Source organism: Kitasatospora sp. Ki12, assembly GCF_054601375.1.
In genome coordinates this window covers 1,473,976-1,589,318 of record NZ_BAAIHT010000002.1, presented here as the reverse complement: position 1 = coordinate 1,589,318, position 115,343 = coordinate 1,473,976, and the positions used below count along the sequence as shown (strand labels likewise).

General features: G+C 70.8%; 83 protein-coding genes and 1 pseudogene (1 of these 84 running past the window's edge). 45 read left to right on the top strand and 39 right to left on the bottom strand.

Annotated features, from left to right (window positions below):
- Positions 1-4 precede the first annotated feature (4 nt).
- Together ACYP53_RS24575 and ACYP53_RS24570 are read left to right on the top strand one after the other, a co-directional pair.
- On the top strand, positions 5-2,950 hold the full coding sequence (locus ACYP53_RS24575; RefSeq protein ID WP_459648982.1) for a type 2 lanthipeptide synthetase LanM family protein: 2,946 nt from the start codon (positions 5-7) through the stop codon (positions 2,948-2,950).
- On the top strand, positions 2,877-3,077 hold the full coding sequence (locus ACYP53_RS24570) for a hypothetical protein (RefSeq protein ID WP_459648981.1): 201 nt from the start codon (positions 2,877-2,879) through the stop codon (positions 3,075-3,077). The genes ACYP53_RS24575 and ACYP53_RS24570 overlap by 74 nt, the downstream gene beginning before the upstream one ends.
- 102 nt (positions 3,078-3,179) lie before the next feature.
- Here ACYP53_RS24570 and ACYP53_RS24565 read toward each other — a convergent pair whose 3' ends face one another.
- The 5 genes from ACYP53_RS24565 to ACYP53_RS24545 form a co-directional block, all read right to left on the bottom strand.
- Positions 3,180-5,315 (bottom strand): SpoIIE family protein phosphatase, encoded by a 2,136-nt coding sequence (locus ACYP53_RS24565; protein ID WP_459648980.1) that lies wholly within the window; start codon positions 5,313-5,315, stop codon positions 3,180-3,182.
- A gap of 614 nt (positions 5,316-5,929) precedes the next feature.
- On the bottom strand, positions 5,930-7,477 hold the full coding sequence (locus ACYP53_RS24560; protein ID WP_189922183.1) for an MFS transporter: 1,548 nt from the start codon (positions 7,475-7,477) through the stop codon (positions 5,930-5,932).
- 180 nt (positions 7,478-7,657) lie between these two features.
- Positions 7,658-8,380: an LmeA family phospholipid-binding protein gene (locus tag ACYP53_RS24555; RefSeq protein WP_459648979.1), complete on the bottom strand. Its 723-nt coding sequence runs from the start codon at positions 8,378-8,380 to the stop codon at positions 7,658-7,660.
- Positions 8,381-8,492: 112 nt separating this feature from the next.
- Positions 8,493-10,112, bottom strand: coding sequence for an MFS transporter (locus ACYP53_RS24550; RefSeq protein ID WP_189922188.1), 1,620 nt, complete (start codon positions 10,110-10,112; stop codon positions 8,493-8,495).
- Between the two features lie 137 nt (positions 10,113-10,249).
- Entirely contained in the window at positions 10,250-10,897 is a 648-nt protein-coding gene (locus ACYP53_RS24545) for a TetR/AcrR family transcriptional regulator (protein ID WP_459648978.1), read from the bottom strand.
- Between the two features lie 142 nt (positions 10,898-11,039).
- Here ACYP53_RS24545 and ACYP53_RS24540 point away from each other — a divergent pair, with 142 nt between their 5' ends.
- Genes ACYP53_RS24540 through mhpA form a run of 4 tightly spaced genes read left to right on the top strand, consistent with a single transcriptional unit; the run spans position 11,040 to position 16,607 of the window.
- Complete coding sequence (locus ACYP53_RS24540) at positions 11,040-12,185, top strand: VOC family protein (RefSeq protein WP_459648977.1); 1,146 nt, start codon at positions 11,040-11,042, stop codon at positions 12,183-12,185.
- Positions 12,182-13,123 carry a fumarylacetoacetate hydrolase family protein gene (locus tag ACYP53_RS24535; RefSeq protein ID WP_459648976.1) on the top strand — a complete coding sequence of 314 codons (942 nt, stop codon included), beginning with the start codon at positions 12,182-12,184 and terminating at the stop codon, positions 13,121-13,123. Before ACYP53_RS24540 ends, ACYP53_RS24535 begins: the two co-directional genes overlap by 4 nt.
- A complete protein-coding gene (locus ACYP53_RS24530; RefSeq protein ID WP_459648975.1) occupies positions 13,120-15,015 on the top strand; it encodes an acyl-CoA synthetase in 1,896 nt (631 codons plus the stop codon). Before ACYP53_RS24535 ends, ACYP53_RS24530 begins: the two co-directional genes overlap by 4 nt.
- Positions 15,012-16,607, top strand: a complete 1,596-nt coding sequence (gene mhpA / locus ACYP53_RS24525) for a bifunctional 3-(3-hydroxy-phenyl)propionate/3-hydroxycinnamic acid hydroxylase MhpA (protein WP_459648974.1) — start codon at positions 15,012-15,014, stop codon at positions 16,605-16,607. Before ACYP53_RS24530 ends, mhpA begins: the two co-directional genes overlap by 4 nt.
- A gap of 202 nt (positions 16,608-16,809) precedes the next feature.
- Here the strand turns inward: mhpA and ACYP53_RS24520 are convergent, their stop codons facing one another.
- The 3 genes from ACYP53_RS24520 to ACYP53_RS24510 form a co-directional block, all read right to left on the bottom strand.
- The gene (locus ACYP53_RS24520) at positions 16,810-18,237 is read right to left on the bottom strand and encodes a glycoside hydrolase family 43 protein (RefSeq protein WP_459648973.1); all 1,428 of its coding nucleotides are present in this window, start codon (positions 18,235-18,237) and stop codon (positions 16,810-16,812) included.
- Between the two features lie 765 nt (positions 18,238-19,002).
- Positions 19,003-22,104, bottom strand: coding sequence for an RICIN domain-containing protein (locus tag ACYP53_RS24515; protein ID WP_459648972.1), 3,102 nt, complete (start codon positions 22,102-22,104; stop codon positions 19,003-19,005).
- A 561-nt stretch (positions 22,105-22,665) separates the two neighbouring features.
- Entirely contained in the window at positions 22,666-23,391 is a 726-nt protein-coding gene (locus tag ACYP53_RS24510; RefSeq protein WP_459648971.1) for a beta galactosidase jelly roll domain-containing protein, read from the bottom strand.
- An 84-nt stretch (positions 23,392-23,475) separates the two neighbouring features.
- Here ACYP53_RS24510 and ACYP53_RS24505 point away from each other — a divergent pair, with 84 nt between their 5' ends.
- The gene (locus ACYP53_RS24505; protein WP_459648970.1) at positions 23,476-23,727 is read left to right on the top strand and encodes a hypothetical protein; all 252 of its coding nucleotides are present in this window, start codon (positions 23,476-23,478) and stop codon (positions 23,725-23,727) included.
- Positions 23,728-23,734: 7 nt separating this feature from the next.
- Here the strand turns inward: ACYP53_RS24505 and ACYP53_RS24500 are convergent, their stop codons facing one another.
- From ACYP53_RS24500 to ACYP53_RS24470, 7 genes and pseudogenes are all read right to left on the bottom strand, one after another.
- Positions 23,735-24,442 carry a FadR/GntR family transcriptional regulator gene (locus ACYP53_RS24500; protein ID WP_459648969.1) on the bottom strand — a complete coding sequence of 236 codons (708 nt, stop codon included), beginning with the start codon at positions 24,440-24,442 and terminating at the stop codon, positions 23,735-23,737.
- A pseudogene (locus ACYP53_RS24495) lies at positions 24,433-24,801 on the bottom strand (aldo/keto reductase); the annotation flags it as partial. The gene ACYP53_RS24500 and the pseudogene ACYP53_RS24495, both read right to left, overlap by 10 nt.
- Before the next feature lie 121 nt (positions 24,802-24,922).
- On the bottom strand, positions 24,923-25,966 hold the full coding sequence (locus ACYP53_RS24490) for a zinc-dependent alcohol dehydrogenase (RefSeq protein ID WP_459648968.1): 1,044 nt from the start codon (positions 25,964-25,966) through the stop codon (positions 24,923-24,925).
- Positions 25,967-26,041: 75 nt separating this feature from the next.
- Positions 26,042-27,355, bottom strand: coding sequence for an L-fuconate dehydratase (locus ACYP53_RS24485; protein ID WP_459648967.1), 1,314 nt, complete (start codon positions 27,353-27,355; stop codon positions 26,042-26,044).
- Positions 27,356-27,446: 91 nt separating this feature from the next.
- Positions 27,447-28,487 (bottom strand): ABC transporter permease, encoded by a 1,041-nt coding sequence (locus ACYP53_RS24480; RefSeq protein WP_459648966.1) that lies wholly within the window; start codon positions 28,485-28,487, stop codon positions 27,447-27,449.
- Positions 28,480-30,045 (bottom strand): sugar ABC transporter ATP-binding protein, encoded by a 1,566-nt coding sequence (locus ACYP53_RS24475; RefSeq protein WP_459648965.1) that lies wholly within the window; start codon positions 30,043-30,045, stop codon positions 28,480-28,482. The genes ACYP53_RS24480 and ACYP53_RS24475 overlap by 8 nt, the downstream gene beginning before the upstream one ends.
- Positions 30,046-30,092: 47 nt before the next feature.
- Positions 30,093-31,157, bottom strand: a complete 1,065-nt coding sequence (locus ACYP53_RS24470; RefSeq protein WP_459648964.1) for a sugar ABC transporter substrate-binding protein — start codon at positions 31,155-31,157, stop codon at positions 30,093-30,095.
- Between the two features lie 417 nt (positions 31,158-31,574).
- Between ACYP53_RS24470 and ACYP53_RS24465 the strand changes: the two genes are divergently transcribed.
- Both ACYP53_RS24465 and ACYP53_RS24460 read left to right on the top strand, forming a co-directional pair.
- A complete protein-coding gene (locus ACYP53_RS24465; RefSeq protein ID WP_459648963.1) occupies positions 31,575-33,809 on the top strand; it encodes an alpha-L-fucosidase in 2,235 nt (744 codons plus the stop codon).
- A 199-nt stretch (positions 33,810-34,008) separates the two neighbouring features.
- Positions 34,009-36,060, top strand: coding sequence for a family 43 glycosylhydrolase (locus tag ACYP53_RS24460; protein WP_459648962.1), 2,052 nt, complete (start codon positions 34,009-34,011; stop codon positions 36,058-36,060).
- 20 nt (positions 36,061-36,080) lie between these two features.
- On the opposite strand, the gene ACYP53_RS24455 is transcribed toward ACYP53_RS24460, so the two are convergent.
- On the bottom strand, positions 36,081-36,977 hold the full coding sequence (locus ACYP53_RS24455; protein WP_459647860.1) for an IS982 family transposase: 897 nt from the start codon (positions 36,975-36,977) through the stop codon (positions 36,081-36,083).
- A 607-nt stretch (positions 36,978-37,584) separates the two neighbouring features.
- Between ACYP53_RS24455 and ACYP53_RS24450 the strand changes: the two genes are divergently transcribed.
- The 4 genes from ACYP53_RS24450 to ACYP53_RS24435 all read left to right on the top strand — a co-directional run bounded on the left by ACYP53_RS24450 (position 37,585) and on the right by ACYP53_RS24435 (position 45,391).
- Positions 37,585-38,474, top strand: a protein-coding gene (locus ACYP53_RS24450; RefSeq protein WP_459648961.1) for an IS5 family transposase whose coding sequence is annotated in 2 segments (ribosomal slippage) — positions 37,585-37,939 and positions 37,939-38,474 — 891 coding nt in all. Because the reading frame shifts where the segments join, the coding sequence is not laid out codon by codon here.
- 251 nt (positions 38,475-38,725) lie between these two features.
- Entirely contained in the window at positions 38,726-40,291 is a 1,566-nt protein-coding gene (locus ACYP53_RS24445) for a recombinase family protein (protein WP_459648960.1), read from the top strand.
- 275 nt (positions 40,292-40,566) lie between these two features.
- Positions 40,567-43,998, top strand: coding sequence for a bifunctional serine/threonine-protein kinase/DEAD/DEAH box helicase (locus ACYP53_RS24440; protein WP_459648959.1), 3,432 nt, complete (start codon positions 40,567-40,569; stop codon positions 43,996-43,998).
- Positions 43,985-45,391, top strand: coding sequence for a phospholipase D-like domain-containing protein (locus ACYP53_RS24435; protein WP_459648958.1), 1,407 nt, complete (start codon positions 43,985-43,987; stop codon positions 45,389-45,391). Before ACYP53_RS24440 ends, ACYP53_RS24435 begins: the two co-directional genes overlap by 14 nt.
- Before the next feature lie 492 nt (positions 45,392-45,883).
- On the opposite strand, the gene ACYP53_RS24430 is transcribed toward ACYP53_RS24435, so the two are convergent.
- The 3 genes from ACYP53_RS24430 to ACYP53_RS24420 all read right to left on the bottom strand — a co-directional run bounded on the left by ACYP53_RS24430 (position 45,884) and on the right by ACYP53_RS24420 (position 54,033).
- Positions 45,884-46,552: a hypothetical protein gene (locus ACYP53_RS24430; RefSeq protein ID WP_459648957.1), complete on the bottom strand. Its 669-nt coding sequence runs from the start codon at positions 46,550-46,552 to the stop codon at positions 45,884-45,886.
- A complete protein-coding gene (locus ACYP53_RS24425; protein ID WP_459648956.1) occupies positions 46,539-52,814 on the bottom strand; it encodes a hypothetical protein in 6,276 nt (2,091 codons plus the stop codon). The genes ACYP53_RS24430 and ACYP53_RS24425 overlap by 14 nt, the downstream gene beginning before the upstream one ends.
- A 415-nt stretch (positions 52,815-53,229) precedes the next feature.
- Positions 53,230-54,033: an exodeoxyribonuclease III gene (locus tag ACYP53_RS24420; RefSeq protein WP_459648955.1), complete on the bottom strand. Its 804-nt coding sequence runs from the start codon at positions 54,031-54,033 to the stop codon at positions 53,230-53,232.
- Between the two features lie 314 nt (positions 54,034-54,347).
- Between ACYP53_RS24420 and ACYP53_RS24415 the strand changes: the two genes are divergently transcribed.
- Positions 54,348-55,121, top strand: coding sequence for a GntR family transcriptional regulator (locus tag ACYP53_RS24415; RefSeq protein ID WP_189920152.1), 774 nt, complete (start codon positions 54,348-54,350; stop codon positions 55,119-55,121).
- A 302-nt stretch (positions 55,122-55,423) separates the two neighbouring features.
- On the opposite strand, the gene ACYP53_RS24410 is transcribed toward ACYP53_RS24415, so the two are convergent.
- The 3 genes from ACYP53_RS24410 to ACYP53_RS24400 all read right to left on the bottom strand — a co-directional run bounded on the left by ACYP53_RS24410 (position 55,424) and on the right by ACYP53_RS24400 (position 58,836).
- Positions 55,424-56,587: an ROK family protein gene (locus tag ACYP53_RS24410; RefSeq protein ID WP_229928875.1), complete on the bottom strand. Its 1,164-nt coding sequence runs from the start codon at positions 56,585-56,587 to the stop codon at positions 55,424-55,426.
- A 243-nt stretch (positions 56,588-56,830) separates the two neighbouring features.
- A complete protein-coding gene (locus ACYP53_RS24405) occupies positions 56,831-57,208 on the bottom strand; it encodes a hypothetical protein (protein ID WP_459648954.1) in 378 nt (125 codons plus the stop codon).
- Between the two features lie 80 nt (positions 57,209-57,288).
- Entirely contained in the window at positions 57,289-58,836 is a 1,548-nt protein-coding gene (locus ACYP53_RS24400) for a hypothetical protein (protein WP_459648953.1), read from the bottom strand.
- 342 nt (positions 58,837-59,178) lie between these two features.
- Here ACYP53_RS24400 and paaK point away from each other — a divergent pair, with 342 nt between their 5' ends.
- From paaK to ACYP53_RS24365, 7 genes are all read left to right on the top strand, one after another.
- On the top strand, positions 59,179-60,513 hold the full coding sequence (gene paaK, locus ACYP53_RS24395) for a phenylacetate--CoA ligase PaaK (RefSeq protein WP_459648952.1): 1,335 nt from the start codon (positions 59,179-59,181) through the stop codon (positions 60,511-60,513).
- 264 nt (positions 60,514-60,777) lie between these two features.
- Positions 60,778-61,905 carry a sugar ABC transporter substrate-binding protein gene (locus tag ACYP53_RS24390; protein ID WP_189920161.1) on the top strand — a complete coding sequence of 376 codons (1,128 nt, stop codon included), beginning with the start codon at positions 60,778-60,780 and terminating at the stop codon, positions 61,903-61,905.
- 87 nt (positions 61,906-61,992) lie between these two features.
- Entirely contained in the window at positions 61,993-62,772 is a 780-nt protein-coding gene (locus ACYP53_RS24385) for an ATP-binding cassette domain-containing protein (RefSeq protein WP_459648951.1), read from the top strand.
- Between the two features lie 83 nt (positions 62,773-62,855).
- Positions 62,856-64,124: a sugar ABC transporter permease gene (locus tag ACYP53_RS24380; protein WP_459649821.1), complete on the top strand. Its 1,269-nt coding sequence runs from the start codon at positions 62,856-62,858 to the stop codon at positions 64,122-64,124.
- A gap of 30 nt (positions 64,125-64,154) precedes the next feature.
- Positions 64,155-64,826 carry a class I SAM-dependent methyltransferase gene (locus ACYP53_RS24375; protein ID WP_459648950.1) on the top strand — a complete coding sequence of 224 codons (672 nt, stop codon included), beginning with the start codon at positions 64,155-64,157 and terminating at the stop codon, positions 64,824-64,826.
- 129 nt (positions 64,827-64,955) lie between these two features.
- The gene (locus ACYP53_RS24370; protein WP_189920167.1) at positions 64,956-65,240 is read left to right on the top strand and encodes a hypothetical protein; all 285 of its coding nucleotides are present in this window, start codon (positions 64,956-64,958) and stop codon (positions 65,238-65,240) included.
- Between the two features lie 223 nt (positions 65,241-65,463).
- Positions 65,464-65,904 carry a GNAT family N-acetyltransferase gene (locus ACYP53_RS24365; RefSeq protein ID WP_459648949.1) on the top strand — a complete coding sequence of 147 codons (441 nt, stop codon included), beginning with the start codon at positions 65,464-65,466 and terminating at the stop codon, positions 65,902-65,904.
- Positions 65,905-65,951: 47 nt separating this feature from the next.
- Here ACYP53_RS24365 and ACYP53_RS24360 read toward each other — a convergent pair whose 3' ends face one another.
- Positions 65,952-66,968: a helix-turn-helix transcriptional regulator gene (locus ACYP53_RS24360; protein WP_459648948.1), complete on the bottom strand. Its 1,017-nt coding sequence runs from the start codon at positions 66,966-66,968 to the stop codon at positions 65,952-65,954.
- 291 nt (positions 66,969-67,259) lie between these two features.
- Between ACYP53_RS24360 and ACYP53_RS24355 the strand changes: the two genes are divergently transcribed.
- From ACYP53_RS24355 to ACYP53_RS24315, 9 genes are all read left to right on the top strand, one after another.
- Positions 67,260-67,727 carry a hypothetical protein gene (locus ACYP53_RS24355; protein ID WP_459648947.1) on the top strand — a complete coding sequence of 156 codons (468 nt, stop codon included), beginning with the start codon at positions 67,260-67,262 and terminating at the stop codon, positions 67,725-67,727.
- Positions 67,728-67,897: 170 nt separating this feature from the next.
- Complete coding sequence (locus ACYP53_RS24350) at positions 67,898-68,296, top strand: hypothetical protein (RefSeq protein WP_459648946.1); 399 nt, start codon at positions 67,898-67,900, stop codon at positions 68,294-68,296.
- Positions 68,296-69,465: an MAB_1171c family putative transporter gene (locus ACYP53_RS24345; RefSeq protein ID WP_459648945.1), complete on the top strand. Its 1,170-nt coding sequence runs from the start codon at positions 68,296-68,298 to the stop codon at positions 69,463-69,465. Before ACYP53_RS24350 ends, ACYP53_RS24345 begins: the two co-directional genes overlap by 1 nt.
- 240 nt (positions 69,466-69,705) lie before the next feature.
- Entirely contained in the window at positions 69,706-69,831 is a 126-nt protein-coding gene (locus ACYP53_RS24340; protein WP_459648944.1) for a hypothetical protein, read from the top strand.
- Between the two features lie 3 nt (positions 69,832-69,834).
- Complete coding sequence (locus ACYP53_RS24335) at positions 69,835-70,113, top strand: hypothetical protein (RefSeq protein WP_459648943.1); 279 nt, start codon at positions 69,835-69,837, stop codon at positions 70,111-70,113.
- A 215-nt stretch (positions 70,114-70,328) separates the two neighbouring features.
- Positions 70,329-71,633: a hypothetical protein gene (locus tag ACYP53_RS24330; protein WP_459648942.1), complete on the top strand. Its 1,305-nt coding sequence runs from the start codon at positions 70,329-70,331 to the stop codon at positions 71,631-71,633.
- Positions 71,634-71,719: 86 nt separating this feature from the next.
- Positions 71,720-73,615 carry a glycoside hydrolase domain-containing protein gene (locus ACYP53_RS24325; RefSeq protein ID WP_459648941.1) on the top strand — a complete coding sequence of 632 codons (1,896 nt, stop codon included), beginning with the start codon at positions 71,720-71,722 and terminating at the stop codon, positions 73,613-73,615.
- Positions 73,616-73,626: 11 nt separating this feature from the next.
- Positions 73,627-74,697 carry a transglycosylase family protein gene (locus ACYP53_RS24320; RefSeq protein WP_459648940.1) on the top strand — a complete coding sequence of 357 codons (1,071 nt, stop codon included), beginning with the start codon at positions 73,627-73,629 and terminating at the stop codon, positions 74,695-74,697.
- A 157-nt stretch (positions 74,698-74,854) separates the two neighbouring features.
- Positions 74,855-77,833: a hypothetical protein gene (locus ACYP53_RS24315; protein ID WP_459648939.1), complete on the top strand. Its 2,979-nt coding sequence runs from the start codon at positions 74,855-74,857 to the stop codon at positions 77,831-77,833.
- Between the two features lie 53 nt (positions 77,834-77,886).
- Here ACYP53_RS24315 and ACYP53_RS24310 read toward each other — a convergent pair whose 3' ends face one another.
- Positions 77,887-79,323, bottom strand: coding sequence for an aminopeptidase P family protein (locus tag ACYP53_RS24310; RefSeq protein WP_459648938.1), 1,437 nt, complete (start codon positions 79,321-79,323; stop codon positions 77,887-77,889).
- A 114-nt stretch (positions 79,324-79,437) separates the two neighbouring features.
- Here ACYP53_RS24310 and ACYP53_RS24305 point away from each other — a divergent pair, with 114 nt between their 5' ends.
- From ACYP53_RS24305 to ACYP53_RS24295, 3 genes are all read left to right on the top strand, one after another.
- The gene (locus ACYP53_RS24305) at positions 79,438-80,178 is read left to right on the top strand and encodes a helix-turn-helix domain-containing protein (RefSeq protein ID WP_459648937.1); all 741 of its coding nucleotides are present in this window, start codon (positions 79,438-79,440) and stop codon (positions 80,176-80,178) included.
- Positions 80,179-80,407: 229 nt separating this feature from the next.
- Positions 80,408-81,418, top strand: coding sequence for an ArsR/SmtB family transcription factor (locus tag ACYP53_RS24300; protein WP_459648936.1), 1,011 nt, complete (start codon positions 80,408-80,410; stop codon positions 81,416-81,418).
- Between the two features lie 436 nt (positions 81,419-81,854).
- The gene (locus tag ACYP53_RS24295; protein WP_459648935.1) at positions 81,855-82,253 is read left to right on the top strand and encodes a hypothetical protein; all 399 of its coding nucleotides are present in this window, start codon (positions 81,855-81,857) and stop codon (positions 82,251-82,253) included.
- Between the two features lie 326 nt (positions 82,254-82,579).
- Here the strand turns inward: ACYP53_RS24295 and ACYP53_RS24290 are convergent, their stop codons facing one another.
- The 3 genes from ACYP53_RS24290 to ACYP53_RS24280 form a co-directional block, all read right to left on the bottom strand.
- The gene (locus ACYP53_RS24290; RefSeq protein WP_459649820.1) at positions 82,580-85,471 is read right to left on the bottom strand and encodes an AfsR/SARP family transcriptional regulator; all 2,892 of its coding nucleotides are present in this window, start codon (positions 85,469-85,471) and stop codon (positions 82,580-82,582) included.
- A 161-nt stretch (positions 85,472-85,632) separates the two neighbouring features.
- Positions 85,633-86,202 carry a DUF5753 domain-containing protein gene (locus ACYP53_RS24285; RefSeq protein WP_459648934.1) on the bottom strand — a complete coding sequence of 190 codons (570 nt, stop codon included), beginning with the start codon at positions 86,200-86,202 and terminating at the stop codon, positions 85,633-85,635.
- Between the two features lie 18 nt (positions 86,203-86,220).
- Positions 86,221-86,454: a helix-turn-helix transcriptional regulator gene (locus ACYP53_RS24280; RefSeq protein ID WP_459648933.1), complete on the bottom strand. Its 234-nt coding sequence runs from the start codon at positions 86,452-86,454 to the stop codon at positions 86,221-86,223.
- A 239-nt stretch (positions 86,455-86,693) separates the two neighbouring features.
- Between ACYP53_RS24280 and ACYP53_RS24275 the strand changes: the two genes are divergently transcribed.
- Genes ACYP53_RS24275 through ACYP53_RS24265 form a run of 3 tightly spaced genes read left to right on the top strand, consistent with a single transcriptional unit; the run spans position 86,694 to position 87,327 of the window.
- The gene (locus ACYP53_RS24275) at positions 86,694-86,918 is read left to right on the top strand and encodes a hypothetical protein (protein ID WP_459648932.1); all 225 of its coding nucleotides are present in this window, start codon (positions 86,694-86,696) and stop codon (positions 86,916-86,918) included.
- A gap of 8 nt (positions 86,919-86,926) precedes the next feature.
- On the top strand, positions 86,927-87,154 hold the full coding sequence (locus ACYP53_RS24270; protein WP_459648931.1) for a hypothetical protein: 228 nt from the start codon (positions 86,927-86,929) through the stop codon (positions 87,152-87,154).
- Complete coding sequence (locus ACYP53_RS24265; RefSeq protein WP_459648930.1) at positions 87,154-87,327, top strand: hypothetical protein; 174 nt, start codon at positions 87,154-87,156, stop codon at positions 87,325-87,327. The genes ACYP53_RS24270 and ACYP53_RS24265 overlap by 1 nt, the downstream gene beginning before the upstream one ends.
- 40 nt (positions 87,328-87,367) lie before the next feature.
- Here ACYP53_RS24265 and ACYP53_RS24260 read toward each other — a convergent pair whose 3' ends face one another.
- The 3 genes from ACYP53_RS24260 to ACYP53_RS24250 all read right to left on the bottom strand — a co-directional run bounded on the left by ACYP53_RS24260 (position 87,368) and on the right by ACYP53_RS24250 (position 90,113).
- Positions 87,368-87,982: a DUF1707 SHOCT-like domain-containing protein gene (locus tag ACYP53_RS24260; protein ID WP_459648929.1), complete on the bottom strand. Its 615-nt coding sequence runs from the start codon at positions 87,980-87,982 to the stop codon at positions 87,368-87,370.
- 154 nt (positions 87,983-88,136) lie between these two features.
- Entirely contained in the window at positions 88,137-89,435 is a 1,299-nt protein-coding gene (locus ACYP53_RS24255) for a serine/threonine-protein kinase (RefSeq protein WP_459648928.1), read from the bottom strand.
- A gap of 126 nt (positions 89,436-89,561) precedes the next feature.
- Positions 89,562-90,113, bottom strand: coding sequence for a helix-turn-helix domain-containing protein (locus tag ACYP53_RS24250; RefSeq protein ID WP_459648927.1), 552 nt, complete (start codon positions 90,111-90,113; stop codon positions 89,562-89,564).
- Between the two features lie 73 nt (positions 90,114-90,186).
- On the opposite strand from ACYP53_RS24250, the gene ACYP53_RS24245 reads away from it, so the two are divergent.
- A complete protein-coding gene (locus tag ACYP53_RS24245; protein WP_459648926.1) occupies positions 90,187-91,059 on the top strand; it encodes an alpha/beta fold hydrolase in 873 nt (290 codons plus the stop codon).
- 69 nt (positions 91,060-91,128) lie between these two features.
- Here the strand turns inward: ACYP53_RS24245 and ACYP53_RS24240 are convergent, their stop codons facing one another.
- From ACYP53_RS24240 to bioB, 4 genes are all read right to left on the bottom strand, one after another.
- Positions 91,129-91,575: a hypothetical protein gene (locus tag ACYP53_RS24240; RefSeq protein WP_459648925.1), complete on the bottom strand. Its 447-nt coding sequence runs from the start codon at positions 91,573-91,575 to the stop codon at positions 91,129-91,131.
- Between the two features lie 78 nt (positions 91,576-91,653).
- Positions 91,654-92,412, bottom strand: a complete 759-nt coding sequence (gene bioD, locus ACYP53_RS24235) for a dethiobiotin synthase (RefSeq protein WP_229928877.1) — start codon at positions 92,410-92,412, stop codon at positions 91,654-91,656.
- 29 nt (positions 92,413-92,441) lie between these two features.
- On the bottom strand, positions 92,442-93,746 hold the full coding sequence (locus ACYP53_RS24230) for an adenosylmethionine--8-amino-7-oxononanoate transaminase (RefSeq protein WP_459648924.1): 1,305 nt from the start codon (positions 93,744-93,746) through the stop codon (positions 92,442-92,444).
- A 30-nt stretch (positions 93,747-93,776) separates the two neighbouring features.
- Entirely contained in the window at positions 93,777-95,006 is a 1,230-nt protein-coding gene (gene bioB, locus ACYP53_RS24225) for a biotin synthase BioB (RefSeq protein ID WP_189920205.1), read from the bottom strand.
- 259 nt (positions 95,007-95,265) lie between these two features.
- On the opposite strand from bioB, the gene ACYP53_RS24220 reads away from it, so the two are divergent.
- A complete protein-coding gene (locus tag ACYP53_RS24220; protein WP_459648923.1) occupies positions 95,266-96,207 on the top strand; it encodes a hypothetical protein in 942 nt (313 codons plus the stop codon).
- Positions 96,208-96,291: 84 nt separating this feature from the next.
- On the opposite strand, the gene ACYP53_RS24215 is transcribed toward ACYP53_RS24220, so the two are convergent.
- Positions 96,292-98,784, bottom strand: coding sequence for a DEAD/DEAH box helicase (locus ACYP53_RS24215; RefSeq protein WP_459649819.1), 2,493 nt, complete (start codon positions 98,782-98,784; stop codon positions 96,292-96,294).
- A 170-nt stretch (positions 98,785-98,954) separates the two neighbouring features.
- On the opposite strand from ACYP53_RS24215, the gene ACYP53_RS24210 reads away from it, so the two are divergent.
- From ACYP53_RS24210 to ACYP53_RS24195, 4 genes are all read left to right on the top strand, one after another.
- Positions 98,955-100,154: an 8-amino-7-oxononanoate synthase gene (locus tag ACYP53_RS24210; RefSeq protein WP_459648922.1), complete on the top strand. Its 1,200-nt coding sequence runs from the start codon at positions 98,955-98,957 to the stop codon at positions 100,152-100,154.
- Between the two features lie 330 nt (positions 100,155-100,484).
- Positions 100,485-102,389, top strand: coding sequence for a trypsin-like serine protease (locus ACYP53_RS24205; RefSeq protein WP_459648921.1), 1,905 nt, complete (start codon positions 100,485-100,487; stop codon positions 102,387-102,389).
- 204 nt (positions 102,390-102,593) lie between these two features.
- Positions 102,594-107,066: a polymorphic toxin-type HINT domain-containing protein gene (locus ACYP53_RS24200; RefSeq protein ID WP_459648920.1), complete on the top strand. Its 4,473-nt coding sequence runs from the start codon at positions 102,594-102,596 to the stop codon at positions 107,064-107,066.
- Positions 107,063-107,533 (top strand): hypothetical protein, encoded by a 471-nt coding sequence (locus tag ACYP53_RS24195; protein WP_459648919.1) that lies wholly within the window; start codon positions 107,063-107,065, stop codon positions 107,531-107,533. Before ACYP53_RS24200 ends, ACYP53_RS24195 begins: the two co-directional genes overlap by 4 nt.
- A gap of 152 nt (positions 107,534-107,685) precedes the next feature.
- On the opposite strand, the gene ACYP53_RS24190 is transcribed toward ACYP53_RS24195, so the two are convergent.
- Together ACYP53_RS24190 and ligD are read right to left on the bottom strand one after the other, a co-directional pair.
- Positions 107,686-108,336: an N-acetyltransferase family protein gene (locus ACYP53_RS24190; RefSeq protein WP_459648918.1), complete on the bottom strand. Its 651-nt coding sequence runs from the start codon at positions 108,334-108,336 to the stop codon at positions 107,686-107,688.
- A gap of 63 nt (positions 108,337-108,399) precedes the next feature.
- Positions 108,400-109,407: a non-homologous end-joining DNA ligase gene (ligD, locus tag ACYP53_RS24185; protein ID WP_459648917.1), complete on the bottom strand. Its 1,008-nt coding sequence runs from the start codon at positions 109,405-109,407 to the stop codon at positions 108,400-108,402.
- 66 nt (positions 109,408-109,473) lie between these two features.
- Between ligD and ACYP53_RS24180 the strand changes: the two genes are divergently transcribed.
- Positions 109,474-110,535, top strand: coding sequence for an ATP-dependent DNA ligase (locus ACYP53_RS24180; protein ID WP_189920220.1), 1,062 nt, complete (start codon positions 109,474-109,476; stop codon positions 110,533-110,535).
- 79 nt (positions 110,536-110,614) lie between these two features.
- Here the strand turns inward: ACYP53_RS24180 and ACYP53_RS24175 are convergent, their stop codons facing one another.
- Positions 110,615-112,003 carry a serine hydrolase domain-containing protein gene (locus ACYP53_RS24175; RefSeq protein WP_459648916.1) on the bottom strand — a complete coding sequence of 463 codons (1,389 nt, stop codon included), beginning with the start codon at positions 112,001-112,003 and terminating at the stop codon, positions 110,615-110,617.
- A gap of 524 nt (positions 112,004-112,527) precedes the next feature.
- On the opposite strand from ACYP53_RS24175, the gene tdh reads away from it, so the two are divergent.
- Both tdh and ACYP53_RS24165 read left to right on the top strand, forming a co-directional pair.
- Positions 112,528-113,556 carry an L-threonine 3-dehydrogenase gene (gene tdh / locus ACYP53_RS24170; RefSeq protein ID WP_459648915.1) on the top strand — a complete coding sequence of 343 codons (1,029 nt, stop codon included), beginning with the start codon at positions 112,528-112,530 and terminating at the stop codon, positions 113,554-113,556.
- A 30-nt stretch (positions 113,557-113,586) separates the two neighbouring features.
- Positions 113,587-114,780, top strand: coding sequence for a glycine C-acetyltransferase (locus ACYP53_RS24165; RefSeq protein ID WP_189920226.1), 1,194 nt, complete (start codon positions 113,587-113,589; stop codon positions 114,778-114,780).
- A gap of 301 nt (positions 114,781-115,081) precedes the next feature.
- On the opposite strand, the gene ACYP53_RS24160 is transcribed toward ACYP53_RS24165, so the two are convergent.
- A protein-coding gene (locus ACYP53_RS24160; protein WP_459648914.1) for a TolB family protein crosses the window boundary here: on the bottom strand, positions 115,082-115,343 show its final stretch. Its footprint extends 1,391 nt past the window's final position; only the last 262 of its 1,653 coding nucleotides appear in the window; the start codon falls outside the window, past its right edge; it ends in the stop codon at positions 115,082-115,084.

Below are 115,343 nucleotides of genomic sequence, written 5' to 3'. Positions count from 1 at the left end.
GACGGTGAAGGCGACTCGGTCGGTTCCGCTGCCCGCGGCGTGCGGCGCCTGGTGGCTGCCCGCACTGTCCCCGGCCGAGCGCGATGCCCTGCCGCCCGGACGAACGCCACGCTGGGCCGAGTCGGTGGAGCAGACGCTGCGCCGCGCCGAGTCGGCGCCCGGCGGGCGGATCCGCTCGCTCCCCGGGACGGGCCCCGAGGGCCGACTGCTGCATCCACTGCGGCCGTTCCTGCTGACCGCCTCCCGCCAGTTCGCGGCGGCGAACCCTGCCGCGGCGGACCGGCGAGTGGTGTGGGCCGGTGCACGGCGCCACCTGGCCGACGGCTTGGTGCGACTGGCCGGACGCACACTGGTGCGGGAGCTGGGACAGGCGCGCCGGGCCGGAACCTTGACCGGGCAGGACGGCCGGGAGCGGTTCGACGCGTTCCTGCGCGAGATCGCCGCCGGGCCGGCCCTGGGTGCGGTGCTGCACCGTCATCCCGTGCTGGCCCGGCTGCTGGCCGAACGGTGCATGCGTACCGTCGCCGCGGCCACCGAACTGCTGGAGCGGCTCCACGTGGACCGGGAGCAGCTCGCCGCCGCCCTGCTCGACGGCGAGCCCGGTCGTCTGACCCGGGTCCGCTTCGGACTGGGGGACCCGCACGCGGCGGGCCGGTCCGTCGCCGTGCTGGAGTTCGACGGCGGGCGGCACCTGGTGTACAAGCCGCGCCCGCTCGGTCTGCACGCCCGGTGGAACGAACTGCTCGCCTGGTTCGGCGAACGCCGGCCCCGACTGGCGGCGCGAGCCGTTCGGTTGCTGCCGCGGGCGGGGTACGGCTGGGCCGAGTACGTCGAGCCGCGCCCGTGCCGGGCCCACGCCGACGTCGGGCGGTTCTACGAGCGGCTCGGCGCCCAACTCGCGCTGCTGCACGCGGTGAACGCGGTCGACATCCATGCCGAGAACCTCATCGCCGCGCGCGACCAGCCGGTCGTGGTGGACGTGGAGACGTTGTTCCACCCGTGCTGGGTGCCCGTCACCGACGGCGGCGCCGATCCGGCCGCCCGGGAGCTCGCCGCGTCCGTGCAGCGGACCATGGTGCTGCCGAACCGGCGCTTCGGCGAGGGCGGTTCACTCGACCTCTCGGCACTCGGTGGCCAGGCCGGCCAGTGGACGCCGGACCCGGTGCCCGGGTGGGCGGACGCGGGCACCGACCTGATGCGGCTGGTCCGCCGCCCGGCCCGCTGGCCCGGTGCCGACAACCGCCCGATGCTGGCCGGGAGACCCGCCGATCCGGCCGACCAGCTCGACCGGCTGCTGTGCGGATTCCGTGCCGGCTACCGGGCGATTGCCGCACACTCCCATGAACTACTCGGTGAGCAGGGGCTGTTGTCCCGCTTCGCGGATGAGACGATGCGCCTGGTCGCGCGGCCCAGCCAGAGCTATGCGACGCTGCTCGCCGAGGCGACCGAACCGGAGCTGCTGCGCGACCACTCCGGTCGGGAGCGGGCCTTCGCCGCACTGGACGACGAGACCGGCCACCCGCACCTGCACGTGCTGGCACCCCACGAACTCACCGACCTGCTCGCCGGCGAGATCCCGTACTTCACCGTGACCCCCGCTGCCCGCACCCCGCGGACCTGGGACGGTCGTGAACTCCCTTTCCGGCTCGACGAATCCGGGACAGCGGCCGCCGCGAGGACGATCCGGGGGATGTCGGAGGGCGACCTCGACCGGCAGGCATGGCTGATCCGCGCCTCCCTGGCCGCCGGACGACGGTCTCCGGGCCGCTGTGCTCCTGGGCGCCGTGCTCCTGGGCGCCCCGCTGCCGAATTCAAGGACGCCCACGACGATGACCTCGGTGCCCGGGCGCTGGAGCTCGCCCGGGGGATCGGGGAGGACCTGCTCGCCCGGGCCTGCCGGGGCGAGGGCCGGGTGAACTGGCTCGGGCTGCAGGAGACCGGGCCAGGACAGTGGGCGGTGCTGCCGATGGGCATGGCGCTCGGCGACGGCTACACCGGCCCGGCGCTGTTCCTCGCCGAGCTGGGCCGACTCACCGGGGCGGTCCGCTATCAGGAGGCCGCCGACCAGGCCGTCCGCGCCCTGCCCCAGCTCCTGAGGCTCCTGGCGGAGCACCCCGAACTCGCGCGTGCCGTGGGGCCGGGCGGTTTCTCCGGGCTGGGCGGCATCAGTTACGCCACCGCCCGGCTCGCCGCCCTGCTGGACTCCCCGGAGCTGAGCGCCGCCCTGCCCGCCGGCCTCGCCGCACTGCACACGGCCGCCGTCGATCCGGCGGCCCCCATGGACATCGCCGACGGCCTGGCCGGTGCCCTGCTCGCGGCCGAGGCCGTGCACGCTCAGACGCGGCTGCCGGAAGCCGCCGAACTCGCCTACACCGTCCGGACCTTGGCGGGCCGTCGGCCCCGTCCTGAGCGGCCCGGCTTCCTCCACGGCCACGAGGGCGTCGCGTGGGCCCTGCGGGAGCGAGCGGCGGTGGACCCGGCGGACTCCGACGGCCCCGGCCGGTGCCCGGACCGGGTCGGCCGGGCGCCGCGCGCCCGCGAGGCGGACCAGCGCCTCGCCCTGTTCGCCGACCGCGGGCCGATGCCGGACCACTCGCTCCGCCACGGCGAACTCGGCCTGCTGGAACCGCTGGTGGAGCCGGCGTCGACCGATGCCGGCCGGCGCCGTACGGCCGCTCGACTGGTGCGGTCCGTCGAACAGCAGGGCGCCCGTTGCGGGACCCCCGGTGAGGTGCCCACACCCGGCCTGCTGACCGGACTGGCCGGCATCGGCTACGGCCTGCTGCGGCTCGGCTTCGGCCCCAGGATCCCCTCGGTGCTGCTGCTGCGACCAGCAGCGGCACCGGGGCCCGTCGAACGAGAAGGAGGGCATCACCATGATGGACGGCGGACTGCTCGAAAGAGTGGACAACGAGCCGCAGGAGACCGACGAGCGTCGTACGGCGGCTGACCACGCGGCCCGCCGGGCCCGGCTGCGGGTGGCGATCCTCGCCGGCCTGACCGTCGGCTCGGCCGGCGTGGTCGTCCTGGACCAGGGGGAGCCGATCACCACCACCGTGTCGAGTTACACCATCTGAGACGGCGTCACCGTCCGGGACAGGTGGTGGGGCCGCCCTCGGGCGGCCCCACCACCGAGCAGGCCGGCCGGCCTCCGACGTGTCCGGGCCGCCGTCGGGTGGTCAGCCCGCCAGCGGGAATTCGCACCAGACGTTCTTGCCGCTGCCGAGCGGCTCGACGCCCCAGCTCCCGGTGAGGGCGTCCACCAGCAGGAGACCGCGGCCGGAGGTGGCGGTCTCGCCAGGGGTCCGACGGCGCGGCAGGACGCTGGAGCGGTCCCGGATCTCCAGACGGATGCAGGGGGTGCCGCCGGTCCGCAGTTCTATGGTGAGCAGTGCGCCCCCGTCGGTGTGGACGAGGGCGTTGGTGATCAGTTCGTTCGCCGTCAGTTCGACGGCCGGCAGGAGGTCGGTCGCACCCCACGCGGCCAGTGCCTGGCGGAGCATGGCCCTGGTCTCCGTCAACCCTTCCGGATCGGCCTGGTGGACGTGCTGGGTCATCCGCCGGGTGGCGTGGGCGCCGGGTACGGCGGTGCGGTGCAGCAGCAGGAGCGCCATGTCGTCGCTGCTGCCGAGGCGGCTCGGATGGCCGCCGCAGAGGTGGTCGGCGAGCGCCTCGGTGTCCTGTGGGCCGTCGCGCAGGGCGGCGGCGAGGGCTTCGATGCCGTCCGCGATGTCCCGACCGGGGTGTTCGACCATCCCGTCGGTGCACAGGAGCAGGGTGTCCGCGGGGTTGAGGTCGAGACGGGTCTCGGGGTAGCCGTCCTGGCCGAACACCGTGGCCACGCCGAGCGGCAGGCCGCCGCGGACGCTGACCCAGCCGGTGACGCCGGTACCGCGCCGCACGAGTGGTTCGAGGTGGCCGGCCCGCACCAGGCGCAGTGTTCCGGTCTCCAGGTCGGCGTCGACGTAGATGCAGGTCGCGGACCGCTCGGTGTCGAGATCGGCGAGGAATCCGGAGGCGCGGGTCATGACCGTGGCGGGGGTGTGTCCTTCGGTGGCGTAGGCCCGTAGGGCGATCCTCAACTGCCCCATGATGGCGGCCGCGTGGCTGTCGTGCCCCTCCACGTCGCCGACCACGAGACCCACCCGCCGGCCCGGCAGGGGGATGACGTCGTACCAGTCCCCGCCCACCTCGCGTCCGCTGCGGCCGGCCCGGTAGCGGACGGCCACCTCACCGCCGTTGATCTCGGGGATCCGGCGGGGCAGCATGGTGGTCTGGAGCGTGGTCGCGAATTCGCGTTCCTGGTCGAAGAGCATGGCGCGTTGCAGGGACTGCGCGACCGCACTGCTGAGCGCGATGCAGATGTTGCGGTCCTCGGTGCTGAAGTGGTGCCTGTCCCGGTAGAACAGGCCGAGCGCGCCGATGGAGCGGGCCTGGGCGGCCAGGGGCAGGAAGGCCGCCGCCTCGATCCCCATCTCCTCGGTGTAGGGCAGCAGGCGGGGGTAGCGGGTGGTGAGTTCCTCCCTGGTGCCGAGGAATCGCGGGCGTCGGGTGAGCACGGCCTCGGACAGCGGGAGGCCGTCCCCCAGATGGGTCATGGACAGGTCGTCCCGGGCCCTGAGTTCCGCCGACGGCTGCTCGGTCGCGGCGACGAGGCGCATGACGTCGCCGTCCACCAGCCCGAGGGCGAGCCCGTCCGCGCCGAAGCGGCGCAGGCCTTCGCTGTCGGTCAGCACGTCGGTCACGTCGCGGACGGTGACGGCGCGGGCGAGGGCTTCGGTGGTGGCGCGCACGGAGTCGGTCTGGCGGCGCCGGTCGGCGGCGAGCGTACGCATCCCCTCGGCGTGGGCCAGTTCCTCCTCGGCGTTGCGGACGATGCCGACGATGCGGTACGGGCGCAGCTGCGGGTCGCGCAGGATGCGCCCCTGCGTGTGGGCCCAGCGCAGGGTTCCGTCGCGGCAGATCAGGCGGAAGTAGGACGCGAAGGTCAGGTGTCCCTCCCGCAGCGCGAGTGCCACGGCCTCGTCGAGCCGCTCGCTGTCCGTCGGCACCACCCTCGCGGAGAGTGACGCGGGATCTCCGTCGAACTCGTCGGCCCGCAGGTCGAACACTTCCAGGCCCGTGTCGTCCAGATGGTAGGTGCCCTTGTCGAGGTCCCAGTCGAAGCTGCCCATGCCGTTGAGCGCCAGCCGGTCGTTGGCCGCGGTCGGCTCGGTGTCGTTCCGGGGGGCCGATGACGGCGCGGGGGTGCCGACGGACACGCGGCCGGTGATCTCGGGGTCGTGGCCGCCCGGAGACCTGGACGTGTTCGCCATGGCAGGGCTCCCGTCCGATCGATGGCCCGCTGCCGGATCATCCGCGACCCGTTCCCGCCGCTGCGGTCACGCGGTGGAGTGGTGTACGCGCGCGACCACGGGGCGCGGCGGGAGCTCTGTCGCCCGCGCCGGGTCCGTTCCTGGAACGCCTGGTCAGTCTATCCACGGGGCGAAGGCTCGGCATGGACGCGTGAGCCGTGGGGCGGGCCTCCACGACCGCCGTGGCGGGCCGGGCCTTCCCGGCTCCCGGGCCGACCAGGAACGCCGCCGCCGGTTGCTGATCGGCTTTAAGGCCCGCCTCTCGTCTTTGCAAGTGCACGCTGACGTCAGTCCACGGGCGCACGACACATCGGTGCGAGAAGCGAAGCCTTGGCAGCCAACTGCCGGAGCACAGCGCTTGGGCCAAGTGCTCGGCGCGGCGCCCCAGGGCCTCCGTCATCGGACTTCGGGTTCGGTCAGCGGTGGACGCGGATCGGCAGGCAATGCTCCGGCAGGCTTCGCCCAGCTGCTGTCCGCCTCCAACCGCTCGGCGAGGGTCTGCCACGGTCCGTGTCGTTCAGGGAGATCGTGCCACGGAGCCCCGGTCTGCAGCTGACTGTCGCGAGGGCGGCAACTCAGGCATCGGCGTCGGGGGCTTGGCGCGGCGCGCGGAAGAGGCACCCGGTGGCGGCGGCGAGCACGATGACGGCGACGACGACGAGGGAGGCCGACAGGCCGCTGATGAAGGCGTCCTTGACGGCCTGCGCCAGGGCGGGGCCCTGTGCGCCGGCGTGTTGGGCCACCTGCAGGCCGGCGGCCGCGGAGTCGCGGACGGAGTCGGCGGCGTGGGGCGGGAGCTGGTCGATGCTCGCGGGGAGGGCGTCGCGGTAGTGGCTGCCGTAGACGGAGCCCATGAGGGCGATGCCGATGGCGGAGCCGACTTCGCGGGTGGTGTCGTTCATCGCGGAGGCCACGCCCTGCTGGCCGCGGCCGAGGGACCCGGTGATGGCGGCGGTTCCGGCGGCGCCGGTCAGTCCGATGCCGAGGCCGCACAGGACCAGCCCGCCGAGGAAGGGCAGGTACCCGGAGTCGGCGTGGATGCGGGAGATCGTGAACAGGCCGCCGCTGAGCAGGGTCAGGCCCGCGACCATGACGGCTTTCATGCCCAGGCGGGCGACGAGGTGGGGGGTGATGTGGGAGGTGGGCAGGACGACGACGGCGACGGGCACGAGGGCGACGGCGGCCTTCAGGGGGCTGTAGCCGAGGATGAGCTGGAGGTACTGCAGGCCGACGAAGAAGAACCCGAAGACGGCCATGAACTGCACCAGCACGGTGACGGCCCCGGCACGGAAGCCCGGGATGCCGAACAGGTGCGGGTCGAGGAGCGGTTGGTCGTTGCGCAGCCCGAAGAAGGCGTAGGCGGCGAAGCCGACGACGGTGACGGCCAGGGTTGCGAGGACGACGGGTTCGCTCCAGCCCTGCTCGTTGCCCTCGACGATGGCGAAGACCAGGCAGCCGATGGCGACAGCCGTGCAGGTGGCACCGATGACGTCGGGCCGGTGGGGGTGGGGGTCCTTGGTGTTGGGGGCCAGTGCCGCCGCGGCAGCCCCCGCGACCAGGGCGGTGACGGCGCTGGCGACGAAGATCGAGCGCCAGGAGAACTGCTCCAGCTGGGCGCCCGCGGCGAGCATGCCGATGATGGCGCCGGCCGCGGCGAAGCCCGACCACACCGCGACGCCCTTGGCCCGCTGCTCGGGCGGGAAGGCCGCGGTGATCGTGGACAGGGTGCCGGGCATGATCATGGCCGCGCCGATGCCCATGACGATCCGCCACACGATCAGGTGGGCGGTGGTGTCGGAGAAGGACGCCGCGAGGGAGGCGGCGCCGAAGACGACGGTGCCGGCGACCAGGACGTGGCGGCGGCCGATGCGGTCTCCGATCGCGCCGAGGGGCAGGACAAGTGCGGCAAGCGCGACGGTGTAGGCGTCGGCGATCCAGGTGAGCGAGGCGTTGGTGGCCGACAGGTCCACGGCGAGGTCGGGCAGGGCCAGGTTGAGGGCCGAGACCGACGCGACCACCAGGACGAGCGCCAGGCACATGGAGAACAGGACGCCGCGGTGGCCGGCCCGGCCTGCGGCGGCCTCCTCGGATGCCTGAGCGGGGGTACGGGGAGTTGTGGTCATGTCGGGTCACGTCCCTTGGAAGGGTGGCCGGTCGGTGAGGCGGCGAGCCTCGATTTCCGATGAGAGCATCAACTTCGATGGAGGCATGCAGGGTGGGGCGTGTCCTGGTCGACTGTCACCGTTTCGGGGGTCGCGGAACGCGTGGGGCTCGGGCCTGGGGGCCGTGATGGCCTCGCAGCGTTATGCGCCGACGGCGGGTGCGCCCGTGCGGAAGGTGACGTCGTCGCCGGCGAGCCGGGCTTCCAGGCCGCCGGCGCTCGTCCGGAGGGCGTCGAGGTGAAGGCCCTGGGGGATGTCGTGCAGGGGAATCGGCTGGTCGAAGATCTTCGCGAGCAGCTGCGTCCCGGGGCCGGGCAGGTTGCCGGACACCGGATGGAGGTCGGTGAAGACGATGGTGTTGCCGGTGCCCGCGGAGACCTTGGCGGTGAGGGTGGCGGCCCCGACCAGGGGCAGGAGGACCTGCGCGTCGACGTAGCCGGGCCGGTCGCCGGCGGTGATGCCGAGGCCGAGGGCGCTGGAGAGGTCGTCGTAGGACAGGAAGGCGCTGGCCTCGGCGGAGTCGGCACGGGCCGCCCGCTCGTCGCCCGACTGCCGCACCCCGGTGAGGTCGAGGTCGAGGCGGGTGACGGGCAGGCGGCCGTCGTGGGCGGGTATGCCGTGGGCAGTGATGCCGACGTGGTCCAGGCGTCCGGCGACGACCTGGCTCAGGACGGGGAAACCGTCGATGGTGACCTGGGGCGCCCGGGAGGTGCCGGTGGCCTGCTGGAAGGCGTCGGCAGTGCGGTGCTGGACGTACTGGGCGACTGCGCGGTCGGCCCCGGTCGTACCGAGCGCGAGGGCCGCGAGGGCCGCGGTGGCGGCAAGGGCAGGGTGGCGGCGCGCTGCGAGAGGCAAGAGGGGCACGGGGGCTCCTTGTGGACAGGCGGGTGAGGTGCGCCCGCGTGGTGTTGCCGAAGCCGGGCTGGGCTGGGCTGGTGCAGGACCTCGAGGGCGGACGCGCGGCGGGTGAGGGCGATCACGTACTCGGTGTCGCCGCCGTCTGCTTGGCCGCAGCTTCGCGATCGGGCTCGGGGTCGGTGGACCAGTGGGGCTCCGGGGTTGCGGTCCGGGCCTTGCCGCCGGGGCGCGGTGCGATCGCGGCGCAGGCGATGGCGGCGACCGCCAGAATCGCTGCGATGACTTCCATCGCGGAGGTGAAGCCGGACATGAAGGCGTCGCGGACCGCGGTGGCCAGCGCGGACCCCTGGGCGCCGAGGTGGGCCGCGACTTCGAGTCCGCCGGCGGCGGAGTGGTGCACGGTCTCGGCGGCCTGGGCGGGCAGGCGGGACAGGTCGTCGGGCAGTGCGGAGCGGTAGTGGCTGGAGAACACCGAGCCCATCAGTGCGATGCCGATCGCGGAGCCGACCTCGCGGGCGGTGTCGTTCATGGCCGAGGCCACCCCCTGGCTGTCGGGGCCGAGGGAGTCGACGATGGAGCTGGTGCCGGTGGCGCTGGTCAGGCCGATACCGGCCCCGGCGAGGATCAGGGCGCCGAGGAAGGGCAGGTAGCCGCTGTCGGCGTGCAGGCGGGTCAGCCAGAACATGCCGCCTGCCAGGCACAGCAGGCCTGCGGGCATGACCGCCTTGACGCCCAGGCGCTGGGCCAGGCGCGGTGTGACCACTGAGGTGGGCAGGACGACGGCCGCGACCGGGACCAGTGCGACTGCGCTGCGCAGCGGGCTGTAGCCGAGGATCAGCTGGAGGAACTGCAGGCCGACGAAGAAGAACCCGAAGACGGCCATGAACTGCACCAGGATCGCCAGCGTGCCCGCGCCGAAGCCGCGCAGTTTGAAGAGGCGCGGGTCCAGCAGCGGGTGTCGGCTGCGCAGGCCCAGCACCACGTAGGCGGCCAGCGCCACCGCGGCGACCGCGAACGCGGCGGGGACCTCCGGGCGGGTCCAGCCCCGGTCGTTGCCCTCGATGATCCCGTAGACCAGCGCCCCCACCGCCAGTGCGGTGGTGGCCGACCCGGGGAAGTCGAAGCGCTCCCGCACCGAGCTGCGGGTCTCCGGGGCCAGCAGCAGCGCGGCGAGCGCGCACGCCATGGCGGTGGCCCCACTGGTCCAGAAGATCGACTTCCAGGAGAACTGCTCCAGCAGGCCGCCGGCGACGAGCATGCCGATGATGGCCCCGGCCGCGGCGAAGCCGGACCAGATCGCGACCCCGCGGTCCTTCCTGTCCGCGGGGAGGACCGCGGTGATCGTCGACAGCGTCCCCGGCATGATCATGGCCGCGCCGACGCCCATCACCACCCGGCACACGATCAGGTGCGAGGTGGAGGAGGAGCAGGCTGCGAGGGCCGCGGCGGCGCCGAAGACGACGTTCCCGGCGATCAGGACCTTGCGGCGCCCGATCCGGTCACCGAGCGCACCCAGCGGCAGGACCAGCGCGGCCAGGGCCACGGTGTAGCCGTCGGCGATCCAGGTGAGCGCCGAGTTGGTGGCGCCCAGTTCCACGGCGAGGCTCGGCAGCGCGAGGTTCAGCGCGGAGACCGAGGCCACGACCAGGACGAGGGAGAGGCACATGGCGAAGAGCACGCCGCTCTGGCCGCCACGACCCGTTCGGACAGGGGAGTTGCTGAACGCGGGCGTTTTCATGCCCTCATCGTAACTGATGGCTTCATCAGTTACGACCAAAGAATCAGGTGCGCTCACAGGGCTGGGGAGTACGGCAGGCCCCCGCGCCGTGGAACGGTGCGGGGGCCTGGAGTGGGGTTCTGGCCGGCAGGCCGGGGTCAGGGGAGGTCGGGCAGGGGGCCGGTGGCGATCTCGCACGCCTCCTCGGCGGGGAGCCCTAGCATGCGCAGGATCATCTCGGCCGTCTGCTCGCCGGCGGCTGCGCCGAGGTCGCGCGCCGAGTTGAGCTGGAGCAGGCCGATCAGCGCGCCGCCGACCGCCGACAGGGCCACGAGCGGGTCGTCGAAGGTGAAGCGCCCGGACGCCTTGCCGACCTCCAGGTCGCGCAGGGCACGCGGCCCGAGCCCGGTGGCGGCGTTGATGTGCGGCAGGCCCCGCAGGCGCAGGATCTGGGTGATCTCGGGATGCGAGGCGGCCAGCCGCAGCGTGAGGCGGACGCTGATGGCGAAGACCGCGGCCGGGTCGTCGATGCCTTCGGTGACGCTGTCGAGCAGCTGGCCGTACTCCTCCAGGGCGTCGCCGACGGCGGCGTCGAAGAGGTCGTTCTTGGTCTCGAAGTGGTTGTAGAACGTGCCGAAACCCACGTCGGCGCGTTCGGCGATCTCCTGGATGCTGGCCGAGGTCTCGCCCGTCTCGGCCAGGATCTGCCGCGCGGCGGCGATCAGCGCCTGGCGAGTGCGCGCACGGCGGCGCTCGAAGCGATTCGCACTGGCGGGGCCGTCGGTGGTGTCGAGCTGGTTCGGCATACCGCCAGTCTAGGCGCATTCAGATCTGATGACTCCATCACTCTGGGCCTTGACGATTGCTCTGCCAAGACTGATGCTTCTATCAATTCAGAGCTTCTCATCAGAAGCGTGTCCGTTCGAGCCACCCTGACGGAGCCACCACATGGCGAAGGACCGCGCCCGTCCACCCGGGCCCAGCACCGCCCACCAAGACCTGCACAGCGAGCACGGGCCGCTGCGCGGGGAGCACCCCGGCCGTGCCCGGCAGCCCGTGATCAAGGTGGCGGACCTGGCCTGGCTGGAGTTCGAGAAGCCCGACCTGTCCCGCGCCGAGGTGTTCGCCCGCGACTTCGGCTTCGCCGTCGCCGCGCGCACCGCCCAGGCCCTGTACCTGCGCGGCACGCTGCCCGGTTCGGCGTGCGTGGTGCTGCGCCGCGGCCGCACCTCGCGGTTCCTCGGGCCGGCGTTCCGGGCCGCCGAGCGCGCGGACCTGGACCACCTGGCCCGGGCCGCCGGCCGTCCGGTCCGCGACCTCACCGAGTTCGGCGGCGGGCAGGTCGTGGACCTGACCGACCCGTCCGGCTTCCCGGTCCGCGTCGTCCACGGCACCGAGCAGCTCCCGGCCCTGCCCGAACAGCCCCCGCTCCTGCTCAACTTCGGTGGCAGCCGGGCCCGGACCAACGCCACCCAGCGCCCGCCGCGCGAACCCGCCCGCATCCAGCGGCTCGGCCACGTGGTCCTGGAGACACCGAGGTTCACCCAGGCCCTGGACTGGTACCTGGAAACCCTTGGCCTGATCGTCAGCGACTTCCTGTTCCTGGACGGGCGGCGCGACCGCGGGCCGACGATGGCGTTCATCCGCTGCGACCGGGGCAGCACCCCGGTCGACCACCACACCCTCGCGATGCACCTGGGCCCGCGCACCGGCTACGTCCACTCCGCCTACCAGGTCACCGACCTCGACGCGATCGCCGCCGGCGGTCAGTACCTCGCCGAGCGCGGCTACAAGCGCAGCTGGGGCATCGGCCGGCACATCCAGGGCAGCCAGCTCTTCGACTACTGGCGCGACCCGGACCGGCTGATGGTCGAGCACTTCGCCGACGGCGACCTGTTCTCCTGCGACCTGGAACCCGGCTGGGCCCCGATGTCCGCGAGCGGCCTGGCCCAGTGGGGCCCGCCCGCCACCCGTGACTTCCTCGGCGCCAACCCCACCCCCGCCCTGGTCCGCGAGGTGATGCGCGCCCTGCGCGCCGACAACGAGATCGACCCCGGCCGTCTGCTGGGCCTGATGAAAGCGATGAACCGATGAGCGTCAACGTCCTGCGCACCACCGACGGCTGGTACGCCGTCCGCGAGCAGCGCGCCGTCCGGGTGCAGAGCACTGCCGCCACCACCGCCGAGCTGCTGGCCGACCGGGACGCCGTCACCGCCGCCGCGCACAGCACCACCCCCGGCGTGCCGGTCGCCGACCTCGCGGTGCTCTCCCCCATCACCCCAGGGCGCCGGGTCGTCGCCCAGATGACGAACTTCGCGTCGCACGCGGCCGACGCGGGACTCGACCCGAAGAACGTCCCGCTCACCTTCTTCCGCAAGGCGTCCGGGTCGATCAGCGGCCCGTACGAGGACATCGTCAAGCCCGCCCACGTCCGGTTGCTCGACTACGAGGTGGAGATCGGCCTCGTCATCGGCGCACCGCTGCCGGTCGGCACCGAGGTCTCCGCCGCGAACCTCGCCGACCACGTCGCAGCCCTCGTGGTCACCAACGACGTCTCCGCCCGGGACCTGCAGCTGCCCAAGACCCAGTTCTACGAGGCCAAGTCCTACCCCACCTTCACCCCCACCGGACCGGCGCTGGTGCTGCTGGAGGAGGGCGACCTCGACCGTTTCGCGCAGCTGCGGCTGCGCCTGTGGGTCAACGGCGAGCTGCGGCAGGACATGCCCGCCTCCGACATGATCTACCGGCCGCTCGAAGCCCTCCGGGCGCTCAGCGGCTTCCAGCGGCTCGACCCCGGCGACCTGCTGCTCACCGGCACCCCGGTCGGCACCGCGCTCAGCGCGCCGCCCAAGCCGGTCGAGGTCCTCGGCTCGCTGCTGCCGGCCGCGACCAAGTGGCGCCTGTTCTTCAAGGCCCAGGCCAAGAACCCCAAGTACCTGCGACCCGGCGACCTGGTGGAGGCCGCCGTAGCCACCGACGACGGCACGCTCGACCTCGGCCGCCAGCGCACGACGGTGAGGTACGCCCGGTGACCGAGGACCTGCTGTGGCCCCGCTACGCCGCCCCCGACGACCTGGCCGCGATCGAGGCCGTCCCGCTCCAGGCGCGCGGTCTGCCCGGTTCGACGTACGACCTGCTCGTACGCGCGGCGAGCAGGTGGCCGGACCGCACCGCGCTCACGGTGCTGCCCGAGGCCGCCCGGTGGCGCGAGCCGGTGCGGCTGACCTTCGCCGACCTGCTGGAACGGGTGCACCGCTACGCCAACCTGCTGCACCGTCTGGGGGTACGGCGCGGCGACGCGGTGGCACTGATGGCGCTCAACTGCGCGGACCTCGTACCGGCCGTGCTGGCCGCGCAGCTCGCCGGGATCGCCGTGCCGCTCAACGGCGCGCTCGCCCCGGCCCACCTGGGCGAGCTGCTGCGGCGTTCCGGCGCCCGGGTCCTGATCACTGCGGGACCGGAGCTGGACCCGCAGGCGTGGGCGAAGGTCCCCGAGCTGACCGGCGCCCTGGACGCGGTCCTGGTGCTGCGCCCCACGGACGCGCAGGCCCCAGCGGCGCCGCTGCCCCGACTCGACGGAGTATTGGTCGGCGAACTGGCGGAGTTGTCCCAGGACCAGGACCCGTCCGGCTTCTCGGGCGACGAGCCCGCGGCGGGCGACCTGGCCGCGTTCTTCCACACCGGCGGCACCACCGGAACCCCGAAGCTCGCCGCCCACACCCACGAGAGCGAGGTCGCCAACGCCTGGATGATCGCCGCCAACTCGCTGCTCGACGGCGACGCGGTGATCTTCGCGGCCCTGCCCCTGTTCCACGTCAACGCCCTCGTGGTCACCCTGCTGGCGCCGCTGTTCAAGGGCCAGCAGGTGGTGTGGGCAGGGCCGCTCGGCTACCGCGAACCCGCCCTGTACGGGGAGTTCTGGTCGATAGTCGAGCACTACGGCATCGCGGCCATGAGCGCCGTGCCGACCGTCTACCAGGTGCTCGCCCAGTGCCCGGTCGGCACGGCGGACATCAGCAGCCTGCGGTACGCCATGGTCGGCGCGTCGCCGCTGCCCGACGCCGTCCGCGCCGCGTTCGAGGCCCGCACCAAGGTGACGCTGGTCGAGGGCTACGGCTTGACCGAGGCCACCTGTGCCAGCGCCCGCAGCTTCCCCGACGCGCCGCGCCCCGGCGCGGTCGGGCAGCGCATGCCCTACCAGCGGCTGAAGGTCGTCCACCCGGAATCGGGGGCGGAGCTGCCCGCCGGGCAGACCGGCCTGCTGGCGATCGCCGGCCCGACCGTGTTCGCCTGCTACGTCACCGGCCGCGACGCCCAGGGCCGTCCGGTCCTCGACGGCCTGGGCAAGCTCGTGGACGGCTGGCTCGACACCGGCGACCTGGCCCGACTCGACGCCGACGGGTTCGTCCACCTGGCCGGCCGTGCCAAGGACCTGATCATCCGCGGCGGCCACAACATCGACCCGGCTGTCATCGAGGACGCGCTGCTCACCCACCCGTACGTCACCGGTGCCGGCGCGGTCGGACGCCCCGACCCGCACGCGGGCGAGGTCCCGGTGGCGTACGTGACCCTCGCACCGGCTGCGGAGGTGAGCGAGGACGAGCTCCGCCGGTGGGCCGCCGAGCGCGTCCCGGAACGCGCGGCCGCACCGAAGTCCGTCACCGTCCTCGCCGCGCTGCCGGTGACGGACGTCGGCAAGCCCTACAAGCTCGCCCTGCGGGCGGACGCCACCCGGCTGGTTGTCGCAGAGGCCCTGGCCGGTCAAGGCTTCGGCATCGAAGTCGACGCGGCGGTCGAGGACGGGTCCGTCCTGGTCTCCGTCACCCTCGGCGCCGGTGACCGCGAGGCCATCAGAGCGGTCCTCGACCAGTACGCCCTGCGATGGACGTGGTCCCCGGCGACGCCCGGACCGGTGGCGCCATGACCCCCGACATCGTCCCGGTGGTCGTGATCGGCGCCGGTCCCACCGGCCTGACCGCGGCGACCCTGCTGGGCCAGTACGGCATCGAGACCCTCGTGCTGGACCGCTGGGCGTCGGTCTATCCACTGCCGCGGGCGGTGCACCTCGACGACGAGATCTACCGGCTGCTCGCCCGCCTCGGCACCGCCGAGCAGTTCGCCGCCATCTCCCGCCCCGCCCACGGCCTGCGGCTCCTGGACGGCGAGCTGCGGGTGCTGGCCGAGTTCCGGCGCGGCGCCGACCTCGGCCGCCACGGCCACCCCGAGGCCAACATGTTCGACCAGCCTCAACTGGAGGAGCTGCTGCGCGCCAACCTCGAACGGCACCCGACCGTCACCCTGCGCGGCAACACGGAGGTCACCGCGATCGAGCAGTCCGACGGCGGCACGGTGCGTGTACGGTTCACCGACCGGAGCACCGACGAGACCAGCACCGTGACGGCCGGCTACCTGCTCGGCTGCGACGGCGCCAACAGCCTGACCCGCGCGACGATCGGCTCCAGCATGCACGACCTGGCCTTCACACAGCGCTGGCTGGTCGTCGACGTCGCCACCGACGCCGACCTGGCCCAGTGGGAGGGCGTGCACCAGGTCTGCGACCCGGTACGTGCAGCCACCTACATGCGCATCGGCGCACGCCGCTACCGCTGGGAGTTCCAGCTCCTACCCGGCGAAACCGCCGACGACTACCGCGACATGACCCGCCTGCAACCCCTCATCCGACCCTGGACGCACAACGTCCCCGCAGACGAACTGGAGATCGTCCGCACGGCCGAGTACACCTTCCGCGCCCAGATCGCCGACCACTGGCGCAAACAGCACGTCTTCCTGCTCGGCGACGCCGCCCACCTCACCCCGCCCTTCATCGGCCAGGGCATGGGCGCCGGCCTGCGCGACGCCGCCAACCTCACCTGGAAACTCGCCGCCGTCCTCGACGGCCGCCTCCCCGAACACGCGCTGGACAGCTACGAGGCCGAACGCAAACCCCACACCCGCTCGATGATCACCCTCGCGAAGCTGATCGGCACCGCCATGACCGCCGGCGGGGACACCGGCAACGCCCTGCGCCGCATCCTCTCACCCCACCTGTACCGGGTACCCGGCCTGAGCAACCGCATCCTCGACAGCCGGACCCCGGCCCTGCACCGGTCCATCCTGGTGGACCGTAGGCGGCTCGGGCTCGGGCTCGGGCTCGGCCTCGCCGGACATCTGTGCCCCAACGCCCAGCTACCGGACGGCCGACGCTTCGACGACCTGGCCGCCGGCCGCTACGCGCTGGTCACCTCCGCAGCCGCCACCCCCTCCCTGCAAGCCGAGGTCCACGACCGCGGTGCCGTCCTGGTCACCGTCACCCCCGGCACCGCCCTGCACCGCTGGCTCCACCGTGGCCACACCACAGCGGCGCTCGTCCGCCCCGACGGCACCGTCCAGCGCACCGCACGCGACCCGAATGCCCTGTGCGAGTTCCTCCCTTCACCGCCCCCCGCAGAGGTGTCTCGTGATCGATCTTGTGACTGGTCGAGACGAGTTGACGGACGCGGCATGGGAGCCGGCTGAGCCCCTATTGCCGCAGTGGACACCGCGGCTGTCCGTGGCGCGATCACCGCCAAGCGGTTGGCTCTCACCTCTGCACGAGTGAAGCGGCTCCACGCCGACCTGCGGGGTGACGCGGCCGAGCTGGTCGCCGCGTAGTCCGGAGAGCTCTACGTAGCGCCCTCCGGCGAGTAACCGGGGGCACTCGCAGCGGGTGCGCGTGGCCTCAGTAGCAGACCGAGAACGTGGCGTCGGCTCGGCCGGTGGTGGTGGAGATCGGGTCGATGCGCAGCTGATAGGCGTAGTGGCGGATGTAGCGGTCAGGGAAGTTGTACGACTGGAACGACGACCAGGTCGGGTCGGCGAGGCCGGCGACCTGACGGAACGTCGCGTCCTCCGCGAACCGGGTGGTGCCGTCGTTACGGACGAGCTGGAAGTCGTAGTTGGAGTGGCGCAGGAAGTAGCCGGGGAAGTTCACCGACTCGAAGGAGACCGTTCCGGTGCCCGCGAGACCCGGGCGCAGCCGGAACCGGGAGTCGTCCAGCGGGCTGACGTTCGGGTCGATCCGGACGTCGAAGTTGCTCTGGCGGACGTACCGGTCCTGGAAGTTGAAGGACTGGAGCCGCTGGGCGGGGGTGTTGGGCCAGCGGGCGAGCACCCGGCTCTCCTCGGCCGCCGTCAGGGTGGTGATGGCACCGTGGCGCTTGGCGGTGCCGCCCATGTCGTAGGCGGTGGAGGGCTGGAGCCGGTAGGTGCTGACGTCGAACGGGTTGGTCGTCAGGATCGGCCGGTACTCGCGTACGCCCTGCGGGTTGTTGTAGTCGATGTAGAGGGCCCACTCGTTGCGGTCCCTGAACTTCATCCAGACCGGGCCTTCGACCACGTTGCCGGTGAGGCCGATGCTGGAGAGGTTGCCGAGGTTGGTCCACGTCCCCAGGATCGAGTTGCTGCCCTCGACGTTGTTCTGGCCGTCGCCGGAGACCCGCAGGTAACGGTAGGGGCCGGTACCTGCGGGCACCTCGGTCATCTGGGTGTCGACGACCGGCGTGGCGCCGGGCGGGTCGATCCAGATCTGCGGGGTGGTGATGGTGCGGAAGTCCGTGGTGCGGGCGGAGTAGATGCGGTACTTGAAGACGCCGTTCACGGTGGCGTTCGTCGCCCAGTACAGGACGAAGTCGTTGGTCTCGGGGTTCCAGATCGCCTCCGGCGCCCAGGCGTTCTTCCCACCGGGGATCAGTCCGGCGGCGCCGAGCAGCCACGGCTTCGACCACGTCACCAGGTCCGTCGACTCCCACACCACGAAGTCGGGGCTGCCGTTCTGGTAGGTCGAGCCGCAGCGGATGCACAGGTCGGTCGCGATGATCCAGTACCGGCTGCCGTCGGGAGAGCGCACCAGTGCGGGGTCGCGCACTCCCTTCGTGCCGATCGTGGAGTCCAGGACCGGCGCCCCGCCGTTGAGGTCGCTCCAGTGCAGGCCGTCCGTGCTGTGCGCGAGGTACAGCATCTGACCGGTCGCGGAATCGCCGGTGAAGTGGACCATCAGGTAGCCGGGATCGGCGGCGGCCGCCCGCTGGGCTGCGGACAGGGCTTGGCCTGTGAAGAGGAGGCAGACGGCGAGCAGCATCACCGACAGCCGGGCGCGAAGCGCGGACATGGACATCTCCTGATCGTTCTGTGCGTGCACCAGGGCGAAGGGAGGAACTGGGGTGGTGGGCGGGCTCGGTCTCGGCGGGGCGGGACACGGTCGGCCCCGCACCACACAGCGGGAACAAGGCCGCCGGCCGACCGTCCCTTCCGAGAGCGACACGTGTCGGCGTGGTGACGGCAGGAGTGCGCAGCCCGGATCGTGAGCGGTCGGGCAACGCCCTTTCCAGGTCGCTCGTGTGAACCGGAAGTGACGCCGCTGTTTCGCTCCGGTGAGATTGTTAGCGTTAACAATTTGGTCGACAAGAGGAAGTACTCGCTGTTACCCGATCTTGATCTGCTTGGCCCTGCCCATCGCCAACGGCGCCGTGACCGTTCTCCTGACGGTCGGTCAGTGAGCACCGCCGGCGAAGCGGGCGTGAGCTCGCGCCCCGGTGCGCGGGTTCACACTTGTCCACTGGTCACGCCCACGGCACCGAGCCCCGGGCGGCGCTCAAGCGGGCGCTCCAGGTCGGTCTTCGCCCGCACACCCTCCTGCGCGGTGAGGGCGGTGGATCGAGGCAGGCCCATCCGAGTTCTTACGAATCGAGTCGTTTCCTTGCCGGTGTCCGGCCTGTCGGGTGTGAACTGTGCGACCTCCGCTGTGTGGTCTGCGGTGGGGTGTTGCGCAGGCGAGCGCCGCAGGGCTCCCGGCTTCGCCGAGGAGGCGGGGAGCCCTGAGGTCGGCCCGGGGGAGGCAGCCCGCCGGACCGGGCTGCGTCCTTCGCGGACCAGGTCAGTCCACGTCGACCACCTTCCACAACTGGCTGTCGGCGTTGGTGTCCGTCGCCTGGACGAGCTGAGTGCCTCCCGAGGACACGTCGAGCACCTTGCCGCTGTTCACGTTCTTGATCTTGTAGTAGCCGTTTCCGGTGGCGACCGGTGTCCAGTGCTGGTCCGCGGCGTTGGTGTCGGCCGACTGGACGACGGACGCGCCGTCCGCGGTGGAAGCACCGCTGACGTCCATGACCAGGGCACTGTTCCGGTTGGTGACCTTGTAACTGCCGTCACCCACCGGGACGAAGCGCCAGTTCTGGTTCCCGGCTCCGGAGTCGGTCCACTGGATGACGTCGGCTCCGGCGGACAACGATCCGCCCGAGACGTCGACCGCCTTGGAGCCGCTCTTGTCGACCATCTTGTGGTTGGCGTTCGTCGCGGGGAACGAGATGGGGGCGAACGCGTCCACCGCGCAGACGGCGGAGGAGGCGGCGGTGTTCTTCGTCCCTGTGCACACCACCCTGATCGTGTGCGGGCCCGCGGCCAGGTCCGTCTTCTCGAACAGCGGCACCTGCTTCGTCACGGTCGGGGCGTACGCGTCGATGCCGGCCCGGGCCAAGGTGCCGTCGATGTAGACGTCCACCTTGCCCATGTTCGGCTGCGTCATGCCGAGGTACCGCACGCCCGAGCCGGTGAACGAGAACTCGGCGTAGTCGCCCGCGGTGCTCGTGAACTTCTCGGACCCGTTCATGTCCTTCGTGTCGTTCCAGTTCGACCAGGTCCCGGAGTAGGTCACGCCCGCGGCCTTGTCGTCGACGTGGTTCCAGCGCTGTCGCACGAGGGTGTTCGACGCGGCGGACGCGTTCCCCTGGGCGTCCACGACGTAGAGGCGGTAGTCGCCCGCCGCCTGCGGAACGCTGATCCGCGTCGAGGCGCCGCTCGCGCTGGTCATGGTGGGACCGGCGGCGAACGTCGTCGTACCGGCGGGAGCCAGCCAGAGCGTCTTGGCCGCGTCCCCGGGGCTGCGCACCGGAACACTCATCACGCCCGTGCCGGCGAACGTGCTCGCGGGCAGGGTGTAGTCCTGGAGAGCCGCCGCTCTGCTCCGGGGGACGAGGTTCTTGTAGGCGTCCTCCAGACCCGCGTTCAGGGCGATGCCGTACGCCTGCGACGGCCACACGTTGTCCCCGTACCCCCGCACGTCCTGGATCGTGCTGTTCGGGACGTTCCTGCCGGCGATCTTGTTGACGGTGCCGTAGTTGTTGGTGATGGTCAGGTCGTGTTGCCGGCCCCAGGTGCCGGAGTTGACGGTGTACGCCAGACCCGGGTCGACGTCGAACACGTTGTCGTGCTCGTTGATGAAGGCGGAGCCCTCATCGGGGTGCAGGCCGTACTTGTGGCCCGCAGGGACACCCTTGATGTAGTTGCCGCTGATCTCCGTTCCCGGCTGGCTGCCCAGCGTGTAGATGGGAGCGGAGTCGCCGAGCACCTGCATCGTGTCGAGGATCTGGTTGTACTTGACGGTGTTGTTCTTCGCCGTGGTGGTCGGGTTCCCGGGATTGACGGAGTTCGTCGAACCGTCGAAGTTCCACCAGCCCCAGCCGAGGGTGATGCCCGCCCACGGGGACTTCTCGATCCGGTTGTGCTGCACGGACAGGGACTCGACGAAGTACGCCGACACGGGGCTGGAGCCCTGGAACAATACCGCGCTGTCGTAGAGGTAGTTGTCCGTGATCGAGATGTTCTTGCAGAGCCCCTCGACGTTCACCGGGTACTTCTCGTGGTCGGCCGAGGTGTAGTCCCCGATGTACACGTGCTGGGGGTGCCCCACGGTGATCGCGGAGCCGGCTGTGTCATTCGTGACGTTGCCGGTCAACTGTGAGTCCGTCACGTCGTTGGCCAGGGTGATCCCGTCGGCACCGGTGTGCTGCACCGTGTTGCCCTGCAGGACGATCCCGTCGGCGTTCTCGAGCTGGACGGCCGCGGGCGGCAGGTCGACGTTGCGGTAGGTGTAGGCGTGGAAGTTCTTCCTCGCGTACACGGTCGAGCTCGCGTTGCCCTGTGTTCCCTGCCGGAAGACGGAGCCCGCGACATTGACCAGGTTCCAGTCGGAGTGCTCGACCGTGAGCCCGGAGAACGTGATGTTCCGCGCGTGGTCGGTGGTCGACGTGCCGGCGATCTTGAGGAGGGTGGACAGGTTGTTCGGCGCGAAGACCTTCGCCGTGGCCATGTCCTCGGAGCCGGACTTGTAGTAGTACAGCGTGTGGGTGCTCTTGTCGAAGTAGAACTCGCCCGGCTGGTCCAGGAACTCGTACGCGTTCATGAACGTGTGACTGCCGCTGGCTTTGAACGGGCCGTACGGCGGTGCCTGGGCGATGGCCGCACCCGGCTGCTGGAACAGGGCCACGCGGTTGGCACCGTCCGGGCTCGTGGTGATCTGGCGGACACCCACGATGGCCGTGGTCCAGGTCGTCGCCGACTCGATCTCGACGTCGTCCTGGTTGGACGCGACGGCCGGCAGGTCGGAGAGGCCGTACTTGGCCCCGTCGCACTGCGAACCCGACTCCCAGGCCCAGGGAGCCTGGCCTGCCGTGACCGTGTAAGTCCCGTAGCAACCGGTCGTGTTGATCGTCTTCGACGCCATCTGGGCGCGCTTGTCGTTGACGTAGAGCGCGCGGAGCTTGTCGTCCCGGTCGAGGGTGGCCTTCCAGATGTTCCCGCTGTGCTGGGTCCACCCCGACACCTGAACGCCTCCGTCCAGGACCGGCTTCTCGCCCGGGAAGGCGGCGTACACGACACGGTGACCGTTCGTGCCGGAGTCGGCCGAGGTGAAGTCGACGGTGCTGCTCATCGGGTAAGTACCGCCCCGGAGAAGGACGTTGATGTCCCCGGTCATGTTGCCGTCGACCGTGCGCACGACGTCCCGCGCGTGCTGGAGGGTCCTGAACGGCGCCGTGACGGTACCGGGGTTGGCGTCGTCACCGCCGGGGGCGACGTAGTACGTCGCCTGGGCCGAGGCCGAGGCCGGGGGCGGTGCGGCGAGGGAGGTCAGTAGCGTTACGGAGACGGCCGTCGCAAGCGCCACTGGCGCCTTGCGGACGACGGAGCTGAGGGGTTTCATCCTGATCCATCCTGGCGGCTCGGACGGTCGAGCAGACGCTCATAGCGGCTCGGCGACTTCTGTGGGTGAAATTAGCCGACCTATCATGAGCCCAGTCAAGGGTTTATGCAGGGTTCATTTCGACAGCACGGTGCGGTGAGACTATAAAGGATGGGATTGTGTCTGGTAAATCCCTGGATGCCCCTTATCGCTCGGTGTCATTGACAGGCAATCTCGCTGGCAAATGAGTAGTACTCATAGCTGACGTGCGAACAAGTCGGCCGCGCTGCCCATCGGGCGGCGGGGCCGGCGGGGGAGCGTCAGATCACGGTGGTGGTCCTGGAGCGCCGGACGCCCGGCTCCGCGTAGGCGGCCGCACAGCGGCACAGCCCGGCGAACTGCCCGTCGGCGCGGCCGTCCGGCCCGCGAACGCCGTGTACCCGGCCTCGGTGACCTTCGCGTCGAAGACCGGCTCGCCGGTATCGGGATCCACGAACGCTTCCGCGTCCCGGATCGGCGTCCACGCGGCCTCGGGAATGGCCGCGGTCTTGAGGACCGCCCCGGCTGTTCACGGGTGGTCGGTCATTCCTCGGTGGGGCCGAGGTCGGGCTGCTCGCGCAGTTCCACCGTGCGGTCGAGGCTCGTGGTGTGCAGTTCGAGTACGGTGATCTCGTTCGGCCCCGGGCGCAGGACGGGGCCGGGTACGTACAGGGAGCGCTGGGGGCCGCGGGACCAGTGGCGGCCGAGGTGGAAGCCGTTGATCCAGACGTTGCCCTTGGTCCAGTCGGGCAGGTGGACGAAGGCGTCGGCCGGTTCCTCGACGTCGAAGGTGCCCCTGTGGAAGACCGGCCCGACGGCGGGCCCCTCGGTGGGTGCGAAGGCGAGGCCGCCGAGGTCGGTCAGGGGCAGCGGGCGGTTGGTCCAGCCCGTCAGTTCGGTGCCGTTGAGCAGGACGGGGCCGAGCAGGCCCTTGCGGTCGTGCATTCCTCGGCCGTAGTTCACGCGGCCCTGGTTCTCCACCAGGACGCGCAGCACGCTTCGGGCAGCGGGGGCGGTGAACGCGATGGCCCGTTCGTGGTTCTCCCGTTCGAGCACGCCGATGGGCTGTCCGTCGACGAAGACCTGGGCGCGGTCGCGGACGCCGTCCAGTTCCAGCAGCGCGGGGCCTGCGGTCGGCAGGGTCGCCTCGTAGAGGACGTAGCCGAAGCCCTGACCCAACCGCTCCATGGTGAGCGGGTGTTCGGACGTCTCTGCGCTGCCGAGGGCCGACAGGACGGTGAACAGTGGTGCGGTGTCGGTGAGCGTCACCCTGGCCGCGGGGAGCTTCGGCGCGGGGGCCGGCACCGGCCCGGCCGGTACCGGGGCGTACTTGGCGATGACGTCGCGGAAGGCGTGGTACCCGGGGACGAGCGCGCCTGGGACGTCGACGATCAGTTCCTGCTCGGGCCCGACGTGCTGGCGGCGCCCGTGTACGAGGCGGGCGCCCGTTCCCGCCGGGTGTACCTGCCGTCCGGCGCCCGCTGGCTCGACCCGGCCACCGGGCAGGTGTCCCAAGACGGTGGCACCCTCGACGTCGACGCCCCGCTGGAACGCATCCCCGTCCTCGTGCGCGAGGGAGCCGACCTCGCAGCGGTCCTGTGCTGACGGGCCATCAGGCCCACGGGAGGGCTTCTCCCGAACGCAGGTGCTCGCTCAGCCACTGGGCGGTGTTGCTGACGTGCAGCAGGGCGGCGGCCTGACTGAGCGAGGCGTCGCGGATCGACAGCGCCCGGAGGATCGCCTCGTGCTCGGCGATGGTCCGGTCCGAGGCCTGGGCGTCGACCAGACCGCGCCAGGTTCGGGCGCGCAAGGTCCGCCCGGAGATGCCCTCCAGGAGCGTGAGCAGCGTCTCGTTGCCCGTGGCCGCGATGACGGCGCGGTGGAACGCGGCGTCATGGGCGTTGAGCAGCTCCACGTCGTCACGGGCTTCGCGCATGGCCTCCAGGTGCCGCTCGACCTCGGCCAGCTGCTCGTCGGAGATCCGGGTGGCGGCCAGCGCTGTGGCGACCGGTTCCAGGAGCCGCCGCACCTCGAAGAGGTCCTGCACCGCGGCGGAGTCGCCCTGCAGCAGTTCCACCGCACCGCCGAGCCCCTCCAGGAGGAGGCTCGGCTGCAGGCTGGTCACGTAGGTGCCGTCGCCCCGTCGGACCTCCAGGACCCGGGCGACGGCCAACGCCTTCACGGCCTCCCGTGCGAGATTGCGGGAGAGGCCGAGCTGGGCGGCCAGCTCCTGCTCCGGCGGGAGCTTCGAGCCTGGGGGCAGCGCTCCGCTGCGGATCAGCTCCCGGATCCGCGCGATGGCCTTGTCCGTCAGCGACACCGTGCGCTCCTTCCGGCCCTGATCGCGACGGGCACGTCCGACCTGATGAGTTCCTGGGCGCGCAGATCGTCCCAGAGGGCCTGGGGGATGTGCTGACTGTGGAGTTCCACGTTCCGTCCGACCTGTTCCGCGGTCCGCATGCCGAGAGTGACGTTGATGATACTGGGATGGCTGTACGGGAAGGCGACCGCGGCGGCGGGCAAGGTCGTACCGTGCTCCGCGCAGACCTCGGCGATCGCCCGGGCGCGGGTCACCACGGCCGGGGGAGCCTCCCGGTAGTCGTACTTCATGCCGTCGGCCGGCCGGTCGCGGGAGAGCAGTCCGGAGTTGAACGCGCCGACCGCGACGACGCTCTTGCCGCCCTGGAAGCTGAGCAGCGAGGCCGTGAAGATGATCTTGCCCTGGCCGCGGGCCACGGCCCGGCCGATGCCGCGCCGGCGCCGGTGACGACGGCGAGCCGGCCGGTCGGGTCGAAGGCGCTCATGCCGAAACCTCCTGGGTGTCGTCGGTGCAGTCCACGAGGATCTTCATCACGTCGCCGCCGCCCTCCAGGGCCTCGAACGCCGCGGGTGCCTCGGTGAGCGGCACGACCTTGCTGATCAGCCGCTCGGCCGGGATCGTGCCGTCGGCGACCAGCGCCACCGCCCGCTCGAAGTCGCAGCGGTCGTACAGCCGGGCCCCCACCAGGGTGAGCTCGCGCCAGAAGAAGCGGTGCAGGTTGACCTCGCGGGGCCGGGGGTGGATCGCCACCAGGCACAGCCGGCCGCGTACGCCCAGCACCTCCACCGCGGTGTCGACACCGGCCGCCGCACCGGACACCTCGAACGCGACGTCCGCGCCCGCGCCGCCGGTCCACTCCCGGACCGCCTCGACGACGTCCCCGTCCGCCGGGTCCCAGGTGGCCAGCCCCGACTCCTCGGCCAGCTTCCGCCGGTGGGCGCTCAGCTCCACCACCCGGACCTCGGCCCCGGCCGCCCGCGCCACCAGCGCGATCAGGATCCCGACCGGACCGCCGCCGACGACGACGACCCGCTCACCGGCCCGCACCTCGGCCCGCCCGACATCGTGCACGGCCACCGCGGTGGGCTCCACCAGCGCGGCCCGGTCCAGCGCCAGCGAGTCCGGCAGCCGGATCAGCGTGTCGGCGGGGACGGTCCAGCGCTGCTGCATGGCGCCCGGCGAGTCGATGCCGATGAAGTCCAGGTTCTGGCAGACGTGCCGGTGGCCGCTCAGACACGCGGGGCAGGTGCCGTCCCAGCGCAGCGGCATCACCGTCACCGCGTCCCCGGGCCGCCAGCCCTCCACCCCGGCGCCCACCGCGAGCACCCGGCCGGACATCTCGTGGCCCAGGACCGCCGGCGCGGCGACCCGGGCGTCCATGTCGCCGTGGAAGATGTGCAGATCGGTACCGCAGATCCCCACGTACGCGGGAGCCAGCAGCACTTCGCCGGGGCCGGGCTCGGACGGCTCGACCGGAGCCGTGTCCAGCGTACGAGCGGCCGTGTAACGGACAGCAAGCGTCATTTCCTCAGGGTCCCTTCAGCGCGGACGCCGATGGTCAGCAGCAGGTTGGCATGAGTGCGGGTGCCGGCGGCGAGGTCAGGCGCGGGCGGTCCAGACCGGGCCGTCGGGGTAGGTGTACTCCTTGAGTGAGGCCGGGTGCATCTGTGCGCTCAACCCGGGCAGGGTCGGCGCGAGGTAGCGGCCCTCGGCGATGCGGACGGGGTCGACGAAGTGCTCGTGCAGGTGGTCGACGTACTCGATGACCCGGTCCTCGGTGCTGCCGCTGACCGCGACGTAATCGAACATCGACAGGTGCTGGACCATCTCGCAGAGCCCCACACCACCGGCGTGCGGGCACACCGGGACCCCGAACTTCGCGGCCAGCAGGAGGATCGCGAGGTTCTCGTTGACGCCGCCGACCCGTGCGGAGTCGATCTGCACGATGTCCACCGCGCCGGCCTGGAGCAGCTGCTTGAAGACGACCCGGTTGGCGATGTGCTCGCCGGTGGCGACCTTGATGGGGCTGACGGCGTTGCGGACGGCCGCGTGGCCGAGGATGTCGTCGGGGGAGGTGGGCTCCTCGATCCAGTACGGGTCGAAGGGGGCGAGGGCGCGCATCCAGTCGATCGCCGGTGCGACGTCCCACCGCTGGTTGGCGTCGACGGCGATGCGGATGTCCGGGCCGACCGCCTTCCGGGCCGCACGCATGCGCCGGACGTCGTCCGCCAGGTCCGCGCCGACCTTCAGCTTGATCTGGGTGAAGCCGTCGGCGACGGCCTCGTTGGCGAGGCGGGTCAGCTTCTCGTCGGAGTAGCCGAGCCAGCCGGGGGTGGTGGTGTAGGCGGGGTAGCCGCGCTCCAGAAGACGGGCGATGCGCTCCTGTCGGCCCGGTTCGGCGCGGCGCAGGATCTCCAGCGCCTCCTCAGGGGTGAGGGCGTCGCTGAGCCAGCGGAAGTCGACCTGGGCGACCAGGTCCTCGGGGGACATCTCGGCGAGGAAGCGCCAGACCGGCTGGCCGGCGCGCTTGGCGGCGAGGTCCCAGGCGGCGTTGACGACGGCTCCGGTGGCCATGTGGATGGCCCCCTTCTCCGGCCCGAGCCACCGCAGTTGGGGGTCGTGGACGAGAGTTCGGGCGAACTCTCCGAGGTCGGCGCAGACCTCCTCGACGGACAGGCCGACCACGTACGGGGCGAGGGCCGCGATGGCGGCGGCCTGCACGTCGTTGCCGCGTCCGGTGGTGAAGGCGAGGGCGTGGCCGTCGAGCCCGTCGCCGGCGTCGGTGCGCAGCACCACGTAGGCGGCGGAGTAGTCGGGCTCGGGGTTCATCGCGTCCGAGCCGTCCAGGTGCTCGGAGGTGGGGAAGCGGACGTCCAGGACGTCCAGGGAGGTGATGCGGGCGGATTCGGGCACGGCGGCAACTCCTGGGAAAAGGAAGGGATTTGACCCTGATGGCGGGTGGTGGGCGTGACGGCGGACGGGTGGCCGGCGACGGCCGCCCGGGTCACTCCTGGACCTTGCCGCCGGTGATGCGGGAGATGGCGAGGGCGACCAGGATGATCAGGCCGTTGAGGGCGCCGATCCACTGGGCGGGGACGCCCGCCAGCGTGAGCACGTTCTGGATCATGAAGAGCAGCAGGATGCCGCAGAACGCGCCGAACATCGTGCCCTTGCCGCCGTTCAGGCTGATCCCGCCGATGACGGCGGCGGCGAAGACGGTGAAGATGTAGCCGTTGCCCTGGGCGGAGGCGACCGAGGCCAGGCGTCCGGACAGCATCAGCCCGGCCAGGGCGGCGAGCGCGCTGCCGCTGACGATCACGGTCCACAGCACCCGGTCGGTACGGATGCCGGCCGCCTTCGAGGCGTCGACGTTGCCGCCGATCGCGTAGAGGGAGCGGCCGAAGCTGGTCCAGCCGAGAACCACGATGGCGATCGCGAACAGGGCCAGGCAGGTCCAGATGGAGGCGGGCATCCCGAACCACTGGGCGGTGCCGAGGTAGAGCATCGACTCCGGCAGTTGGAAGAAGGTCTGGCCGCCGGAGACTCCGGTGAGGATGCCGCGCAGGACGATGAGCATGCCGAGGGTGACGATGAAGCCGTTGAGGCCGAAGCGGATGATCAGCAGCGAGTTGATCACGCCGACGAGTACGCCGACGCCCAGGGTGACGGGGACCGCCCAGGCGCCGGGAAGCAGTCCGAGGCCGTGTCCCGCGCCGGCCGGGACGACCAGCCAGGCCGCGATGCCGGGCGCGAGGCCCATGGTGGACTCCAGCGACAGGTCCATCTTCTTGACGATCAGGATCATCGTCTGGGCGAGGACCAGCAGGGCCATCTCGGACATGGTCTGCAGGACGTTGACGAGGTTGTCGGCCTGCAGGAAAACGGGATTGACGATCTGTCCGACGATCGCGATGACGACGATCGCGGGGACGAGGGCGAGGTCGCGCAGCCGGGCCAGGGGTATCCGGCCGCCGAGCAGCGCGGTGCGCGGGGGCTTGGGCTCCGCGGTCCCGGCGGCCGCGTCCGCGAGGACGGTTTCAGGCATCGAGGTCCACTCCTTCCATCGCGGCCACGAGCTCGTGGTCGTGCCAGCCGCGGGCCATCTCTGAGGTCACCCGGCCCTGGAACATCACCAGGACCCGGTCGCACATACGGAGGTCGTCGAGTTCGTCGGAGGCGATGAGCACGCCCGTGCCGGTCTGCGCCGTCTCCTCGACTTTGCCGAGGAGGAACTCCTTGGAGCGCACGTCCACCCCCGCGGTCGGATTGATCAGCACCAGCAGCCGGGGGTCGTCCGCCAGCGCCCGGGCCATGACGACCTTCTGCTGGTTGCCGCCCGAGAGCGCGGAGACGGGCAGCTCGGGGCCGGGCGTCTTGATCGCGAGCTTCTCGATCATGTCGCCGGCGAGCCGGTCCCGCCGCTCGCGGCTGAGGAATCCGCTCCGGCCCAGCCGGTGCGGCACGGACAGCGTGGCGTTGTCGGCGATCGACATGTCGGGCACGAACCCCTGGTGGTGGCGGTCCTGCGGGACGAACCCGGTACCCGCGGCGAGCGCGGCGGGAACGCTGCCGGGCCGGGGCCGCCGCCCGGCGATCGCCACCTCGCCGGCCTGGGCCGCCCGCAGTCCCACGACCGTCTCGGCGACCTCGGTGCGACCGCTGCCGGCGGCACCCGCGAGTCCGACGATCTCCCCTGCGCCCACCTCGAAGGTGACGTCACCGTAGGCACCGCCACTTCCGAGCGCCCGCACCGACAGGGCCGGCACGCCGGTGCGGTCGATGCCGCCCGACCGCACCGGCGGCCGGTCGCCCGCCGCCTCGCCGGTCATCGCCGCGACCAGCTCGTTGCGGGGGAGCTCCGTGACCGGCGCGGTCACGACGTGCCGGGCGTCGCGGAACACCGTCACCATGTCGCAGATGTCGTAGACCTCCTGGAGGTGGTGACTGATGAAAAGGAAGGTCACGCCCTGGCGCTGCAGGTCGCGGATCCGGTCGAAGAGGCGGGTGATGGCCGCGCCGTCGAGCTGGGCGGTCGGCTCGTCCAGGATGATGAACCGGGCTCCGAAGGACAGCGCCCGGGCGATCTCCACGAACTGCCGCTGTTCCACGTTCAGTTCGCCGGCCGAGGTCTGCGGGTCGACGTCCACGGACCACGTCGACAGCAGCTCCTTCGCCCGCCGGCGCACTCCCTGCCAGCTGATGAGCCCGCCGCGGCCGTGGTCGTGGCGGTTGAGGAAGAGGTTCTCGGCGACGGTCAGGGTGGGGATGATCGTGGACTTCTGGTACACGCAGGCCACGCGCTGCCGCCAGGCGTCGCGGTCCGCCAGCCGCGGTGCGGGGCTGCCGCCGAAGCCGACCGTCCCCTCGTCGGGGGCCTGCAGGCCGGTGAGGACCGACACGAGTGTCGACTTGCCGGCCCCGTTACGGCCGACGAGCGCGTGGGTCTCGCCGGCCCTGATGGTGATCCGGGCGCCGTTGAGCGCCACCGTCGGACCGAATCGTTTGACTATGCCCGTCGCCTCGACGACGGGTGGGCCCGCCTGGGGCCGTCCGCCGTCCGCCGGGGCGGGCGCGGGGCTGACTGCTCGCTCCCCGTCGCTCATCACAACCGCCTTGTACTCGTTAGCCGTTGGGTCCTGATCAGGGCAGGTCAGCCGTTGCTGTTGCCCCACAGGGAGGAGTCGTCGCTCTTGACGCTGGGGACACCGCCGTAGGTGCCGCCGTCGGCGGTGACCAGAGGAGCGGAGAGCTGGTCCTCGAGGAGACCCGGCCGGACCTGGATGATGGTGCTGTCGTGGTCGGTCTTGCCGGGCTGGAAGGTCTTCCCGTCGATGGCGGCCTTCAGGTAGTGCAGCGCGTACTTGGCGTACAGGTCGGCCGGCTGGGAGACGGTGGCGTCGATCTTGCCCCCCGCGATCGACTTGAGCTCCTCGGGGATGCCGTCGTTGGACACGACGAAGACGTGCTTCGGGTCCGACGGGTCGACCAGCAGGCCCTTCTGCTTGAGGACCTGGAGGGTCCCGGCCAGGGCGAAGCTGGACTGCATGTAGACGCCCTTGATGTCCGGGTTGGCCGTGAGGTCGGTCTGGAGTTTCTGCGCGGCGACCGCGCCGTCCCAGTTGGTGGCCTCGCCGAGCACCTTGATGCCGGGGTAGTTCTTCGTCATGCAGTCGTTGAACGCCTCTGTGCGGTCCCGGCCGTTGATGGAGTCCAGGCCGCCCTGCAGCATGACGACCTTGCCCTGGCCGTTCAGCTTCGTGCCGAGGAACCGGCAGGCCTTCTCGCCGTAGGCACGGTTGTCGGCCCGCACCACCATGAACACCTTTCCGCTGTCGGGGCGGGTGTCGATGGTGACGACGGGTATCTTCTTCGCCTCCAACTGCGCCAGCGTCGGCGCGATGGCGGCGGTGTCCTGCGGCGCCATCGCGAGCCCCTTCACCCCCTGGCTGATGAACGTCTGCGCGTTGGCGGTCAGCTTGGCCACGTCGTTCTGCGAGTTCGTCGTCTTCAGCGACAGGCCCAACTGCCCGGCGTAGCCGGGGGTGTACCTGATGTACGAGTTCCAGAAGTCGGTGTCCGAACGCGGGTAGTCGACGCCGACCAGCGGCGCGCCGCCCGACGTGGACGAGGTGCCCGCGCCGCTGCCGCAGGCGCTGAGCAGGACGAGGGCGGACAGGGCGGAGGCGGAGGAGCGGAGAGCGGTTCGGAGTCTCATCGGTACGACCTCGCTGGTTCCTTGTGCGACTGCATCGGAGAGATGGGATGTATGTATAGGCGGCAGTCGGGGTCCTGTCCAGGCTTCGCGCAGAATTGCTGGAAGTGGGCATGATGCGGTTCCGCCGGGATGCCGCAGGGGTCGAATCAATCCCATCAATGAGCATCAGGGTGCGGCGGCAGGTTCTCCGTGCGAGGCCACAGACATGCCATGTCTGCCGAGAAAATATTGGGGTAAAGCATGACAACTGCTCACAGATCGAGGCTCGATGACTTCCAATCATCCCTGCACGCCCGTTGACACCGGGGCGTTACATGGACGAACTTCGTGCGTAACCTCCGGCGCTCAAGGGGCGTGCGCGTCGCGCGGCCCTTGGCCCAACGTGCCTCTCGTGCCCACCACTTCAGGGGTGTCCTCATGCCGAGTTCTCTCAACAGGCGTCAGTTCCTGTCCGTCGCCGCAGGCGTAGCGGCGGCAGCCATGGCCGGCGGCGGCCTCGTGGCCGGTGTCGCGCACGCGGCGCCGAGCACCTACACACCCGACTGGACCTCGGTCGACCAGCACCCGGCGGCTCCGGAGTGGTTCCAGGACGCCAAGTTCGGGATCTACTTCCACTGGGGGGTCTTCAGCGTTCCCGCGTACGACAACGAGTGGTACCCGCGGAACATGTACAAGGCCGGCAGCAGGGCCAACCAGCACCACATCGCGACCTACGGCCAGCCGTCGGCCTGGCCGTACCACAACTTCATCGACGGAGCGCGGGACCTGGCGGGCAACACCGTGCAGTTCGCGCCGAAGCTGAAGTCGGCCGGCGGGAACTTCGACCCCGACGAGTGGGCGCAGCTGTTCGTCGACGCCGGCGCCAAGTTCGCCGGGCCGGTCGCCGAGCACCACGACGGCTTCTCGATGTGGGACAGCCGGGTCAACGAGTGGAACTCGGCCGCCAAGGGCCCGAAGCTGAACCTGCTGCAGCTGTTCGCCACGGCGATCCGCGCCAAGAACCTCAAGCTGCTGGTGGCCATGCACCACGCGTTCAACTTCAACGGCTTCTACGAGAGCGCCCCCGCGCAGTCGGATCCGAGCCTCAAGAAGCTCTACGGGCAGCTGGACCGGGCGCAGGAGAACCAACTCTGGTACGACAAGCTGAAGGAGGTCGTCGACCGCGCCCAACCGGACATCCTCTGGCAGGACTTCGACCTGAACGTGGTCGACGAGACGCAGCGCCTCAACTTCCTGTCCTACTACTACAACCAGGCCAACTCCTGGGGCCGCGAGGTGGTCGCCACCTTCAAGGACGGCTTCGACAACAAGGGCGAGGTCTTCGACTACGAGCGCGGCGGCCCGGCCGACCTGACCAGCCCGTACTGGCTGACCGACGACAGCATCTCCAGCAGCAGCTGGTGCTACACGCAGGGCATCGGCTACTACAGCGTCCAGCAGATGCTGCACTCCTTCGTGGACCGGGTCAGCAAGAACGGCAACGTGCTGCTGAACATCGCGCCGATGGCAGACGGCACCATCCCCCAGGGGCAGAAGGACGTCCTGCTCGGCATGGGCGATTACCTCAAGCGCTTCGGCGAGTCGATCTACTCGACCCGTGCCTGGACGGCGTACGGCGAGGGCCCGACGAAGATGGGCGGCGGCTCGTTCACCAACCCGACGGCCGGCACGGCCCAGGACATCCGCTTCACCCGCAACAAGGCCGGCAACGTCCTGTACGCCACCGTCCTCGGCTGGCCCGGAAGTTCACTGACCATCAAGACCCTTGCCGCGGACCGGATCGACCTCTCCTCGCTGACCTCCGTCAAGCTGCTCGGCTCCACCTCCGGCACCTACATCGACCTCCCCGCGCCGGCCCAGAGCTCCTCGGGCCTGACGGTCACCCTGCCCTCCGCCGCGGCGCCGTACGGCGCCCACGCGTACGTCCTGAAGCTCGCCTTCTCGGGCCCCATCCCCAACCTGGCGCCGCCCGCCGCCGCCGTCGCCTACGCGGACGTCAACTACACCGGCAGCACCGCCGCCCTGAGCCTCGGCGACTACACCGCGGCCGCCCTGACCACGGCCGGGCTGGGCCCGCGCAGCATCTCCTCGCTCCGCCCGTCCCCCGGCTATCAGGTCATCGGCTACTCCGGAGACAACTTCACCGGCGCCGCCTGGACCTTCACCGCCGACAACCCCGACCTCAGGGCCACCGGCAACAACGACCAGATCACTTCGCTCAAGGTCCAGTTCAACCCGTCGGCGTACTTCCGGCTCACCAACGTGACCGACGGCCTCGTCCTGGACAGCGGCGGCAACGTCACCTCCGGGTCCGACCTCAAGCAGTGGGGCTGGAACGGCAGCACCAACCTCCAGTGGCAGGCCGTGGAGGTGGGCGAGGGCTACTACAAGCTGGTCAACCGCACCAACGGCATGGTCGCCGACGGCTGGGGCGCCACCGCCAACGGCTCCGCCGCCAGGCAGGCGGAGTGGAACGGCGGTACCAACCAGCAGTGGCGGATCACCCCGCGGGGCAGCAACACCTACTCGATCGCCAACCGCACCACCGGCCTGGTCCTGGACGGCGGCGGCAACGTCGCGGCCGGCGCCGTCACCAAGCAGTGGAGCTACAACAGCAGCGCCAACCTGCTGTGGACGTTCACCGCCCTCTGAGCCCCGCCGCCGTCTGACGGCGAGGACCAGCCGCTCACGGCAGCGGTGCGGGCGGCGTCCTCACAGCCGTCCGCGCCGCTGCCAGCCCGCCCGCTGACACACTGTCACCACCTGTCCGGGCAGCACGTCATGTTTCGCTCGAAGAGACCGCCGATGCCGGTGACGGCCGGCGGGTTCCCCCTGACCAAGGACGGAAACCGTGGACATCACCAGACGTCAGCTCGGTAGGATCGCGGCGGTCGGCGCGGGGGCGCTCGTGCTGCCGGGGCTGCTGCCGCCGGGCAGGGCGGCGGCCACCACCCCTCCGGCCGGTACGTGGGGCGACCAGGGTGACGGCACCTACGTCAATCCGGTTCTCCCGGGTGACTTCAGCGACTGGGACTGCATCCGGGTCGGCGACGACTACTACGGCATCACCAGCACGTTCGGGTACTCGCCCGGCGTGGCCGTCCTGCACTCGAAGGACCTGGTCAACTGGCGGACGCTCGGAGGTGCGGTCGACGACCTCACCGGCATCGGCCCCATGCTGAACTGGGACCGGATGAACCGCTACGGCCGCGGCGTGTGGGCCGGGGCCATCCGCTTCCACGCGGGGCGGTACCGGGTGTACTTCAACACGCCCGACGAAGGCTTCTTCATGTCGTCGGCCCCGTCGCCGGCCGGGCCGTGGGATCCGCTGACGGCGGTGTGGCGGACCTCCGGCTGGGACGACCCGTGCCCGTTCTGGGACGACGACGGGCAGGGCTACCTGGTCGCCACCCACTACTCGGACGGCTACAAGATCCATCTGTTCAAGCTGTCGGAGGACGGCAGGTCGCTGGTCGGCCCGTCCACGGTGATCCACCAGTCGCGGGGCAGCGAGGCCAACAAGCTGTACAAGATCAACGGCCGCTACTACCACCTGTACAGCGAGGTGAAGCCCGAGGGCCGGGTCCTCATGATGAACCGCGGCTCCAGCCTCACCGGCCCGTTCGAGACCAGGCAGCTGGAGCACGTCAACGCCGCGGTGGACCGCGAGCCCAACCAGGGCGGGCTGGTGCAGACCCCGGACGGCACGTGGTACTTCGTGACCCACCACGGCCACGGCGACTGGGAGGGACGGGTGCTGTCCCTGCTACCGGTGACCTGGGCGGACGGCTGGCCGATCCTGGGCCAGGTGGGCGCGGACGGCATCGGCGGCATGGTGTGGACGGGCCAGGTGCCCGCCGGCGGCACGCCCGGTCTGCCGGTCGACGCGCTGCCGGCCGTGGTGACCAGCGACCTGTTCACCGACAACCGGCTCAAGCCGCAGTGGGAGTGGTACTACCAGCCGCGCGCGGACCACTGGTCGCTCACCGAACGCCCCGGCCACCTGCGGCTGAAGGCCTTCGCGCCGCTGGTGGCCGACAACCTGACCAAGGTGGGCAACACCCTCACGCAACGCGTCCTGCGGACGGCCGGCGGCGCGACGGTGACCGTCCGCATCGAACTGGCCGGCCTCGCCGACGGGCAGCACGCCGGGCTGTGCCACTACGCGGCCACCTACGCGGGGTTGGGCGTCCGGCGCTCCGGGACCACCACCACGATCTCGCAGAACGTCAACGGCACCCTCACCGACGGTCCGGAGATCACGCAGAACGCCGTGTGGCTGCGCACCTCGTGGGACGTGAACGGGGTCAGCCGGTTCTCCTACAGCCTCGACGGGGACGCGTTCACCTCGTTCGGTGGCACCTACCAGCTCACCTGGGGCGGTTACCGGGGCGACCGGGTCGGCCTCTACAGCTACAACCCGAACGGCACCGGCTACGTCGACGTCGAGTCGGTGCAGTACACCCTCGGGGCCGCCAAGGGGTACACGATGGTCAGCGTGCGCAGCGGCAAGGTCGCCGACGTGGCCGGCGCTTCGAAGGCGGACGGCGCCGGCCTGGTCCAGCGGTCCGACAACGGTGTGCAGAGCCAGCAGTGGACCTTCCAGTCCACGGCGGACGGCTACCACACCATCACGTGCGCCAACAGCGGCAAGGTTCTCGACGTGACGGGCTCCTCCGTGGCGGACGGCGCGCGGGTCGTGCAGGCCACCGCCGACGGCCGGACGAGCCAGCAGTGGCAGCTGCGCCCGCAGACCGGTGGCGAGTTCGTCCTGGTCAACCGCAACAGCGGCAAGGTACTCGACGTCAGCGGAGGCAGCACGGCCGACGGCGCCGTGCTGATCCAGTACTCCGACCGGGGCAGCACCAACCAGCGGTGGACCTTCCAGCGCGTCACCGGCTAGACGAGTAGTTCCGAAGTCGGTCAGTGGTCGTAGGCGATCAGTGAGCGGGTGACGGGTCGGCCGGTGGTGCGGTTGTGCCAGATCGCGCAGGTCAGCGCCAGCAGCCGCTGGCCGACTCGTGTGCCGACGCCTTCGATGGTGCGGCCGCCGTGCTGTTCGAGGCCGAGCTGGCCCTTGAGGGTGTCGTTGACGGACTCGATCAGCTGGCGGACGGACTTCAGCAGGCCCTCACCCGGGCGTGGGGCCCGGTTGCGGTAGGAGGGCCGCAGCAGCCCGATGCCGTACTGGTCGAGACAGCGGTCGAGTTCGGCGGAGACGTAGCCCTTGTCGGCGAGGATCAGCAGGCCGGGCCGCTCGCGTGCGAGATGGGGTTCGGTCTCGACGAGCGCGGCCAGGACCTCGCGCTCGTCGACCCTGGGACTGGCCAGGGCCCAGGTGACGGGCAGCCCGACCGGGGTGCAGACCAGGTGCAGCTTCAGGCCCCAGAACCAGCGCGAGTGGGAGCGGCTGTAGCCGTAGCCGGCCCAGCCCGCGAGTTCCGAGCGGCGGACGGTGTCGCGGGAACGGCCGCACTCGACCGGCGTCGAGTCCGTGATCCAGACCGGGTCGGCCCACAGGTCGGTCGCCTTCGCCAGGTCGCGGATGGCCTGCTGGAGCAGTGGCCGGGCGGCCCTCAGACGCTTGTTGTAGGCCGGGCGTTGGGGCAGGCCCGGGAACATGTCGCGCAGGTGAGCGTGGGCGAAGCGGATCCAGCGGGCCTCGGAGTGGAAGCCGAGCAGGACCTGGGCCACGGCCAGGCAGACCAGCTCGGAGTCCGTCAGCCGCGGCGGGCGGCCCAACCACCGTGTTCGGGGCAGGTGATCATCGATCTGCACGTAGAGTGCCGTCAGGAGGGTGTCCAGCTCTTCGGTCGTCACAACCCGATGCTGGACACCCTCCCTGCATGTCCGGAGCAGATCCGGCAAATCCAGCCGACTTCGGAACTACTCGTCTAGGTGGCCCCGCCGCACAGCACCAACCGCGGTACCGTCACGGCGCCGCGAGGAAAACAGTCAGCTGTGAAGGCGAAGAACGTGGACTGATCCGGTCCGCCCGCGCCGGGCCGTGCACCCCGCTCAGCCACCTCGGTGCTGTCGCGGGGTGCACGCGGGGGGAGCGGGGTCACGCCCGCGGGGTCGGCCGTCGTGCCCAGGCGGGCAAGGTGACTTCGGGGGAGGCGAGCTCGGGGCGCACCCGCAGGGTGTAGCGGGTGCCGGGGGCCAGCGCCCGCACGTGGACGGTGCCGCCCCGGCCGTCCTCGGCCTGTACGGCGACCGGTTCGGTGACCTCGAATCGAGTCGTTTCCCTTGCCGGTGTCCGGCCTGTCGGGTGTGAACTGTGCGACCTCCGCTGTGTGGTCTGCGGTGGGGTGACGGGCGGGCGAGCGCCCTGGTTCTGCACCGGTCGGATGTGGCTGTGACCGAGGGGCCTCACCAGGGCGCGTCATCTTCCGTCAGCGCTAAGGCCTGTCTGATAATTGATCTCGTGGCAGGTCGAGGTGAGTTGACGGACGCGGCGTGGGAGCGGATAGAGCCCCTGTTGCCGCAGGTGGATGGGCGTGGCCGCCCGTGGCGTGATCACCGGCAGGTGGTCAACGGTGTGCTGTGGCGGCTTCGGACCGGGGCCCCGTGGCGCGACCTGCCCGAGCGGTACGGACCGTGGCAGACCGTCTACGAGCGGTTCGCCCGCTGGGAAGCGGACGGCACCTGGGCGAGGCTGCTGGAGCACGTCCAGGTCCGCGACGACGCCGTGGGCCGGGTGGAGTGGACCGTCGCCGTCGACTCCACGGTCAACCGGGCCCACCAGCACGCCGCCGGCGCCCGCAAAAAGGGGACGCGGACGGGGACGAACTGGAAGATCCGGGCCGCTCACAGACGCGCCAGGCCCTCGGCCGGTCCCGAGGCGGGCTGACCACGAAGGTCCACCTCGCCGTCGACGGCCGCGGCCTGCCGCTGTCGATCGTGCTCACCCCGGGCAACGTCAACGACGCCACCACGTTCGCCGAGGTCCTGGACGGGATCCACGTCCCGCGAGCCGCAACAGGCCGCCCGCGCACGACACCGTTGCGGGTGCTGGGCGACAAGGCCTATTCCAGCAGGGCGATCCGGCATCTGCTGCGGCGTCGGGGCATCGCTGCCACGATCCCCGAACGCCGCGACCAGGTGGCCAATCGCCGACGCCGCGGGCGCCTCGGCGGTCGGCCGCCCGCCTTCGACAAGGAGATCTACCGCGATCGGAACGTGGTCGAACGATGCTTCGCCCGCCTCAAGCAGTTCCGCGCGATCGCCACCAGGTTCGACAAGCTCGCCGACCGCTACCACGCTGGAGTCGTCCTGGCCTCCCTGATCCTCTGGCTCCGCGAACCGGCCAGATGATCATTTGTCAGACACGCCTTAATGGAGTTGGTCGAAGTCGAAGACTGCGGTGACGGGAGCGTGGTCGGACCAGCGCTCGGCATGGGAGGCTGCTCGTTCGACGTAGGCCTCGACGCATTTCTCAGCGAGGTTTCCAGTACAGACAACCAGGTCGATGCGCCAGCGGAACGACACCTTTTCGAAAAAGGTCCACCCGTTCGAGCGCAGCCTGTTCGAGGGTGCCTGCTGGCCTGGACGGTAGGGGACCTCCTGTGAGCATCATCACGGTTTCGGTGCCGGTTCGGGCGGTGGTGGGTTCGCGTGTCTCGGACACGCACGGTAACGAGGGCAAGGTGTCGCACCTGATCCAGGCGGAGACGGCGACCCGGCACGCGCTGGCGAAGGAGTGGGAGATCGTCGGGTCCTTCGAGGATCTGGACGTCTCCGCGGAGGTCACGCCGTGGAAGCGCCCGGATCTGGGTCCGTGGTTGACCGAGCGGCAGGGTGAGTGGGACGCGTTGGTGTGGGCGAAGGTGGACCGGGCGTTCCGGTCGGCGAAGGACTGTGCGGACGTGGCGCACTGGGCGGAGGAGAACCACAAGGTCCTGGTGTTCACGGACGACGGCATCACCCTGGACTACCGCAAGGGTCAGGAACGGTCGTTCGGGAACGAGCTGGCCAAGGTGTTCCTGATGCTGGCGTCGATCTTCGCTGAGATGGAGCTCAAGCGGATCAAGGCCCGCGTCACGGCCGCGCACAGGCACCTGCGCAAGACGGACCGCTGGGCCGGAGGGCAGCCGCCGTACGGATACCGGATCGTCGACCGACCCGGCGGAGGACGAACCCTTGAACCGGACCCGGTCACCTCCGAAGCCGTCCAGTACATGGGCAAGCTCCTGCTGGAGGAGCAAAGCCAGTGGATGATCGCCACCGCCCTGGAAGCCGCCGGCTTCGACACCCCGGCGACCCACGCGTACAAGAACCAGGGCGATACCTACTCGAGCAAGCGCAAGACGCCGCCGTCGAACCACTGGAACCCCACCAGCGTGGGCAAGATCCTTCGCTCGCCGGCGACGATGGGCCTGAAGCTGACGGGCCGCTCGGTGAAGGCACGGAAGATCGCCCGCGACGCCAAGGGTCTGCCGATCCGGATGGCCAAGCCCCTGTTCTCCGAGGAGGAGTGGGCCGCGATCCAGGCCGCGCTGGACGAGCGGTCCATCACCAAGGAACGATCGAACGGCGCCTCGCCCTGGCTCGGTGTTCCGCACTGCGACCGCTGCGGCGACCGGTTCTACCGGCAGGTGAACCTCGCCAAGAACGGCAAGATCTACGAGTACTACCGCTGCGCGAAGACGGCCGGCAAACCGGCCTGCAAGGGCCAGGCCATCAAGGGCGAGCGCGTCACGGCCGCGATCACCGCTCTGGTGGAGCGGTTGGCCAGGCTGGCGATGACGGTGCGCAGGTTCATCCCCGGCGAGGACCACACCGAACAGCTCAACCACGTCACCCAGGCCATGCGCGACCTGCGCGAGGAGAAACGACGCAACCTGTTCGACTACCCCGGCGGCGACGACGAGTACTCCGAAGCCCTCGAAGTCCTCGTCGACGAACGCCGCCGCCTCGCCGCCCTCCCACAACGCCCCTCCGCCTGGGTCAACATCGAGACCGGCCAGACCTTCGCCGACGCCTGGGTCGAGGCCGACCAGGAACACCGTCGCCAACTTCTCCTCGGCCTCAAAGCCCGCCTCTACATGACACCCGACACCGAAGGCTGGTACCTACCCGCCGAACTTGAAGCACGCGTAGAGCAACTGCAACGCGCTGGAAGCTCGGCGTAGTTCGCGAAGCGGACGAGCAACTGGCGGCCGTCATCGACAGGTTCGACGAGCCGCTTCCGCGTGGGGGGAGCGGCTTCGGCGCGAGCCTCCACCCTCGGCTGCTGATAGCAAACAAGTCGAAGGTAGGCAATATGTTGGTCGAGCGTCAGGCACTGTAGTCATCGAAGAGTCGGCCACGATCAAGACCGGATCTGCCGAATCCTCCAACCGAGGAGTCCTGGGCTGGCAGGATGGCTGGACCGGTAGTTGACGCCGGTGCTGGACGAGGAGCGTGTGTGGGACCGCATGTGATCAACGATCGCTTCCTGCTGGTGGGAGACAGCGCGCGCAGCGGCGGTCTGTCGGAGGTGCGCAAGGCCGTCGACACGGCAAATAGCGACAGTGACAGGCAGTTCGCGGCGATCAAGTTACTCAAGCGGCGCGACGACGAAATTATCAAGGTCTTCCTGGAGCGAGAGACCGCCGCGCTCAAAGCTGTTGAGCACCCTCATATCGTGCGGATGCTGGAGTCGGGCTGGGACCCGGTTCTGGAGCGGTACTACATCGCCCTGGAGTGGGTGGAACGCAGTCTGAAGGACGATCTGCAGGCTCGGCGGCCCGTCGGCTGGGACGCCTACTTCGAGAAGATCGGCAAGCCCCTGGCGAGCGCGCTGGCGCACGCGCACTCCCTGAACATCGAACATCGTGACCTCAAACCGGGCAACGTCCTGCTCACCGAGGCCGGAGTGCCCAAGCTAGCGGACTTCGGCATCGCCAAGATCCGTTCCAAGGTCGTCGTGACCGACGAGACCGTGGCCGAGTACCGTTCGAACCTATACTCCCCGCCTGAACACGAGGATGCCGTGCCCTACGTGCGGGACGTCTTCGGCTACGGTGTCCTCGCCGTTCAGACGCTGTCCGGTAGCAAGGCCCGTGATTACCCGGACCTCAGGCCTGTCCTGGATGAGCTCGACCTTGCCACCGAGTTCCGCGAGATTCTGGGCTCGTGCATCGACTTCGACCCGAGAAAGCGGCCGGCTAACGCCGCAGTGCTCGAACAGCGCCTTCTTGAGGCCGAGTACGTCTGCGCGGGTCGCCAGTCCCGCAAGAGCAACTTCTTCTGGCTCAAGCTCACTCGCTCCGCGGCCGCGAAGCTCGCCGAGACGCCCGAGGACGCGGAACCAGACTGGGACCGAGCCAAGAATGCAGTCCTCGCCGATCTGTCAGGCATCGTGCACGTCGACTACGGCTACAACCCGCAAACCGATGAGGTCGACCAGAGCACCCTACGTCTGTTTGGCAAGTCCTGCTTCCTGCGGCTGCGTTCTGACGATCAGTACCCCGAGCGTTCCGTGATCGTCCAGGCTCTCACCAAGCCCGACGAGTGGATGAACCGACAGCGCAAGCACGTCCTGGCTCTTCCGCCGGTCCTTACCTGGATCTTCGACGACCCGGGAGAGGAACCCGCCTATCAGGGCCGCAACCTTCTGCTGGACCACCTCGACGACCACCTTGCCCGCCGGAAGGAGGAACACCAGGACGAACAGCCGCGCAGCCTCGGAGATCTCTTCGAGGGGTGGCGCAGGCTCCTGGACGCCCGCGAGGAGGTCGCGGCTGGCGGACGCCAGGTCCTCGAATACGACCGGGTCACCGGAACCGGCCGCACAAGGGTGTTCCATCTGGCCAAGCCGGGTACCGCGCCTCCGGTCGGCGAAGAATGGTCCATCGCTCCATTCGCACAGGCCAGGCCGGTAGAGCGCGGCGAAGTCACGGCCCAGTCTGAGGAGACTGTGGCGATCCGCTTCACCCGCCCCACCGCCAGGGTGCCGGACCGGGGTGTGCTGTTGCCGTTCCTCGGCCCCAGCCAGCAAGCCCTGAACCGGCAGCGGGACGCACTGACGACCGTCATGGCTGGGCAGGGTACCAACCAACTTCTGCGCGACATCATCGACAATCCCGCTGCCATCGTGTCCCAGCCGCCCGCCGAGATCACTCGTTGGTTCCGCGAGGATCTGGACAAGAGCAAACGCGACGTGGTCAAGCACGCTCTCGGCTCCCAGGACCTCCTGCTGGTCGAAGGACCGCCAGGAACGGGCAAGACGACCGTCATCGCCGAGATCGTCGAACAGACCCTTGAGCGTGATCCCAACGCGCGCATCCTCATCGTCAGTCAGACCCACATTGCTATCGACAATGCACTGCGCCGCATCGAGGAGGCCGGTGTCCAGGGGCTGGTGCGCCTCGGACGGCCCGACGACCCCAGAGTCGCTGAAAGCGCCCAGCACCTTCTGCTGGACCGCCAGGTCAAGAAGTGGACCCAGCAGGTACGGGCCCGTGCAGAGTCCTACCTCGACGGCGTTGCCAACCGGGGCGGCGTGGAAGCGCGCCACCTCAAGGCTGCCCTCACTCTGGAAGAGCTCGCCTCGGTCGCCGCCGACCTGAACCACGTCACCCTCAAGCTCGAAGAGCTCAACAGCCGACCCGCCCCCGAGCGCACCACCTCTGCGCGCGATCTCGGCGAAGAGCTCGTTACTGTCCGAGCCCGGCGCGACCAGCTCCTCGACCAGCGCCACGAGTTGTACGTCGAGGCGCAGCGGGTTCTCGCAGGTGACCTCACTTTGCGGGAGAATCTCACTCCTGGCGAGGCCCGGGACGCTGTGGAGGCCCTTCTGGGCCCGACCGGAAGCGGCCGGGATCTGATGCGGTTGCTGCGGCTGCAAGGACAGTGGCTGCAGCGCATCAGCACCGACCAGGACCTACTTGCCGAGTTCCTGCGCACACGGCAGGTCGTCGGCGGAACCGCGATCGGCTTCCTGGGACACCCGGCGGCACGCGACCTGGAATTCGATCTGTGCATCTTCGATGAGGCCTCCAAGGCCACCGCGACCGAGGCCCTCGTACCTCTCGCCCGGTCCCAGCGGTGGGTGCTGGTCGGTGACACTCGCCAACTGCCGCCCATCGACGAGGACCTCCTTCGCGATAAAAAGATCATGGCGGACTACCAGCTCATCCCCGAACTGGTAACCACCACCCTGTTCCAGTACCTGGCCACCCATACCGCCCATCCCATCCAGCACCTGCTGCGTGAGCAGTACCGCATGACCCCCGCCATCGGGAACATGATCTCGACCTGCTTCTACGGCGGTAAGCTGCTGTCGCCCAACCCCCACACGCTGCCGGGCTACGACCAGATCAACAAGCCCGTCCTGTGGCTCGACACCACCAAACTCCCCAGCCGCCGCGAGTCCGAGCGCACCAGCACCGAGACGAGCATCTCCAACCGCACCGAGGCCAAGCTCGCGGTCAAGCGCCTGGAGACAATCGACAAGGCTATTGACCGACAGCTGATCAAGACCCCGCCCGGCCGCAAGCTGGACGTCCTGGCCATCGCCCCCTACGGCCGACAGGTCGAAGAACTTAATCGGCAACTCGCCGAGGTCCGGCTCAAGCACCTGGCAGTCGAGGTGCTGTCCGTCGACGCGGTGCAGGGCCGAGAGTGTGACCTGGCCGTCTTCTCCGTCACCCGCAGCAACGACCGGTCAGATTTCGGCTTCCTCGGCGAACCGTACTGGCGGCGCATCAACGTTGCGCTCTCCCGTGCCCGCTTCGGCCTCATCGTCGTGGGGGACGCGGCGTTCTGCCGCAGCAAACGCGGCGCGCTGCGCGATGTCCTCGACTACATGTCTAGCCACCCGCAGGAGTGCGAGGTCCGCGATGCCTACCTTTAGCGAGAACAGCCTCCTGCACATCCGCTTCCACAACGACCGCCAGGGACTGGAGCTCGTCGCCATCGTCGACGCCGGCATCCCCGTTGCCCTGGTCACCGCCGACATCCTCGCCCAGGACCGCAAGCCACTGCCCCTGCTCCAGGAATTCGTCCTCCACCTCGTCGGCGAGAACGTCGAGACCGAGGAAGCCATCGCCGGCATCCTCGGCCTGCCCCAGCGGATGGTCACCCACACCATCGCCCGGCAGTTCTCCGACGACCTGCTCACCTACACGGCAAGCCGGCTCAGAAGCGGTGCTGAGCCGGCTGCCCAAAGGCTGCGCCTGACAGCCCGCGGTCAGCAGACCGCCCACGACATGGCCGCCATCACTCCCGTGCAGGTCGGTCAGCCACTTGTCTACGATCAGCTGCTCGGTAAGGCCAAGCCATATGACCGCCACACGGTCATCCCCCATCGCCAGGCCGAGGAAGAAGGCGTCGTCGTGCTACCCGCGCCTCATTCCGGGGTCTTGGAGACCAGCGACATCCCGGTCTCCGACATCAACGCCCTGCTGCGCGAGCGCGGGACCACCAACCGCGAAGTCCTACTGGTCCGCGGAATCACCCAGGCCAAGGCCCGCCGCGTCATGCCGGCCAAACTTCTCGTCTACGCAGACCCTGAGCGTACTGACATCCAACTCGGCGTCGTCGTGGACGGGGAGCTCAGCCATGCCCACGAGATTGCTCTACTCAACCACGGCGGTGCCAAGGCTCTCGGTATCCAGGTCGAACCCGCGTCCGAACGTCCCGCGCTGGCCCCGGACCTCGAGCGCGCTCGTATCGACCTGTCGCAGGCCACCCGTCAACGCGCTGACCAGGCAGCAGCCCAGCTCGGTATCCAACAATCGGATGACCAAAGCCAGACTGGAGGAGCCGCAATACGGCGCGATCAGGTCCGCGCGATCAGCGTTTTCGAGCACCCCGACCTGCTGGACGAAGCCCTCACCCAGGCTCGACAACGCATCCTGATCATCTCCCCCTGGATCAAGAACGCCATCATCACCACCGATTTCCTCACCAAGCTCGAGAATCGGCTCAAGCGCGGCACCACCGTCCACATCGCCTACGGCTACCAGGACAACGACACCAAGACCGACCCTGCAGCCGTCCGCAAGCTCGAGAACCTAGCCCACCGCTACCCTGCCAAGCTCACAGTCGCCCGCCTGAAATCCACTCACGCGAAGATCCTCATCTTCGACGACACCTGGATCGCCACAAGCTTCAATTGGCTCTCCTTCCGTGGCGACCCCGACCGCACCTACCGCATGGAAGAGGGCACCCTCGTCAGCAACAGGCAAGCCGCCGACGATCAGTACCGTCGCTACATCGAGCTGATCGATCAGGAACGCCGGTAACGGACGCAGTTGTGTTGGACCGTTCCCCGTCCAGATGGTCGTCCTGCTGTCGGCCACCTTCGTGTGAGCGGAGCCGTCTTTCCGAGGCCGACTGCGGGGAGGTGGCCCACGTCGGCGCCGAAACCCGTGCCGCGGCCAAGAGCGGGCTCGAGTGGAAGTACCATCCCGCGGCGAGCCATCACTGAAGGCTGTCTTACCAGTTGCCTACTCGTCGTCGGCCAGGCGGGTCGCTTGGGCTCATCCGCGCAAGCGATCGGAATCGCCTCCAATGTGGGCTGGGCTGATTGGAAACCTCCGTGTGCCGACGGATGGCGCTGCCCTGGTACTCGCCATCCGCTGAAGCTCCGGCTCACCGCCGCTGCTTGGGGCCGGCAGGTCGCAGTGGATCGTGACGGACATTTGGTTGCTGCGGCGTTCGATGGGGGAGGCCAGCCGTTCAGTGTAGGTTTTGACCCGCTCCCCCCGCGATATCTTCTGCACGGATAAATTGGCCTAACCCTCCAGTCGGAGGTGCTCCTCAAGGGCAATGCGGATGCGGGAAATACGCGCTTCGGCTTTCCGAAGCGAAGCGGCGACCTCCGAGCCTTTATCGGCCAGGACTTTGGGAGGGGCCTCGGACTCGTCCTCAGCGTCTCCCTCGCGAATCAGCCGGAGGATTTCTTGAAGGGCGCGGTGCTGGTCGTCGTCCTCAAGGTGATCGGAAAGTTCCATCCACTTCGCCTCGGTGCCAGCTGCCTCCTTGGCAGCAAGGAGAACGACGCCCCGAACAACCCCACGGACGATGTCCTCAAGCTCAAGGGCGTGCTGGAGCAGGGGGGTCACTCCCACGTCCGCATCATCGGGCTGCTGGCCTGATCTGAACATTCCATAGAAGTGCCAGGGATCTTGCTTCTCGCTCAGGCGTGCCAATGCTTTGAAAACGGGCCCGAAGGAGGACATCGGCGGATCCTGGGTGTTCAGGGAGGCCCGATGGCTCCAAAGCTTAAGAATGGTATTTGCCGCTTCGCGTCGAGCGCTGTCGATTTGCGAGTCATCCGCTGCCTGGGCGCGGATGATCAGATCGCCGATGTGATGTGCCATCCAGCGGCCGAGAACGTCGTTGCTTGGCAAGCTCTGCGCGATCTCTTTGCCGAGTGCGAGCGTTTTCTCAAAGCTCGCCACATCCTCCGGAGGCATCGAAGAGGTAAATCTTGAAGGATCGCTCGGGGAAGGGGAGGTGTTCGTCATCGTCGTCGTCCCGAATGCTGGAGTAGGAGGGCTTGTGGTCGTCGTGGGTGCGGTCGATCATCACCTCGACGATCAGACTTCGGTCGGTCGCGGCGAGCAGTTCGAGGAGGGCGTCGCGCCGGATCTCAAGTCGCTCGCCGTGTTGTCCGATGCTGGCGCGCCGCCCGGATTCCGTACGGTCGCTCCAGACCACGCTGCGAAGGGCAGGACCATCAGCACGTCTCCAGATGCGCATGTCGGAATCCGGAACGAGGCCGAGTATCGAAGCGAACTCATCGGCGGGGTGAGCAGGCGGGTATCCGACAGAAGCGGCAACAGGGTCCCTCACGTCCTGGCCGTCGCGCTTGTATTGGTCCACGATCCAGCCGTTCAGCTCGAAGCCGTCGGCCGAGAACCGGTCGTCCTCGGCCTCAGGGAGACAGAAGCCCATGTATGACGGGGCTGTTTGCAGAGCGAGGGCCAGCGCCCGCGCGTTGGTGGAGCCGGCCAGAGCGCTTCGGACGGAGACGTTCTGGGCCGCTCTGTCGGTGGCATCGTCCGACCTTTCCCATACCGTGATCCAGCCGTCGTCTGAAATGAGCCGTTGACTGAAGTGCTGGCTGTTGAGGCGCCAGATCCATTCCTGGCCGGGAGCATGGTCCGGCCCGGTAAAGATGCTTCCTGGTGACGGGTCGCGTCGGTCAGCAAGCCATCGGCCATCATCACGGCTGATGAGGAACTTGCCGAGCCAATCGGCGAATCGGTCGGTGTGTGAGTCCTCATCCTGGAGGGCGGGGTGCTTCGTGACCAGTTCTCCGGCCGCAGCCCACAGCGCATGGGTGGACAGGTAGAAACGAAGGTCCTCTTCCTGTGGCCATTCCGATTTATAGGCGAAGCTTGAGTCTCGTGGATAGAGCCTCAATGTATGGCGAGGGTCCTCATCTCGATAGAGAGGCTTCAGCCGATCGATGAGGACGTGATCGGCGAGCCTTTCGACTTCTTCCTCGCTGATTCCGAAGACTTCTGCGAGGGGTCGGCACCAGTAGTCGGAGAAGTCCAGAAAGAAGCGAAATCGGACGGACTCAGTGCTGGAGACGGCGGAGGTCTCGCCTGAACCTGCGTGGTTGTCCTCGGTTGCGGGCAATTTCTGCCGCCGAGTTGTCTGGTTCCGCCAGGAGTGGCGGATGATCTCCGTCGGCACATTGACGGACCGGCAGGTGTGGAGCTCGTCCGACGTCAGTTGAACGGTGTCGGAGGACGCCAGCGAGATCAGGGTGGTCCTGGCGCTCTCCTGCATGACGACGTGGGGAACATCGTCGAAGACGACCTTCCTCAACAGCGGTGCGAAGAGCGCGATCTGGTGGTGTGCGGCAGGGTCCTGAGCTGCCCGTGCCAGTGCGAAGAGGAGCCACTGGCGCGCGTGCAGGTCGTAGAAGGGAAGACGGGTGTCCCTGAACGGGGACACATCGAGGACACCTAGGGCGAGGCGGTGCAGGGCATCGAGTTCATCGGTGCAGCCGAAGGCCGCGAGAAGCCTTACGCAGTGGGCTGCCTGCCAGCGCGTGCCAGGTGCGGGATCACCGAGGGCGGTCCACACGTAGCCGGCCACGCATTCGCTGATTCTTGATGGGATGACAGGGAGCCGGGCGAACTCACCATCGCCGGAGTCTGTGGGTGCAACGTCGGCGAGCATGGTGGCCAGGTCATCGAGAAGGACTGCTGCTTGAAGGTGTGGAAGTCGCTGTGCCAGCCGCCCCGCCAGGGCGTAGCACTCCTCGGAGGTGAGTGCGACCTGATGCGATCCGAGTTCCTTAAGGGCTGCTCCCAGCAGGTCTTTGTTCGGAGTGCCGGCGAGCTCGGCGAGTGAATTCAAGTCGAGGGTGTCATAGCTCCGGGTCGTGAGTTCTCGGCAGAACCTGGTGGCGACCGTCCGGCCGAGATGACCGATTTGCCTGCGGGAAGCCTGCGGGAGAAGCGGCTGTTCGGCTAGCTTCTTGATCATCGCCGCATGGTCAAAGATGGAGAAGTGGGGGTTGCCTTCAAAGGCGGCCACCACGTCGTCGAGCTTGGGGAGCGGGACACGAGCGGCCCGGTCGACCACACTTTCCCATCTCAGCTGCGCCTTGGAGTCGCGGACCAATGCGCGGGCTGCTTCCCAGCCCTCGGCGGTGGTGAGGTCGTACGCCGTTAGGGCTTCCTCCGCCTGCTGTCTGTGCGCGACTCGGGCCTCGTCCTCCTCCTCGTACCAGTGTCGTGAACGCTTGGCGGTCGAGGAGAAAGCAACGTGACGTGCGGCAGGAGCGAGTGGTGTCCCGTCGAGATCGATGCCAAGCTCGTTGGCAGTCTGATCGAGGCGGTCAAAGGCCTCGGCGTGAAATCGCTCAGATCGGAGGAACTCCCCGACCGCCTGGGCGATGAGTTGGCCGCGGGCGGGCACATGGCGGAACGCCCGCTCGACGAGCTGAAGGGGGTTGACGCCGTGGCCGTCGAAGGGCAGCAGCCCCAGCTGTACGGTGGCGGTGAGCGGACTGTTGGTCTCGGAGGTGGCCGCTCGCATGAACGGCAGTTCGGAACAGAAGCGCCGGTCTCGCCAGCGAGAGGCTATGGCTGTTGCCGATCGTCCGCTTAGGCGGCTGATTGCGGCGAGCGCCTCGGAGGGGTCAGCGGCATCTCCGACGAACGGGTCGAGGCCCTCAACGATTTGCGCGACGCGGTAGGCGCGGGCATCGTCGCTCTCGGTCTCTGATGAGGCAGCCCGTGTGAGAGCGACAAGTGCCCGCCACACCGCATGGACATCGTCCCCCACGCGATCCGTCAGATCGATGGCGTGAATGAAGTAGGCCTGGGCCTCCCTGGGATCGAACCGATAGACGGCCCGGGCCAGATCGACCATCTGCTCCGCCTTGAGCTCCGCGCTCTCGTGGGAGGCGTCGAGTACCTTCGCGGCCAGCTCCGCCACGCTCACCGTGATGTGTGCCAGCTCCGGGATGCCGGCTGCTGTCCGCACCACGTCGATGAGGCTGGTGACACTAATGTGACGTTCCGCCTCTGAGTACCAGTTCAGGAGCAGCTTCCGCGATTCCTCTGACGAGCCGAAGGCGAGGATCCGGGGGCCGAAGTGCGAGGCACCTCGGATAAGGAGGTGGGGGGTCTCGTAGTCGGAGTAGCTCTTGAGCCTGGTCACCGCCAGCTCCCGGAACCGGGCATCTGTGTCCTCGGCGGCGCCGACCAGGCAGTCGACCCAGAGGGCAGCCAACCCGGCCAGGGGAATCACGCTGTGCTCATGCTCCGTCAGTTCTCGGGAGTGGACGTAAGGGTGGCGACGTGCCTCGATCACATCGGCCCCGGTGATGTCATCCAGCTCGAACGGCTCGTGCCGAACCCTGGCGAGCAACGAGAACCCGCAAAGCAGGGTCTCCGTACCGTGACCATATCGACTTCCCGCTGCCCGTCCCAGGTCCCTTGGCAGATTCAGCCGGAGGATCCGTTCGGCTTCGCTGTCGGGCAGAACGCCATGCCGAAGCCCCATTGCGACGATCCAAATGACTGCCTGGAGTGCGAGGTTCTCCTGCCCGTAGTGGTGGCGGAAGGAGATCGGTCTCCGCTGCCTCCTCAGTACCCTGACCAAATGCTGCGCGAGCGGCCTTCGACAGACGACGTTGGCATTCCAGGCGGCCGCAGCGACCGCGAATCGCAAGTACTTCACCCGTGTCGCGGCTCGGCCGAGCTCTTCAAGTTCGACGACGCGGCCAGCGTCGGCGAGCCGGGTTGCGATGATCAGTCCCGTGTCGAACGCAAGATGCTTGGGGCGCCACCGGGCTAGGTGGTCGATGCAGGCCTCCACCCCGTCGGTATTCAGCAGGCCGAAAGCGATTTCGGCGATGTCCGCGGAGCCGACGCCGTGATCTTGGCGTTCTTCGCGGGGTTGCCGCACCCAGGCACGGATCCAGTCGGCAGCACTGCGCAACCTGCTGCGGGCGAAGTCCGTTCGCCCCTCTGCCGCGGAGAGCAGCGCCCCTTCGTAGTGCAGGTTCGATCCCGGCCAGTCCCCCGCAAGACTGCGCGTGGCAACCATGTCCTCGATGGTCCGAGCATCCAGGAACTGCCCGGCCAGATCGGTGTTCCGACGCAACAACTGGATCCTGCGGGAGTGGCCCGCGGCCAGACCGGCGGCCTTGAGTGCAAGCCGTGCTGCCTCGAAGTCCCGCCCTGCGCGGAGGGTCGCCTTGAGGGCGAATTGGGCGCGTTGCTGAGCGATCTCGTGCTCTTCCAGGTCGTTGCCCCGAGGTAGAGCGCCGTCGGTCAACGCCAGATCGACGAGGGTGTCGACCTGATCCGCCTCCCAGAGCAACTGCGGCAGGGACGCTGCCACGTACGGTTCCGTGGCGGCGAGCGGGGTCAGCCGGTCGAGGAAGTCAGTCAGGGCTTTGCCAGTTGGGCGGCATCTGGTCCGGAACCAGGTTTCGGTCGGTTCGTCGCGGAACTGCAGGGTGTCGCCGTCCACGAGCAGCGGTCGTCCGAGATCCGCCACGAAGCTATGGATCAAGGCAGGCGGTACTGAGCACAGTTCTGCCAGGACACGGACGGGGATCCGCGGCCGCAGCGCGGCGAGAGCCTCGCACAACCGGTCGATCTCATTGGCGGAGTGGTGGGCGTCCTTGCATTTGTCCACCAATCCCTGCAGCAGCCCGTCCAGCATGGTGCCGTCGGTCTGCCGCACTCCGCCGAGAGAGGAGAGGCAGGCCTCGATGTCCGTGGCCGAGTCGAGCGCGAGGGCTTGCACCCGGGGGTTCCCGTCAGTCAGACGGTGAAACTCCGACGCCTGCTGGTCGGTGACGGCGCCGAACACCGACGCGAGGAGCTGCTTGGTCTCCCCGGCATCGAAGCCCACGAGCTCGATCCGGCGCGCCAGAGGCGGTGGATCAAGCAGGTCGATGCGCTCGGTCCGGCAGAGCATCAGCAGACGCACGTTGCCGGGTAGAGGTTCGCGCAACAAGTCGGTGACGAAGGTGCGTTCGTCGCAGTCCTCGGCGAAGAGGGCCGCGTTGTCAGCCGCATCCACAATCACGGCCAGCAGCGCCTGTGGGGCCGTGGCAGACAGGGTCTCCGACGCGGTCCGAACCCGGGCCAGAAACGCCTTGGCGTAGTCGGAGGGCAGGGCTGTAGCCGAAGGAATCAGAGGGTCGCACAGAGCGTGTGAGGCCAGCTCGTTCGACAGTTGCACCAGACCCTGCCGGTGCTGGTGCCGCGGCGCGCTGGCACGCCGGTATCCGCCGTTGCCGAAGCAGTCATAGACCAGCGTGACGGAGCCGTCCGGGAGGTTTTGTTCGACCTGCGTGGCGAAGACCGACTTCCCGACGCCGCCGGCTGCGTGCACGATCACGGGCTGCCCGGCGAGCGCCACGACTTCGTCGACGATCTCACGGGTCTGCGCGGTGACGATCACGGAGCTGGGACGGCCGATGAGGTTCGGCGCGGGGAGGAGTAGATCGGGTGCGGTCCTGAGCGAGGTTAGGACCGTGAGTCTGGTGATGACGGGGTCAGATTCGAGGGATGTGGCGCGCCTGGCGACCATCTCCTTGAGCAGCACGTGCTCGACGTCAGGAGCTCCGGGGAGGAAGCCCGCGAGATCCATCCTGAAGTGACCCTCCAGGCGTAGCAGGCCCGGAGCTCTGGAATCGACTTCGAAACGACCGAAGAACAGGGCTTCGCCATCCGGATCGTCGTTGAACGCCGCGTACTGCTTGAGGAACTTGATCTCGCTCTTGTGCTCCTGCGCTGCACTCTTCGAAGCGAGGGCCTCGATCGCCTTCAGGACCGAGCTGCTCATCGGCCGATTGGAGAGGAACTCGAATGATACCTTCTGCTCGGCTCCGGAGAGCTCGGATCTGATGCGGCGGAACTTCTCGGCGAACCCCTTGACGGTCTTGGAGAGCCCCGACACCGTCCATTCCTTGTCCGCCTGGACAGTCGAGTGCTTGAGCTGTCGGTACACCACGCGGCTGGCATCCCTAAGACCGCTCGCCCCGTAGTACTCGGCGATGTCGATGACATCCTCGCCATCGTCGCGCGCGGTGTCATCCGGCGAAACGCCCTCGACGACGATCGCCGTCAGGTCCGTGTCGGGCGACAGCAGCTTGAGTGCTTGCCGAGCGCCCCAGTGGTAGTGGAACTGGTCGCCGTCCCGACTCGCACGAAGGCGATCGGTCTCGGTCATCCGTTGACCTGACGGAGCTGGGTATCGTTGCGGCTCGGCAAGGCTCTCTCCTCAACATCGCAGGAGGTGGGACAGGACGACGTCTGCACAACGTAGCACCGGGCAGACAATCTGCAGGCTGCGTATCTTGGTGCTTGCCCGGGTAGGTCAGTCCTCCGCGGTGGTGTCCGTCCAGGAGCAACCTCGTAACACGAGGAGCGGCGAACAGCACGCCTGTCTGAATATCCAACGGGGATATGGCGCTTTGCTCGCCAAGTTGCAAATGTATCAACTGATTTATTGAACAAATTACATAGAGATGGTGACTGGACGCCCCTTGGTGGCAGCTCAGCTGCTGCCGGGAGGTAGCCCCGCCTGTGCGGCATGCTGCAAGACGGGGCCACCTCCAGAATGGTCAAGAGACCCTATCTGAAGGTCAGTTGTTCACATCGAACGCTGCGGTGACGGGCGCGTGGTCGGACCAGCGCTCGGCGTGGGAAGCCGGCCGTTCGACGTAGGCCTCGACGCACTTCTTAGCGAGGATTCCAGTAGCGATAATTAGGTCAATTCTCCAGCCGGAGTCGTTGTCGAAGGCGCGGCCGCGGTAGGACCACCAGGTGTAGGGGCCGGTGCGGTCGGGGTGGAGGGTGCGGACGACGTCGACGTAGCCGGCTTCGTCGTAGACGCGGGAGAGCCAGGCGCGTTCTTCGGGGAGGAAGCCCGCGGACTTCTGGTTGGCCTTCCAGTTCTTGAGGTCTTCGGGGCGGTGGGCGATGTTCCAGTCGCCGCAGACGACGACCTCGCGGCCGTCGGCGGCGGCGCGGGTGCGCAGGGCGGTGAGGTGGACGAGGAATTCCGCCATGAAGCGTTCCTTCTCGTCCTGGCGGTCGGTGCCGACTTCACCGGAGGGGAGGTAGAGGCTGGCGACGGTCAGGCCGGGGAGGTCGATTTCGACATACCTGCCCGAATTGTCGAATTCCTCCGAGCCGAATCCGATGACGGTGCGCTGTGGCTCCGTCCGGGAGAGGACGGCGACGCCGGCGCGGCCCTTGGCGACGGAGGGGGCCCAGACCGCGTGCCAGCCGTCGAGGTCGCGCAGTTCGACGGGCAGCTGCCCGGGCTCGGAGCGCACCTCCTGCAGGCAGATCACGTCCGCCTCGGTGCCGGCCAGCCATTCGACGAAGCCCTTCTTGGCCGCCGCCCGGATTCCGTTCACATTCACACTCGTCACCACGATCACCCGGGCAGCCTACCGACTGGCCGTACCCGACCCGAACCCCGGCGCGCGGTGGTGGGGCCGGTCGCGACGGATTCCGACAGCGACTGACAGGAGCTGTCGTGAACGCGGCATGAATATGTGCGACAGTCGCACCAAGCGACGCCATTGGTCTTGACCATCTTCGGATGGAGCCCCTAGGGTCACTTACTGCAAGGACCTTTAATAAAGAAGGACGGATAAAGGCTCGCTCTCCCACCTGCCGCAACAGCGGACAGCGGGCCCGGGATCCGCCCTCCTTGTCGTAGGGCGGACAGGACAGACAGGTGGAGGCCACGGTGGGGACGACAGGACAGCTTTCAGCGGTGCCGGAGCCGAAGTACTGGCACCTGCGCACCGTGCTGCTGCGAGCCATCGACTCGGAGTTCTCCACCGGTCAGGTGCTGCCCAACGAGCGTGAGCTCTCGGCCCGCTTCGGCGTGGCGCGGGCGACGCTGCGCCAGGCGCTCGACCAGCTGGAGCTGGAGGGCCGCCTGGTGCGCCGCCGGGGTATCGGCACCCTGATCGCCGCCCCGCGGGTCGGCGTCCCGGTCAACCGGCAGGAGGAGGGCTGGCCCGGCGCCGCCCGCAGCCAGTCCTGGCGGACGATCGACTGCACCACCGCCCCCGCCACCGCGCAGCTGGCCAAGACCCTGGGCATCGCCGAGGGTGCCACCGTGCACACCGTCCGCCGGGTCCGCCTGGTGGAGGGCACCGCGGTGGCCGGCGAGTCGCTGCACGTCCCGGCCGCGGCGCTGCCGCACCTGCCGGGCTTCCGCGCGGAGAGCGACCGGGCCCGCTCGGTGCTGCGCCAGCTGGAGCGTCTGGAGGTCGACGGCGAGTCGCGCTCGGTCGAGCTCGGTGTCGCCGAGGCCGACGAGGCCGCCCTCCTGGAGCGCCCGCCGGGCACCCCGGTCCTGGTCATGACCACCCAGTACGCCTCGGTCGGCCGCCTGGTGGCGGTGGCCGTGGCCACCTACCGGGCGGACACCTGCAAGCTGACCTTCGGCGAGGCCGGACTGGTCGAGGTCACCCCGGTGGCCGCGAACGCCGAGGTGCGCACCGCTTCCTGAGGCACCGCTTCCTGAGGCACCGCTTCCTGAGGCACCGCCTCCTGAGGCACCGCCTCCTGAGGCAGGCACCGCCTCCTGAAACACCCCTGATCCATTTGCCGGAAACCCTCAGGCCGAGGCCCGGACGCCCGTCGGCGTCCGGGCCTTTGCCGTCTTGCCGTCGAGGGGTGGCGTACGGATGACCGCGGGCGAGGTCCGAGACCTCGGAGCACGATGCCGCGTTCCGGGCGGACGGAACGGCGCGCGGCCGCGGCGTGGGGGACTGAGCCCCCGCCGCCCCGCGCGTCAGGTCCGGGGGCCCGTCAGGTCCGGGGCGGGTCCACCGCGAACAGCTGCTCCTCGACGTGGTCGAGGGCGACGCGCAGGGCGCCCATCGCCACGACCTCCGAGCCGAGGGCCGCCAGGGCGACCTCGGGGGAGCGCAGGGTGAACTGGGCGAGGCGTTCGCGCAGCGGGTCCAGGACGCCGTCGAGTCCGGCCGCCCAGCCGCCGATGACCACCAGTTGGGGGTCGATGGCCAGGACGAGCGCGGCGACGCCCTGGACGAGGCGGGTGAGGAAGCGGTCCATGGCGACCTTGGCGACCTCGTCGCCCTCCCGGGCCAGCCGCAGGACGCGGGCGACGGCGGCCTCGTCCAGCGGGTTGAGCGGCTTGCCGGTGGTGGACAGCAGGCGCTCGGGGGTGACCTCCTGGCCGAGCAGGTGCAGGGCGCCGATCTCGCCGGCCGCGCCGCCGAAGCCGCGGTGCAGCCGGCCGTTGATGAGGGAGCCGGCGCCCGGGCTGAGGCCGGCCATCACGAAGACCACGTCGTGGGCGCCGACCGCCGAGCCCTGCCAGTGTTCGGCGATGGCGGCGAGGTTGGCGTCGTTCTCGATCAGGACCGGGCAGCGGAAGGAGCGGCGCAGCCGGGCGCCGAGGTCGAGGCCGGTCCAGCCGGGCATCGCGGTGCCGAGCTGGACGGTGCCCTCGCGGTCGACGATGCCGGGGGTGCCGATGCCGACGGCCCAGAGGTTGTCCCGGGAGATGCCGGCCTTGCGCAGCACCTCGGCGACGGCGGTGCGGACGGCGGTGAGCCGCTCCTCGGCCTCCAGGGTCTCGTCGACCGGCTTGAAGTGACTGCCCACCACCTCGCCGGTGAGGTCGGCCAGGATGACCCGGATGTCGTGCACACCGATCTCGATGCCGAGGATGTGCCCGGCTTCGGCGCGGAACCGGAACCAGCGGGCCGGGCGGCCGCGGCGGCCGGTGCCCGGCTGGCCGTCCTCCCTCGGCTGTTCGACCTCGGCGACCAGCCCGGTCTCGACCAGGCCCTCGATCACGCCCTCGACCGTCGGGCGGGAGAGCCCGGTCTCGCCGACGAGCTGAGTGAGGGTCACGGAGTGGCCGTTCCGCAGCGCCCGGAGCGTGACCGCCGCGTTGATCCGCCGCAGCAGTGAGGAGTCTCCTCCGGTGAGCCGATCCGCCAATGCGATGCCCTTCGCCGTTCGCGCGACTGCCCTGGCGCGCGGTGTCGAGTGCGCGGTGCCCACCGAATGGCCCGCGGGGTGCGCCCCCGGATCGCGGCACGGCGGCAGGGGGCCGCCTGCGCGGGGGCCGGAGGACAAGCGGAGCCTACCCGGGGACCGGCCCGGGCGGCGAGGATCCTCGCAGCTCACCCAGGCTTCGGTATCGAAATGGTACGGATCGGGTGGCGGTGCGTGACCCGGGCTTCACCGCGCGGCCACGGACGGTCCTGGCCCGGGCCGCCGGGACGGTGCCGACCAGCGGGAACGCGGGGGCAGCAGCGAGCCGAGGCCGCGCCGGGAGCCGACCGACAGGGCGCCGAGCACGGAACGGACCGCCCCGGCCGAGCCGACGGACAGCAGGCTGCCGACGGAGAGGACGGAGCCGGCCGACCCGATGGACAGCACGGAGCCGGCCGACCCGATGGAGAGGACGGACCCGACGGAGCCGATGGACAGCACCGAGCCGATGGAGCCGATGGACCGGAGCGAGCCGATGGACCCGATCGACCGGAGCGAGCCGAGCGAGCCGCGGGCGGGCCGGGCCGGACGTACTGAAGCGGAAGCGGAGCCGGAGGCGGTCATGGCCCTTGATCGTAGCCAGCCCGGCCGCGCACGTCCCGTCCCCGTCTCAGTCCACCCGGAGTCTCAGCCGACCCGGGGTCTCAGTCCACCCGGGCCGCGAACAGCCGGTGCCCCAGCAGCCCCATCGGGTGTCCGTCCTCCGGCAGGGTGTGGACGGCCGGGCAGCCCGCCGCGGTGAGGGCGGCCTGCCAGTGGTCCGCCGGGTGGGCGGGGAGGTGCTGCCGGGTGTGGCCGGTGATGAGCAGGTCGAGCTGTTCGGCGGTGGGGGCGAGGAGCAGCAGTCGGCCGCCGGGGGCGAGCAGTCGGACGAGCGCCTCGGCCTCCTCCTGCGGGGGCCGGGTCGCGGTGGCGACGACGAGGTCGTAGCGCCCGCGGTCGGGGGTGGCGTGGTGGTCGGCGCTGGGCCGGGGCCGGGCGGCGAGGGCCCGGGCGACGGTGGTGTCGACGCCGTCGGGGTCGAGTTCGAGGACGCGCAGCGGCGTGGGCCGGTCGTGGGCGTCGGCGGTGGCGCGTACCAGGGCGCCGAGGGCGGTGCCGAGGTAGCCGCGGGCGGCGGACCAGCGGACGGGGGCGGCGGCGGGGTGGGGTGCCGCTTCGCCGGTGATCAGCTTGGGCAGGGACAGGGCGCCGCGCCGCACCCGGTCGAGGGCGGCGGCGGGGCCGAGGCCGTCGGCCCAGGCCTCGGTGACCGGGCGCCAGGACTCGCGGACCTCGGCGGCGGCGAGTTCGGGGCCGCCGTGGAAGACCGGGCCCTGGGCTCCGCCGTCGTGTCGGGCTATCAGGCCGTGCCGGGCGAGCGCGTCGAGCCAGCGGGTGACCCGGGGGCGCTGGGCGGGGGTGACCATGGCGGTGGCGAGCAGTTCGGCCGCGGACCAGCCGCGTCCGGCGTCGGTGAGAACTCCCTGCTGCTGGAGGGCGAGCAGCAGGGAGGTGAGCACGGCGCGGTCGAGGCGGGCGCCGAAGTCGCGGAGCTGCGCGGCGGTGACGCCGATGCTGTGCTTCCAGGCGGCGGCCGTGGCGGCTTCGGTGTCGGCGCGCAGTCGGCGGTCGGCGGCCTCGGTGTCGCTGTCGGGGGCGCGGACGTGGGCGAGGACGGCGCCGAGCGCGTCGACGGCGGCGTAGACGTCCTCCTGGCGGGGTTCGGGGCCGATGTGCAGGACGAGCCGCAGCGCGCCGAGGTCGTGGTCGGGGAGCCGGGGCTGTCGGCTGAGGTGCCAGAGCAGGGCGGAGGGCAGGCTGAGGTGGGTGATGCGGTCGGCGGCGACGGCGGCGAGCAGGTCGTCGGGCCGCTGCTCGGGGTCGCCGCAGTGGACGGTGCCGCCGGCGAGCAGGGTGGCGAGGGCGAGTTCGACGGCGAGGTCGTTGACGGGGTGGAGCACGGTGTGCCGGATCGGCGGCGGGCCGAGGATGCCGGCCCAGTACCGCAGCCGCTGCTCGGCGGCGCGGGCGGCGGTGGGGGTCAGCGCGGAGTGGCCGGCGACGCGTTCGGCGAGGGCCCGCGGCAGGCCGCCGGGCGGGGAGACGCCGAGCAGCAGTCCGATGCCGCTGATCGCGCGCCCGTCGGCGACGACGGCGGGTCGTTCGCCGAGTTCGCGCAGCGCGCTGACCAGGGCGGGAGTCGTGGGCACGGTGATCACTCCGGGGTGCGGGGGAAACCGCACCACTGAACCACGGGGCCGGGCCGGTGGATCACGCCTACGGGTCAAGCTTCCGTAATGATTTTCATATCGCCTAGCCAAGCGGTTGGGGCGAAGTCGGGGCGAAACCGTCGGAACTCTCCCATTGCGGCCCCCGGTGCGGGGTCGATGGCAGCCCGGTGTGATCCCTTGACACTCGGTTCGGGTACTGGATTACTGGCCCTGACTGCGCCTGACCGAACGATCGGTAGGCACTCTCCGGAGTTCAGGCAGGCCCCCGAAGCCGGGTGACCGCCCACGGCTCCGGAGCGGCCGACCAGCGAAGGAGCGACGATGACCGGCACCGCACCCGTCCCGCGCCGACACCTCGGAGAGCCGATCCCGCCCGGGCTCCTGGACGCCGGCGAGCGGATGGGCCTGGACGAGCTGCGCGCCCACCAGCTCACCCGGCTGCGGGCCACCCTGCGGCACGCGTACGACAACGTCGAGCTCTACCGGCGCAAGTTCGACGCGGCCGGCGTCCGCCCCGAGGACTGCCGCGCCCTGGCGGACCTCGCCCGCTTCCCCTTCACCACCAAGGCCGACCTGCGCGAGGGCTACCCCTTCGGCATGTTCGCCGTCCCGATGGAGCGGGTCCGCCGGATCCACGCCTCCAGCGGCACCACCGGCCTGCCGACCGTCGTCGGCTACACCGAGAACGACCTCTCCCTCTGGGCCGACGTGGTCGCCCGCTCGATTCGCGCGGCCGGCGGCAGACCCGGCCACAAGGTGCACATCGCGTACGGCTACGGGCTGTTCACCGGCGGGCTCGGCGCGCACTACGGCGCGGAGCGGGCCGGCTGCACGGTCATCCCGGCCTCCGGCGGCATGACGGCCCGGCAGGTGCAGTTGATCCGGGACTTCGAGCCCGAGATCATCATGGTCACGCCGTCGTACCTGCTCACCCTGCTCGACGAGTTCGAGAAGCAGGGCGTCGACCCGCGCGGCACCTCGCTCAAGGTGGGCATCTTCGGGGCCGAGCCCTGGACGGAGGAGATGCGGCGGGAGATCGAGGAGCGGATGGACCTGCACGCCGTCGACATCTACGGCCTCTCCGAGGTGATCGGCCCGGGTGTGGCGCAGGAGTGCGTGGAGACCAAGGACGGGCTGCACATCTGGGAGGACCACTTCTACCCGGAGGTCGTCGACCCGTTCACCGACGAGGCGCTGCCGGAGGGGGAGGGCGGGGAACTGCTGTTCACCTCGCTCACCAAGGAGGCGCTGCCGATCATCCGCTACCGCACCCGGGACCTCAGCCGCCTGCTGCCCGGCACGGCCCGGCCCGCCTTCCGGCGGATGGAGAAGGTGACCGGGCGCAGCGACGACATGATCATCCTGCGCGGGGTCAACGTCTTCCCGACCCAGATCGAGGAGATCCTGCTGCGCACCCCGGCGGTCGCGCCGCACTTCCAGCTGCGGCTCACCCGGGAGGGGCGGCTGGACCGGATGACCGTCCGGGTCGAGGCCCGGCCGGACGCGCCCGCCGAGCAGCGGGAGGCGGCGCGGGAGGCGATCGTCCGCGCGGTGAAGGACGGGGTCGGCGTCACCGTCGCGGTCGAGGTGGTGGAGCCGTACACCCTGGAGCGCTCGGTCGGGAAGATCAAGCGGGTGGTGGACGAGCGGGGCTGAGCGCCCGGGCGACACCCCGGAGGGAGACCGGCGACACGCCAAGGGCGAGGCCGGAGGGAGGCCGGAGGCGCACAGCTGTCCGGGGGGTGATGCCGTGCGCCTCCGACGTCTACAGAAATGTAGACGAACAGCCTCCGGGTCGTCCAGCCCGATGGGGGCCCGGAGGTCCGGGTGCCCCCGTTCGGCGCAGCAAGGATCGTGCGGACGGGCGGAGCTGCGCAGACTCGGATGCGTGGGGGTGGACTCGACAGGAGAGGCATCCTCATGAGCATCCGGCTTCGCCGCGTCCTCGCGGTCACTGCAGTGGTCACCCTCGGCCTGGGCGCCGCGTCCTGCGGCAGCGCCAAGCAGTCCTCCAGCGGCGGATCCTCCGGTGGCGCCTCGGGCGGCGCGAGCGGCAGCGCCGCCGTGGGGGCCGTCCGGATCGGCCTGCTGCTGCCGGAGACCAAGACGACCCGCTACGAGCAGTTCGACCGCCCGCTGATCGAGGCGAAGATCAAGGAGCTGGCACCGCAGGCGCAGATCGACTACTACAACGCCAACCAGGACGCGACGACCCAGCAGACCCAGGTGGACACCGCCCTCACCAAGGGCGACAAGGTGCTGATCCTGGACGCGGTGGACTCCAAGTCGATCCAGTCCTCCGTGCAGAAGGCCCATGACGCGGGCGTCAAGGTGCTCGCCTACGACCGGCTCGCCCAGGGGCCGGTCGACGCGTACGTGTCCTTCGACAACCACAAGGTCGGCGAACTGCAGGGGAAGGCCCTGGTGGACGCGGTGGGCGACAAGGCGAACGCCGGCTCGATCATCATGATCAACGGCTCGCCGACCGACCCCAACGCGGCCGACTTCAAGGCCGGCGCGCACAGCGCGATCGACGGCAAGCTGAAGATCGGCAAGGAGTACGACACCCCGCAGTGGGACCCGAACCAGGCCAACCAGGAGGCCGCGGCGGCGATCACCGCGATCGGCGCGAGCAACGTGGTCGGCGTCTACTCCGCCAACGACGGCATGGCCGCCGGTATCGCCACCGCCCTCAAGGCGGCCGGCCTGAGCGTCCCGCTCACCGGCCAGGACGCCCAACTCGACGCCATCCAGCGGATCCTGGCCGGCACGCAGACCATGACGATCTACAAGCCGTTCAAGCCGGAGACCGACATCGCGGCCCAGATGGCCGTCGCGCTGGCCGCCGGCAAGACCCTCGACTCCACCCTCGCGCCGACGACGGTGACCAACGGCAGCGGCAACAAGGTGCCGGCCAACCTGATCACCCCGATCGTCGTCACCAAGGACAACGTCAAGGACACGGTGGTCAAGGACGGTCTCTACACCGTCGACCAGATCTGCACGCCGGACTACGCCGCCGCCTGCAAGTCCGCCGGCCTCCAGTAGCCGACGCCTCCCCGAAACCGCCGTCCCCCCTCGAACCCGAACAGGCCCCGCCTCCACGACGGAGGCGGGGCAAGGGAGTTGGTCACTGTGGCAGGTGAGACCGTACTGGCCCTGCGCGGGGTCTCCAAACGGTTCGGCGCCGTCCAGGCGCTCACCGACATCGAACTGGAGGTGCACCGCGGCGAGGTGGTCGCCCTGGTCGGCGACAACGGCGCCGGGAAGTCCACCCTGGTCAAGGCGATCGCCGGGGTGCACCAGCCCGACGAGGGCGTCATCGAGTGGCAAGGCAAGGCGGTGAGCATCCACCGGCCGCAGGACGCCCAGCAGTTGGGCATCGCCACCGTCTACCAGGACCTCGCGCTCTGCGACAACCTCGACGTGGTCGGGAACCTCTTCCTCGGCCGCGAGATCCGCCGCTTCACCGTCCTCGACGAGGTCGCGATGGAGAAGCGGTCCCGGCAGCTGCTGGACACCCTGTCCATCCGCATCCCCAGCGTGCGCATCCCGGTCGCCTCGCTCTCCGGCGGTCAGCGCCAGGTCGTCGCGATCGCCCGCGCGCTGATCGGCTCGCCCAAGGTCGTGATGCTGGACGAGCCGACCGCCGCCCTGGGCGTCGAGCAGACCGCCCAGGTGCTCGACCTGGTCGAGCGGCTGCGCGAGCAGGACCACGGCGTGATCCTCATCAGCCACAACATGGCGGACGTGATGGCCGTCGCGGACACCGTCGCGGTGCTGCGCCTCGGACGCAACAACGGCGTCTTCGACAAGCGCTACACCAACCAGGAAGAGATCATCTCGGCCATCACCGGCGCCACGGACAACGCCGTGACCCGCCGGAAGGCCCGCGGCCAGGAGGACTCCCAGTGAGCGAGAACAATCCGGGGGGCGCGCCCGGCGGCGGATCCGGCGGCGAACCCGAGCGCCGCCACGGCCCGCTGCCCGAGGACAGCATGCCCCTGGGCGGCGTCAACGCCCCCGTCCCGGTGGCCCCGGAGGCCACCCCCGCGGTCGACCCGCGGCTGATCGTCCGGCAGGAGGGCATCAAGGGCTACCTGGGCGAGTTCCGCCGCCGGATGAGCAGCGGCGAGCTGGGATCGCTGCCCGTGGTGCTCGCCCTGATCGTGATCTGGGCGGTGTTCGGCAGCCTGAACAGCAGCTTCCTGTCCGCCCAGAACCTCTCCAACCTGTCCCAGCAGATCGTCGGCACCGGCATGATCGCGATCGGCGTGGTCTTCGTGCTGCTGCTCGGCGAGATCGACCTGTCGGTGGGCTCGGTCAGCGGCCTGTGCGCGGCGATCTTCGCCGTCCTGAACGTCACCAACGGCGTCAACCAGTGGCTCGCGCTGATCACCGCCATCGTCGGCGGCGCGGTCGTCGGCGCGATCCACGGCATCTTCTTCGCCAAGGTCGGCGTGCCGGCCTTCGTGGTCACCCTGGCCGGCAACCTCGGCTGGAACGGCCTGATGCTGCAGGTCCTCGGCACCAACGGCACCGTCAACCTGTCCGGCAAGGACATCGTCTCCAGGCTCTACAGCACCATCTACGGCCAGCAGATCGCCGGGTACGGCGTGGCGGCGATCGGCGTCCTGCTGTTCCTGTTCGCCTCGCTGATCGACGCCCGCCGGCGCCAGGTCGCCGGTGTCCCGTCCCGGCCGCTCGCCGACATCGTGCTGCGCACCGTGCTGCTGGCCGTCGTCGCCTTCCTGGCCGCCTACACGCTCAACCAGTACAAGGGGCTGCCGCTCGCGCTGCTGATCTTCCTGATCTTCATCGTGGTGCTGGACTTCGTGCTGCGCCGCACCGCGTACGGGCGACAGGTGTTCGCGCTCGGCGGGAACATCGAGGGCGCCCGGCGGGCCGGTATCAACGTGTCCTGGATCCGGATCAGCGTCTTCACCATCTGCTCCACCATGGCGGCCGTCGGCGGCCTGTTCCTGGCGGCGCAGATCCAGTCGGCCAGCCAGACCTCCGGCGGCGGGAACCTGCTGATGAACGCCATCGCGGCGGCCGTCATCGGCGGCACCAGCCTCTTCGGCGGGCGCGGCAAGACCTGGTCGGCGCTGCTCGGTGCGCTGGTGATCGCCTCGATCCAGTCCGGGATGAACATCGAGGGCCTCAGCAACGCCATCCAGTTCATGATCACCGGCGCGGTGCTGCTGGCCGCCGTCGTGGTCGACTCGCTGGCCCGCCGCACCCAGAAGGCCGCCGGCCGCGCCTGAGCACCCCCGACCGGCCCTATGCTGCGGAGCATGCCGAATGAGCTGCGCACTCTTCAACCGGCCGAGGACCTCGCCTTCATCCGGCGCGAGACCGAGCTGAAGCCCGTCCCCTTCGTGCCCGAGATCAGCCTGTACATGGCCGAGGACGCGATCGCCCTCTGGGAGACCACCGAGCGGGCCCGCGGGGAGGACGGACTGCCGCCGCCGTTCTGGGCCTTCGCCTGGGCGGGCGGGGTGGCCGTCAGCCGCTACGTGCTGGACCACCCCGAGCTGGTGGCGGGGCGGACGGTGCTGGACGTCGCGGCCGGGTCCGGGCTGGTCGGCGTCGCCGCCGCGCTGCGCGGGGCGTCCGCCGTGCGGGCGGCCGAGATCGACGGCTACGCGGTGGCCGCGATCGGCCTCAACGCCGAGGCCAACGGGGTGCGGGTGGACGGCGCCCTGGTGGACCTGGTGGACGGCGACGGCGCCCCGGCCGAGGTGGTGCTCGCGGGCGACGTCTTCTACGAGCGGGCCATGGCCGCCCGCTTCCTGCCGTTCCTGGAGCGGGCCGCGGCGCGCGGGGCCACGGTCGTCGTGGGCGACCCGGGCCGCGCCTACCTGCCCCGGGAGCGGTTCACGGCGGTCGCGGCGTACCAGGTGCCGGTGGTCGCGGACCTGGAGGACACGGCGGTGAAGACCACCACGGTGTGGAGGCTCGGCTGACGGTGCCTCAGGGGCGGGGGATGGTCAAGGGGTGGTAAACGCTGACGCAAGATCATGCCATGATGGTTACTGACTGGTAATCCGATGATGTCCAGTCAGTGAACCGTGCACCACCGTAAGGAGTCACCCATGCGTCGACGCATCCCCGCCCTCGTCCTGACCGCCGCCCTGGCCGGCGGCGCCCTGGCGACGGTCGCGCAGGTCGCCACCGCCCAGCCGGCGGCCGCCGCCTCGATCACCGTTGACCTCAACCAGATGCGCCAGCAGGTCGCCGACCTGCGGGCCAAGGCCAACCGCCTGGACCGCGAGGGCGAGCGGGACGCCGCGCGCCGCGCCCGCGCCCAGGCCGACGCGCTGCAGCGCCGGATCGACCAGATCGAGAAGTCCGAGCGCGAGAGCGGCCGCCACTTCTGACGGTCGCCGCCCTCGGCGGCCGCCACTTCTGACGGTCGCCGCCCTCGGCGGCCGCCACCTCTGACGGCCGTCGCGCGATCAGGCGCCGCCCGCTTCGCCCCTCCGACGGAGGGCCGGGGCGGGCGGCGCCGCCGTTCCGGGGCTCGCTCCCGCCCGAGGGCCGAGCCGTCCAGGGTGTGGAATTCCCGGTGCCGGAGCCGAACCGGCTGCTAGACAGGCCGGCATGACCGACCAGATCGCCCTGCGCCCCGCCACCCCCGACGAGATCCCCGCCCTGCTCGCCCTCTGGGCCCGGGCCGCCAAGGGCGCCAGCATCACGGACGACGAGGCGGGCGTGGCCGCGCTGCTCGCCCGCGACCCGCAGTGCCTGATCGTCGCCACCCCGGCCGACGACCCGGCCGCCCTGCTCGGCACCGTGATCGCCGGCTGGGACGGCTGGCGCTGCCACCTCTACCGCCTCGCCGTCGACCCCGCCCACCGCCGCCGGGGCATCGGCGCCGCCCTGCTGGCGGCTGCCGAGGAACGCTTCGCCGCGCTCGGCGGCCGCCGGGCCGACGCCATGGTGCTGGACGACAACGCGCTCGGCCACCGCACCTGGCAGGCCGCCGGGTACGCGCCGGAGCCGCAGTGGAGCCGCTGGGTCAAGCCGCTGGAGAGCCGCTGAAGGTCGGCCGGATCGGGGCGGGCCTCAACGGGACCAAGCGGTCGCTGTCAGTCGAGCCATCCACGTTGGGCTGCTTTGAGGCCGGCCTCGAAACGGCTGGACGCGCCGAGGCGTTCCATCAGCGCCGCCATCTGACGGCGGACGCTCCGCGCGGAGATGCCCAGGCGCCGGCCCGCGACCTCGTCGGTGAGGCCGGACGCGAGCAGGGTGAGCAGTTCCCGCTCGGACGTGCTCAGGCCGGTCTCGGCGTCCTTTGACCGGTCGGCGCCGAGTGGGACGGCAGCTCGCCAGGTCTGTTCGAAGAGGGCCACCAGCGGGGCCACTATCCCGGGTGCGTCGGTGCACAGGGCGCCGCGCTTGGTGTCGGCGGGATCGATCGGGACGACGGCGAGCTCGCGGTCGAAGAGCAGCATGCGGGGCGGGAGTGTCGGGCAGGTGCGGACCTCGCCGCCGCTGTCGGTGAACCACCGGGCGTAGGCGAGGGTCGCGGGATCCCGTCGCGCACTGTCCTGGTAGAGCGTCATGAGGGTGACACCGCGCTGCATGGCCGCCTCGTCCAGCGGTTTCGACGCATCGAGGCTGGCCTGGGACTGGGCGCCACCGGGCATGACCGCCAGGCATTCCCCGGAGACCTTCTGGGCGAGGGTCTCCAACTTGAACTGGATGGCGTCGAGGCCCTCCAGGCGCTCGGTCGCGGCGGCCTCGGTGGTCATACCGGACGTGGCGGTCGAGCCGTCGGGCGACAGGCCGGCATACTCGGCAACCACCTGCGCAGCGGCGGCCCGACTCAACTCCAGTTGTGCGCGCCGGAGTTCGATCTCATCTTCCTCCTTCTGCAAGATGAGGTCGAGGGCGCGGCCCGGGCTGACCGGCCATAAGGTGCCGGGCAGGTCTCGCGACGGGCGCAGGAGTCTCAGATCGGCGAGCCGGTTCAGCGCCTCACGCACTGTGCTTTCGGGCAGGCGCACCTGCCCGCAGAGTCCCTGAACGCTCCCGCACGGATCGGTCAGCATGGCCCGGTACACGGCCTCCGCCTCGCTGTCCAGCCCAAGTCTGTCGAGCATGATGCGACCTACCCCCCGGTAGTTCGGCGATTTAAATCGCCACCAGCATAGGGCTCAGTGTCTTTTGCCATCAAGTGAGCGTCCGTGTGGCAACGAACCATCGGGCAGTTCGCCCATCACGGGAGGAAACGCAAGGAAGTAGCTACTATGATCGCCGACGCTGTTCACGATACGCTGGGCCACCGGACGATCGGAGGTGTCCAGGTGGAGTCAGAGGGGCGTAGCGGCCGTCCGCATTCGTGCTCCCCGTCCGGCCGTGCCCGCAGGATAGCGGAGCGACTTGACGGGCTGATGGCTGCGGAGGCCACCAGGACCGGTGACAAGGCACCCGGCTACCGGGAGTTGGCCGACCGGATCAACCGGATCGCCGGACGGAACGTGATCTCCAAGGACACGATCCGCAATCTGCACCAGGCGGCGACCCAGAAGGGGCAGTCGCCCAACCCCACGGTCGAGACGCTGGACTGGCTGGGTCTGGCGTTCGGAATCCGGTCAGGGGCCACGTACTTCCTGGACGACGCGAAGGCCGCGGCCGTGGACGAGCAGTTGCGGGGGCTGGGCAAGCTGGCCGCGCTGAACGGCGCGCTGGGGAACGCGGAAGTGATCGGCCTTGCGCAGCGCGCGTCGGGACTGTCCGACAACAGCCTGCACATGCTGGTCGCGCTCGCCGACCGCTTGAAGGCCCTCGAAGAGGAGGCAGCCGGTGGGGCGGTCGTCCGGACGACCCCCGACGGCGATGGCCGCGGTGTTCGCGAGTAGGGTGACTGACGGACCGTCGCCTTACGAAGGATCTCACGCTCGCGATGCCTGTGCCCCGGAGCCTGCGTAGGCGGTGCGAGAGGATCCTCGCGGAGACGGCACTGCCCGACCCGTTCACGGTCGAAGCGTTTCGCGAGGCGTTGGCCCGGAGCCGCGGCCGGCCGATCGTCATGGAAGGGCTTCCGGAGCTCGGTGACGACGCCCCGTGCGGTCTGTGGATCGCGCTGCCGAGCGTGGACGTGGTCTTCTACGAACAGCACACCAGCCCCGCGCACCAGGACCTGATCAAGCTTCACGAACTCGGCCACGTCCTCTGCGGTCACACCAGGAACATCGAACTCGGCCGGATCGCCGAGCACTTCACCGACCTGACGCCGGAACTCCTGGCGCAGGTCTTCGGCATGGCGCGCAGCAACTTCGACACCGTCGAGGAGCAGGAGGCCGAGATGATCGCCCTGCTCCTGGCCGACCTGGCCGGCGCCGACCGGGTCGGAACCCCGTCCTCACGCCGCTTGGCGGCAAGCCTCGCTCATCCGATCCGCCGGCTGCGACGCTGGCGAGGAGACTGATGTTCACCGTCTACTGGATCACCCTGGCCGTTCTGCTGTGGACGCTGGCGATCTGGCGCGCACCCTCCGCGCTCAGTGGCTCGCGTCCCGCCCGCTGCCTGTGGGGATTCCTCACCTCGATGGCCGTCACGGTCAGCACCGTGCTTCCGGGCGTCGAACCGTTCATCCGGGCCTGCACGGGATCCCCGGACGTGATCGTCCTCATCAAGCACATCGTCGGGCTGGCGTCGAGCTACTTCACCCTGGAGTACGTCATCGCCGTCCACGGCCGGAGGCCACGGCGGCAGGCGTCCGAGCGGTTGCGAATAGGCCTGGTGGTGGCCGCCGCCCTGGCCCTGACCGTGCTGTTCGTCTTCTGCTTCGAGCACGACCCGACGGTCGACGCGACCCTGGTCACCGATGCGCACCTCGGGGATCCGGCCGTGAAGCTCTACGAAGGCATCGTCTACGCCTACCTCGGCACCTCCACCGCGCTGTCGGCCAAACTGTTCTGGTCGAACCGGCGCAGCGTACCGCGAGGACTCCTGCGGGCGGGCCTCCTGTGCATGGCGGCCGGGTGCGGATTCGGCTTCGTCTACACGCTCTACCGGATCTACTTCCTGGCGGGCCAGAAGCAGTCGCCGACACCCGTGGCCGCACCGACCAACCTCCCCTCCCTGTACCTGCCCGTGGCCGCCATCGTCCTGATCTTCGTGGGCCTCACCCTGCCACCGCTGCGGACGGCCGTCCGCTACGCGAGGGACCAGTGGGCCCTGTGGCGGCTCTACCCCCTCTGGTCCGACCTGGTGGAGTCCGTGCCGACCGTGGCCTTCGGCCGGCGGACCGGGCGGACCCGCGATCTCTTCATGCTCGGGGACCGGACCCTCGACGTGGCCCACCGCGCCTTCGCGATCCGTGATGCCGCGCTCGTGCTGCGGGACCGGTCCGAAGCGGCCTCCCCGGGCACCGGGCGGGCCGTGGCGGTGGACGAGCTCAGCGGGGACGAACAGGCGCGGGCGCGGGCCGAGGCGGCCTGGCTGTTCGCCGCGCTCCGGCCCGGCCCGGGTGCGGTCGACGCGGGCCCGCCCCCGGCCCCGTCGGACGCCAGGACGCCGAGTGAGGAGGTCGCGTGGCTGCTCAAGGTCGCGGCAGCGTACGAGTCGCTGCGGAGCGCGCGGATGACGGGATGACGCCGGACCGGCCCGTCGCCGGCAGGTGATCGGTACCCGGCCGACGGCGCGTCCTGAAACGGCCAGACCGGATGAGGACGGTCAGGTGACCTTCCGTCACCACCCGCACGCCAGCAGGATGGTGCTCACCGGAACGGCGGCGCACCGACAGGGGCCGCCGCCGCACCGGGGACGCGGATCGGTCCTTCCGGTCCCGTTCCTTGCCACACGGATCACCATCATCTCTCCGGGAGTACCGACTTGTCCGAGAACGCCCGTCCCAGGGTTACCGCGTTCGTCTCCACCGTGCCGTCCGGCGTGGCCGTGTGCCTCGTGCCCCTCGCCGCCGCCGAGCCGAACTCCGGTGGTTGCATCGGCTGGGACTGACGCATGCTTCCCGTCCATCTCACCCTGATGCCGACGGGGGCGAACCGGCCCACCGAGGACGTGCTCCAGGCCCTCGAAGACACCCTGTGGGCGCACGCGACTCCAGAGTCGGCCATGGAGCACCTGCGGGTGCGGGCGATCCCGGAGGGGATCGGCCTCGTGCTCTTCATCCGTGCGGCGACGCCCGACATCGCGCGAGCCGGGGCCGAGCGCCTGGTGATCGACGCGCTCGCCGCTGCGGGCAGCAGCGTCGACGGGTACACCGTCATGGTCCAGTGCTGATCGACCCTTTCCGGCACTGATCCCCGCACCGATTTCCGCACGGATCCCCGCGCTGATCGGACCCGCTCACTCGGATCGTCCGGGTCGTCACCGCACACCCGCCCCGAGCGCGAGTCCGTCCCTCGTCACGCCCCCGAGCAGTACCACGCAGCCGGCGTAGCACGCGAGCCCGCACGCCGCCGGCACATTCACTCATGCCCAGATGGGAGACAGCCATGCCGTTCATACGAACAGCGACCCGCTCGACCTCGATCCTCCTCGCCGCCGGCCTGTCCGTCGTCGCCTTCGGCGTCGGCCCCGTGCACGCCCAGCCGGGCGGGAACGGTGACCCGGCACCGTCCGTCGGTGTCGTCGACAACGACAAGGGCGGCGCGGGCCAGGGGCCGAGCATCACCCCGATGACGGCCGCGCCGAAGATGACCCGGGCCGAGGTCATCGCCCGCGCGGAATCCTGGGTGGGCCAGAACCTCAAGTACACCAAGACCGGCGAGACCTACCAGGGTTACCGCAAGGACTGCTCCGGCTACGCCTCGATGGCCTGGAAGCTGGCCACCCCGGGCATGGACACCACGAGCTTCGTTCCCAGCGGAGTCGCCTCCTGGCTCGGCAGCAAGGAGGAGCTCAAGGCCGGGGACGCGATGCTGAACGATGCCGCGGGATACAGCGGGCACATCGTCATCTTCGATCGCTGGACCGACAGTACGCACACCAAGTACGACGGCTACGAGTTCACCAGTAGCGGCGTCTGGCACCGTCCGATCCCCTACCCCTACTTCCCTGGATACGGGACGTTCAAGCCGGCCCGCAACAACAGCGTCGTCGACGGTGTGACTGCTGCCCCGTCGACGGTGGGTGTGTATCGGGCGTCGGATCAGACGTTCTACATGGCGGACGGTAGTGGTTCGTCGGTGGTGGGTGTGTCGACGTTCGGGAATCCGGGTGATGTGCCGTTGACGGCGCATTGGTCGTCGACGGGGAAGGACACGGTGGGTGTGTATCGTCCGTCGGATCAGACGTTCTTCCTGACGTCGGACAATCTGAACCTGTATTTGCAGGCGTCGTTCGGTGTGGCGGGTGATGTGCCGTTGGTGGGTGACTGGGACAACACGGGTCGGCCGTCGATCGGTGTGTATCGTCCGTCGGATCAGACGTTCTACCTGAGTTCGGACAATCTGACGGTGAAGTACGCGGTCAAGTTCGGGAATCCGGGCTGGGTTCCGATCGTGGGGAACTGGGGCGGTACCGGTAAGGACACGATCGGGGCGTACGACCCGGATACGCAGACGTTCTATCTGTCGAACTCGAACACGTCGGGGTCCGCGGACCATGTGGTCAAGTTCGGGAGTCCGGGGGATCGTCCGATCAAGGGTGACTGGGACGGGTCGGGCCGGGACAAGATCGGTGTCTACCGGCCCGGGACGCAGGAGTTCTTCGGTGCGGGTTACGACACCGACCAGGTCATCTACGGGGCCAAGTTCGGCAACCCCGACGACATCCCCATCACCGGCCACTGGCGCTGACGGACCGTCCTCGACCCGAACGGCACCCACCGACCACCTCCAGCCGGCCGGGGCCCCACCCCGGCCGGCTCCTTCCAGGGAGTCCCATGTCCGAACAGCACCGATCCGGCCCTCCTCTCGGCCGGATCATCGGAGCCCTCACCGTCGCGGCCGCGCTCTGCGGCACCTTGTCCGGAACGGCGAGCGCCGGTACGGGACAGTCCTCCGGTCTGCGCGATGTCTCCTACCGGGGGCACCACTTCGCGGTCCCGTCCGACTGGAAGGTCGTGGACCTGACCGCGGCCCCGAGCACCTGCGTCCACTTCGACCAGCACGCCCTCTACCTGGGTACCCCGGGAGCCCGGCAGGACTGCCCGGCCCATTTCCAGGGCGGACGTACCGAGGCCCTGCTCGTCGAACCTGACGAGACCGGGGTCCAGGGAGCCACTGAGAACACCACGGCGCAGGAGATTTCGGCCGGAACCGACGGTCTGCGGGTCACCGCGACCTACGACACGGACCGGGCACTGGTCCGCACCGTCCTGGAGAAGGCGGGATTCCCCGCCTCCGCACCTGCCCGACTGCACACCTCCGCGCCCGAGGCCGTGAGCCCCACCGCGACTGCGGCTGCCGCACTGCCGGGCGGCCTGACCACGTTCACCGGCAAGGGCTTCGACACCTGCGCCGCCCCCGATTCCGCGACGATGAACACCTGGCGCGCCAATTCGCCCTACGGCGCCGTCGGGATCTACATCGGCGGACCGAGCCGGGTCTGCCCACAGCCCAACCTCTCGGCCTCCTGGGTCCAGCAGCAGGCCGGCGCCGGCTGGCGGTTCATGCCCATCTACGCCGGCCTGCAGGCCACGCGGATCACCGCGCCGGCCAGCCAGGGCGCCGCAGCGGCCGACGACGCCGTCGCCAAGGCGGCCGCCCTCGGTTTCGGCCCGGGCAGCGTGCTCTACGAGGACATGGAGTACTCCACCGTCAACCCCGCAGGTGTCCTCGGCTACCTGTCGGCCTGGACCGCCGAACTGCACGCCAAGGGCTACAAGTCGGGGGTGTACGGCAGCTCCGACGCCGTGATCACCGATCTGGCCCGCAACATCGGCGGCGGTTACAACCTCCCCGATGTGATCTTCAGTGCCAGGTGGAACGGCGCCGCCGACACCAATGAACCGAACGTGCCGAACGGCGCCTGGGCCAATCACCAGCGGGTGCACCAGTACGCCGGCGACGTCACCGAGAAGTGGGGCGGCGTCAGCATCTCGATCGACCGTGACTACCTCGACGTGGTCGCCGAGGGGCAGCCCGCGGCCGGCTCCCCGTCGACGGTGGGTGTGTATCGGGCGTCGGATCAGACGTTCTACATGGCGGACGGTAGTGGTTCGTCGGTGGTGGGTGTGTCGACGTTCGGGAATCCGGGTGATGTGCCGTTGACGGCGCATTGGTCGTCGACGGGGAAGGACACGGTGGGTGTGTATCGTCCGTCGGATCAGACGTTCTTCCTGACGTCGGACAATCTGAACCTGTATTTGCAGGCGTCGTTCGGTGTGGCGGGTGATGTGCCGTTGGTGGGTGACTGGGACAACACGGGTCGGCCGTCGATCGGTGTGTATCGTCCGTCGGATCAGACGTTCTACCTGAGTTCGGACAATCTGACGGTGAAGTACGCGGTCAAGTTCGGGAATCCGGGCTGGGTTCCGATCGTGGGGAACTGGGGCGGTACCGGTAAGGACACGATCGGGGCGTACGACCCGGATACGCAGACGTTCTATCTGTCGAACTCGAACACGTCGGGGTCCGCGGACCATGTGGTCAAGTTCGGGAGTCCGGGGGATCGTCCGATCAAGGGTGACTGGGACGGGTCGGGCCGGGACAAGATCGGTGTCTACCGGCCCGGGACGCAGGAGTTCTTCGGTGCGGGTTACGACACCGACCAGGTCATCTACGGGGCCAAGTTCGGCAACCCCGACGACATCCCCATCACCGGCCACTGGAAGTAGGGGGGACCGGCATGTCGAAGTCCGCATTCCGTCGGCGATTGATGAGCCTCGCCGCCGTGCTGGCGTTCACCGCGGGTCCGCTATCCGCGTTGAGCACCCAACAGGCCGCCGCGGCCTCGGTCGCCACCTGGGACAAGCTCGCCCAGTGCGAGAGCACTGGCGACTGGTCCAACGTCCACCACACCTCGACCACAACGTACTACGGCGGGCTGCAGTTCGACGCGGCCACCTGGAACGCCTATGGCGGCCAGCAGTACGCACCGTACGCGAACCAGGCGTCCAAGGTGCAGCAGATCCTGATAGCGGAGAAGGTGCTCGCGAAGCAGGGGCAGGGAGCCTGGCCGTACTGCGGGCCCAAGGTGGGGCTCGGATCCGATCATGCGGTGCCGTACCCCGCCTCCAAGCCGTCGATCGGTGTGTATCGGGCGTCGGATCAGACGTTCTACATGGCGGATGGCAGTGGTTCGTCGGTGGTGGGTGTGTCGACGTTCGGGAATCCGGGTGATGTGCCGTTGACGGCGCATTGGTCGTCGACGGGGAAGGACACGGTGGGTGTGTATCGTCCGTCGGATCAGACGTTCTTCCTGACGTCGGACAATCTGAACCTGTATTTGCAGGCGTCGTTCGGTGTGGCGGGTGATGTGCCGTTGGTGGGTGACTGGGACAACACGGGTCGGCCGTCGATCGGTGTGTATCGTCCGTCGGATCAGACGTTCTACCTGAGTTCGGACAATCTGACGGTGAAGTACGCGGTCAAGTTCGGGAATCCGGGCTGGGTTCCGATCGTGGGGAACTGGGGCGGTACCGGTAAGGACACGATCGGGGCGTACGACCCGGATACGCAGACGTTCTATCTGTCGAACTCGAACACGTCGGGGTCCGCGGACCATGTGGTCAAGTTCGGGAGTCCGGGGGATCGTCCGATCAAGGGTGACTGGGACGGGTCGGGCCGGGACAAGATCGGTGTCTACCGGCCCGGGACGCAGGAGTTCTTCGGTGCGGGTTACGACACCGACCAGGTCATCTACGGGGCCAAGTTCGGCAACCCCGACGACATCCCCATCACCGGCCACTGGAGCTGAGCCGATCCGGGGCGGAGATACCCTGGCGGGCCGCCCGTCGATCTTTCGACGGGCGGCCCGGGCGGCACGGCATCGGTCCGTGCCGCTGATCCCCTGACTCTCGCGGCGGGCCCGGGTCGCCGGGTGCCGACCGTACCTTCGACCTGGAGTCGACCTGATGAGACTCACTCAACGGATGGGCCGCGGGCTGGTGTCCGCGGTTCTGATCGCACTGACCTCCATACCCGCCGGCTTCGTCGCCGCACCGGCGGTGGCCGCCGGCGCGGCTCCGACGCCGGTGGACCTCAGCGTCGCCGGTCCGTTCACCGACACGTTCCGGCAGAGTCCGACGCTCAACACGGCACCGCTGCGCGGACTCAACGTCGGTCTGGCCCAGCGTCAGCAAGGCAGTGTCCGGCCGGTCTCCTGGACCAGGACCTCCGGCCGCTGGGACACCATCGCGCAACCCGACTCCTCCTACGCGCAGGTCAGCACGGCGGATCAGCCCAACCGGCTGGTCTTCACCACGGGAGTCTCGGCACTCATGCTCGGTGCCCCCGTGATCGCGGACACCGACGGGACGTACACCGTCTCGACGGTGGTGGACCCGTCGGTCGGTGAGCACACCGGAAACGACTGGGCCTCCGTGGTGCTCAGCCGCAGCCATCGCGCCTCCGGGTACGTGACCAACGGTGACGTCGATCTGGGGCTGACCGTCGGATCCTCCGGCAGGCTCGCCCTGTTCCACGGCGGAGGCGGCGAAACGCCGTTCTGGCAGGGGACGGTGACGCCCGCCGACCGGTACGCGGTGTCAGTGCGAGTGTCGACAGGCGCCGACAAGGCCATCACCCTGACCGTCAACGGGACCGCCTTCCCGATCACCGGTCCGGCCTCGGTCAACCGCTGGCCGAGCAGCGCGTTCCTGTACCTCGGCACCTACCTCTCCACCTCGGACCGGATCACCACCTTCGGAGACGGCACCGACACCGGCCTGAACGTCAGCCGGATCGACGCGAGTGCCACGGCCGGTGCCAAGCCCTTCGTCGACACCTTCGACGGTGCCCCGGCCGGCAGCGACAACGGTCTCAACGACGACCTGAGCGCGCGTCAGCCCACGCTGGTCTCCGCCGGCTACGCCGCGGTGTCCGGCGTCAAGGGCCTGGCGGCCACGCCTTCGGCGAGCTCGGTGCGGGTCAACAGCCAGACCGCCCCCAACGCGCTGTCCTTCCCGCAGGGCACCGCCGCCGTACGGTTGAGCAAGCCTGCCACCGCCGACCTCTCCGGCTCCTACACGGTGCACGCCCGGCTCACCCCGGCGGTCGGCCGCACCAGTGGCGGCGACGCCGCGACCCTGCTCGTCAGCAACGCCTCCGGATCGACGGGCGCGGTCGACGCCGGCGACGTCGCCCTCGGCCTGCGGGTGCAGGCCGACGGTTCGATGAAGCTGTACCAGGCGGGCCGGACACTGCCGTTGCTGACCGATACCGTCCCGCCCGGTTCCGGGAGTTACGAGGTCTCCCTGGCGTTGACCGGCGGCGCCGCCCGGCAGGCGACCGTCACCGTGAACGGCAGCACGCTGTTCGCCGGCCAGGTGCCCGCGGACCTGCCGCGCGACGGCTACGTGCACCTCGGCTCCGAGCGCGCCACCCCCGGTACCGTCGGCGCCGTGGACGACCTGCGGGTCAGCATGCTCGGCGGGCTCGACTACTACGGCTACTTCGACGTCATGGACCCGGACGACCCGAACTACAGCGTGGATCACAGCGCCGAGGTGGCGCCGTGGACGAACCTGAACAACTTCATCGGCCAGGACCTCACGGACCCCCGCTACGCCGGTTTCCTGGACTACTGCCGCCCCGCCGCCTGCGTCATCGACGTGAGCAGGCAGGTGATGCTGACCGGCCCGGTCCGGCCCAACCCGGACGCCCCGGCGGCGCTGGCCGGCCTGGTGTCCCGGATCGGCTCCAACCTGGACAAGATCTCCGCGGTCTACACCCTGGACGAGCCCTACTACCAGGGCTTCGACGCCACCCAGGTGCAGACCGAGGCGAACCAGGTGCGGGACGCCTTCCCCGGCAAGATGCTCGCCTACACCACGGACCTCTACCACCTGACGTCGCCGGTGCCGAGCGGGGTCGACCTGGTCGGCTTCGACAACTACTGCGCCGGCCGCGGCACCAACGCGCAGAAGCTGGCCGAGCTGCAGGGCGCCCTCGCCTCTCCCGACCAGCACCTGGTGCTGTTCCCGGAGAGCGTCATTCCTCGTGTCGTGGGGTGCGGGACGGCCACCGACTCTGTCCTCGCGGCCAACAATGCGGAGTACCGGGCCATGGCGGCTCAGAACCCCCGGGTGGTGTACCTGGAGAACTTCCGCTGGATCAACGCCCAGCAAGCGACGGACATGCCGCTCACCACGCGCCGACAGCAGAGCATCGGCGCCGCCGTCATCAACGCCACCCCGGCTCCGGCGGCGGCAGGCGTCGGCGTCTACCGGCCCGGTGACCGCACCGTGAGCGAGAACAGCCACAACGACGTCCTGGTCGGAACCTCTGACACCTCGCAGCTGGTCAGCGGCCCGGACGACGTCGTGCTGACCGGCCACTGGAACGGCCCGGGCATCGACACCGTCGCTGTCTACCGGCCCGGCGACCAGACCTTCGTGCTCCCCAACGGCGACGGCACCACGTCCTCCTACAAGTTCGGCAACCCGGGCGACCGTCCGATCGTCGGGGACTGGAGCGGACGGGGCCGCACCACGATCGGTGTCTACCGGCCGGGCAACCAGACCTTCTACCTCAGCGACGACAACACCAGCGCCACCTACACGGTCAAGTACGGCAGCCGGAACTGGACCCCGTTGGTCGGCAACTGGAGCGGCAGCGGCCGTACCACCATCGGTGCGTACGACCCCGACACCCAGACGTTCCACCTGCGCGACACCAACACCCCGGGCACCGATGACCACCGCTTCACGTTCGGAAGCCCCGGCGACCTCCCGATCAAGGGCGACTGGGACGGCGCCGGGATCGACACCGTCGGTGTCTACCGGCCCGGTGACCAGACCTTCTACGGCTCGGGCAAGGAAGGCGCCCTGACCGTCTACGGCACCCGGTTCGGGAACCCGGGCGACCGGCCCCTGGTCGGCAACTGGGGCTGAGACCACGGGCACCAGCGGGCCCCGCCGGAGGGGTCCGCTGGTGCCGCCGGCCGTCAGGCGCGCAGGGCGGCCAGCCAGGACTCGACCTCGTCGGCGTGGCGGGGGAGGGCCGCGGAGAGGTTCTCGTTGCCGTCCTCGGTGACCAGGATGTCGTCCTCGATCCGCACCCCGATGCCGCGGTACTCCGCCGGCACCGTCAGGTCGTTCTCCTGGAAGTAGATCCCCGGCTCGACGGTGAGCACCATGCCCGGCTTCAGCGGGCCGTCCACGTGGAGCTCGGTGAGCGAGTGGGCGCAGTCGTGCACGTCGATGCCCAGCATGTGGCCGGTGCCCGCCAGGGTGAAGCGGCGGTGCAGGCCCAGCTCGTACACCTTGTCGGCGGTCAGGTCCCCGAACAGGCCCCAGGAGGTGAGGTGTTCGGCGAGCTCGCGCTGGGCCGCGTGGTGGAAGTCGCGGAAGTCCGCGCCCGGCCGGACCGCCGCGATGCCCGCCTCCTGCGCGGCCAGCACGGCGTCGTACACCCTGCGCTGCACCTCGGTGAACCGGCCGCTGACCGGCAGGGTGCGGGTGACGTCCGCGGTGTAGAGCTCGTTGGTCTCCACGCCCGCGTCCAGCAGCAGCAGGTCGCCCGGCCGGGCCTGCCCGGTGTTGCGCACCCAGTGCAGGGTGGTGGCGTGCGGGCCGGCCGCGGCGATGGTGCTGTAGCCGACGTCGTTGCCCTCGATCCGGGCGCGGACGAAGAAGGTGCCCTCGATCAGCCGCTCCGGCGTCGCGGAGTCGGTGCCGAGGACGCGCACCACGTCCTCGAAGCCGCGGGCGGTGGCCTCGCACGCGAAACGCAGCTCGGCGATCTCGAACTCGTCCTTGACCAGGCGCAGTCCGGACAGGAAGACCTCGAACTCCTCGTCCCGTCCGGCGTCCGCCCGGCCGTCGAGGGCCCGCTCCACGCCCGCGTCGTGGCGGCGCAGCACCCGCACCGGGCCGGTGGACGCCCGCAGGTCGTCGCGGACGGCGCGCACGTCCCGGCAGGGCAGGCCGAGCAGCCGCTCGCTCTCGGTCAGGCTGTTGCGGCGGCCGTCCCACAGCTCGCCGTGGTTGTCCAGCCAGAACTCGCCGTTGTCGATCTCCGAGCGGTTGCGCAGGTAGAGGACGGCGGTGTGCCCGCTGTCGCCGGTCGGCTCCAGCACCAGTACGGAGTCCTGGGACTGGTCACCGGTCAGGTAGACGTAGTCGGAGGACGGCCGGAACGGGTAGTCGGTGTCGTTGGCCCGCACCTTGGGGTTGCCGGACGGGACCACCAGCAGCTCGCCGGGGAAGGCGGCGGAGAGCTCGGCGCGGCGGCGGGCGGTGTGCGCGGCCTGCCGGATCGGCTCCAGGGCGGTGCGCTCGGTGTCGGCCCAGCCTCGCTTCATGCTCTCGGCGAGCTCGTCCGTGACGCCACGGGTGAGGCCGTTCTTCCGGTACTTGATGGTGTCGGCGGGCTCGGTCACTACGGTCTCTCCTCGTGAGGGTCGTGGACGCGACGCGCTTCGCTACGCTGCTCCGTCCGTCGGCATGCGTCCCGTACGGTATATCGAACGTTGCCGGGAGAGAAGAGGTCGAGGGTGAACGACGCCGAGGAGTCCGGTCCGCACCGGGCGGGTGAGCAGGACGCGGAGACCGTCCGGGGTGTCCTCGCCGCCAACCTGAAGCGGGTACGGGCGCAGCGCGGGCTCTCGCTCTCCGAGCTGTCCCGGCGGGCCGGGATCGGCAAGGCGACGCTCTCCCAACTGGAGTCCGGGGCCGGCAACCCGACCCTGGAGACCGTGCTCGGGCTCTCCCGGGTGCTCGGCGTGCCGATCTCCGACCTGGTGGAGGCGCGGCCCGTCGACGAGGTGACGGTGGTGCGGGCGGCCGACGCCGAGGTGCTGAGCGGCCGGGGCGTGGACCTGCGCCCGCTGCGCCGGATCGAGTCCGGGGACGTGGTGTTCGAGATCTACGACCAGCAGGTGCGCACCGACGGCACCCAGATCTCCGCCGGCCACATCGGCACCGAGCACACCGTCGTCCAGGCCGGGCGGCTGAGGGTCCGGGCCGGGCGCCGGGAGGTCGAGCTCGGCCCGGGCGACTACGTCGGCTTCGACGCCTCGCTGCCGCACTCGTACACGGCGGTGGGCGGCGAGCCGGTGCGCTCGGTGCTCCTCCTGCAGTACCGGGCGGAGCAGCGGCTGCACCTCGCGGGCGAGGGGGCGGGGGAGGGGGCGGACGGGGCCGTCGGGCGGGCCGCCCTGGAACCCGCCGCGCAGCCTGCCCTGGGGCCGTCGCAGGGCCCGTTGCAGGGGCCGTCGCTGGGGACTGCGCACTGAGCCGGTGCGGTTCGCCAGGGACGCCGGATGTTCGGTTTACCGAACAAGCGGCCGGGGATTTTGCTCCGGCCCCCACTCCCCTCGTGGTGGGGGCCGGAGCGGGCTTCCCCCGTGCCGACGGAGAGAGCATGCCAAGCGCGGCGGCCGGACGGCCATGCATTAGCCTCTGGGCCTAATAGTTGAGAACGCGCCAGGTCAGGGCGGCTGCGGGGGAGCGGGAGGACGATTCGTGATCGCATTGAAGTTCGGGGTCGCGGATCTCGCGAAGACCCGGTTCGTCATATCGCCGCTCGACCACCTGATGGCCGGCTCGGCCAGGCAGGGCGTGCACCAGGGCACCGGGTCGCGCAGCGAGCGCTGGTGGCGGGACGTCCGCCGCCACGTGCCCGACCGGGCCCGGCGCTTCCTCGACGTGGTCAACGCGAGCCCGATCGGCGTCCCCGACTTCATGGTGGCCGACCTCGACGCCGTCCGCCGGCAGCTGGACGACGAGCTCGACGCGCTCCTCGCCGTCCCGCAGCAGGTCGTCGAGGAGGGCGTCGCGCCGTTCGGCAGCGGGACCGGACTCCCGACCGCCCTCGCCCGGTTGTGCGACGACGGCACCCGGGGCCTGCGCGAGGTCAGCGACGGCGCCTGGGCACTCTTCCGCACCTGCCTCGCCCCGGACTGGCCCGAGATCCGCCGCGCCCTGGAAGCCGACATCGCCGTCCGGGCCCGCACCGCCGCCCGCTCCGGGATCGGCGCGATGCTCGACTCGCTCCACCCGAACGCGGTCTGGCGGGACGAGGGCGTCCTGGAGTGCACCCTCGGCGAGCTGGAGGGCTGCTTCGACCTGGGCGGCCGGGGCCTGGAGCTGCGGCCCAACTTCTTCGTCCAGCAGAGCATCGGCCTCCTGGCCGGACCGGACCGCCAGAGCCTGCTGCTGCACCCCCTCGGTGCCCCGGCCGCCGAATCCCCGACCCGGCCGTCGACCGCCGACGGCCTCGCCGCCGTCCTCGGCCCCGCCCGGGCCCGCGTGCTGCGCGTGATCGCCGGCGGCGGCTGCTCCACCGCCGAACTCGCCCAGCGCCTCGGCGTCACCCCGCCCTCCGCCTCCGCCCACGCCGCCGCCCTGCGCGCGGCCGGGCTGATCGGCACCCGGCGCGAGGGCAGGCAGGTCCGCCACACCCTCACCGACGTCGGCCAGGACCTCCTCCTCGACAACCCGCAACCCCCGGCCCCGACCTCGGCCCCGGCCTGAGCGGAGGCCGGTCCGGGCCGCGCCAGGCCGCACCGGGCCGTCAACCGGGCGGGCTCCCGTCCGCCCCGGGGTGCGAACGGTGTGGAAACGGGCCGTGAACTGTTCCCCCGTCGGGGTCCTCTCCGTGCCGCGCCGTCGACCGCGCGGTCCCGCCCGGGCGCGGTGGTGAGCGGCGCCCGGCGGCCGGCCGTCCACGACGGGCCTGGGGCCGAAACGCCCAGGACACGGGCCACGAGCACCGCCTTTCACAGCGCATACCCCCGGGCGTCACCGGGGGTTGGCCCGCCGGTCGGTCATCCCCCGGAGGCTCGGGGCCGGGCCCGGCGATGATCGGCGAACCGCTGCCGTCCGCCACCGGTCCGGGCATCATGGGCCAGGACGGGTCGTCGCGGAGCGGGCGGAAGCGGGAACGCGGAAGCGGAACAGGAGTCGACCGATGAGAAGGCCGATGGTGGCGTTCGGCTGCGCGAAGTGTTACGGCGAGGACGCGCACGCGGTGTGGCGCGGCCAGCGGGAGGGGTTCGAGCACGAGACCGATGTGGTGGACGGCTCCCGCTTCTCCGTGGACGTCCGCCGCTGCCGGGACTGCTCGCAGCGGTTCGTCTGGATCTTCACCGAGCTCGTCGACTGGATGGGCGGCGACGACGCCCAGTACGTGACGGTCATGCCGCTCACCCCCGCCGAGGCCACCGGCCTGATCACCGGCACGCTGCGCCCCCTCGACCTGGGCGCGCTCGGCCGGGACCGCCGACGGCTGAACCACGACTGGCCGACCGGCGGCCCGGCCGTACTGCACTGGAACTCCGGGCCGTTCCGGGTCACCGGAAGCCGCTGAGCCGCGGCGCGGGCGCCGTCGGCCGGGGCGCCTGGTCGGGCGGCCGCGGCCCGCGTGTTGATCGGCTGTCTACCGACCCCTGCGAGGGTTCTGACGCTTGATCACACGTGAGTAGGGAGCGTCAGCAGTGTTTCGAACGGTTGTGGTCCGCGCGGCGGTTGCCGGTGCGGCGGTCCTGGCGTCGGTGGTGGGCGCCGTCGCATGGGGTGCCGGGGATCCCGGACGGGGGCACGGCTCGCCGGCCGAGCCGCCGGCGAAGGCCTGCGGCGGGTCGCCCGACGTGCGGTGCCTGGCGAGCAAGGTCGCGTGGAACGGGACCGGCCTGATCATCGGCGATTCTCGCCGGGGGTGACGACGGCCCGGTCGCCCGTGGCGAGCGCGGTCAGCAGCAGCCCCGCGTCGGCGGACTCCGGTGCGCTCAGCCTGCCGAGCAGCAGCTGGGCCTCCGCCTCGTGAGTCCGTGCGGTGCCGTGGTCACCCCGAGCGGTCATCGCGTTGGCCAACACCAGGTGGGCGAGAGCGCGTTCGCGCTGCCGCCCGCCTTCCGTCGCCAGGACCAGGGCGCGTTCCGCCTGGTGCACCGCCTCGTCGACCCGCCCGAGCAGGCGCAGGACGTCGGCCAGCCGGCTCCGGGCGGCCGACTCCCGGTCCAGGTCGCGGGCGGGGTGCGCGCGGTCGATGCAGAGCCGCAGCTGCGCGGCGGCGTCGTCGAGCCGGCCCAGTACCTGGTAGGCGAGACCGAGGACGTAGTGCACGTACGCGGTCATCGCCGGATCGGCGGCCCCTCCGGCCGGCTCGTCGAGGAGCAGCCGGCAGGTCTCCGCCGCGATCGCCGCACGGCCGCTGCGGATCCGGGACAGCGCGGCGTTCGCCGCACTCGCCACCTCGCCCGAACGGTGACCGAGTCGCCGGGCGAGCAGCGCGGCCTCGTCGAAGGCGGCGATCGCCTCTCCGTGCCGGCCCTCGGCCTGGGCGATCAGGCCCAGGTCGTTGAGCGCCTGCCGCAGCACGGCCCGGTCGCCCGCCTCCTGGCAGGCCCGGGCGGCCTCGCGGGCCTGCGCGCCGGCCTCGTCGAGCCGGGCCCCGGCCAGCAGGATGGTGCCCAGCAGGAACCGGGAACGGCCCTCCGCGGCGCGGTCGCCGCAGGCCACGGCGGCGCCGATCAGCAGGCGGGACGCCTCCTCCGCCCGGCCGCCGAAGGCGCCCAGGCCGAGCGGGCTGAGGGCGATCAACAGGTCGACGGTGGGCCGCAGTTCGCCCGGGCCGGCGGTCGCGATCGCGGCGGCGAGGGCCACCGCGCTCGGCGTCTCGGCCCGCGCCCACCGGCGGGCGTCCGCCAGGTCCGCGAAGCCCGGGTGGGCGGCGGGGCGCGGCGCCGGCTCGCCGAGGACGTCGGCCACCGGCGCGCCGAGGACATCGGCGACCGGCGCGCCGAAGACGTCGGCGACCGGGTCGCCGGGCACGGCGAGGGCGAAGGCCGTACGGGCGCGGGAGAGCAGCAGCGTCAGCAGCCGATGGTGAGCGGCGGTTCGTTCGTCGGGGTCCAGCCGCCGGGACGTCCGGCGGGCGAAGGCCCGTACCAGGTCGTGGTAGCGGTAGCGCCCGGCGCCGATCGATTCGAGGAGCGCCTGGTCCACCAGCGACTCGGCGAGGCGTTCCGCCTGCTCCTCGGGCAGGCTCAGGACGGCGGCCGCCGAGGCGAGGCCGATGTCCGGCTCGATCCAGGAGAGCAGTCGGAACGCCGACGCCAGGGCCGGGGGGAGCAAGCGGTAACTGAGGTCGAAGACCTGCTCGATGGCGACATCGCGGGTGCGGAGCGCGGTGATGCCCTCCCGGTCGTCGGTGAGGCGCCGGACGAGCGCGGCGATCGGCTGGTCCGGAGTCGCGGCGAGCCGGGCGGCGGCGATCCGTACGGCCAGCGGCAGCCGGCCGCAGGCCTCCACCAGCAGCTCGGCGTCAGCCTGTTGGGAGCAACGGCGGGCCCTGCCGATGACCGCGTCCAGCAGGCTCAGCGCTTCGCCCTCGCTGAACACGTCCAGTGCGACGTGCAGGACCGACGGCACGCTGTAGAGCACCGTGCGGCTGGTGACGATCACCGCGCAGTCCGGGGAGCCGGGCAGGAGCGGCTGGATCTGGGCGTCGTCCCGCGCGTTGTCCAGGAGGATCAGCAACCGCTTGCCGGCGGTGGCGGTCCGGAACAGGGCGGACCGGCCGGGCAGGTCCTTGGGGACGGCCGCGGGCCGGATGCCCAGGGCGGTCAGGAACTCCGCCAGGATGTCGGACGCGCTGGCGGGCACCAGGTCGGCGCCGCGCAGGTCCGCGTAGAGGCGGCCGTCCGGGAAGTGCGGGCGCAGGGTGTGGGCGGCCCGCACGGCGAGGGCCGTCTTTCCGACGCCGGCCATGCCGGTGACGGTCGCCAGGCGCAGGCCGGGGCCGGTCCGGGAGGTGAGGGCGTGGCCGAGGCGGGCGACGTGGTCCCGGCGGCCGGTGAAGTGGGGGAGCGGTGAGGGGAGTTGGTCCGGGTCCAGTTCGTCGCGCAGGGCGGCGAGTTCGGGGCCCGGCTCGATGCCGAGGCGCTCCACGAGCCGTTCGTGGAGGGTGTCGTAGACCGTACGGGCCTCCGGCGTGCGGCCCTGGCGGTGCAGCGCGCGGATGAGCAGGGCCTGGAGGCGCTCGCGGAAAGGGTGGTCGGCGGTGAGGCTTTCCAGCTCGGGCAGGTAGTCGGCCGGGTCGGCGAGGGCGACGTCGAGGGCCAGGCGCTCTTCGAGGAGGGTGAGGTGAAGCTCGGAGAGGCGTTCGCGCTCGCGGTGCATGAGCGGCCCGGGGAGGTCGGCCAGTGGCTCGCCGTGCCAGAGTGAGAGCGCCTGCCGGAGGCGGGCCCTGGCCTGCTCCGGCTGTTCGAGGGAGCACCGGCCAGCCAGCTCGTGAAGCTGCTTGGCCCGCCAGAGGTCGACCTGGTCCGGATCGACCGCCAACCGGTACCCGCCCGCCTGGGAGAGGAGGACGGTGGGGGTCTCGCGGGCCGGCTCCAGCAGCTTGCGCAGCTGGGAGACGTAGGAACGGAGGGTGATCAGGGGCGAGCCGGGCGGCTGGTCGCCCCACAGGTCGTCGATCAGCTCATCGACCGTGACGACCGCGTCGGGCCGCAGGAGGAGCGAGACCAGCACCGACCGCTGCCGAGGAGCCCCCAAGGCGATGGCGGAACCGGAGCGCTGCACCTGCAACGGGCCGAGTAACGCGAAGCTGAGCGGATTCGGATCACCGGCTAACGGCAAGAGAGTTCCCCCATGGATGCAGGCCGGCCTCGGGGTGCCGACTGGCCTCACATCTTCGCTGGCATGGCACCCGTTCACAAACGCGCTATCGGCTCTCGGCCAGTTCATAGCGACCGTTTGGCCTGGATCGCGCTGAGGGTGTCGGTGAGAGAGAGCGCGCTGTTCCGGAGATGCCTCCAATCCCTCTCCCAGCGCCTGACTTCATCGGGGTCCTTTGAGAAGAGCGCTCCGAGTTTGGACTCCGAGTAGAGCATGGTTGAGTGGTCGGGGAGCGTGAGCATGATTGCCGACCATGCAAAGGGGCACTCCTCGCCACGCGTGAACGGGAAGACTTGCAGTGTGACATTCGGCAGCTTGGCGAGATCGTCAAGGCGCTGAAGTTGGGCGTTTGTTACGGCGTCGCCGCCGATCCGGGTGTGGACACAGCTTTCGTCCAGGATGAAGTGGAAGTGCGGGGCATCCGTTCTCGTGAGAAGGCGTCGGCGAGAGACGACGAAGGCGGTTCGTTCCTCGGCCTGACTTTGACTGATTTCGCCGCGATCCGCAGCGGCATTGTGAAGTGCTGCGGCATATTCCTGGGTCTGGAGCAGTCCAGGAACGAATCTCTCCTGGAAATGTCTGATCTCGATGGCCTTCGACTCGTATGAGGCGTACTTGAAGAATCCCTTGAGCATGGAGGTCTCTTGGAGGTCTCACCACAACGACTCCAGAGTGTCGTTGGCGTCCAGTGCGGCATCGGCGCGAGTGGCAAGAGGGAAGGGCGGTGGGCGATCCCCGAGTTCAACATAGGAGACGAACGCGCCAGAGTAGTTGATCAACTTTCCTAGCTGGGTCTGCGTGAGGCCCCGGGCCTGCCGGAGGCTTCGGAGCTTCCTTCCGAAGGCGACCCGCCGAGACTCGGGCGGTTCCGTTGCTTCGCTACTCATGATCACCTCGGTTCAACTGATTGGGTGTTGAGTTGAAACGTCTTCCGATCGTAGAGCCGCGCACCGATCCTTGGAGCGCGATCGCCGATTCCTTGCGGTCGCTCAGTGTGTAATGCGCCCATGAGTGAGACATCGAGGACAATATGACAAAGGGATATTCTGGCGAAAGCCTGATCCTTCGGCGGAACTTCCCGCCCTGCCGGTGTGCGCGGTGCGGCGAATCCGTCCCGGAGGCCCGCATGACCTCCGCCGCCATCGCCCCGGCGGCGCCGCCCGTGCGACGGGTGGCGCCGCCGTCCGTGCCCTACCGCCCCGCCTCCACCGGTGAGCGGGTCTTCGACGTCCGCTCCGGGCGCTGGGGTGCCTTCATGGGTTGGGCGCACGGCCTCGCCTTCCTCCGGCCCCTCAACGGCGGCATCGAGTGGGACACCGAAGCGCGTTGGATCTCGAACATCGAACAGTGAGATGCCCCATGAGCAGCATGATCGACAAGATCACGGCCGAGGACCGTCGCACCGCAGCCGACATCCTCGACGACCTCCAGGCCGTCCTGAACGCCGCGAACGTGAGACTCCCGTCCCTCGGCATCGACTGGCGCTCGGCCAAGGCCACCGGCGTCATCCTGATCGACCTCGAGGCCGCCCGGCCGGACGTCATCGAGCAGCTGGTCGTCGTCCTCCGCAGAGGTATGCGGCCGTAGTGGCAGCCGGTGTCATCGTCGCCGGCTCCCTCGCGCTCGCCTGTGTCGCCGTCCTCCTGATCCCGGAGGGCGTCGGCTCTCCTGCGACCGCCCTGGTGTTCGCCCTCACCTTCCTGGCCTCCTCGACGGGCGGATTCGCGCTCGCCGCCGGGTGGTTGAGGGTTCCCGCCTGATCGCGCGGGCTTCGAGGCTCCTCGAAGCCCGCGCCGAAAGTCACCGGCCGGTCGTTCTCCGTGGCTGCCGCACGACCACACGACCGAACCTCTTCGTGCCGGTCAGCTCGACGCGTAGGGCGATCGGCGTACCGCGGTCCGAATCCTGACGGTTCTTCACCTTGCTGAACTCCAGGCACAGGCCATCGGTATCGACCAGAATGCCGGGGCCGACGATCAGCGTCAGGGTCTTGCCGCGCATGTCCAGGTCGATCTGCACGGTGTCCTGTGTGATCACCGCCTGCGTGAAGTCGAGTGTCACCTCGCAGAATTCCACCGCGAGTTCCAGCCGGCGCGGCACCACCCAGCGGCCCGCCCGCTTGACCGGACTGAACCGCTGCTCGATCCGGAGGACGTCCTTGGCCGCCGCCAGGACCCCGCCAGGGAAGACCGACGCCGGTGGCAGGTCGGCGGTGAGTTCGGTCAGCTCGCCGATCGTCCGTGCGGACAGGGCGGCTTCCAGTCGCTGGCCCAATTCCTCTGTGGTCAGCCGGCCTTCGCCCGCCGCGATGCTCAGCTGGTCGGCCACCCGATCCCGGTCCGCATGGGAGGCCCGAATCCCTGGCTGCGAGCCGTGGCCGGAAGGAATCCCAGCGGTCGAACGGTCTCCGGGCATGCTTCCCGTCCTGGGTTCGAAGAAGGTCCTCGCGCGACGCGGGCAGCAGCGCGGACAGGGATACACGATAGGTCGCGACAGGTGTTCCCGCCAGGCCAAGCCAGGCCGGGTCCGGCCGGAAGGAGCGAGGTGGCTCGCCGGTCGCCAGCGGAGGCTACCGGGTCGTCGACCGCGGGAAGCGGACGAGGCCCCAGACCAGCATCACGGCGGCGACGATGTAGCTGTACGCACCGCCACCGAGCTCGCCGAACTCCCGCCAGCGCAGGATCCTGACCAGGTAGAAGACGAGCAGCCCGGTGTTGACGACCGCGGCGAGCCCGTGCACGTACCGGGGCCACCGGGGAACGCGACCCGTACGGCCACGGCGTGCGAGGGACAGTGCCGCCGCGCAGGTGGCGAGGCCGATGGCGGCGGCCACGACGACGGGCCAGGAGCCGTGGGCCATGCTCGTGATGGCGACCGTCGAACCGGGCACCGGGGGCAGCACCATGGCGAGCGCCAGTGCCGTGATCGCGGCCCAGAACGGGAAGAGGGGGCGCTGCCGCTCGGTCGGGACCGTGGGGGCGGACGGGGCCGCCGGGGCGGGCGTGGCGGCGGGCGTCGGCATCCACGCGGTGACCGGCGGGACGACCTCCGTGGGCAGCCCGCTGTCGACCGGGACCAGCGCGAGTTCCTGGATGAGCGCCGCCACCGAGGGCCGTTGCGCCGGGTCCTTGGCCAGGCAGCGTCCGATCACCTCCAGGCCCCGCGGCAGCAGCGAGAGGTCCGGTTCCTCGTACGCGATGCGGAAGTTGAGCGCCTGCGCCGAGCCGGTGCCGAAGGGGCCGGTGCCGGTGGCCGCGTAGGCCAGGACGGCCCCGAGGGCGAAGACGTCGGTGGCCGGTGTGACGGGCCGGCCGAGGAGCTGTTCGGGGGCCATGAAGCCGGGGGTGCCGACGATCATCCCGGTGCGGGTGAGCGCGGTGGCCTCGGCGGCCACGGAGATGCCGAAGTCGACCACCCGGGGGCCGTCGGGGGCGAGCAGGACGTTCGAGGGCTTGAGGTCCCGGTGCACCAACTCGGCGGCGTGGATGGCCTCCAGGGCCTCGGCGAGGCCCGCGCCCAGTGCCCGCACCCGGTCCACCGGCCAGGGGCCGCCGGTCGCGATCGCCAGGTCCAGGGGCGGGCCGGGGACGTAGGCGGTGGCGAGCCACGGGGTCGCGCTCCCGGGGTCGGCGTCGACCACGGCGGCCGTGAAGAACCCGTTGACCCTGCGGGCGGAGGCCACCTCGCGGGCGAACCGGCGCCGGAACTCGGGGTCCTGGGCGAGTTCCGGCCGCACCACCTTGACCGCGACCGACCGTCCGCTGGGCGACTGCCCGAGGTAGACCCGGCCCATGCCGCCGGCGCCGAGGACCCCGGTGATCCGGTACCGCCCCACCTGCCGCGGATCCGTCGTCTGCAGCTCGTCCACCAGCTCTCCCCTCCCGCCACCCCGGGTGCCCCGGTCCAGCGCGATTACACACCACGGGAGTTCAGGTGTGCAGCCTTACCGCAACTATCGACGGGCCGGACGGGGACGGCACCGTCGTCCTCGGCCTCAGGGCCGGGCCTCGTCGGCGGACGGCGGGCCGACCGGGAACTGGACGGGGCTGAGCAGGTAGGGCATGCGGCCCGGCGCCGGCCGGTTGGCCAGCCGAGGGGCCAGCACCGCGCGCAACTGGGCCGTCATCTCTGCGAGTTCGTCCGGGGTGAGCCAGAGTGTGCCCTGCCGGTAGGAGACCGCGTCGGCCACCGGGTCGGCGCCGTCGCGGTCGAGGTAGGCGTTGAACTCGGCGATGAGCACGGCCATGGCGGCGGCGAAGCCCCGGCGGTGGTCGTCCGGCGTCATCGCGGCGGCGGCGTCGGTGTCGACGACCGGACGGTCCTGGCGCAGCCGGTAGTGCCGCTCGACGGCTCCGCGCACCCGCTGCTCCCCGGCCACGTCCAGGAAGCCCGCCTCGGCGAGCAGGGCGACGTGCCGGTACATGGTCACCTTCGGCACATCGGGCATCCGCTCGCACAACTGGGCGGTGGTCAGCGACCGGCCGCCGGCGAGCGCGTGCACCACGCGCAGGCGCACCGGGTGGAGGAGTACGTCGGTGGTGTCCATGGGCTTCACAATTCCATACTCGATACTATTATCGAAAGTGGAAACGGTGGAAACGGTGAGCCTTGGAGGGGGCATGCGACAGGCAACGGGGCGCGCGGTGCCGGTGAACGGCCGGACCGTCCACGTGGAGGAGACCGGCAGCGGGACGGACTGGGTGGTCTTCGAGGCGGGCGGCGGAATGGGACGCACCTGCTGGGACCCGGTGACCGCGCTGCTCGCGGACCGGACGAGACTGGTCGCCTACGACCGCGCCGGCTTCGGCCGCAGCGGCCGGACGGCGGCCCGGCTGAGCATCGACGACCTGGCCGCGGACCTGGTCGCGCTGGTCGAGGCGGTCGTCCCCGGCGGCTTCGTGCTCGTCGCGCACAGCATGGGCGGGCTGGTCGCCCGCCGGGCCGTGGAGGGGCTGGGGCCGCGGCTGCGGGGGCTGCTGCTGCTCGACCCGGCGGCGGAGAGCGCGCCCGTCTACGACACCTTCGACCGGACCGCGGCGAAGGTCGACCGGTCCCTGGGCGTCACCCAGGCGCTGTTCCGCTCCCGCCGGCTGGCCCGCCTGGCCAGTCGTGACCTCCGGCGGCTCTTCCCGGCGGACACCTACGAGGCCATGCTCGCCGAGGACTTCGTCCCGGCGGGCATCGCGCAGACCCGGAAGGAGATCAAGGCCGTCGCCGAGGCCATCCCGCGCTTCCGCGCCGAGCCACCCGCCCCGCCGGCGTGCCCGACCGTCCTCCTCTCGGCCGCCCGCCCCCAGAAGGGCCGGGGCCGGCACCACACCGCCCTGGCCGAGCACCGGCGGCGCTGGGCCGAGTCACTGCCCGACGGCCGGTTCGAGACCGTGGACTCCGGCCATCTCATCCAGGCCGAGCAGCCGGGGATCGTCGCCGACCGCGTCGAACACCTCCTCGGCCGGACGGGCGGGACCGGCAGGCCCGGCCGGACGGGCTGAAGAGGCGCCCGGAGAGCCTGAGAGCGCGGGCCCCGAGGGGTTCGGGGCCCGCGCCGGATCGGCCGTCGCTCAGGTGCCGTTGAGGGCGTAGCTGCGGAAGGTGGCGAGGAGGGGCAGGACCTCGGTCTTGCTGGGGTCCTCGGTGACGGCCCGCATCGCGTCGATGACGGTGCGGGCGATGATCTTGGTGACGGTGTGGTCGTCCGGGGCGGCGAGGGTGCCCCAGGTCTTCAGGGTCTGGGTGAGCAGGGCGCTCATCCGGGCGCCGATGTTGGAGCTGACCGCGTCGGAGATCTCGGCGAGTTCCTCGTCGCTCATGGTGGAGCGCAGCCCGAAGGCGAGCGCCATCAGCGTGTCCATCGCGTGCTCGCCGTACGCGGCGACCAGCGCCGGCAGCGGCTGTTCCTCGACGCTGCCCGCCGCCAGGGCGGACAGCGCCTCCTCGTCGTCCTTCCACGCCGCCTCCAGGGCGGCCAAGGCCCGCAGGGCCTCGTCCACGGTCAGCCCGTCTGTCATGGGAGGAACCGTATTCAGCCGGTAGCCGCCGCACCCACGGTTCGGGCGCGGAGATCACCCCTTCGAGCGAAGCCGGGCCTATTCCGCCCGGTGGGTGTCCGCGAAGTGCTCCGAGAACCGCTCCGCGAAGTGCTCCGCGTTCCAGGTCCCGCCCAGCTCGGGGGCGAGCGAGGCGAGCGCCAGGGCGGCGAAGTCCTCGGCGGTGCCCGCGCGTTCCGGCAGGGCGCCGAGCAGCGGGGCGCCGGCGGAGCGCGGCAGGTCGGCGAGGTTGCAGCGCTCGGCGAGGCCGGGGTCGGCCGGCCAGGAGCCGACGAGGACGCCGGTGAGGGGGAGTTCGCGGGCGGCCAGGGCCTCCGCGGTGAGGGAGACGATGTTCAGGGTCCCGAGTCCGGCGGAGGCGACGAGCAGCACCTCGGCGGGCAGCCCGGCGTCGAGGACGGCCCGGGCCTGGTCGGCGAGGGTGCGGCCCTCGTCGTCGTAGCGGACCAGCAGGCCGCCCGCGCCCTCGACGAGCACCAGGTCGTGGGCGGCGGCGAGGCCGGCGACCTCGGTGACCACCTCGGCGGGGGAGAGGTACGGCAGTCCGGACCGCCGGGCGGCGGTGTCGGGGGCCAGCGGCTCGGGGTAGCGGGCCAGCTCACGGTAGGTCAGTTCGCCTGCCAGGCGCCGGACTTCGTGGGCGTCGCCGGGCTCGTCCGGGGTGACGCCGGTCTGCCCGGGCTTGAGCACGGCGACCTTCAGGCCGCCGCGCAGCGCCACCGCGGCGAGGGCCGCGGTGGCGACGGTCTTGCCGACGTCCGTGTTGGTGCCCGTGACGAAGAGGATCCGCGCGTTCACGGTGCCAGTGCCAGTGTCTGTGTCCGCGCTCATGCCGCCACCGCCGCGGCGGTCACGGCGGCCGCGATGCGTGCCACGTCCTCGTCCTCCGTCACATAGGGCGGCATGGTGTAGATCAGGTCCCGGAAGGGGCGCAGCCAGACGCCCTCCCGCGCGGCGGCCTCGGTCGCCGCCGCTACGTCCACCGGATGGTCCAACTGCACGACGCCGATGGCGCCCAGGACCCGTACGTCGTGGACGCCCGGGACGTCCGCCGCTGCCGCGAGGCCGGTCCGCAGGCCGTCCTCGATGCGCTTGACCTCCACCGCCCAGTCCTGCCCGAGCAGCAGGTCCAGTGAGGCGTTGGCGGCCGCGCAGGCCAGCGGGTTGCCCATGAAGGTGGGGCCGTGGGCGAGCACCGGCATCTCGCCGCGGCTGATGCCGTCGGCGATCTCGCCGGTGCACAGTGCGGCGGCCAGGGTCAGGTAGCCGCCGGTGAGGGCCTTGCCGAGGCACATCACGTCCGGGGAGACGCCCGCGTGGTCGGCGGCGAACAGGGCGCCGCTGCGCCCGAATCCGGTGGCGATCTCGTCGAAGACCAGCAGCACCCCGTACCGGTCGCAGAGTTCGCGCAGCATCCGCAGGTAGGCCGGGGAGTGGAACTGCATTCCGCCCGCGCCCTGGACGACCGGCTCGACGATGACGGCGGCCAGTTCGTCGGCGTGACGGGCCATCAACTCCTCGAAGCGTGCGGCGTATTCGGGGTCGAGCGGGGCGTCGAACCCGGCCGGCGGCTGCGGCGCGAAGAGCTGCCCGGGCAGCACCCCGCCCCACAGGTGGTGCATCCCGCCGTCCGGGTCGCAGACCGACATCGGGTGGAAGGTGTCACCGTGGTAGCCGCCGCGCCAGGTCAGCAGCCGGCGCTTGCCCGGCCGGCCGATGGACTGCCAGTACTGCAGGCACATCTTCATCGCGACCTCGACGGCCACCGAGCCCGAGTCGGCGAGGAAGACGTGCCGCAGCGGTTCCGGGGTGATCTCCACCAGCCTGGCGGCCAGCCGGACGGCGGGCTCGTGGGTGAGCCCGCCGAACATCACGTGGCTCATCCGCCCCAGCTGCTCGCGGACGGCCTCGTCCAGCACCGGGTGCCGGTAGCCGTGGATCGCCGCCCACCAGGAGGACATCCCGTCGACCAGCTCGCGCCGCCCGCCCGCGACCGGTTCGGCCAGGCGCAGCCGCACGCCGGAGGCCGACTCCACCACGTACGGGGCGACGGTTCCGGGCATCGGTCCGTACGGGTGCCAGACGTGGGCGCGGTCGAGGGTGAGCAGCGTGTCCGCGGACAGCTGGGGCATGATGGGCGACTCTCCAGAGCGGTGGGACGGTCAGGCGTTGGGCGCGAGTTCGGTGCCGGCGCCGCGGCGGCGGACCTTGACGAGGTCGCTGCGCAGCTCGTCGCCGTCCTCGGGGGTCTCCTCCGCCGGCTCGGCGGAAGCGGTCACTGCGGGCGCGTGGGAGTGCCCGCCGCACGGGCCGCAGCCGCCGCCGCTGCCGCAGGCCGAGGCCGCGGTGCCGCAGCCGCCACCGGCCTGGGCGGCCTCGGCGACGTCGGCGCGGTGGCGGGGCAGGGTGGCCTCGCCGGCGCCCTCGACCTCGAAGCCGGCGTCCTTGATCATGTCGAGGTCGGCCTGGCCGGCCTGGCCCTCGCTGGTCAGGTAGTCGCCGAGGAAGATGGAGTTGGCGATGTGCAGGCCGAGCGGCTGCATGGTGCGCAGGTGCACCTCGCGCCCGCCGGCGATCCGGACCTCGGTGTCCGGGTTGACGAAGCGGACCATCGCGAGGATGCGCAGGCAGCGCTGCGGGGTGAGGTTCCACTCCTTGGCGAGCGGGGTGCCCTCGAAGGGGATGAGGAAGTTGACCGGCACGGAGTCCGAGCCGAGCTCGCGCAGCGCGAACACCACGTCGACGAGGTCCTCGTCGGTCTCGCCCATGCCGGCGATCAGGCCGGAGCAGGCGGACAGGCCCGCGCCGTGCGCCTTCTGCACGGTGTCCACGCGGTCCGCGTAGGTGTGGGTCTTGGTGATGGCTCCGTAGGTGTTCTCGGAGGTGTTGAGGTTGTGGTTGTAGGCGTCGGCGCCGGCCGCCTTGAGCCGCTCCGCCTGGTTGTCGGAGAGCAGGCCGAGGCAGACGCAGATCTCGACCTCGGGGTCGGCGTCCTTGATGGCGGCCATGGTGTCGGTGACCCGGTCGATGTCACGGTCCGTCGGGCCGCGGCCGCTGGCCACCAGGCAGACCCGCTTGGCGCCGCCGGCCACCCCGGCGCGGGCGGCGTCGGCGGCCTGGTCCGGCTTGAGCCAGGTGTACTTGAGGATCTCGGCCTTGGACCCGAGCCGCTGCGAACAGTACGAGCAGTCCTCCGGGCAGAGCCCGCTCTTGAGGTTCACCAGGTAGTTGAGCTTGACCCGGCGGCCGAACCAGCGGCGGCGCACCTTGCCGGCCGCGGCGACGACGTCGAGCAGCTCGTCGTCGGTGGTGGCGAGGACGGCCAGGGCCTCCTCGCGGGTCGGGACTTCGCCGCGCAGGCCCTTGGCGGTGAGGGTATCGAGCAGATCCATGGGGTGATCCTGCCTGCTGCCGATCGAGCGGCGCCAGAGCAAACCCGCCAGAAGATCGGTGTGAGGATGTGCCGATTGCCACAGTGTCGAAGCTCACGGCTCCGTCGCTGGTCACGGGCTTGACGCGGGGCCGGGGCGAAGATTACCGGCGGGTAGGGGTCGACCGGCGCCGACCGCACGGGACACGCCGCCCGGACGATGATCCACAACCCCCGACCCCGTGACCCAGGCCACGCCCGGGGTGCTTAGAATCTGCGCCATGACCACGCAGGGGGAGCGCACCCCGACTCCGGGAGACGGCCGGGAAGGCCAGGCAGGACAGCGGACCGGCGGGGGCGCCGACCCGAGGGGCGGCGACGCCGAGGGTACCGCCGACCGGACCGGCACCGGCGCCGCCGACCGGACCGGCACCGGCGCCGCCGACCGGACCGGCACCGGCGCGACGGCCGCCCGGCGACGCGGCCGGCGGCTGACCGGCCGTCGGGCCGCGGGCTGGATCGTCGTGGTCGGCGTCGTCGTGGCCGGCGGCTGGATCATCACCCGCCCGATGCCCGGCGACTACATACCCGGGCTCGGCCCGTCCACCAAGGACTCCGCCAAGACGCCGCCCGTGGTCGGATCCGCGCCGGCGCTCACCGACCCCGAGGCCCTCAACGTCGACAACATCTTCCCGGCCCAGCGGCCGGTCGAGGTCGGCGCCTACAAGGCCCGGCGCAACGGCGCCCGGCAGGGCGAGAACTGCGCCGAGGTGCTCCAGGACCGCGCCCAGGACCCGCTGAAGGACAGCGGCTGCCAGGCGTACCTGACCGTCAGCTTCACCGGCCAGGACCGCCCCGTGCTCAGCAGCGTCACCCTGCTGCGCTTCCCCGACCAGGCCGCCGCCACCAGGGCCGCCGACGCCCTGCGGGCCAAGCCCGGGTCGGTCGCCTTCATCCTCGAGAACGCCGTCACCGCCCCCGCTCCGCCCGCCGGCACCAAGCCGGGCGGTGAGCCGCGGGTCGAGGCCGTCGGGCACTACGTGACGGTCACCAGCTCGCGGGCCGGCGACGGCCGCCCGGCGTCCGCCACCCCGAGCGGTACGGGCTCGCCCGCCGCCCAGACCCCGACCCCCACCGGCACGGCGGCCGGCACCGAGCAGAACCTGGACGAGGCCACCCGCGCGATCTCCTACGCGGCGGGCCAGCCCTTCGTCTGGATGTAGAGCGGCCGGACGGAGAAGACCGGACGGAGAACGGCTGAGGGGGCCCGGCGAACGCCGGGCCCCCTCACGCCGTCCGACGGGCCGTCAGCCGCCGAGCCGGTCCACCGCGGTGACCCGCACGACCGCCCGGCCCTCCTCGTCCGAGCCGAACAGGTCCACCTCGGCGCTGATGCCCCAGTCGTGGTCGCCCTCCGGGTCGTCGAAGATCTGCCGGACCCGCCAGGCGGAGTCCTCCTCCTCGATGATCAGCATCTTCGGGCCGCGCGCGTTCGGACCGGTGCCGAGGTCGTCGTACTCGTCCCAGTACCCGTCCATGGCGTCCGCCCAGCGGTCCGCGTCCCAGCCGTACTCGCCGTCCAGCTCGCCGAGTGCGTCCCAGTGCTCCAGCGCGCACAGCTCGACCCGGCGGAACATCTCGTTGCGGACCAGCACCCGGAACGCGCGGGCGTTGGCCGTGACCGGCGCCGGCTTGTCGTCCAGCCGCACCTCGGCGGTCTGCTCCTCGGTCGGGTTGGCCAGCTGCTCCCACTCGTCCAGCAGGCTGGAGTCGACCTGGCGGACCAGCTCGCCCAGCCAGGCGATGACGTCCTTGAGGTCGTCGGTCTTCACGTCCTCCGGGACGGTCTGCTCCAGCGCCTTGAACGCGCCCGCCAGGTAGCGCAGCACGATGCCCTCGGTGCGCGCCAGCTCGTAGAAGCCGACGTAGTCCGAGAAGGTCATCGCCCGCTCGTACAGGTCGCGGACCACCGACTTCGGCTGCAGCTGGTGGTCGCCGATCCACGGGTGCGCCCGGGCGTACACCTCGTAGGCGTGGGTGAGCAGCTCCTCCAGCGGCTTCGGGTAGGTGATCTCCTGGAGCCGCTCCATCCGCTCCTCGTACTCGATGCCGTCCCGCTTCATCTCGCCGATGGCCTCGCCGCGCGCCTTGTTCTGCTGGGCGGCGAGGATCTGGCGCGGGTCGTCGAGGGTCGCCTCGACGACGGAGATCACGTCCATCGCGAAGGAGGGCGAGGTCGGGTCGAGGAGCTCGAAGGCCGCCAGCGCGAAGGTGGACAGCGGCTGGTTGAGCGCGAAGTTCTCCTGCAGGTCCAGGGTGAGCCGTACGATCCGGCCCTCGGCGTCCGGCTCCGGCAGCCGCTCCACCACGCCGCCCTCCAGCAGCGAACGGTAGATGGCGATCGCGGTGCGGATGTGCCGGCGCTGCGCGGCCCGGTCCTCGTGGTTGTCGGTGAGCAGCTTGCGCATCGCCTCGAAGGCGTTGCCCGGGCGGCCGATGACCGACAGCAGCATCGCGTGGCTCACCTTGAACCGGGAGACCAGGGGCTCCGGGTCGGCGCCGATCAGCTTGTCGAAGGTCTCCTCGGTCCAGCCGACGAAGCCCTCCGGCGCCTTCTTGCGCACCACCTTGCGCTTCTTCTTCGGGTCGTCCCCGGCCTTGGCGATCGCCTTGTCGTTCTCGATCACGTGCTCCGGTGCCTGCGCCACCACCTGGCCGACGGTGTCGAAGCCGGCCCGGCCCGCCCGGCCCGCGATCTGGTGGAACTCGCGGGCGCGCAGGATGCGCACGCGCTGCCCGTCGTACTTCGACAGGGCGGTGAACAGCACCGTACGGATCGGCACGTTGACGCCCACGCCCAGCGTGTCCGTCCCGCAGATCACCTTCAACAGGCCCGCCTGGGCGAGGCGTTCGACCAGCCGGCGGTACTTCGGCAGCATGCCCGCGTGGTGCACGCCGATGCCGTGGCGCACGAAACGGGACAGGTTGCGGCCGAACTTGGTGGTGAAACGGAAGTTGCCGATCAGATCGGCGATGGCCTCCTTCTCCGCCTTCGAGCACATGTTGATGCTCATCAGCGACTGCGCCCGGTCGACCGCCTCCTTCTGGGTGAAGTGCACGACGTAGACCGGCGCCTGGCCGGTCTGCAGCAGCTCCTCCAGGGTGTCGTGCATCGTGGTGCGGCGGTACTCGTAGAACAGCGGCACCGGGCGGGTCGCGTTGCGGACCACCGTGGTCGGACGGCCCGTCCGGCGGGTCAGGTCCTCCTCGAAGCGGCGCACGTCGCCCAGCGTCGCCGACATCAGCAGGAACTGCGCCTGCGGCAGCTCCAGCAGCGGGACCTGCCAGGCCCAGCCGCGGTCCGGCTCGGCGTAGAAGTGGAACTCGTCCATGACCACCTGGCCGATGTCCGCCCGGGCGCCGTCGCGCAGCGCGATCTGGGCGAGCACCTCGGCGGTGCAGCAGATGATCGGCGCGGTCGGGTTCACGCTCGCGTCACCGGTCATCATGCCGACCTGCTCGGTGCCGAACATCTTCACCAGGTCGAAGAACTTCTCCGACACCAGCGCCTTGATCGGTGCCGTGTAGAACGTCCGCTGCCCCTCCGCCAGCGCCGCGAAGTGCGCGCCCGCCGCCACCAGGCTCTTGCCCGAGCCGGTCGGCGTCGCCAGGATCACGTTGTTCCCCGAGACCAGCTCGATCAGCGCCTCCTCCTGCGCCGGGTACAGCGTGATCCCGCGCTCCTCCGCCCAGGCTGCGAACGTCTCGTACAGCGCGTCGGGAGTGGCGGGCTTCGGCATCAGATCAAGGAGGGTCACCCGGCTATCTTGCCTGCTCGCCGCCACCCCCGGCAAAGCCCGGCGCCCAAGGCCCGGGCCGGTCGACTGTGGCGACCGGCCAGGCCCGCCCGCCGGTCATGTGCCGAGCCGCACATTGATCCCGCTTCGGGCGGCGTGCCAGAGTGCCGGGCATGAGCCAGCCCCTCGCGTACGAGCCGCGCCCCTCCGTCCTCGCCCCCGGGACCGTCTTCGACTGGCTCGACGAGGCCGCCGCCCTGCGCGCCGACGCCGGACTCACCCGGACCCTGCGCAGCCGGGCCGCCGACGACCCCGTCCTCGACCTCGCCGGCAACGACTACCTGGGGCTCACCCGGCACCCGGTCGTGACCCGGGCCGCCGCCGACGCGGCCCTGCGCTGGGGCGGCGGGGCCACCGGCTCGCGCCTGGTCACCGGGACGACCGCGCTGCACACCGAACTGGAACAGGAACTCGCCGAGTTCCACGGCGCCGAAGCGGCCCTGGTGTTCTCCTCCGGGTACACCGCCAACCTGGCCGCGCTCACCGCGCTCACCGACCCCGACACCCTCATCGTGTCCGACGCCTACAACCACGCCTCGCTGATCGACGGCTGCCGACTCTCCCGCGCCGACGTCCACCGCGCCCCGCACAGCGACCCGGCGGCCGTCGCCCAGGCCCTCGCCGCCCGGACCCAGCGCCGCGCCCTCGTCGTCACCGACTCGGTGTTCTCCGTCGACGGCGACGCCGCCCCGCTCGCCGCCCTCGCCGAAGCGGCCGGCGCCCACGGCGCCGCCCTGCTGGTCGACGACGCCCACGGACTCGGCGTCCTCGGCGCCGGCGGCACCGGTGCCCTCACCGCCGCCGGGCTCGCCGGCCGGCCCGACACCGTCGCCACCGTGACCCTCTCCAAGTCCCTCGGCTCCCAGGGCGGCGCCGTCCTCGGCCCGGCCCGGGTGATCCGCCACCTCACCGAGACCGCCCGCACCTTCATCTTCGACACCGGCCTCGCCCCCGCCGCCGCCGGCGCCGCCCTCGCCGCCCTGCGCCTGCTGCGCGCCGAACCCGCCCGCGCCGAACGCGCCCGCGAGGTCGCCCGCACCCTCGCCCGCCGGCTCACCGCCGCCGGCCTGCACACCTGCGAACCCGACGCCGCCGTCGTCTCCGTCCGCGCCCCCGGCCCCGAAGCCGCCCTCACCTGGGCCGCCGACTGCCGCCGCGCCGGCCTCGCCGTCGGCTGCTTCCGCCCCCCGTCCGTCCCCGACGGCATCTCCCGCCTCCGCCTGACCGCCCGCGCCGACCTGACCGACGGACAGATCGCCGACGCGGTACGGATCATCGCCGACCTCGCCCCGGCGGGCGCCCGTACGGCCTGAGCACGGCGGGAGGTCTCCGGCAGCCTGGTCCGCGGTGGGTGCCCGGACCGGGTCTGCCACCCCCGTTCACATTTTTCGGCGGGAATGTCCCGGATTGGGCGATCCGGCGGCGGGAGCCGTCCGGCCGCAGCGCCCCCATGCGGTGCTTGACCGCTGGTCAGGAGTCCAGGTCAGAGGTGCCGCAGGCTTTGACGTGCGAGTTTGCAGAACGATAGCGTCCGTTTGATTTTCTTGCCGGCCTGGGGGGCGCTGGTCTCTCCCGGGCGCATCTCTTTTTCTGGAGTTCTTGTGCGTACGGTTCGTAGACTCGCCCTGTCACTCAGTGTGGCTGTGGCGATACCGGTGGTGGCCGGTTCGATGCCGGTGGCGGCGACGGCCGCAGAGGCTGCCGCTCCGGCGGCGGTGGAGGGGTTCGCCTACCCGGACGCGGCGAAGGTGCTGGCGGAGCGGAACATCACGCTGAAGTCGGGTGACGGGCACATCGTGCTCGTGGACTGTGCCGCGGGGCCCGGGCAGGTGCAGCTGTTCAGCCGGGCGGCGAACCCGAGCGAGGTCTGCTTCAAGATCACCGGGCCGACCGGGTACCTGGCCCTGGAGATCCCGAAGATCTACAACATCAAGGGTGACGACCACGCCATCAAGGCCACGGTCAGCACCGACGGCACCACCTCGACCGTCGACGTCGCCAAGAACGTCTGGACCCCGATCGGTGAGGGCGGCACCTCGGGCGGCGCCACGACGCTGCTGGAGCTCACCGCCACCGGCGGGCCGGCCGCCCCGGCCAACACCGACTTCCCGGCGGTCGGCACGGTGACGGCCGGTCAGCCGGGCCACAGCGAAGCGCGTTCCTGCACCGCGACCCTGGTGGACCGTTACTGGCTCCTGACGGCGGCCGGCTGCTTCGGCGGGGCCTCGGGTGTCCCGGCGGTCGGGACCACCGCCACCGTCAGCGGCCACACCGCCGACGTGGCAGAACTCGTCACCCGGTCCGACCGTGACGTGGTGATGGCCCGTCTGACCACCCCCATCGACGGCGTGACCCCCGCCGCCCTGGCCGCCGCCGCCCCCACGAGCGGGGAGAACCTGCGGGTGGCCGGCTTCGGGCGCACCGCCACCGAGTGGGCGCCGCTGAAGCCCCACGCGAGCACCCACACCGCCACCACCGTCGCGGCCACCACCGTCGACACCGCGCCGGCCGCCGGCCAGGCGCCGGTCTGCGCCGGTGACGCCGGGGCCCCGCTGCTGCGCGACGCCGGCGGCAAGACCGAGGTCGCCGCTGTCGCCTCCCGTTCCTGGCAGGGCACCTGCCTGGGCACCCCGGCCACCGAGACCCGTACCGGCGCCACCAGCAGCCGCGTCGACGGCCTCGCCGAGTGGGTGCGGCAGGTGAAGGCGTCGCGTCCGGGGAGCCGGCTGTTCGCGGTCGGCGGTGACACCCAGATCTGGACCAACGAGGGCTCCTACACCACCAACGTGTGGGGCACCTTCGAGGCCGTGCCGAACAACAGCGGCATCCGCCAGGTCAGCGCCGTCACCATGGGCGACAAGGTCCGGCTGTTCGCCATCGGCGGCGACCAGCGCATCTGGACCGCCACCAAGGACGGCACCACCGGCGCCTGGAGCGCCTTCGACGCGGTGCCCGGGAACAGCGGCATCCAGCAGGTGAGCGCCGTCGCCATGGGCGACAAGGTCCGGCTGTTCGCCATCGGCGGCGACCAGCGCATCTGGACCGCCACCGGCGACTACACCGCCGGTACCTGGACCGCCTTCGAAGCCCTGCCCAGCAGCGGCATCCAGCAGGTGACCGCCACCACCGTCGGCAACACCGTGCGCCTGTTCGCCATCGGCGGCGACCAGCAGATCTGGACCACCACCGGCGACTACACCGCCGGTACCTGGACCACCTTCGCCGCCATCCCCAGCAGCGCCATCCAGAACATCACCGCCACCACCGTCGGCACCACCGTGCGCCTGTTCGCCGTCGGCGCCGACAACCACATCTGGACCACCGACAGCACCGACAACGGCCCCTGGACCACCTTCGACCCGGTCCCCAACGCCAGCGGCGTCAAGCAGGTCGCCGCCACCACCATCGGCGACACCATCCGCCTGTTCGCCATCGGCAGCGACCAGCAGATCTGGACCGCCGACAAGAAGGCCGACGGCAGCTGGACCACCTTCTACGCCGTCACCAGCAGCGCCATCCAGAACATCACCGCCACCCCGGCCGGCTGACCCACGGCCCGGGCACCGGCACCCGGCGTCCGGGCCGTGAGTGAAGAGATCCCCTGCCGTCCCGCGCGCTCCGCGGGGCGGCAGTTCTGCGGTGCGCGCTCTCCTGCCCACCGTGCGTACGAGCGATGACCACGAGCCCCGGTGTGGATTGCGGACACCGGTGGCCCGCACGGCACTTCGGTGCCCGATCCAGGATGGAATTCGATGGAGATGTCACTGACATCACGAGCCAGGGCACGGTCGCGTCTCGCGGCCGGGTTCCTGGCCGGCGGCCTGCTGACCGGGCTGCTGACAGCACCGGCGGTGGCGGCCGACGCACCGCCGACCGCGACCGCGGCGAACCCTGACCGGGTCGCGGCCGTCGCGGCCTGGCAGTCCGGCGGCCCGGCCGTGCGGCACGCAGTCGAGACCGCGCTCACCGGCTCGGCCGATGACCTCAAGGCGTTCCTGGCAACAGGTCAGGCGACTGCGGCCGACCAGGACCTGCGCGCCAGGATCGAGGACCTGATCGCGAACTCCGGCCCCGGGGTGCGCGAGGCCGGTACGGCCGCATTGAAGGGTTCAACGGCCGATGTGAAGGCCTTCCTCGACAAGGGCGCCCAGAAGGCCTTCGACGACGACCAGCGGGTGCGGCTGTCGCAGATCATGGCCGCCGGCGGACCCGGCGTGAAGGCCGCCGCCGGCAAGGCGCTCGACGGCACCATGACCGACGTCAACCAGTTCCTCAACGAGGGCCAGTTCAAGGCCAAGGACGACGACGACCGCGTTCACCTCTCCCAGCTGATGGCTTCCGGCGGGCCGGAGGTGAAGAAGACCGCCGGCGCCGCCCTGGACGGCTCGATGGAGGACGTCCAGCTGTTCCTCCAGTACGGCTACCAGACCGCGGCCGCCCACGACCAGGAGACGCTGACGGTCGGCCAGCTGGCGGACCTGACGAAGAACGCCTCCGACCAGGCCGGCCAGCAGTCCCGGACCGCCAAGGACGCCGCAGGCAAGGCACTCGACGCCACCCGCCTCGCCAAGGAAGCGTCCGAGCGGGCAGCCGCCGAGACGAAGGCCGCGCAGGGCTCCGCCGGACAGGCGTCGAACGCGGCCAACCGTGCCGCGGATGCCGCCACCCGGGCCGCGACCGCCGCCCAGACCGCCTCCTCGGCCGCCAAGGCCGCCAACGAGGCGTCCCGTCAGGCCGCCAACGCCGCGGCGAACGCGGCCTCGGCCGCCACCAAGGCCGGCAACGCCGCCGCCAGGGCGCTGGCTGCCGCCGCGGGCGCCGCCGGTGACGCCGGGCAGGCGGACACGGCACGCGTGGCCGCGGTCACCGCCCGCAACGCCGCCGTCGAGGCCCGCACCGCGGGCGAGGCCAGCCAGTGGGCAGGCTTCGCGGCAGCGCAGGCGGGAGCCGCTGCGCAGGCCGCCGCATCCTCGGGCACCAACGCGGCTGCCGCCGCGCAGGCCGCGGCGGAAGCGGCCGAGTACTCCGGTGTGTCCGCTGAGGACGCCGCCCGCGCTCGCAACGCCGCCGCCCGTGCCAGGAGCGCCGCCGCGGAGGCCACCCGCGCCGCGAACGCCACCGTCGCGATCGCGAACCAGGCCGCCGCCGCGGCCGGTGAGGCCCAACGCGCCGCCAACGACGCCGCGGCCCACGCCGAAGCAGCGGCAACGGCGGCCGAGGAAGCGGCCAAGCACGCCGGTGACGCCTCGAACGCGGCCAACATCGCCCAGGCCGCTGCCGCCGCGGCCGATGCGGACGCCAACTCGGCGGCGAACTCCGCCGCTCAGGCCCACAAGGTCGCCGACGTCGCCCGCGCCTCCGACACCGAGCGCCTCGCCGCTCAGCAGGCCGACGAGATGGCCGCCGCCGACGAGGCCTCGCGGACCGCGGCCCTGAAGGCGAAGACCGCCGCGTGGGAATCCGGCAAGGTCACCCAGTTCGCCGCCGACACCGACCAGCTGCTCAAGGACGCGACCGCGTCCGGTGCCGACCCGAAGGCCGCCGTCCTCAAGGGCCGCCAGGCCGCGTTCCGGCTGCTGGACACCGCCGGCCCGTGGACCAAGGCCGCCGCGCAGAGCGCGCTGGAGGGCGACGACACCGCCGTCCGGACGTTCCTGGCCACCGGCCTGACGACCGCCCGCGACTACGACGACCGCACCAGCGTCATGGCGATCTCCCAGGCACCGGGCAAGACGGAGAAGCGCCTCGCCGCCGAGACCGCGGCGGTCGGGAGCGCCGACCAGGTGCGGGCGTTCCTCGCCACCGGCCAGTACCCGGGCAAGGACGACGACGACCGGGTCGCCCTCTCCCAGATCATGGCCACCGGCGGCCCGGGCGTGAAGGAGGCCGCCGGCAAGGCGCTCGACGGCACCATCGACGACGTCCGCGCCTTCCTGGCCACCGGCCAGTTCAAGGCCCGCGACGACGACAACCGCGTCCTCGTCAGCCAGACCCTCGCCAACGGCGGCCCTGAGGCCAAGGCCGCGGCCCAAGCCGTGCTGTCCGGCCCCGCCGACCGCCTCGTCCCGTTCCTGCAGACCGGCCTGCCGAAGGCCCAGCAGCGCGACGCCATGACCGCCGCCCACGTGGCCACCATCGCCTCCTACCTCGCCACCATCGACGGCTCCGTCGCCCAGGCCCGCCAGTACGCGGCGCAGGCCGCCCAGTTCTACGCCACCGCCCGCGGCGCCGCCAACGAGGCCGCCGGCTACGCCAACCAGGCCAGCCAGTCCGCCCAGCAGGCCCAGGGCTACGCCGCGCAGGCCGCGCAGTCCGCCCAAGCCGCCCAGGCGTCCGCGGCACAGGCCGCGCAGTCCGCCAAGCAGGCCCAGGCCTCGGCGGCCACCGCCGACGCGGCGGCCCGCAGCGCCAGTTTCTCGGCAGTGGCGGCCACCAGCTACGCGGCCCAGGCGCAGCAGTACGCGTCCGCCGCGAAGACCGCGTCCGACCAGGCCCAGGCCTCCGCCGCCACGGCCAAACAGAGCGCCGCCGACGCCGCCAAGGCCGCCGCCGAAGCCCGGGACGCCTACTTCACGAAGCAGTGCACCGACACCATCGACGGCGCGCTGCAGGACCAGACCGCCACGGTCGACTCCAGCGGCCGGGTCTCCTACATCGAGGCCGTCCCCCAGGACGACATGAAGGCGGACCCGCTCAAGAACAACATGGGGCACTGCACCGCCGGTGACTTCTACCTGGGCCGTGGCGACACGCTCCTGAGGAACATCGACCCCAAGGTCTGGCACGACAACGGCAAGGGCCAGGACGTCTGCGACCTCACGGTCACCGTCAAGGTCACCGGCACGGTCAACTATGTGATGAGGACCTGCCCGGAGCCGGGCCTGTCGATCATCGCCTGCGCCGGCAAGTACACCATCTGGAACACCGTCGTCGTCGGCAGCACCCAGGTCAACGACCAGCGTGACCAGACTGTCCAGCTAACCTACGCCGACTACAAGCTGCACTACTCGCCGGAAGCCGTCCGCGGCCAGATCCTGTGGCACGCGTTCACGGACGACTTCGTCAAGTGCTACCACAACTTCGGCCTCAACGGACCCTGCGCCTGGGCCGGGGCCACCCTCATCCCCTACGAGAAACTCGCGGCAGGCGCCAAGTCCATCGTCGCGTTCCGCTTCGCCCTCGTCTCGGGCGTCGGTCTCGACGAGGCCAAGTTGGCCGTTCAGGCGGCCCTCGACGGCTACAGCCAGGCCGCCCTCGCCAAGCTGACCTCCACCGCCGACGCCGTCGCCAAGTTCCGCCTGACCCTCAAGGACGGCGTCGGCACCGACGCCGCGCTCACGGCGTTGCGGCAAGACCCGAACATCGACCGCGCCTTGGTCCGGCAGATGGAGAACGAGGCCAAGGCGGCGGACGGCCTCCGCAAGGCGTGTCCGACGCCCAACAGCTTCCCTGCGGGCACCCCCGTGCTCATGGCCGACGGCACCGGCCGCCCCATCGAGCAGGTGCGGGTCGGTGACGCGGTCCTGGCCACCGACCCCAACACCGGAGCGACCACGGCGCAGCGCGTCGAGAACACCATCTACACCCCCGACGACCGCGACTTCACCGAGCTCACGATCGTTTCGCCGGACGGCGCTACTTCGGCTATCACGTCCACCAGCCACCACCGGTTCTGGGTGGAGAGCACTCACCTTTGGCGCGATGCTGGGGACCTGGCCGCCGGTGACGACGTCCGCACCGCCGACGGCCGGGCCGCCCGGGTCACCGGCACCCGGCACTGGACGGCGGTGCAGCCCACCTACAACCTCACCGTCACTCTCGTCCACACGTACTACGTGCTGGCCGGCAAGACACCGGTGCTGGTTCACAACGGTGGCGAGGCGGGGCCGGGCGAGATCTACCTCTGGCGAGTGGTCACCGCTCCCGAGCTTGCAGACATCGCCGCGAACCGGACGTGGAACAGCCCGCAGGGAGTCAAGTACTTCTCGTTCACGGAGTACGGAGCCTCCGAGTACGCTCGGCGTGCGTATGCCGCCTTTCCTGCCGAGGGGCCCTACACCATGATCCGGACCAAGGTCACGTTCGCCGATCTGCCGGAGGGTACCCGCATGGCCTACACCGCCGACGTTGTCGACGGTGGTGTGGCCCTCAACAATGAGGAGCTCAAGCTCCTCGGAAGGCCCGCCATCATGACCGGTATGAGCACGGGTGTGGGGTGCGGATGAGATTCGTCATCGCCGCCTCCACCGAACGGCTCGTCGATTCGTGCCGGGACTTCCTGGGGAACAGGACCGGGCTGGACTTCAGGCGCGGCTCGGTCGCCGAGACGGGATGGGACTGCGACGCCGCCATCCTGAGTTCCGCGCTCGGGCACGACCGCTACGGGGGCAGTCCGCAGGTCGGGGTCGCGCAGGTCCTGCTGAACATGCGGGCCGACGGGGCGCCCGGAGTGATCCTTACGACACCTCCGCTGCCCCTGGCTGCGGCGTCGCGCCATCCGGCCGATCCGGATGTCGAACGGTACGTGCTCGACGCTCTGGATTCATGTCTGGCGGCATACGTGAGGGAGGTCGGTTCCGTCCGGAATGTGAAGATCCTCACTCATCTGGAAGCGGCCGGATTCGACCGGCAGGACCTTACCGCCCCCCTGCGGGGCATCGCGGAGTTCCTCGACCAGGCGGGCCTCACGTAAGGACAGTGCCCTCGGGCCCCGGCCGCCATCGCGGCGGTGGGAACCCGCGGAGGTCCGGGATTAGTAGGACGGCATGAAAGGAAGGGCCTCGCCGGGCTGACCGGCGAGGCCCTTTCGCGTGGGCGCCGCCGTACGGGTGGCCGACACCCGCCCTACGGCCGGCCCGGGACCAGCAGGGCCTCCGCGCCGACCGGGCGGTAGCCGGCGGCCTGGAAGGCGCGGACGCTGGGGGCGTTGCCGGGGGCCTGCTGGGCCCAGACGGCCGTGCCCGCGGGGAGCAGGTGGCGGGCGGCGGTGGCCAGGGCGCGTCCGAGGCCGCGGCCCTGGGCGTGCGGGTCGACCTCGACGGCGCACTCCCAGCGGCCGGCCACGCCCCGGCCGAGGACCAGCACGCCGCCGTCGGCGGTGAACACCCGGACGTCCTCGCGGTAGCGCAGCGCCCGGACCACCCGGGGGTGCTCGCGGTCCCGTACCTCCGCCAGTGCCAGCGGCGGCTCACCCGGCAGCCGGTCGGCGACCGACAGCAGGTCGATGTTGTTGACGGTTCGTCCGGTGCGCGCGGCGAAGGCGGTCAGGAAGGGCGGGCAGAGCGGCGCGGACAGCGGGTCCCCCGGATCGGCGGCTAGGGTCTCGCGCACCCAGGCCGGGTCCTCGTCGGTGAAGACGACCGCGTGCGCGGCGAAGGCCACCACCCCGGCCTCCCGGGCGGACGGCTGCGCCACCACGGTGATCGACCCGTCGGCCGGCGGGAACGCTCCGTCCGCCGCGTCCGCCAGGATCTCCGCCAGCTCCCGCACGCCCATCACAGTCCCCTCCCGGTAGGTCTCCCCCAGTTGATCACCGGCGGTCGCGGCGGGCCAGCCGTTTCACTTCTTCCGGGCCCGGCTGGGCTGCACCCTGGTGGGTTCGCCGGCGGCCTTGGGGTGGTCGGGCGGGTAGGGGAGTTCGCCGAGGCCCTCGTCGTGGAGCTGCTTGTCGTAGAGCTCCAGCAGGGCCTCCAGGCGGAAGGCCTGGTCGTCCATCCCGGCGTTGAGGTCGCCGAGTTCGGCGAAGCGGGCGGGGAGGGTGCGCAGGTCGAAGTCCTCGGGGGAGGCGTCGTCGAGTTCGTCCCAGCGCAGGGGGGCGGAGGCGGTGGCGCGGGGGCGGGCGCGCAGGGAGTAGGCGGAGGCGATGGTGCGGTCGCGGGCCATCTGGTTGTAGTCGACGAAGATCCGTTCGCCGCGCTCCTCCTTCCACCAGGCGGTGGTGACCTGGCCGGGCATCCGCTGTTCCAGCACCCGGCCGAGGGCGATCACCGCGTGCCGGCCGTCGGTGAAGGTCCACTCGGGCACCAGCGGCACGTACACGTGCAGGCCGCGCCCGCCGGAGGACTTGGGCCAGCCGCGCAGCCCGTACTCCTCCAGCAGGGCGCGCAGTTCGTGGGCGGCGCGGACGGCGTCGTGGAAGTCGGTGCCGGGCTGCGGGTCGAGGTCGATCCGCAGCTCGTCGATGTGGTCGGTGTCGGAGCGGCGCACCGGCCAGGGGTGGAAGGTGAGGCAGCCCAGGTTGGCGGCCCAGAGCACGGCGGCCGGCTCGGTGGGGCAGATCTCGTCGGCGGAGCGGCCGCTGGGGAAGGCGATCCGGGCGGTGGGCAGCCAGTCGGGCAGGCCCTTGGGGGCGCGTTTCTGGTAGAAGAACTCGCCGTCCACGCCGTCGGGGAAGCGCTGCAGGGTGGTGGGGCGGTCGCGCAGGCCGCGCAGCACCCCGTCGGCGACGGCCAGGTAGTACTGGGCGACGTCCAGCTTGGTGAAGCCGCGCTCGGGGTAGTACACCTTGTCCGGGTTCGACAGCCGGACGGTGCGCCCGGCGACTTCCAGTTCCACGGCTGAGCCCATGTTTTTCACGCTAAGCGCCGGACGCCCGGCGCGCGCCCCGGGAGCATCGGGGCGAGGATCGGACGCATGGACCTGCCCGTGATGCCACCGGTGGCGCCGATGCTCGCCAAGTCGGTGGCCGAGATCCCGCCCGGGATGCAGTACGAGGCCAAGTGGGACGGCTTCCGCACCATCGTGTTCCGCGACGGGGACGAGGTGGAGCTGGGCAGCCGCACCGGCAAGCCGCTGACCAGGTACTTCCCCGAACTGGTGGAGGCGTTCCGGCGGGAGTTACCGCCGCGCTGCGTGCTGGACGGCGAGGTGGTGATCGCCCGGGACGGGCGGCTGCGCTTCGAGGAGCTGCTGGAGCGGATCCACCCGGCGAAGAGCCGGGTGGCGCTGCTGGCCGAGCGGACCCCGGCGTCCTTCGTCGCCTTCGACCTGCTCGCCCTCGGTGACGACTCCCTGCTGGACGAGCCGCTGTCGGTGCGCCGTCCGGCCCTGGAGGCGGCGCTCGCCGGCGCCGCGGACCCGGTGTTCACCGCCCCGGCCGCCACCGACCGGGACCTCGCGCGGACCTGGTTCGCCGAGTTCGAGGGCGCCGGGCTGGACGGGGTGGTCGCCAAGCCGCTGGACCGGCCGTACCGGCCGGGGGAGCGGACCATGTTCAAGATCAAGCACGAGCGCACCGCCGACTGCGTGGTGGCCGGCTACCGCGAGCACAAGAGCGGCCCGGTGGTCGGCTCCCTCCTGCTGGGCATCAACGACGCCGACGGCAGGCTCCAGCACGTCGGCGTCTGCGCCGCCTTCTCGATGGCCCGCCGCCGCGAACTCGCCGAGGAACTGGCCCCGTTGCGGATGGACGACCTCGCCCGGCACCCCTGGGGAGGATGGGCGGACGAGGCCGCGCACGCCGAGGGCCGGCTGCCCGGCGCGGTGAGCCGCTGGACCGGCGGCAAGGACCTCTCCTGGATCGCGCTGCGCCCCGAGCGGGTGGTCGAGGTGGCGTACGACCACATGGAGGGCACCCGGTTCCGGCACACCGCGCAGTTCCGCCGCTGGCGGCCGGACCGCGCGCCGGAGAGCTGCACCTACGAGCAGCTGGAGGAGCCGGTCTCGTACGACCTCGGCAAGGTGCTGGGGATCTGACGGGCTGGCGGGGGCTGACGGCATGCGCGAGGCCCGACCCGGTGCGACCGGGTCGGGCCTGGCTGCCGCGTCCGTGCGATCACGTCTTCACGGTGCTGGGGTTGTTGCTCGCCGGGACCGACGACGCGCCGCTCCTGGAGGCGCCGGCCGAGGGGGAGCCGGACGCCGGGGCCGAGGGCGAGGCGGTGGTGCTCTCCGCCGGGAGCGCGTAGACGTTGTTCGGCGAGATGATCTTGGTGATCTCGTTGGCGAACAGCGTGGACGGCTCCTCGCCCTGGGAGATCACGTCGGTGTTGAGCAGCAGCACCATGGTGGCCTGGGCGTCCGGCATGTACACCGCCACGCTCTCGTAGCCCGGCATCGAGCCGTTGTGGCCGATCCAGCCGCTGTTGTTGAACACCCCGAAGCCGTAGGTGACGCCCGGGTCGGGGGTCGGCAGGAGCTTCATCCGCTCGGCCTGGGTGGCCGGGCTGATGATGGCGCCGGTGGCCATGGTCTTCGCCCAGCTCTCCAGGTCGGCGAGGGTGGTGACGACGGCCCCGGCGGTCCACGCCCAGGACGGGTTCCAGTTGGTGGCGTCCTCGACCGACCCGGTGGGCGTCTGGTTGGTGTAGCCGTGGGGGTGCGGGTCGGGGAGGGAGGAGTCGGTGGCGAAGCTGGTCTTGCCCAGGGAGGCGGGGGTGAACACCTGGTCCTTGAGGACGTCGCCGGCCGACTGCCCGCCGACCTTCTCGATCAGCTTGCCCAGCAGGATGTAGTTGCTGTTGTTGTACTGGTACTTGGTGCCGGGCGGGAACACGGCGGGGTGCTTGTAGCCGTACGCGAGCAGCTGGTCCGGGGTGAACACGTGGTTCGGGTCGCCGATCAGCGTGTTCGCGAAGTCCTGGTCGGAGCTGTACGGGAACAGGCCGCTGCGCATCTCGCCGAGCTGGCGGACGGTGATCCCGTCGCCGCCGGGGACGCCGTCCACGTACGTGGAGATCGGGTCGTCCAGCTTGACCTTGCCCTGGTCCACCAGGCGCAGCACGGCGGTCGCGGTGTAGGTCTTGCTCTCGCTGCCGATGCGGGAGTACATCCCGGGGTCCATCGGCGCGTTGGTGGTCCTGTCGGCGACGCCGAAGGACTTCTGGTAGGTGCCGCTCGGGGTGATGATCCCGACCGAGATGCCGGGGACGCCGTTCTGGCTCAGCACCCGCTGGATCGCGGTATCCAGCTTGGCGGTGACGGCGGGGGTCAGGGACACCACCGCGTTCGAGTAGGCGCTGCCCGAGCTGCCCGAGCCGCCGGGGCTCGCGGACGGGCTGAGCGCGGCCGGTACGGCGGTGACCGCAGGGTCGGCGGCCTGCCGGGCGGTCGAATCGCCGGAGCAGGCGGAGGTGGCCAGCAGGCCGGCCAGGGCGAGGGCGGCCGCTGCGGCCGGCCGGGCGGAGCGGGGTGCGGCCGGGCGGGGCCTTCGGGTGTCGGTCATGAAGTGGGACGCCTCTCTGCGGCGTAGCGGCGATGGGCCCGGGAGTGCTGCTCCACGGGGCCGCGGGGGGAGCGTCGTCACCGTAAGCACCGGCCTCGAACGCCTGCGCGTCGGCCGCCGCCGGGCTGGCCCGAACGGATGCAAGCCCACCCGAGTGGCCGGTCCCGGCTGGCGACGCCCGTCGTCGGGGGCCCTCGTCTCGTCGGGGGCCCGTCCGCCGTCCACGGCCCGCATCCGCTGTCAAGTGCCCCCGTCCGGGCGCCGGTTGGTGTGACGGTGGCGGCCCCGCGCTCGGCCGAACGAGTGAGCACCGGCACGCCGCACCCGCCGCCGGGCGCCGCTCGGGCACGATCGTTTAGCCCAGCTGTGACCGCCCTTAAGAATTCCTCGATGGACCGCACCCGCCCTCACCAGGCAGATTTCTGCCTGCCCGGAGTGCGCCCGCCAGGAGCGGCCAGACCGGGCCGCCTCGGCCTGCCCGACCCTCGAAGGCCGTCCCACCCGCACGTCAGGAGCCGTCGCCCGTGAAGGCACTCGTCAAGCAGAAGGCCGAGCCCGGCCTCTGGATGATCGACGTCCCGAAGCCCGAGATCGGCCCGGGCGAGGTGCTGATCAAGGTGCTGCGCACCGGCATCTGCGGCACCGACCTGCACATCCGCAAGTGGGACGGCTGGGCGCAGCAGACCATCAAGACCCCGATGACGATCGGCCACGAGTTCGTCGGCGAGGTCGCCGAGCTCGGCGCCGGTGTCGCGGACATCGCGATCGGCGACCTGGTCAGCGGCGAGGGCCACCTGGTCTGCGGCAAGTGCCGCAACTGCCTGGCCGGCCGCCGCCACCTCTGCCGCAACACGATCGGCCTGGGCGTCAACCGCGACGGAGCCTTCGCCGAGTACGTGGCCCTGCCCGCCTCCAACGTCTGGGTGCACCGGGTGCCGGTCGACCTGGACGTGGCCGCGATCTTCGACCCCTTCGGCAACGCCGTGCACACCGCGCTGTCCTTCCCGCTGGTCGGCGAGGACGTGCTGGTCACCGGCGCCGGCCCGATCGGCATCATGGCCGCCGCCGTCGCCAAGCACGCCGGCGCCCGCAACGTGATGATCACCGACGTCTCCCCGTACCGCCTGGAGCTGGCCCGCGAGGTCGGTGTGACGCTGGCGCTCAACGTGGCCGAGCACACCATCGAGGAGGGCCAGCAGAAGCTCGGCCTGCGCGAGGGCTTCGACGTCGGCCTGGAGATGTCCGGCCGCCCCGAGGCGATGCAGTCGATGATCGCCAACATGACGCACGGCGGCAAGATCGCCATGCTCGGCCTGCCGGCCGACGACTTCGCCGTCGACTGGGCGCGGATCGTCACCTCGATGATCACCATCAAGGGCATCTACGGCCGCGAGATGTTCGAGACCTGGTACGCGATGTCCGTGCTGCTGGAGGGCGGCCTGGACCTCAGCCCGGTGATCACCGGCCGGTACGCCGCCGACGACTTCGAGGCCGCCTTCGACGACGCCGCCGCGGGCAACTGCGGCAAGATCATCCTCGACTGGACCGCCTGAGCCACCCCGCCGACGCAAAAGGAGCCTGTTGTGTTCGACAACGTGCGCGCCGACATCGCCACCACCCTCGACGAGATCCGCGAGGCCGGCCTGTTCAAGCCCGAGCGGGTGATCGGGACCCCGCAGAGCGCCGCGGTCACCGTCACCGGCGGCGGCAAGCCCGGCGAGGTGCTGAACTTCTGCGCCAACAACTACCTCGGCCTGGCCGACCACCCCGAGGTGCTCGCCGCGGCCAAGGACGCCCTGGACCGCTGGGGCTACGGGATGGCCTCCGTCCGCTTCATCTGCGGCACCCAGGACGTCCACAAGGAGCTCGAGGAGCGCCTGTCGGCCTTCCTCGGCCAGGAGGACACGATCCTCTACTCCTCCTGCTTCGACGCCAACGGCGGCGTCTTCGAGACCGTGCTCGGCGCCGAGGACGCCGTCATCTCCGACGCGCTCAACCACGCGAGCATCATCGACGGCATCCGGCTCAGCAAGGCCCGCCGCCACCGCTACGCCAACCGCGACATGGCCGACCTGGAGAAGCAGCTCCAGGAGACCCAGGACGCCCGCCGCCGCCTGATCGTCACCGACGGTGTCTTCTCGATGGACGGCTACGTCGCCCCGCTGCGGGAGATCTGCGACCTGGCCGACCGCTACGACGCCATGGTCATGGTCGACGACTCGCACGCCGTCGGCTTCGTCGGCGCCGGCGGCCGCGGCACCCCCGAGCTGCACGGCGTGATGGACCGCGTGGACATCATCACCGGCACCCTCGGCAAGGCCCTCGGCGGCGCCTCGGGCGGCTACGTCGCCGCCCGCCGGGAGATCGTCGCCCTGCTGCGCCAGCGCTCCCGCCCGTACCTGTTCTCCAACTCGCTGGCCCCGGTGATCGCGGCCGCCTCGCTCAAGGTGCTCGACCTGGTCGAGCAGTCCAACGAGCTGCGCGAGCGGCTGGCGGCCAACACCGCGCTGTTCCGCACGAAGATGACCGAGGCCGGCTTCGAGATCCTGCCCGGCGACCACCCGATCGCCCCGGTGATGATCGGCGACGCGGCCGAGGCCGGCAAGCTCGCCGAACTGCTGCTGGAGCGCGGCGTGTACGTGATCGGGTTCTCCTACCCGGTGGTCCCGCACGGCCAGGCCCGGATCCGGGTCCAGCTGTCCGCGGCGCACTCCACCGAGGACGTCGAGCGCGCCGTCGCGGCCTTCGTGGACGCGCGCGCCGCGCTGGGGGAGTAACTCCCGCGGCCAGTGCGTCCCTCGGGCAGTGTGTCCGTCGGGCACTGCGCCCGTCGGGCAGTGTGCCCGTCGGGCCCGGCAGGGGCCCGCACGAACCGCCCGCGGGCCGGACCGCTCGGAACCGGTCCGGCCCGCGGGCTCATGAACCGCCGTGCGGCGGAGGCGCGTCGATGCCCCCCGCCGCACGGCCCCCAACCACCTGCCCCACCCTCCCGCCTCGGGGGCGGGACGCCGGCCCGGCCGACGTCCCGCCCCCGTCGTGGTGTTCCGGGGTGCGCGGGTGCTACTCGGGCTTCAGACCTCAGCGGTCCTCGTCCTGGCCCTGGTCGTCGCCGTCGTCGTTCTCGTCGCCGTGGTGCCCGTCGGTCCTGGCGAAGACCTGGTAGCCCTCGCCCGCCGGGCCGGTGGTGCCGGCGACCAGGTTGCCGCTGGTCGAGCCGAAGACCACGGCGTGGCCGCGGGCGTCCACGGACGGGTCGATCGAGGAGCCGTTGCCGGACGAGCCGTCCGGCGCGGTGGCGACCCGCTCGGTGCGGCCGGTGCGCAGGTCCTGGCGGTAGACG

Excerpts from the sequence above, each read along its gene's own strand:
- ACYP53_RS24570 (WP_459648981.1), top strand. The coding sequence starts at position 2,877 with ATGATGGACGGCGGACTGCTCGAAAGAGTGGACAACGAGCCGCAGGAG.
- ACYP53_RS24565 (WP_459648980.1), bottom strand. The coding sequence starts at position 5,315 with ATGGCGAACACGTCCAGGTCTCCGGGCGGCCACGACCCCGAGATCACC.
- ACYP53_RS24560 (WP_189922183.1), bottom strand. The coding sequence starts at position 7,477 with ATGACCACAACTCCCCGTACCCCCGCTCAGGCATCCGAGGAGGCCGCC.
- ACYP53_RS24550 (WP_189922188.1), bottom strand. The coding sequence starts at position 10,112 with ATGAAAACGCCCGCGTTCAGCAACTCCCCTGTCCGAACGGGTCGTGGC.
- ACYP53_RS24545 (WP_459648978.1), bottom strand. The coding sequence starts at position 10,897 with ATGCCGAACCAGCTCGACACCACCGACGGCCCCGCCAGTGCGAATCGC.
- ACYP53_RS24540 (WP_459648977.1), top strand. The coding sequence starts at position 11,040 with ATGGCGAAGGACCGCGCCCGTCCACCCGGGCCCAGCACCGCCCACCAA.
- ACYP53_RS24535 (WP_459648976.1), top strand. The coding sequence starts at position 12,182 with ATGAGCGTCAACGTCCTGCGCACCACCGACGGCTGGTACGCCGTCCGC.
- mhpA (WP_459648974.1), top strand. The coding sequence starts at position 15,012 with ATGACCCCCGACATCGTCCCGGTGGTCGTGATCGGCGCCGGTCCCACC.
- ACYP53_RS24520 (WP_459648973.1), bottom strand. The coding sequence starts at position 18,237 with ATGTCCGCGCTTCGCGCCCGGCTGTCGGTGATGCTGCTCGCCGTCTGC.
- ACYP53_RS24515 (WP_459648972.1), bottom strand. The coding sequence starts at position 22,104 with ATGAAACCCCTCAGCTCCGTCGTCCGCAAGGCGCCAGTGGCGCTTGCG.
- ACYP53_RS24490 (WP_459648968.1), bottom strand. The coding sequence starts at position 25,966 with ATGACGCTTGCTGTCCGTTACACGGCCGCTCGTACGCTGGACACGGCT.
- ACYP53_RS24480 (WP_459648966.1), bottom strand. The coding sequence starts at position 28,487 with ATGCCTGAAACCGTCCTCGCGGACGCGGCCGCCGGGACCGCGGAGCCC.
- ACYP53_RS24475 (WP_459648965.1), bottom strand. The coding sequence starts at position 30,045 with ATGAGCGACGGGGAGCGAGCAGTCAGCCCCGCGCCCGCCCCGGCGGAC.
- ACYP53_RS24470 (WP_459648964.1), bottom strand. The coding sequence starts at position 31,157 with ATGAGACTCCGAACCGCTCTCCGCTCCTCCGCCTCCGCCCTGTCCGCC.
- ACYP53_RS24465 (WP_459648963.1), top strand. The coding sequence starts at position 31,575 with ATGCCGAGTTCTCTCAACAGGCGTCAGTTCCTGTCCGTCGCCGCAGGC.
- ACYP53_RS24435 (WP_459648958.1), top strand. The coding sequence starts at position 43,985 with ATGCCTACCTTTAGCGAGAACAGCCTCCTGCACATCCGCTTCCACAAC.
- ACYP53_RS24425 (WP_459648956.1), bottom strand. The coding sequence starts at position 52,814 with ATGACCGAGACCGATCGCCTTCGTGCGAGTCGGGACGGCGACCAGTTC.
- ACYP53_RS24405 (WP_459648954.1), bottom strand. The coding sequence starts at position 57,208 with ATGACCGCCTCCGGCTCCGCTTCCGCTTCAGTACGTCCGGCCCGGCCC.
- paaK (WP_459648952.1), top strand. The coding sequence starts at position 59,179 with ATGACCGGCACCGCACCCGTCCCGCGCCGACACCTCGGAGAGCCGATC.
- ACYP53_RS24390 (WP_189920161.1), top strand. The coding sequence starts at position 60,778 with ATGAGCATCCGGCTTCGCCGCGTCCTCGCGGTCACTGCAGTGGTCACC.
- ACYP53_RS24380 (WP_459649821.1), top strand. The coding sequence starts at position 62,856 with ATGCCCCTGGGCGGCGTCAACGCCCCCGTCCCGGTGGCCCCGGAGGCC.
- ACYP53_RS24375 (WP_459648950.1), top strand. The coding sequence starts at position 64,155 with ATGCCGAATGAGCTGCGCACTCTTCAACCGGCCGAGGACCTCGCCTTC.
- ACYP53_RS24370 (WP_189920167.1), top strand. The coding sequence starts at position 64,956 with ATGCGTCGACGCATCCCCGCCCTCGTCCTGACCGCCGCCCTGGCCGGC.
- ACYP53_RS24365 (WP_459648949.1), top strand. The coding sequence starts at position 65,464 with ATGACCGACCAGATCGCCCTGCGCCCCGCCACCCCCGACGAGATCCCC.
- ACYP53_RS24360 (WP_459648948.1), bottom strand. The coding sequence starts at position 66,968 with ATGCTCGACAGACTTGGGCTGGACAGCGAGGCGGAGGCCGTGTACCGG.
- ACYP53_RS24355 (WP_459648947.1), top strand. The coding sequence starts at position 67,260 with ATGGCTGCGGAGGCCACCAGGACCGGTGACAAGGCACCCGGCTACCGG.
- ACYP53_RS24350 (WP_459648946.1), top strand. The coding sequence starts at position 67,898 with ATGGAAGGGCTTCCGGAGCTCGGTGACGACGCCCCGTGCGGTCTGTGG.
- ACYP53_RS24345 (WP_459648945.1), top strand. The coding sequence starts at position 68,296 with ATGTTCACCGTCTACTGGATCACCCTGGCCGTTCTGCTGTGGACGCTG.
- ACYP53_RS24335 (WP_459648943.1), top strand. The coding sequence starts at position 69,835 with ATGCTTCCCGTCCATCTCACCCTGATGCCGACGGGGGCGAACCGGCCC.
- ACYP53_RS24330 (WP_459648942.1), top strand. The coding sequence starts at position 70,329 with ATGCCGTTCATACGAACAGCGACCCGCTCGACCTCGATCCTCCTCGCC.
- ACYP53_RS24325 (WP_459648941.1), top strand. The coding sequence starts at position 71,720 with ATGTCCGAACAGCACCGATCCGGCCCTCCTCTCGGCCGGATCATCGGA.
- ACYP53_RS24320 (WP_459648940.1), top strand. The coding sequence starts at position 73,627 with ATGTCGAAGTCCGCATTCCGTCGGCGATTGATGAGCCTCGCCGCCGTG.
- ACYP53_RS24315 (WP_459648939.1), top strand. The coding sequence starts at position 74,855 with ATGAGACTCACTCAACGGATGGGCCGCGGGCTGGTGTCCGCGGTTCTG.
- ACYP53_RS24295 (WP_459648935.1), top strand. The coding sequence starts at position 81,855 with ATGAGAAGGCCGATGGTGGCGTTCGGCTGCGCGAAGTGTTACGGCGAG.
- ACYP53_RS24285 (WP_459648934.1), bottom strand. The coding sequence starts at position 86,202 with ATGCTCAAGGGATTCTTCAAGTACGCCTCATACGAGTCGAAGGCCATC.
- ACYP53_RS24280 (WP_459648933.1), bottom strand. The coding sequence starts at position 86,454 with ATGAGTAGCGAAGCAACGGAACCGCCCGAGTCTCGGCGGGTCGCCTTC.
- ACYP53_RS24275 (WP_459648932.1), top strand. The coding sequence starts at position 86,694 with ATGACCTCCGCCGCCATCGCCCCGGCGGCGCCGCCCGTGCGACGGGTG.
- ACYP53_RS24270 (WP_459648931.1), top strand. The coding sequence starts at position 86,927 with ATGAGCAGCATGATCGACAAGATCACGGCCGAGGACCGTCGCACCGCA.
- ACYP53_RS24260 (WP_459648929.1), bottom strand. The coding sequence starts at position 87,982 with ATGCCCGGAGACCGTTCGACCGCTGGGATTCCTTCCGGCCACGGCTCG.
- ACYP53_RS24250 (WP_459648927.1), bottom strand. The coding sequence starts at position 90,113 with ATGGACACCACCGACGTACTCCTCCACCCGGTGCGCCTGCGCGTGGTG.
- ACYP53_RS24245 (WP_459648926.1), top strand. The coding sequence starts at position 90,187 with ATGCGACAGGCAACGGGGCGCGCGGTGCCGGTGAACGGCCGGACCGTC.
- ACYP53_RS24240 (WP_459648925.1), bottom strand. The coding sequence starts at position 91,575 with ATGACAGACGGGCTGACCGTGGACGAGGCCCTGCGGGCCTTGGCCGCC.
- ACYP53_RS24230 (WP_459648924.1), bottom strand. The coding sequence starts at position 93,746 with ATGCCCCAGCTGTCCGCGGACACGCTGCTCACCCTCGACCGCGCCCAC.
- bioB (WP_189920205.1), bottom strand. The coding sequence starts at position 95,006 with ATGGATCTGCTCGATACCCTCACCGCCAAGGGCCTGCGCGGCGAAGTC.
- ACYP53_RS24220 (WP_459648923.1), top strand. The coding sequence starts at position 95,266 with ATGACCACGCAGGGGGAGCGCACCCCGACTCCGGGAGACGGCCGGGAA.
- ACYP53_RS24215 (WP_459649819.1), bottom strand. The coding sequence starts at position 98,784 with ATGCCGAAGCCCGCCACTCCCGACGCGCTGTACGAGACGTTCGCAGCC.
- ACYP53_RS24210 (WP_459648922.1), top strand. The coding sequence starts at position 98,955 with ATGAGCCAGCCCCTCGCGTACGAGCCGCGCCCCTCCGTCCTCGCCCCC.
- ACYP53_RS24200 (WP_459648920.1), top strand. The coding sequence starts at position 102,594 with ATGGAGATGTCACTGACATCACGAGCCAGGGCACGGTCGCGTCTCGCG.
- ACYP53_RS24195 (WP_459648919.1), top strand. The coding sequence starts at position 107,063 with ATGAGATTCGTCATCGCCGCCTCCACCGAACGGCTCGTCGATTCGTGC.
- ACYP53_RS24190 (WP_459648918.1), bottom strand. The coding sequence starts at position 108,336 with ATGGGCGTGCGGGAGCTGGCGGAGATCCTGGCGGACGCGGCGGACGGA.
- ligD (WP_459648917.1), bottom strand. The coding sequence starts at position 109,407 with ATGGGCTCAGCCGTGGAACTGGAAGTCGCCGGGCGCACCGTCCGGCTG.
- ACYP53_RS24180 (WP_189920220.1), top strand. The coding sequence starts at position 109,474 with ATGGACCTGCCCGTGATGCCACCGGTGGCGCCGATGCTCGCCAAGTCG.
- ACYP53_RS24175 (WP_459648916.1), bottom strand. The coding sequence starts at position 112,003 with ATGACCGACACCCGAAGGCCCCGCCCGGCCGCACCCCGCTCCGCCCGG.